This is a genomic window from Rathayibacter sp. RFBD1 (assembly GCF_002932915.1).
GTDB lineage: Bacteria > Actinomycetota > Actinomycetes > Actinomycetales > Microbacteriaceae > Rathayibacter.
The window spans coordinates 57,061-168,614 of sequence record NZ_PSWQ01000003.1 but is presented as its reverse complement, the minus strand read 5'-3'; the positions used below and the strand labels follow the sequence as shown (position 1 = coordinate 168,614).

Below are 111,554 nucleotides of genomic sequence, written 5' to 3'. Positions count from 1 at the left end.
CGGCGCGGGTGCTGAAGACGCCCGGCATGTCGCGGATGAGCTCCTGGAGCCCCCAGAAGCATCCGCCCGCGAGGATCGCGCGCTCCTCGGCCATCAGACGCCTGCCTTCGTGTCGTGCGCGGACTCGCGCGGAGAGATCATCATGCGGGCAAGTCCATCACGACCGGGGACGTCGCGGCGAGCGTCGGACGACTCTCGGAGCAGACCGTCGGCGGGGGAGCCGAGCGTGTCCCGGCCGAGCGCTCCGTCACTGCGATCGGTACGCCGCCGGAGATGCACCGGTGGGAACGAGTCATCTGACCGGGTCGCTCCGGGTGCCCCCGTTCCTACGCTCGTCGGTACAACCGAGGAGAGAGCGGAGCGGACCATGGAGCAGCCGAACGTCGAGACGCGCAGTGCACGGCGGGTGATCGAGACCCTGACCGCCAACGGCGTGAAGTACGTCTTCGGGATCCCGGGAGCGAAGATCGACGCGGTCTTCGACGTCCTCGCCGACGAGGGGCCGGAGCTGATCGTCTGCCGGCACGAGCAGAACGCCGCCTTCATGGCCGCCGCGGTGGGACGGCTGACGGGCAGCCCGGGGGTCGTCCTCGTGACCTCCGGCCCCGGCACGACCAACCTCGCCACCGGCCTGCTCACGGCCAACACGGAGCAGGACCCGGTCGTCGCGCTCGCCGGAGCCGTGCAGCTCTCCGACCGTCTCAAGCGCACGCACCAGTCGATGGACGCGGCCGCCTTCCTCACCACCGTGACGAAGTACACGGTCGAGTCGACGGATCCGGACGACGTCTCGGAGGCGGTCAGCAACGCCTTCCGCGCCGCCGTCACCGAGCCCCGAGGCGCCGCGGCGGTCGTCCTGTCGGCCAGCGTGATGGCCGCGCCGACCTCGCAGGTCATCACCCGCGCGGCCACGGGGCCGACGAGCGGTCCGGCGCGCGCCGAGGACCTCACCCACGCCGCCGACCTGATCAACACCGCGGAGCGGCCCGTCCTCCTCGTGGGACTCCGCGCGTCGGAGCCGGCGACCGTGGCGGCACTGCGGGTCCTGATCAGCGAGACGGAGCTGCCGGTGATCGAGACGTTCCAGGCGGCCGGCCTCGTCTCCCGCGAGCTCGAGGACCACTACCTCGGCCGCGTCGGCCTGTTCAAGAACCAGCCCGCCGACCTCGCCCTCGCCGAGTCCGACCTCGTCGTCGCGATCGGCTACGACGCCGTCGAGTACGACCCGGTGATCTGGAACAGCGACGTCGACCGCCGGATCGTCCACATCGACTCCGTCGACGCCCCGCTGGACAACCACTACCTGCCGGCGCTGGAGCTGAAGGGCGATCTCGCGCAGACGGTCGCGGCCCTCACGCCCCTCGTCTCCGGCCTGCAGCTCGACGAGGACGCGGCCGACCGGGTCGCCCGGCACCGGAGCGAGCTGGAGCGGATCGACGACGCGGCGCGGACGGCCGAGGCGGCTCCCGGGACCGTCGATCCCGCCCGCCTCGTGCTCCTGATGCGCGACCTGCTCTCGGACGACGCCACCGTGGCCTGCGACATCGGCTCGAACTACATCTTCATGGCCCGGCACTTCCGGGTGTACGAGCCCAAGCACCTGCTCTTCTCGAACGGGCAGCAGACCCTCGGCGTCTCCTTCCCGTGGGGCATGGCGGCCAGCCTCCTGCGCCCCGGGACCCCGGTGGTCTCCGTCTCGGGCGACGGAGGTTTCCTGTTCTCCGCGACGGAGATCGAGACGGCGACGCGGCTCGGCCTCTCGTTCACGCACGTGATCATGCGGGACGACACCTACGACATGGTCGGCTTCCAGCAGCTGCTGAAGTACGGCCGCAAGTCCGGGGTCCAGCTCGGCGACTACGACATCGAGAAGTTCGCGGCGGCGTTCGGCGCCACGGGCAGGCGGGTGAGCGGCCTCGCCGAGTTCGAGGAGGCCTTCCGGGCTTCCCTGGCCGAGCCGGGCGTCTCGATCATCGACGTCGCGGTGGACTACAGCCGCAACGTCGACATCGCCGCCCACCTGGTCGAGGACGCCTTCGAATGAGCACGCACACGGTCGACTCGACCGACGACTACGCGATCTACCAGAGCTCGACCATGGCCGCGCTGCTGGCCGGGGTCTACGACGGGGACCTGACGATCCGCGAGCTGCTCACCCACGGCGACCTCGGGCTGGGCACCTTCAACCACCTGGACGGCGAGATGGTGATCGTCGACGGCGTCTGCTACCACCTGCGCAGCGACGGCTCCGTCCAGGTCGCGGACGGCGACGACCGGACGCCCTTCGCCGCCGTGCTGCCCTTCCACGCGACCACGACGTTCACGGTCGAGGAGCCGACCGGTCTCGCCGGACTCACCCGGCTGATCGACGACGCGGTCGACGGCGGGAACATCCCCGTCGCCCTGCGGATCGACGGCCGGTTCACCGAGGTCCGCACCCGGACCGTGGGCGCGCAGACCGAGCCGTACCCGCCCCTGATCGAGGCGACCGCCCACCAGAGCGTCACCGGCATCGCCGACACCCGCGGCACGATCGCGGGCTTCCGCACTCCGCAGTTCGAGCAGGCCGTGTCGGTCCCCGGGTACCACCTGCACTACGTCGACGACGCCCGAGAGAAGGGCGGGCACGTCCTCGACGTGACCGTGTCCGAGGTGACGGTCTCGCTCACGACCGTCGCCGGACTGCACCTCGCGCTCCCGGAGACGGACCAGTTCCGCCGCGCGGACCTGGCGATGAAGGACATCGCGGCGCAGGAGGCGCGAGCAGAGGGGTGAGGCGGGCGGGACGTGCGGGGAGACGGGCCGGCCGCGACCCGTCTCCCCGGAGGCCCGTCAGGGCGCGAGCTCCTCGCGGACGATCGACGCTCCCGCGCTCAGCGCGCTGAGCTTCCCCCAGGCGAGGTCGCGGGGCAGCGGTGCCATGCCGCAGTTCGTGCTCGGGAGGAGCAGGTCCGCGTCGACGAACCGGAGGGCGCGTCGCAGGGTGTCGGCGACCTCCTCGGGCGTCTCGACGGTCCCGCTCGCCACGTCGATCGCTCCGAGCATGACCTTCTTGCCGCGGACGAGCTCGATCAGCTCCATCGGCACGTGGGAGTGGTGGCTCTCCAGCGAGACGATGTCGAGCGAGGACTGCTGGAGGAGCGGCAACGACTCCTCGTACTGCCGCCACTCCGACCCGAGGGTCGCCTTCCAGTCGGTGTTCGCCTTGATCCCGTAGCCGTAGCAGATGTGCACCGCGGTCTCGATGCGGAGTCCCTCCGCCGCCCTCTCCAGCGCGGCCACACCCCAGTCGTGCACCTCGTCGAAGAAGACGGTGAAGGCGGGCTCGTCGAACTGGACGATGTCGACTCCGGCGTCCTGGAGGGCTCGCGCCTCCTCGTTGAGGATGGTCGCGAACTCCCACGCCAGCTTCTCGCGGCTCCCGTAGTGCCGGTCGGAGAGGGTGTCGATCATCGTCATCGGGCCGGGCAGCGCCCACTTGATGGGCTGATCGGTCTGCTCGCGCAGGAACCGGGCGTCGTCGGCGAACACGGGCCTCTCGAGGCCCACGGCGCCGACGACGGTCGGCACGCTCGCGTCGTACCGGTCGCGGATGCGCACCGTCTCGCGCCGCTCGAAGTCGACGCCGGTGAGGTGCTCGATGAACGTCGTGACGAAGTGCTGGCGGGTCTGCTCCCCGTCGCTGACGATGTCCAGGCCCCGGTGGTGCTGCTCGTGGACGGCGGCGCGCAGGGCGTCCTGCTTGCCCTCGGCCAGGGCGTCGCCGGTCAGCCGCCACGGGGACCACAGGGTCTCCGGCTGCGCGAGCCACGACGGCTTCGGCAGGCTGCCGGCGATCGAGGTGGGCAGGAGCGGGAGGGACGTCGAGGATCCGCGGGCGCTCATCGGACCGCTCCCGAGTACCCGGCGGCCCACTGCCGCAGCCGCTCCCCGTGCGGCTTCATGAGGTGCTTCTCCGCGAACCGCCCCTGCTCGACCGCGAGCCGGCCGCGCTCCTCGCGGTCGTAGGAGACCGCGGGCCGCACGTAGTCCTGCTGCTCCAGGTCCGGCCGGTAGACGTCAGCGGCGGCCGAGCGCGCGCCGTAGATCTCGGGCCGGTAGATCCTCTGGAACGTCTCCATCGTGCTGATGGTGGCGATGAGCTGGAGGTCCGCGTAGTCCTCCAGCAGGTCGCCGCCGCAGTAGAACGCGAGCGGCGCCGTGCTGCCGGGCGGCATGAAGAAGCGGACCCCGAGGCCCATCTCCGCGAAGTACCGGTCGGTCAGCGAGAGCTCGTCCTGCCGGTACTCGACGCCGAGGATCGGATGGAGGGTCCCGGTGCGCCGGTACGTCCTGCTCGTCGAGACGCTGATGCAGATGACGGGCGGCGTCGACGAGAGCTCCGCGTACTGCGCGGAGTCCCGGAAGTGCTGGAAGAGCGCGCCGTGCAGGACGCCGAAGTCGTCGGGGACGGTGAAGCCGGCCTGCGCGGCGTTGACCGCCGGCAGCCGCACGCTGAAGTCGTGGTCGCGGAGGTAGGAGGAGAAGTTGTTCCCCAGTGTCCCCGGCTGACATCGGCCGGTGCGGCGGTCGAGGATCCGGGTGCGCAGGACCTCCAGCAGGGGGAACTCCCGGTCCTCGCCGTCCGCGGTGAGCCGCAGCCCGACGGAGACGATGTCGAGCCCGATCGTGTAGCGGCCGCGGCTCGGATCGTCGCCCGGCACGAGATCGTTCAACCGGTCGTCGATCATCCGCAGCGCGGTCCGGAGGTTCTCCCGGCGGCGCTCGCCGCGGGCCAGATTCGCGAAGTTGGTGGTGATCCGGGAGCTCCGGGCCGGCGAGTAGTCCTCGTCGAAGGGGGTGAGAGTGATGCTGAAGGCGGGTTCGTTCGTCATGATCGGCCGATCGGTAGGAGGGACAGGGGCGGGGGCGGACCCCCCCCTACGTCCCGAAGAGGTTGGCGCGGGTCCCGCCGGGAGCGAGCTCGTCGCGGAGGATCCCGCGGCGGCGCAGGACGGGGACGAGGTCGTCGAGCATCCGGTGCAGGGTGACGGGGTGCAGGTCCCCGGAGAGGAGCAGCCCGTCGCTGCCGCCGTCGTCGCCGAGCTCCTCGACGAAGTCGGCGAACTCCTCCGCGGTGCCGACGAAGCCGGCGCGCTCGGCGACGCGGCCCTTGCGCGCCTTCCTGATGAGCAGCTCCCGCAGCGGAGCGTCCTCCGTGCCGCCGTAGAGGCCGGCGATGGTGCCGTGCGAGACGTGCTCGCCGAACACCGACCGCGGGACGGGGAGGTCCAGGTCCAGCCCGGTGAGGTCGGTCTCCAGGTCGCTCGACCAGCCGAGCGCGATCCGCCGCAGCGCGTCCTCGTCGGGGTGGCGCGACGCCTCGACGACGCGCGCGGCCTCCTCCGGGCTCGACACGATCTCGGGCTTCACGACGAAGAGCACGCGCAGGTCGTCCGCGGTCCGCCCGTGCTGCTCGGCCGCGGCGAGAACGCGCGCCCGGTAGTCGCGGACCGCCCGGGCCTCCAGCGGCGCGAGGGCGAGCTGCACGTCCGACTGCGTGCCGGCGAAGGCCAGCCCGCGGGGGGAGCCGCCGGGGGAGACGACGATCGGGTCGCCGTTCGCGAAGGGGACGGCGTTCAGGGGGCCGTCCACGCGGAAGTGCTCCCCGCGGTGCCGGAACGCGTCGATCCGGGTGCCGTCGGCGTAGCGGCCCGACTCGGGGTCGGCGACCAGCGCGCCCTCGCCCCAGCTGTGCCAGAGCCGGCGGACGACCGCCATCCACTCGTCGGCCCGGTCGTAGGCCGCGTCGTGCGACAGCGGCTCCAGGCCCACGTGACGGGCGCTGCCGACGTCGGTGACCAGGTTGATCCCGAAGCGGTCGGAGCTGAGGTGCTGCAGCGTCGCCGCCTGCCGGGCGGCGAGGTACGGGGGCGTGATGCCGGCGTTGATCGTCGGGGCCAGCCCGATCCGCTCGGTCGCCGCGAACAGGTACGGCGCCAGGAGGAGCGGATCGTGCTTCGGCCCGCCGTACGCTCCCCGCACCCGCAGGTCGAGCGTCTCCGGGGAGCCGAGCGAGACGGCGTCCTCCATCACGATCAGCTCGAAGCCGGCCTGCTCCAGCTCGCGGGCCGACTGCTGGTAGAGGCCGGGCTTCGTCCAGTCGTGGTTCCACTCCCGGTAGGGGTGCCCCCAGCCCTGCGGTCCGAAGCCGCGGGAGAAGAACCAGCCGAAGTGCTGACGGCGCGCCACGCTCACACCTCCGCGAGCACGGGCAGGGCGCGTGCGCGCACCGCGGCGAGCCCGCGCTCGAGGTCGCGGAGGAGGTCGTCGACGTCCTCGATCCCGATCGACAGCCGGAGGAGCCCGGGGTGGATCCCGGCGGCGGCCCGCTCGGCGGAGGTGCGGCCGGCGTGGGTGGTCGACGCGGGATGCAGCACCAGCGAGCGCACGTCGCCGAGGTGGGTCATGTGGCTGAACAGCTCGACGGCGTCGATGAAGGCGGCCGCGCCCGCCTCGCCTCCGGCCACGGTGAAGGAGAAGACGGAGCCCTGCCCGCGGGGGAGCAGGCGCTGCGCGAGGGCGAACGACGGGCTCGACTCCAGGCCGGAGTAGTCGACCGACACGACCTCGGGCCGCCCCTCGAGGAAGCGGGCGACGGCGAGGGCGTTCGCCGAGTGCCGCTCGACCCGCAGCGACAGCGTCTCGACGCCCTGCCGCAGCAGGAAGGAGTTCAGCGGTGACGGCGTCGGTCCGAGGCGGGAGACCACGATGTCCCGCGTGTACGAGACGAAGGCGCGCCGGCCGTGCTGCTCGGTCCAGCTGCGGCCGCCGAACGACCGCTCCTCCTGGTTGAGGTGCGGGAAGAGCGCGGGGCGCGCCGCCCAGTCGAACGTGCCGGCGTCGACGATCACGCCGCCGAGGGCGGAGCCGTGCCCGGCGAGGAACTTGCTGGTCGAGTGCACGACCACGTCGGCCCCGTGCTCGATCGGGCGGAGGAGGTACGGGGTCGCGAGCGTGTTGTCGACCACGAACGGCAGCCCGTGCCGGTGCGCGATCGCGGCCAGCGCCGGGAGGTCCAGCAGATCGTTCTTCGGGTTGGGGATCGGCTCGCCGAAGAGGACCCGGGTGTCGGGCCCGATCCGCCGCTCCCACTCGCCGAGGTCCGACGCGTCGTCGACGAAGTCCACGCCGATCCCGAGCCGACCGAAGTTCTGCACCAGCAGCCCGCGGTTGCCCTCGTAGAGGCGGCGCGACGAGAGCACCCGGTCGCCGGCCTGCAGGATCCCCAGGAGAGCGGAGGCGGTGGCCGCCTGGCCGCTCGCCACCAGGATCGCCTCGGCGCCGCCCTCGAGATCGGCGAGCCGGCGCTCGACCTCCTCGGTCGTCGGGTTCCCGTTGCGGGTGTAGAGGTAGCCCTCGTCCTCGCCGGCGAACCGCTCGCGGGCGTGCTCGAAGCTGTCGAACACGAAGCCGGCGCTGAGGTGCACGGGGGTGACGCGCGCCCCGTGGGCGCCGTCGGGCGCGGCACCGGCGTGCACCTGGCGCGTGGTGAAGCCGGCGGCCGCGGAGGCACGGGGTGCGGGCGCGGAGGTCATGGTCGCTGTGGTCGCCGCAGCGGTGGTCGCGGTGGTCGCCGGTGCAGTGATCGTCACGGTGTGCTCCTGTCCAGACGCCCTGAAGGCGGATGCCGGGAGCCTGTCAGGCCGAGGGGAGTGCGCGCCGGATCGTGACGGAGTGTGACTGCGAGGGCGCGCCGTCGCGGGTCGTGGACGTCGACCGCTCGGCGTCCGCGGGTCACGCTTCAGCTGTGCGTCGTGTTCGCCCGGATCTCCTCGACGGACAGCTCCGGCGCACCGCCTGCCGCGGCCGCCGGGTCCATCCAGACGAAGTCCCAGTGGTGGCCGTCGAGGTCGTCGAAGCTCTTCGAGTACATGAACCCGTGGTCCTGCTCGCCGGCCGGGGTCGCGCCCGCGGCGAGGGCCTTACCGTGGAGGGTGTCGACCTCCTCCCTGCTGTCGGCGCTGAGGGCGAGCTGCACCTCGGTCGAGGTGGTGGCGTCGATGATCGGCTTGCTGGTGAACTCGGCGAAGAACTCCCGCGTGAGCAGCATCGCGGTGATCGTGTCGCTGATCACCACGCTGACGGCGTTCTCGTCGCTGAAGCCCTCGTTGATCGAGTAGCCGAGCGATTCGTAGAAGGCCCTCGCCCGGGCGAGATCGGCGACGGCCAGGTTGACGAAGAGCATGGTGGGCATCGGTGCACCGTTCCTGTCGGGACGCCGGTGGCGCGCCGCCGCCGGTCGTGACTGCATGATGATGACCGGCCGGCGGCGGTGTCAAGGAAGCGCTGCCGGGAAGGCGGTGGATGCCCGGTGCGGGGCGACCGGCGGAGGACGCGGCGCACGGATGCCGCGGATCTGCTGGACTGGCCTCGAGCACCGCAGCACGAGCAGGAGGGAGCGGAGATGATCCGGACCCTCGTTCCCACCGTCCTCGCGGCCGCCCTCCTCGCGGCCGGCTGGACCGCGATCAGACCCTCGCATCCGGTCTTCGCCGCGGTCGCGCAGATGGTCCTCACCAGCTGGGCGGCACTGACCTTCGGCGGGCGCACGCGTCCGCTCGAGCAGTCCTGGTTCGACGTGGGTCGCCGCGAGCCGGCGCTGCTGCGAGCGCTCGGGGTCGGCGTCTTCGGCCGGCTGCTCGACATCGTCGGGTGGAACCGCCTCGTCACCCGCGAGCGCGGCTTCGACGGCACGCGCGCAGGGCTTGCCGCACTCGATCAGCACACCCGCCGCTCCGAGGCGGTGCACCTCGCGTGCACGGCCGTCGGAGCCGCGCTCGCCCTCGCCGCGACAGTCACGGGTGCGACGGGCGGCGCCGCCTGGCTGCTCGGGTCGACGATCGCCGTCCAGCTCTACCCCGCGCTGCTGCAGCGGCTGGTGCGGGCGCGCATCCAGCGGGCGGGGCGGGCGGCGCGCGGTGCGCTTCACGTCGCGGACTCGGGAGACAGCGCCCCCGGCGGCGGACCGACCACGGCTCTGGAAGGGCGGTGATCACGGGGTCACCGACGCGCCGCGATCGTCACCGGGATCGGCCAGGGGATGGCGGCGCGCGAGGACATCGCGAGCCACGTCGGGCGGATCGCGCCGGTCGTCCTCCGCCGCCGTCAGCAGGAGAGCGAGGGCCGTGTCGGCGGGGACCCGCTGCGCTGCGCTGATGAAGCCGACGGCCTGCAGCACGGCGATCGTCCCCGGCGTGAGCGGGGCGCGGGACGCCGCTCAGCGACGGACCTCGGCGTCGTCCGTGTCCTCGGTCAGAGCGTCGGCCAGGAGGCGTGAAGGGAGGGCATGGGCGGGCCGGTCAGTACCCGAAGCCGTGCTCGAGCTCGACGTCGAAGGTGACGTCGTCCTCGCTCGGCTGGACGGGGAACACTCCCGTGAGCGTCCTGGTGCGTTCGCGGATGCGGGCGACCTCGGCCGTGTTGTCCGGCTCCGGGAGATCGGAGGGAGTGGTCTCGGCGACCAGGGCGGCGCCGGCGTTGAGCAGGAACACTGCCTGCACGGTGCCGCCGTCGCCGCCGATGCCGGTGTACTCCACGCGGTCCGCCGTGCTGCTCACGGCGAGGGCGACGCCGTACTCGACCAGAGCGTCCGCCGCGTCGTCTCCCACGAGGATCGTCTTGTTCGCGAAGAGGAGATGCTTCATGCCCCCAGCGTGCGCAGCGCCGAGGCCGACGGGGGAGAGACTTGACAGCTCCTGGGGCGGTCGACAGACGCGACCGCGGCACCCGGTGACGCCCGGTCGCGCCCGGTCGTCCTCGGCGTCGCCGAGACGGCACCCGTGGCGTCGGCCGTCCTCTGAGCAGGTGCAGATGAGCGCCTTCAGGCCGATCGCTCGGCGGTCAGGCCGACGAGCGACCCTCGGGACGCGAGGAGTCGGGCTCGGGCAGGACGAGCAGCCCTGGCGGGGCGTAGGAGTTCCCGAGGAGCAGTCGCACCCACTCCGCGCTTATCACGGGTGGTCGCCCGCCGTGGTACTTGAACCGCAGCGCGATGGCCGGATGCAGCCAGAGCGACGTCCGTCCGCTGCCGGCGCTGACGGACTCCCTCCAGCTGAAGTAGAACGACTCGTCCTTGGTGAGCTTGGATCCGATCACGATCTGCAGATGCGCGAGGGTGCGGTCGTCGAAGTCGGCGTCGAAGGAGGAGTCGTAGGACAGGCGTCCCATGGGGGCCTTTCGTCAGCAGCACGCGGTCGTGGGGGACGACTTCTCAGAAGGGATCGGACCCGCCTTCGTCGTTCCAGCGGTCGAGGTCCTTCTCCTCCCCGGCGCTGGATGCGGCACCGCGCCATGCGACGGCGGCCGCATCCGCCCAGGCCGTGGAGGAGGAGGGGTCGGTGTCGAAGGAGGCCCGGAATCGGATCTCGCGGTCGGCCCCCTCGCTCGCCTGCGCGAGCAGGTCGTGCCGTGTGGATGTCCCGACCGTCGCCGGCTGGGCGCTTCGATCAGCGTCGCCGTCGGCACGAGCCGGGATCGCGAGGGGTGCGGTCATGCTCGGACTGTACGCCGAAGGAGGTGCCCGGAACGGGATCGGTCGATATCGAGGAGTCGACGGTGAGGACCCGCCCCGAACGCCTTCGAACGCCTCTACCGGTGCGTCGGTGGAGGGCGTACGGTGGGGCGCCGCACCGCGCCGCGGAGGTGCACGAACCCTCTGCCGGACGACCTGGACCTCGTTGTCGGACGGAGAGGGCTTCTCCTCGCCGAACCGAGCAGCCATGTCCCGAGCAGACGACAGCACCGCCCGATCCCGCGCGGTGCTCGACGAGGTGATCGCCGCCTTCTCGCTCCCCGGGGCTGTGGATCCCGGCCTCGCGGCTCTCGTCGTCGCGAACGCCACCCGCCTCCGCGACCGGACCATCCCGGCGCCGGAGGAGCGGAGGCGCCGGCGGATGCCGACGCCCCTCGATCGACGCGCAGCCGCGTTCACCGAGCCGGACCCGCCACCCGTCCCTCCGGCGGCGCTGTGAGGGGTGGCGCCTCGCGATGCGCGTCACAGGGACGTGGATCGACGGACCCGTGCTGATGTCGGCCGCCGAGACACCCGGCCGAGAGCAGGGCGACGTGACAGGCGGTGTCAGCGGAAGATGCGCCGACGCGCGCGCCGCTTCTCCCCTCTGAGGATCAGGGCGGCGAGGAGCGCGGCGAGGAGTGCCCCGATGGTGTTCATGAACCAGTCGTTCGTGTCGCAGGAGCGGCCGATCGCGGGAACGCCCGCCTGGACCAGCTCGATCAGGGCGGACAGGCCGGAGACGGCGGCGGCGACGAGCAGGGGCCGGCCGACCGCGACCGCGAGCAGCAGGGCGCCGGGGAGCAGGAGCGCGATGTTCGCGAGGGTGTCGATGCCGTCGAACGGCACCGAGAACTGCACGGTGCAGAAGACCCGCGGCGTCCCGTCGGGCGGATACAGGGTCAGCGCGATCCCCACGACGAAGGCGAGCGCGGCGAGGAAGAGAAGAGTCCTTTCCGCGCCGCGCCGGTGCAGCAGCCAGGCGATCGCCGTGACCACCGCGACCGCGATCCAGAAGGCGATCGGGACGAGCGCGGCGTGGTCGACGAGGAACGTGCTGATCACGGTGCTCCGCTTCGAGGTGTCGGGGTGGCGGGAGAGGAAGAGGTCTTCCGTTGACGGACGGCCCGCTCACTCCAGGTCGGCCTGTGCCGACGGCCGGCAGGCCTTCGGCGCGAGTCAGCTCCGGAGGGGAGAGCCTGCTGCGTCGAAGCGGTAGCCGCCGAAGGCGCCGCTGAGCAGCGGGCGCGCCGTCGCGATCGCGGCCTGGACCCGGGGGAGGGCGAGGGAGGCCCGATGCGCCTCGGCGCTCTCCCACAGCTCGACGACGAAGACGGTGTCGGGCTGCTCGTCGTCGACCCCGACCTCGTAGAGCAGGCAGCCGGCGTCGACGAGGTCGTCGTTGTGCTCGGTGAGGACGGCGACGAGCTCGTCGCGTCTGCCGGGGACGGCCCCGAGGGTGCCGACGTTCACGAAGGTCATGCCGCGAGGGTACCGCCGAGGACACCGGCGGCGGGTGGCCGTCTCGCCGGTCGGAGTGCGGTCGGGACGTCACGCTGGACAGAGTCGCCGTGCTCCCGCCTGCGAACCGCAGACCGGTCGCGCTCGGCCCGACGCCACGCCCGCTCGGGAGGATCGCGTCGCGAGAGAGGTTCCCCGGTGGTCTCCGCGATCCCCGGGGGCCTCACCGGCCGGGCGTGAGCGTGCTCGGACCGACGGAGTGCGCCCGATCAGCCCGCGGGCCTGCTGAACAGGTTGACGACGTTCCCGTCCGGGTCGCGGACGAGGGTGGAGCGGTTGCCCCACGGCATGGTGCTCGGCGGGAGCACCACGTCCTCGCTCCGGGGTGCGAGCTCGGCGAAGGCGCGGTCGACGTCGGGCACCTCGAACTCGAGCAGGACGGAGCGGTCCGACGCGGGGACGACGGCGCCGTCGAGCATCGCGACCGTCGAGGTGCGGGCGATCGCGAGGGTCGCACCCGCTCCCGTGAACTGCGCGAAGACCGGCGCCGGGCGCTCGGCCGGTCGGCCGACGACCTGCTCGTAGAAGGCGACGAGGCCGTCGAGGTCGTCGGTGACGATGCGGAGGGAGGTGAACGACATGGGGCTCCTTCAGGGCCGGGATGAGGTGATGGCACCAGGCTCGCCGGTCGTCGCGACACCGTCCTGTCGGTGTTTCCGAAGATCGTCCGCGACTCCGCGAGGTCCGCGGCGGCCGTCCCCGGAGCGGGTCAGTCGTCGACGACGGACCGCAGCCGTCCGTACTGGAGCGCGAGGTCCTCGGCTCGCAGGGTGCGCTGCGGAGGCCGCTCGTCGGTCACCTCGACCGACAGCATCCGGTCGCCGCGGAACGCCCGGACCCCCTCCCGCAGCCGGCACCACGCGATCAGGTACCAGTGCTCCTCCTTCCCGATCGAGCCGAGCGGTTCGACGTCGCGGACCGACTCCGCGCCGCTGCTGTCGCGGTAGCGCAGCCGGACGACACGATCCGCTCGGAGGGCCGTCGCGAACTCCGCCGGGACGACCGCCTCCTCCTCGCTCTCGAGGAAGTGCACCCAGGACGCGACCGCGCCGGCGCGGGCGGCCACGTCGTCCGGCAGGACCGCGAGCGTCTTCCGGGCGGCGGTCCGGGCCGCCTGCCGGAACGGACTGCGCTGCAGCGCGCTGAGGCCGATCAGCACCGCGACGGCCTCCTCCACCGTGAACCCGGCCGGACCGAGGGTCGCGGACGCGTCGATGACGTAGCCGCCCGTGCGGCCGGGCTCCGCCCAGATCGGCAGACCCGCCTGCTGCAGCGCGGACAGGTCCCGCTCGATGGTCCGCACCGACACCTCGAACCGCTCGGCGAGACGGCGCGCGCTCCGCGGCCGGGGCGAGACCGCCCGCAACTCCTCGACGAGCCCGTACAGACGATCGGTGCGGTTCACCCGACCATCATCCGCCCGGGGCCGCCGCGAGCGGCCGCAGCGCTGGGCTCAGTACTGCGCCTGCTCGTGCACCTCGACCGAGCCGTAGAGGGGGGCGCGTCGGGCGTACCGCACGGCGTCGTCCCGGGTCGGGCAGTCGAGCAGGTAGTAGCCGACGAGGGCTGACCGCTCCTCCGCTCGGGAAGGGGCCGGAGTGCCGCCTTCTCTTCGCGCCGCGGTCAGATCCGTCTCGACGGAGACGTCGCCGGAGGCGTCGGCAAAGCGTGCGGAGTCGATGAGGACGCCGTCCGCCTTCAGCGACGCGTCGTAGTCCGCCCAGGCCCCGTAGTCCTCGGGGGTATCGCCCCCGGCGTAGCTGCCGTCGGACCGCATCACGAGCATGACTTTCATCGCGCCTCCTGGTTCATCCGACCACCGTTCCCCCGGCGGCCGCCTCCGCGGTCGGATCGCCCCCGGGAACCGGCGCGCCGAGCCTCCGACCATTCTGGGTCGAGGCGACCGTGCAGGGAAGGGAACGCTACGGAGCGGGATCGTCCGCGTCGAGGGCCTGCTGGAGGAGCCGGAGCGCCTTCGGCCCGACTCCGTGGAGGGTTGCGAGACGGTCGAGGCCCACCCGCCTCACGTCGTCCAGATCGTGCACGCCCGCGTCCTCGAGCGCACGCGTGGCCGGGGCGCCGACGGCGGGAAGCGGTCGCGGATCCCTGCATCCGACACGACGAACCGGTCGGCCACCCGACAGCCGATCCGGCTCGGCGCGGGTCGCACTCGCGACTCTGCGTCTCAGGGCGTCGACGAGTGCCGCCACCGAGGCGTCCGGTACGGCACGAGTGACGGCCAGGACGGTGCGCTCGAGGGGCGGGTGCAGTCCGACGGCGACCATCCCGTGCGCGAGGGCGCTCCGCGGGACGGGGGCGGCTCCGACACCGGCGGAGGCGAGGGCGGCGGCCTGCTGCACGGACCGGGTCTGGAGGGCGTAGGAGACGAGCACTCCGGCTCCCGCGAGCCGCTCGGCCAGCCAGGCGCCGTACCCGTTCGACGCGTCCACGCCGATCAGGCCTCCCGCCTCACCGAGCTCGGCCATGGGGAGCCGGCCCGCCGAGACCTCTCCGGCGGGCCGGCCGACGACGACGATCTCCTCCGTCCCGAGGCGCTCGACGTGCAGTCCGTCCACCGTCGCCGGCCCGGGGACGACGACGAGGTCGAGGAGGCCGGCGCGCAGGTCGTCGATCGAGGTGGCGGCGCTGGTCGTCTCGACGAGCTGCAGCGGCGTGCGTCCGTCGGCGTTCCACCGGGTGACCACGGGGACGAGGAAGGGCAGGGTGAAGCTCTCGGCGACGGCGAGCCGGATCGGCTGCTCCGCGTCCGCCGTCCGCGCGGCCGCCACGGCGCGTTCGGCGGCGTCGACGGCGAGGCGGGCGTGCTCGACGAGCGCGCGACCGTACCGGGTGAGGGTCGCGCCGGCCGGATCCCGGTCGACGAGGGGCACCCCGACCTCGCGCTCGAGGGACGCGACCTGGTGGGAGACCGCGGGCTGCGAGAGGTGCAGCGCGCGCGCGGTCGCGCTGATCGATCCGACCCGCGCCAGCGTCACCATCACCTCGAGGGCTCGAAGACTGGGCATAGACGAACCCTATCCCTGACCTCAGATAAGCGACAGTCGTTTATGGACTGATGGTGTCCGTCCCCTGGTTGTCACGAACGAAGGAGCCGCACCGGCTCCTCGACAGGGAGGCACCATGAACGAGAAGAAGAACCGCGTGCTCGTCGTCGGAGGGGGATCCGGCATCGCCCGCGCTCTCGTGCGCGAGCTGCTCGAGAGAGGTGACGACGTGATCGTCGGCGGACGTCACCCGGAGGCGCTCGGTGACGACGCGGGGGAGTCCGGCGGCCGGCTCCAGTCCGTCCGGATCGATCTCGCCGATGAGTCGAGCATCGCGGCGGCCGCCGATCTCGGGCCCCTCGACTTCGTCGTCTCGTTCGCGGCGGCGCACGCGAACGGCCCGGTCACCGGGCTGGAGCGCGATGCCGTCGTGATGGCGTTCGACGCGAAGGTCATCGGCCCGATCCTGCTCGCCAAGCACCTCGCGTCCTCCGTCCGGCCGGGCGGCGGCTTCCTCTTCTTCTCCGGTGTCGCCGCCTGGAGGCCGTCGGCGGGGCTCGCGGTGATGGCGACGACCAACGGAGCGGTCTCCTTCCTGGTCGAGGCGCTCGCGGTCGAGCTCGCCCCGGTGCGCGCCGTCGCGATCTCGCCGGGGATCATCGACTCCGGCGCCTGGGACGCACTGGGCGAGCAGGAGAAATCAGCGATGTTCGCCGAGACGGCGGCCGGGAATCTTGCTCGCCGGATCGGCTCGGTCGACGACATCGTGTCCGCCGTGCGCTTCGCCATGGACAACACGTTCGTGACCGGGACGACGCTGCACGTCGACGGCGGCGGGCGGCTCGCATGAACCGCCGCGCACCCCTCCTCGCCGTCGGTCTCGCCGCACTCCTCGCCACCGCCGGCTGCGCGAGCACGGTCGCGACGGAGGACCCGGCCGCGGCAGTGAGCGGCGACGACGGCCTCGTGCAGCCCGGGACCGTGCATCTGGGGGACTCGAGCGTCGAAGCGAGCCGACCCGTCGTTCTCCGCGCGCAGCAGCTCTACTCCTTCTGGAACACGGGCGACGAGACCTGGCTCGAGCTCGCCGTCGACGACTCCTTCCTCGACCGCACCCTCCCGACGGGGCGACCCCAGGGAGTCGAGGGGCCGATCACCGCCTCGGAGCAGTTCCGCGCGGCGGTGCCCGACCTGGCGTGCTCGCTCGACGACCTGTACGTCACGGGCGACACCTTCACCGCGCGCCTGACCTTCACCGGCCACTTCACCGGCGTCTCCGGCGGAGTCCAGGGCCAGGGCCAGCCGATCGAGTTCGGCGCGATCGACATCCAGCACGTCGGCGCGAGCGGGCGGATCGTCGAGGACTGGCACCTCGAGGACGACCTGACCTTCCAGCAGCAGGCGGGCCTGCTGCCGGCACCCGCCTCCTGATCTCCCCTCCGACAGGCGACCGTCCTGCACGAGCCCCGTTCGACGCCGTCGTGGGCCCGCGATCGATGGTGGCCTCCGGATCCGGCGAGCGCAGGAGCGCGGGACGCGAGTCGTGTCACGGTCGTCCGCTCAGAAGGCGCGTCGTCCACCCGGCCAGCGCGGAGACGGCGGTTCGCGACAGCTCGGCGCCGGGCCAGACGTGGAGCTCCGCCTGGACTCCGGCTTGCCGCGTCGAGACGGTCGAATCGCCGTCGTCGAGCATCGGGGAGATCAGGACCTCGGCCCGGTCCGTTCACCGGGGCGGGGTCGAGGGAGAAGCCCCTCCGCCGCGACGACCGGCAGAACAGCACGTGCGGGCCGCTTCGAACGGCCGGCAGATGCGAGCACGTCGAGGGAGCACCGGTGCGCGAGGTTCACGGAGGGCACCCGATCGACGTGTCGTCACTGGTCCACCCCCGCTCGACCCTCAAGCGGTTCGGACCTCTACCGTTGCACCCGTGCCCCTCCTTCTCGCCGACCTGCTGTCGTGAGAGCGCTCGTCGCCTGGCTCGAGCACCGCCAGATCCCGCTCTACCTCGCCGCGATCGCCGCCGGCGCCGCTCTCGGACTGCTGCTGCCCGCCGCGCACCACCTCGAGGTCGCGATCGAACCGGTGCTCGCGCTGCTGCTGTTCGCCACGTTCCTCGGGGTCCCGTTCGCCGCGATCGGACGGTCTCTGCGCGACGGCCGCTTCCTCGCCGCGGTCGGGGTGCTGAACTTCGTCGTCGTGCCGCTCGTCGCCTACGGGCTGTCCCGATTCGTCGCCGACACTCCGGTGCTGCTGTTCGGGGTCCTCCTGGTGCTCCTGACGCCGTGCATCGACTACGTGATCGTGTTCGCCGGGCTCGCCGGAGGGGCGTCCGACCGGCTGCTCGCCGCCGCACCGCTGCTGATGCTCGCGCAGATCCTCCTCCTCCCCGTGTATCTGCTGCTCTTCATCGGTCCTGCGGGGGTGGCGGTGGTCGACGCCGGTCCGTTCGCGCGGGCGTTCCTGCTGCTGATCGTGGTGCCGTTGTCTGCGGCCGGGCTGGTGCAGGCCCTGGCGCGCCGACACGTGTCCGGCCGGATCGTCGAGTCCACGATGCTCGGGCTCATGGTGCCGCTCATGACGGCCACGCTCTTCACCGTCGTCGCCTCCCAGTCCGGCGCCGTAGGCGCCTCGGCCGGCCGGCTTATCGTCCTCGTCCCGCTCTACGCGGGATTCCTCGTGGTCATGACCGCTCTGGGGCTGGGTGCTGGACGCGTCTTCCGACTCGACGTGCCCGCGACGCGCGCCCTCGTGTTCAGCGGCGCGACCCGCAACTCGCTCGTCGTGCTGCCCCTCGCACTCGCGCTCCCGGCACCGCTGTCGCTCGCGCCCGTCGTCGTCGTCACGCAGACCCTCGTGGAACTCGTCGGCATGGTCGTCCTCGTCCGACTGCTCCCTCGGCTCGCCCGAGACCGAGCAGCGCGGGCCGGCCTGGTCTGAGGCGGACTCACCAGCGCCCGAGACGACTCGGGCCTGCAGAAGGGCCGCCCGGGGAGTCGCCCGGGAGGTGCTCGCCGGTCAGTCCTTCTCCGGTCTGCCCGCAGTCCCCGCGTCAGCGGGCTCATCGGCCGGGGCGACAGGAGCTGCGGACTCGACCGCGGTGGGCTGGACCCCGGCTGATCTCGCATTCCTGGCGGCGAGGCGCTTCTTCTGGGACTTGCCGGTGCTGAACGGGCTCACCCACAGCCAGGAGAAGCGCCGCAGCGACTGGAAGATGAACAGCGACGCCCAGAGGGAGAACACCGTCAGGGCGACCGGGAAGACCGTCGCCGGAAGGGGTGGGACATTCGTCTCGCCGAGCAGGGGGACGAATGCGACGACGACCGCGATCACGAAGAGGTGCAGGAGATAGATCTGGAAGCTCTGCTGCCCCATGGTGACGAAGATCTTCAGTGCGCGGACCTTGACGAGGTACTGGGAGCCGGCGATGCCCGCGATGATCGCGACCGAACTGGCGATCAGGATGACGCCCGGAATGCGGTTGGCGTCGAAGGCGACGATCACCGCGATGATGCCGAGGTAGGCCACCGCGAGCGCGAGCGCCTGCCAGAGCTTCACGCGAGCGGCGAAGCGGTAGAACGTGCGGGGGATGAACATCGCCACGAGGAAGAAGATGAAGTTCTGGAGCACCCGGTCCCAGCCGATGTTGTCGGTGTCCAGCAGGCCGGTGGTGGTCGCCGCGACGGCCAGCAGCCCGGCCACCGAGAGCTGGATCCATCGGGGCACCTTGCGGATCAGCCAGGCGAGGATGCTGAAGATCGCGAGAGCCCAGATGAACCAGTAGCTGCTCGACGGCAGGATGGGGAGCACCAGCACGTTGAGCGGGTCCGTCGGCGAGGTCGCCTCCGACCGTGAGAACGGGACGATGAGGTAGAAGACGACCCGGATGAACGACCACAGCAGGTAGAGGTACACCAGCGCGAGAACTCGGCGGCGCCACAGTTCGGCGAACGTCCACGTCAGCATCCGGGCGGCCGTGAGGCCCGCGATGAAGAAGAACACGGGCATGGGGAAGTAGAGGAGCACCGTGCGGAGCTTCGGGACGTAGCCCGCGAGATCGAAGAATCCCAGGAACAACGACGAGTGGTAGAGCACGACGAGGCTGATCGCGATGCCCTTGGCGAAGTCGATCCACTCCCGCGACTCGGGGCGCTTCACCACGGCGCCGGTCGCGCTCGACCCGGTCATCCGCCGCTCCTCGCGTGGGCGCACACGGCGCGATCACTGTTCACCGATTGCTGCGGATCCATTGCGCCCCCAAGATGTCGAATTCGAACCGGATGCGAATGAGCCCCCGGTTCATTCCCCGTACGGGTCCTGAGAGTACGGGAAAGTATCCGATCACGGACGAGTCGATGGAGTATCGAGGCGGCAAGGGAAGTCCGGACGCCTCGCAGCCGCCTGTCCGCGGACATCGCCCGTCCGATCCCGGAGTCGCTCGGTCGATCGGGACGGACGGCGGAGGATCGCAGACGAATGGACAGTCCAGAGACGTGCAGACGGCGCTTTCGTCCAGCTCTCGGGACCGCGGACCCGAAGAACGAGACGAAACCGGCGTGCGGCCAGGACGCCTCGACCTCTCCGGCATACTCCATGACGTGAACGACGCCACCACCGCCCCCAGTCTCGACGGCCGCGAGTTCGTGATGACCTCCTCGACCAACAGCGCGGTCGACCCGGAGTCGCCGTCGCGGTTCCACTACTCCGAGCGCGACGGAGTGGTCTGGGGCGACTACGTCGGCGACACCGTGACCTTCGGCCGGTTCGTGGGCACGCGCACCGGCGACGCCCTGCAGGTCTCGTTCGTGCACCAGCTGATCGACGGCGGGACCGTGGTCAGCGGCACCGGCGGCAGCCGCGTCGAGCTCGACGGGGAGGGCCTGCTGCGGCTCGTCGAGGAGTTCGAGATCGACGGCGACGACCACGTCAGCATCTGCGTCGAGGTCTGACGCTCAGCGCGCCGCGTCGCGGCCGTTCCCCGCGGTGGTGAACCGCGTCATGCCGAGCCGGTTCGTCGATCCGGAGCGGTCGGGGATGTCGGAGGGCAGCAGGTAGGCCTTGCGCACCACCTCGTCGAGCACGACGACCGAGACCACCGACTTCACCTCGGGCCGGGCCGCGACCACGCCGGTGACGAAGTCGTGCACGCCGCCGATGTCGAGCGAGCGGACCAGGAGCATCGCGTCGTGCTCGCCGGTCGTGATGCAGCAGTACTCGACGTCGGGCATCTGGAGGATGCCCTCGCGGAACCGGTGCCACGACTGCGGGTGCACCGTCACGAACACCAGGGCGCAGACGTCGAGCCCCACCTTCCCCGGATCGACCAGGGCCGAGAACCCGGTGATGACGCCGGATGCGGTGAGCTGCTCGACCCGGTTGTAGACGCTCGCCCGCGAGACGTTCACCCGCTCGGCCAAGGCGGACATCGAGATGCGCCCGTTCTCGCGCAGGACGGCGAGGATGCGCAGATTGAGGTCGTCGAGCCCGCCCGCGCTTTGTCCAGCGACCGCACCGGCGGCCGGATCGGTGATCGACATTATCCACTCCTTCGTCGCTGCGGGCGGCAGTTCGTCCACGATAGCGGCCCTCTGGAAACGGAGTGCGTCGCGATGTGCCATCGTTTCGCAACACGTCCAGCCGAACCCTCGCCAGGAGGCCTCCATGGTTGTCCGCTCCACCCGCACCCCGCGCTCCGCCCCGACGCGAGTGGTGATCGCCGCTGCGGCGGTCTCCCTCGCCCTTCTAGTGGCGGGCTGCTCCTCGGGCCGCGTCGACACCGCCGACGGCAGCAGCGCGACGCTCACCATCAACAAGGCGTTCGACCTCAAGACCGCCGACCCGGGCCGCATGTACGAGCCGACCGGCCAGATGGTCGACAAGGCGCTCTACGAGACCCTCCTCACCTTCGAGGGCGGCGACGTCTCGCAGGTCGTCGACGGCCTCGCGAGCCTCGAGCAGTCCGACGACGCGAAGACCTTCACCCTCACCCTGAACGGCGAGCACACCTTCTCGGACGGCACCGCGATGACCGCCGACGACGTGGTGTTCTCGCTGCAGCGCGTGATCGGCCTCAAGGGCAACCCCTCGTTCCTCCTCGACGGCGTCACCGTCACGAAGAAGGACGACACGACGGTGGTGCTGACCACCGAGAACCCCACGCCCGCCCTGCCGGCGATCCTGGCGAACCCGGCGCTCGGCATCCTGAACTCGAAGGTCGTGAAGGAGAACGGCGGCACCACCGACGAGACCGACACAGCCGAGACGTTCCTCAACACCACCTCCGCCGGCTCCGGCCCGTACGTGCTCGACACGCTCGACCTCGCCTCGCAGGTCGTGCTGACCGCGAACGAGAACTACGACGGCGACGCCCCGGGCTACGGCCGCGTGGTCATCCAGAACGTCGAGGGCGCGACCCAGAAGATCAACGTCGAGGGCGGCAGCGCCGATGTGGCGCTGGACCTCTCGGGCACCCAGGCGGAGGCGCTCGGCGACTCGGTCGCGGTGACCAGCGACCCGTCGGCGAACGTGATCTTCCTGCTGCTCAACCAGAACCCGAGCGTCTCGGCGATCACGTCGAACCCCGACTTCGTGAAGGCCGTGAAGGAGGCCGTCGACTACGACGACCTCGTCTCGATCGCCGGCAACGGCACCGCCCAGGCGTCCGGCGTCATCCCGAGCATGCTGCTCGGCGCCCTGCCCGAGAGCGGCGCGCTCACCCAGGACCTCGACGCCGCGAAGGCTGACCTCGCGAAGAGCGGCTACGCCGGCGAGTCCGTGACGCTCAACTTCCCGAGCGACATCAGCCTGAACGGCATCGACTTCCCGACCATCGCGCAGCGCATCCAGTCGCAGCTGAAGGACGCCGGCATCACCGTCGAGCTCGCCCCGGCCCCCGTCGCCACCGAGCTCGACGCCTACCGCAACGGCACCGAGACCATGGGCCTCTGGTACTGGGGCCCGGACTACCCGGACCCGAGCGACTACCTCGTCTTCACCCCGGGCGACGTCGTGGGCCTCCGCTCCGGCTGGACCGACGGTGCGGCCCCCGCGATCTCGGCGCTTGCCGACGCCGCGGCCACCGGCGGCAGCGACGACGAGCGCCAGTCGCGCTTCGAGGAGCTGCAGACCGCGCTGAACGCCGACGGCCCCTTCATCCCGCTGCTCCAGCCCGGCAACAACATCGCCGCGGCGAAGGACGTCTCGGGTGTCGTCTACAACGCGGTGTGGACCATCGACATCGCGGCCCTCACCGCGCAGTAGCCCGTGTCCACCACCACGACGGCCGTCCGGACCCCGCGTCAGCGCGGGGGCCGGGCGGCCCACCCGTTCCTCCGCTACGCGCTCCGCCGCGTGCTCACCTCGCTGCTGCTGGTGGTGGGCGTGACCCTCGTCACCTTCATCCTGACCAACCTCGTGCCGGGCGACCCCGTGGCGGCCGCCCTCGGCCAGCGCGCGGCGGAGGATCCGGAGATCGTCGCGCAGTTCCGCGCCCAGTACGGTCTCGACCAGCCGCTCGTCGTGCAGTACTTCACCTACCTCGGCAACCTGCTTCACGGGGACCTCGGCGTCTCCACCACCACGCACAACCCGGTGGTCGCCGACCTGGCGAAGGCGCTGCCGGCCACCCTCGAGATCGCCTTCGGCGCCATCGTGCTCAGCGTGATCATCGGCGTTCTGTTCGGAACCGTCGCCGCCTACCGGCGCGGCAGGGCCTCCGACCACGTTCTGCGCGTCGTGTCGCTGGCCGGCCTCAGCGTGCCGACCTTCTGGCTCGCGCTGGTCCTCTACTACGTCCTCTACTTCCAGCTGCGGATCGCGCCGGGATCCGGCCGGCTAAGCAGCGACTTCACCACGCCGCCGACGGTGACGGGCCTCTACACGGTCGACGCCCTGCTCGCAGGCCAGCTCGACACCTTCCTCGACGCGGCGTCGCACCTCTTCCTCCCCGTGCTCGTCCTGACCCTCTACACGGTGGGCCTGCTGACCCGGTTCGTGCGCACCGCAGTGCTCGAGATCCTCGACCAGGACTACGTGCGGGCCGCCCGCGCGAAGGGGCTGCCGAACCGCGCGGTCACCTTCTCCTACGTGCTGCGCGGGGCGAGCATCCCGATCCTCACCGTCGTGGGCCTCGCCTTCGGCAGCCTGCTCAGCGGCACCGTGCTCGTCGAGGCGGTCTTCGGCTGGCCCGGGATCGGCTCCTACGCCTACCAGGCCGCGTCGCACCTCGACCTGCGCGGCATCATGGGCGTCGGCCTGCTCATCGGCGTGATGTACCTGCTCGTGAACCTGATCGTCGACCTGCTGTACGGCGTGCTCGACCCGAGAGTGAGGCTGGCCTCGTGACGGATCCGCGAACCACCCGGTCCGACCCGCGCGACGGCGCTCCGGCCGGTCCGCGCGACGGCGTCGGTGCCGGAGTGCTCGACCCGGTCGCCGCCCCCGGCCTCCGCCTGCGCCGCCCCCGCCTGCGCCTGGGCCGCTGGTCGGCGCCGCTCGGACTCCTCGGCGCCGCCGTCGGCGTGCTCTGGATCCTCATCGCCGTGCTCGCCCCCGTCATCGCCCCGCACGATCCGCTCGCGCAGGACCTGCCCCTCCTCCAGGCGCCCGGCGAGGGCACGCTGATGGGGACCGACGCGCTCGGCCGGGACGTGTTCTCGCGGGTGATCTGGGGTGCCCGGGTCACGATCCCGCTCGCCCTGCTGCTCGTCGTGATGTCGGTGCTGATCGGCGCGATCGTCGGATCCGTCGCCGGATTCCTCGGCCGTGCGGTCGACGAGGTCGCGATGCGCATCACCGACCTCGTGATGGCGTTCCCCACGGTCATCCTGGCGATGGTGATCGCGGCCGCGCTCGGAGCGTCGCTCCTGAACGCGGTGCTCGCGGCGCTGATCGTGTCGTGGCCGTCCTACGCCCGGCTGACCCGCGGTCTCGTGCTCGGCCTCCGCTCGTCGAACTACGTCGTGTCCGGCCAGCTGCTCGGCTTCTCGCCGCTGCGCTCCCTCGTCCGCGACATCGCGCCCAACATCGTCGGCCCGGTGCTCGTCCTGGCGAGCCTCGACATCGGCACGGCCATCCTCCTGCTGTCGGGCCTGTCGTTCCTCGGGCTCGGCGCGAAGCCGCCGACCGCCGAGTGGGGCTCGATGGTGTCGGACGCCATCCAGAACTTCGATGCGTGGTGGATCGGGGTCTTCCCGGGCCTGGCCATCCTCACCGTCGTCATCGCGTTCAACTTCGTCGGCGACGCCCTGCGCGACGCCCTGGACCCGCGGTCGCAGACGATCCGCGGAGGAGGCGCCACGCTGTGAGCGACGCACTGACCATCAGCGGGCTGCGCATCCGCACCCGCAGCCACGCCGTCGTGGACGGCATCGATCTGGCGCTGCGCCGCGGCGGCATCCACGGTCTCGCCGGCGAGTCGGGCTCGGGCAAGACCATGACCGCCCTGGCGGTGCTCGGACTGCTGCCCGGATCGATGACGGCCAGCGGGAGCATCCGCCTCGCCGACGACACCGGCGACGGCACGACGGAGCTCGTCGGCGCGTCCCGGCAGGTGCTCGGCACGGTGCGCGGACGCCGGGTCGCCATGGTCTTCCAGGACCCGTCGACGAGCCTGCACCCGCAGCTCACCGTGGGCCGCCAGCTCACCGACCACCTGCGCCACCACCTCGGTCTCGGCAAGGAGGCCGCGCGGTCCAGGGCCGAGGCCCTGCTCGAGCGGGTGCGGGTGCCGGACGCCCGGGCCTCCCTCGGGCGCTATCCCCACCAGTTCTCCGGCGGTCAGCGGCAGCGCATCGCGATCGCGGTGGCGCTCGCGTGCGAGCCCTCCGTGCTGCTGGCCGACGAGCCGACGACCGCGCTCGACGTGACCGTGCAGGCCGGAGTGCTGCAGCTGCTGCGGGAGCTGGTCGACGACGGCGGGCTGAGCATCCTGCTCGTCACCCATGACCTCGGCGTGATGAGCGCCGTGGCCGACGAGGTGACGGTGATGCGCCAGGGGCTCGTCGTCGAGTCGGCTCCGCGGGAGCGGCTGTTCACCGCGCCCGAGGACGAGTACACGCGGGCGCTGCTCGCGGCTCTGCCCGGCTCGAGCTTCGAGGAGAGCCCGGAGGAGCTGGTCGCCGAGCTCGTCGAGGGGCACGAGAGGGCCGCCGCCGCGGACGATCCGGGCGCGGCCACGGCAGGCGACGTCGAGAGGGGTGCGCGATGAGCGCGGGAGTGGTTCTCGAGGCCGACGGCATCGTCGTCGAGTACGGGCGGAGACCGCCGCTGCGTGCCGTCGACGGGGTCGGCTTCCAGGTGGCGGCGGGCGAGGTCGTCGCGCTGGTCGGCGAGAGCGGCTGCGGGAAGTCGAGCCTCGCACGCGCGGTGGTCGGCATCGAGAAGCGCCGCGGCGGGGACGTGCGCCTGAACGGCGTCGACGTGCCCGCGCTCGGACTCCGTCGGCGCAGTCCGGTGATGACCGGCATGCAGATGGTCTTCCAGGATCCGAACTCCTCGCTCAACCCCCGTCGCCGCATCGGCGAGCAGATCGGCGACGGCGTCCGGGCGGCGCTCGCCCGGGGCGCCGAGGGCTCGGACCCGGCCGACTGGCTGCGCCGCGTCGGGCTCGACCCGGCGATGGCGAGCCGGTTCCCGCACGAGTTCTCCGGCGGCCAGAAGCAGCGCATCGCCATCGCGCGGGCACTGGCGGCGAGGCCGCGGATGCTCGTGGCCGACGAGCCGATCTCGGCCCTCGACGCCTCGACCCAGACGAGCGTCGCCGCGCTGATGCGCTCGCTCAGCGTCGAGGCCGGCGCGGGCATGCTGTTCATCTCGCACGACCTCTCGGTGGTCCGGCGCATCGCCGACCGGGTGCTCGTGATGTACCGCGGCCGGGTCGTGGAGTCGGGGGACACCGAGACGGTGTGGCAGAGCCCGCTGCATCCGTACACGCGAGCGCTGCTCGCGGCGATCCCGCTGCCGGACGGGCTGGGGCGGCTGCCGCTGGCTCCACTCGACGCCGACCGGGCGGCCTGGCTCGAGGAGCTGCCCGACGCGCTGGAGCGGACGGGCGCGTGAGCGCGGTGGAGGAGGCCCGGGCCGAGGAGTCCGCTCTCTGGAGCATGCCGAGGGCCGTGAACCGCAGTCCGCTCCCCGGGGACGGCGCGTTCATGACCGCCGGCTGGGCCGATCCGGAGCCGGTGATCGACCCCGACGAGCCGGTGCTCGCCTACACCGCGGAGCGCCGGTCGCGACTGGCGCAGGCGCTGCCCGCCGAGCTGCTGATCATCCCCTCCGGCCTGCCGCGGGTGCGCTCGAACGACAGCGACCACCGCTTCCGCCCGGGCACCGACCACGTGTGGCTGACGGGCAACGGAGTCGCCGAGAGCGTGCTCGTCGTCGACACGACGGGAGGGGAGGCCGGCTCGATCCTGTACCTGCGTGCTCCCTCCGGCCGCGACGGCGACGAGTTCTGGCAGAACGACGCGCTCGGCGACCTCTGGGTCGGGCCGCGGCCGTCGCTCGCCGAGACGCAGGCAGCACTGGGCATCGAGACCCGGCCGCTGGCCGACTTCACCCGCGACGTGGAGCGGGCTGCGCGGCGGGCCCGGCGCATCCGGGTCCTGCCCACCCTCGACGAGAGCGTCGACGAGCTGGTGCGGAGCATCTGCGGGCCGGAGCTCGGACCGCACCTCGTGCTCAAGTCGACGCTCGACGAGCTGCGCCTGATCAAGAACGACTGGGAGATCGAACGGCTGCAGCTCGCCGTCGACGGCACGGCGCGGGGATTCGACGACTGCCTCGCGGCGTGGCAGGTCGCCCGCGCGATGCCCCGCGGCGAGCGCTACCTCGAGGGCACCTTCGCCCGCCGCGCCCTGGTCGAGGGACAGGGACCGGCCTACGGATCGGTCGTCGCCTCGGGAGCGCACGCCACGACCCTCCACTACACGCGGAACACCGGGCCCCTCGCCGACGGCGACCTCGTCCTGATGGACATGGGCGTCGAGCTGCCCTCGCTCTACGCCGCCGACATCACCCGCACCTTCCCGGTCAGCGGAGAGTTCACTCCGCTGCAGCGGGACGTGTACTCGATCGTGCTGCGCGCGCAGCAGGCCGGCATCGACTCCCTGCGCGCGGGAGTGCGCTTCCAGGACTACCAGGACGCGTGCGGGCGAGCCCTCACCGAGGGGCTGATCGACCTCGGCCTGATCCGCTGCTCGGTCGACGAGGCCACGGCCCCGTCCGCGTCGTACCACCGCCGGTGGAGCATATCCCGCGCCGGGCACATGCTCGGGATGGACGTGCACGACTGCAACCACGCTCCGCACGAGACGTATCTCGGCGGAGTGCTCGCGGCCGGCCACACCCTCACCGTGGAGCCGGGCCTCTACTTCCAGCCGGGCGACCTGACGGTCCCCGCCGAGCTGCGGGGCCTGGGCATCCGGATCGAGGACGACCTCGTCGTGACTGAGACATCGTCGATCCTGCTCTCGGCGGCGATGCCGCGCACGCCCGACGCGGTGGAGGAGTGGATGGCGAGGTTGGCGGGCTGAGAGGTCGGGCGCGCAACGCGAGGGGCCGACGCGTCGAGGCCTGCCGCGAGGCGACCTGCGGCCGAGCCCGCGCCGACGTCGCCGCTTGGACCACCGGACACCGCTGCGCGCCGGGCACGGTCGCCCGCCGCATCGACCGGCTCGATACCGGCATTCGCGGACGCACGCGGAAGATCGAGGGCAGCTCGCACGATTTCGACGGAACCCGCCCCTCCACAGTCGCTCACAGCGACGTGCAGGGACACCACAGCGCCACCGACGCCGAGGGGGCCCGTACCGCGGTCGCCGAGAAGGCCGCCGCGAGCTGAACGGCTGCGAGCTTCCTACCTGGACACCCAGGCAGGAAGCTCGTGAGGGGCGGGCCCCTCACACTCCCCGGTAGTCCCGTTCCGGGAGGCGCCGCCTGCGCTCGTGTACTGCCGCCGTATCACCCTGAGGAGTTCGAGAAGCCGTCTCCTTCTGTGACTTCGACGCAGCGAAGACGACGCCATGATCATGCTCGGCGGCGCCGCGTGGACATGATGACCAGCCCACCGAGTGCGATCAGGGCGATCGATGTGGCGAGGAGCAGGAGTCCTTCCACTCCGGTGGACGCGAGTCCGCCACTGTCAGCTGCTGGTCGCGGCGAGTGGTCGGTCGGAAGATCGCCGTTCACCGGGCCGCTCGTCGTGGAGGGGGAGGGGCTGGCCGCGGGGTCGGTAGTGGGGGTCGGCGCTGGGTCGGAGGGCCCACTGCCGGGGGTCTCCGAGAGGTTGTCGGACAGCGGCGGCGCCTTCAAGGGTGTGAGGAACAACGCCGCTACAGGCTGCGAGACGGCCTCAGCGAGACCCGTTCCCCCGATGGTCCTGAAGTTGACGGAGCCGTTCGACGGGTCGACGGCGGTCGATTGGAGGTACCAGCGCTGGTTGTCGTCGCTGTCCGCGCACGGCTCGAGTGTGACGATCTGGTTGAAGCTGAGAACTCCCCGGCCTGTCGCGCAGTTCCCGGTGACCGTGTCCAGGAGGCGGACGATCGGGGTTCCGCTCGGAGAGACGCTCGCCGGTTCGGCGACCGTTCTCCACTCGACGATCGACGAGTCGGGCAGCAGGTCTTGCGGAACATCTGCGCGAACGGACTGGTCGGCTCGAACGAGCACCCACTCGAACTGACTGTCCACGAAGCCGATGGTGAATTCCGGTATGACGACCGGGGTGATGGTCACGGACCCGTTCGTCCCGGAGTCGTTGGAGCCGACGGTGAACGAGGAGCTCAACGCGCCGTCCGCGACGAAGCTGGTGCCTCCGGTTCCGCCGCCGAGACGGCTCGCGCCACCGCCGATGAAACCTCCGCCTCCGCCTCCGCCGAGGCCGTTGTCACTGTACGGATCCTCTCCTTCTCCGTCGGGGGCCGTAGCGCCGGTCAAGTAGCTGTTCGTTGCGAGCGTGCTGTCGCTGTTCGAAGGGATGCAGCCGTTCATCACGCAGGAGTTCCCTCCGTCTCGCGCCGCGTCAGCATCGAAAGCCGACGCGGCGGCGCCGGCGCCGCCACCGCCGCCGGCGACGACCAGCGGAAGGAGGCACTCGTCATCCAGAGCGATGGAGGACAGGCCACCTCCTCCCGCGCCCGCCTGCCGCCCGAGATCGGTGTCGCTGGTCCAGGTGCCACCGCCGCCACCACCGCCGATGCCTCCCGCTGCTCCTCGCTCTCGCTGGCTGCCGTCGACGAATCCACCGGCGCCTCCGACACCGGCGAAGAGCTGTGTGCCCGCGCTGACGGGAAGGACCGCGTTCACCACTCCGCCCCGTCCTCCGTACCGGTAGCTCTCATCGAAGATGACGTCCTCGCCTGCGCGCGAACCACCCGCGGCACCCGAGACCGTGACACTGATGCCGTTGTAGCCCTGCGGCTGGACGTAAGGGTCGTCGGTGTTGCACTGCGCCGGCGCCGTGTACGTCACGGGGCTCGCGTCGCCGATCGCGGAGCTGTTCGAGAGGGTGGAAGCGGACGCGGACGGCGGTGCTGCGGCGCTTGCCGCCTCCTCGACAGCGTCCGCTGCGCGGGAGTCCGCGGACGCGTCCGGGTACAGGGGTGTGTCGGGCGGTCCGACAGGCAGGTCCTGCACGAGCATCAAGCGTCCGCCGAAGCTCGCGGTCGGATCCATGCCGTCCTCGGCGAAGGTCAGGCGCTCCGGGCCGGAGTAGGGGTTGCTGGTGAAGACGAGAACCTGTGCGCTGTCGGAGTCGACGACGACCGGTGGAATGGTGTTCGACGTGTCGATTCCATTGGAGATCGGCTGATACTGGAGGGCGGGGACGTTCTCGATCTCCGCCCACTGCGAGACGCCGTCCTCGACTCGGGGAATCGTGATCAGGGACGGCGGATTCTTGATGCGCGAGGGACGGGTCATGACGAGGGAGGCGAAGTCGTCGTCCGTGGGGACGCGCCAGCCGGTCAGACCGAGCTGCTCGGCACCGACAGAAAGGCTCAGCGGTGGGAAGTTCGGCAGAACGGAGGCGCGCAGCACAGCTTCGCTCCGAGCGCTCGACGTCGCTGCCCACTCCGGGGCGTAGCAGGTGACGGAGGCCATGCAGTACGAGTTCTGAGCGGAGCCCGCGAGCGTGACCGTCTCCGTGGTCCACAGACGGATGGTTCCCGAGACGTCTCCGTTGCTCGGATCCGTCAGCTTCTCCTGGAGCAGGTCGACGCTCGTGCCGGCCGGGAGGGTGGGTAGATTGCGATTCCCGAGGAGGGACCACTCCTGGATCGCCGGTACCCAGCTGTTGTCGTAGTACTGCTCGAGCAGTGCGGGGCGCGTCTGAACCTGAGGAGAGTGGACGACCTCGGCGAACGCTTGAAGATGAAGAGTGGCGATGTTCCCGTAGTAGGCGACCTGCGACTGCAAGGTGTTCGCGTCCTCAGCGGACAGGAGTGTCGCGGAGGGGCTCGAGCTGCCGACCGCCTTCACCGACCACAGCACGTCTCGGTACGCTTCGAACAGTCCGCCCGTGATGTCGTCTCCGACGAGCACGGCACTGAGCGCGTTGAAGTTGGCCTGACCGTTCTCGGCGACCTCCTTGAGACTGTCGATCTCCTCCTGCGTCAGCGACTCGGTCACACCCGATGCTTCGGCGTCGTCGCGGTGGAGCTCGGTGATCTCGCACACCTGCTGGATGTCGTCCTCGACCTTCTGCAACGCCGTGTTCGCTGCAGTCGACTTCGTGACGAAGGTCTGCCACTTCGCGTCCTGATCGATCTCGGTCGCGAGGGCACTCACATCGGTCTGGATGGTTCTGCCGAGGTCCGCGATCTCCGTCTGCACCTGAGTGACCTGCGCTTTGAGGTCCGCGAGGTCCTGCAGCTCCTCCGCCTCGATCTTCGTGGGCTTCGTCGGGCCGGTCAGCTCGCTGACCACCCACCCGAAGGCGACGTCACCGACCTTCCCGAGAGCGCTCCCCACGACACTCTTCAGCAGATCCTTCGCGGTGGAGGAGAACAGCGATTCGCCGACCTCGGCTGCGGCAGGCGGGCTTCCCAGGTCGGGCGGCGGACTTCCCACCCCGAGCTCCCCGACGCTCCGCTGAATCGCCGGGCAGTCGATGGAGCCCGTGGCCGAGCCGCCCACCGAGTCCTGAGCGAAGACAGCGTCGACGCCTGACACGGCGAATCCGGATCCCAGGAGCGCGATAGCCGCGACGACGCCGGCTGTACGGTTCCAGCGGCGCTTCGCTCGATGGGCAGGGAAGAACGGCACAGGGGCCTCCGAATCCGAGGCGATCTACACTGCGCCGTCAGCCCACTCTGTCCTATGGTCTGCGCGCACTGCCGCCCCCCAAGCAGGGCTGGCGGTCTCACCGTCTCGACGTGCGTCGAGCCGACTCCGAACCGTCGCGCTCGACGAGAACGACACGACGCGCCCCTGCTTGCCGGTGATCAGCCGAACCGCCTCACACCGAGGCTGATCAGTGGCCCGGCTCGCGCTCGGCATCGCGTTCCGCCTGCGAGACGCCGGTCCGGCACCAGTGAGGCAGCGGAGTCGATCCTGCCGCCGCACGCGTCAGGGGAGCGGTCGGTGGTCGAGACATCGAGAACTGGACGAGATGCGATAGCCGACGCGGACTACGGGAGCTGCGGGGGCGCGATCAGTTCGAGGAATCCACCGAGGGCACCTTCGAGGTAGATGATGCGTGTGCCGGCTCGGGCGCCACCGGTCATCCGGTGAGGTGTCCCCACCGGTCTCCAGCCGTGTCCAGCGCAGAGCTCGAGGACACGATCGAGGTCCGAGACCGTGAGCGCGATGTGCACCGTGCCGACCTCTGCGGGCGAGCCGTCGGACTCGAGCTGTCGGGGCGGGTCGTACTGCAGCAGCTCCACCCGGTGGGGGCCGAGTGCCAGCGTCGCTGCGCGGATCACGGCTCCACGGACGCCGGTGGTCGCCGCCGTGACGTCGACGTCGAGCGTGAAGGTGCGCTCGAGCACGAACCCGAGACCGGAGCACCACAGCACCAGCGCGTCGTCGAGGTCGGCCACGGTGAGACCGGAGTGAGCGACGTCGGAGACGAGGGGTGATGCCATGACATCAGTATCGAGCTCCGACACGCCTGCCTGAGAGAAGAGGGTCCCGGCACCCGATCCCCCTACGGACGCAGGCCGCGCAACGAGCAGAGATACATCTTTCCGGATGTCGTTCCCATCCATGCTCCACGAAACCGTCGATGCTGCCGAGGATCGATTGCTGGACGCGATGCGCGCAAGTGACGTCGATGCGCTTGGTCGACTGCTCGCACCCGAGCTGATCTTCACGACACCCGAAGGCTCGATCATCAGCCGGGACGAAGATCTCGGAGCACATTCGTCGGGCACAACAGAGTTCGAGTCGATCGATGAAATCAGTCGCAGCACGCTGGCCTCTGCCGGCGGCGCCCAGACCACGTCCGTCGTAGACGTCGTTGTGATCGACCACGGCACACGGATCGAGGCTCGGCTTCACTACGTCCGCGCATGGCGACGAATCGCCGGGCGCTGGATGGTCGTCTCCGGAAGCGCAACACTCGCACCCGCACCGAACGCCTGATCGTTCCGCTGAAGGATCCCCATACGGAGCAGTGCGCTTCAGAAGGGAACGACCGGTGTGTCCGTTGCAACCTCCTGTCGTCGCCGGGCGAGAATCAGCCCGACATTCAGGACAAACAGCGTCAGGAAGATGAACGCGCCCGTCGCGGCGTCGAGGTCCGTCGTGAGCTCGAGGATCATGAACGCGATGGCGGCGGCGAGAGAGGCGCACGCGGTGATGGTGAACACTCGAATCAGCCCCGTGTGGTTCCACCGCTCCTCGTCAGTGCTCATGAGTGACCTTCTCGCACCTGCTCGTCGGTGCAAGTCACGAGGCCCTTCGAGCTTCATGGCAAGAGAACGCAGTCTCGATTGAGGATCGTCGGTCGGGGTTGAGCGTCCAGTGGCCAGTACCGCAGGCCGTAGGACAGGCTGAACGAAACGGAAGGGGTGAGCGATGGCGGCAGGGTTCACAAGTGGACGCTCGGCGTCCGAGGTGCGACTCACTCAATGGAACTGGTTCAGTCGCGCAGGAGCGCCGACGGAGCGTGTTCTCATCGGAGTCACTGTCGTGGCGATCATCGGCGGCAACGTCATCTTCGACGCACTGGATCCGGTCGCCGTTCCCCTTGCTGCTCGCCTGGCGGTACTCGTCGGTGCGCTCGTCGTGTTCAACGTTCTGCCGCTCGTAGTGCACGCCATTCGCCAACCTGCACCGTACGCCGACCTGTCAGCCGAGACGGTTCGCGTGCGCTCGCGGGTCACGCCCTTCGCGTCGTTCACCACGGCACGGAGGATCGAGACCGGCCGGTCGAAGCAGGTCGTCCTCGAGGTGTCGGCGCCAGGCCAGAAGGTGCTCCTCGAACTCCGCGACAGGCTGGGCCGAGCCACCACCGACCCCACAAAGGACGCGATCGTGACGTTCCTCCAGGGAAGCAGTGTCGCGATGCCGTCCTCTTCGGACGATCCCGCGGGCCGGTTCGCTCACGTGAACTTCCCGCAGCACCTCACCCGCGAGCAAGCCATCGAACTCGCCTCCCACCCGCTGACTGTCCCCGACTTCGGCGCCGGCCGCGATGACGTCGGGACGCCATCGCGCGGCGAGTCGCCGTCCCAGTAGGGATGGTCTACCGGGTGCGGACGTTCAGCGTGTCAGGCGTTCCTCTCGAAAAGGCTGCCGGAGTGCGCCGACGAGCCGACCCACGCTTCGCGTGCGTTCACTCGGCCAGCGAAGAACGTGGTCCAGGTCTGCTTCAAAGCGGGCTCGGGGAACGTCGTGACTGCTCGGGTAGGCGGCTCCTGCTCCGATGTCGATTCCGAAGAGCCCGATGTGGAACGCGTGGACGAGTAGGAAGCCGGGAACTAGATGCACGCCGACGGCGGCCACAGCGAGCATCGCAACCGGAGTGCGCGGATCGCGTTCCTTCCGAATCGATGACCGGTGATTCACGCGGAGAACACCATGAGAGCTCGTGCGCGTTCCACGACGAGTCGGGGCGCTCGTGATGCTCCTGGGCGACGCGGGTGCTGGCAGCGATGCCTGGCGATGCCCGTTCGCGGCGCAGCGGCGTCACTGTTCCGTGCTGGAGGGCGGCACTCGAGCGGCTGCGAGCTGGCGGGTGCCGGGATCACCGACACCCAGGACGAGGACGCTCTCGATGCTGCCGATCGTGTCGGGATCGATGATCTGCAGTTCCTGATCAGCATCCGCTGTCAGCGAGCCGACCTCGCTTCCGACGTCCGCAGGGAACCTCAACTCGCCGTCGTTGTCCTCGAGTGGAGCGCTCGTGAGAAGGACTCGCGATTCCACTGCTCCGGTAAGGTTCAGCCGGCTGAAGGACAGCCACACCGTCCCGTCCTCTCGCTCCTCGATCAGGAGATCGCCGCTCGCATCGTTGGACACGCTCTCGAGTGACGTGCGGATGGGCAGCTGCTCCAGAAGCGACTGGGCGGCGGGAGAGTCCGTTGCATCAGAGCCATCCGTGGGGTTGTTCGTAGGAAGGCTGGGAGCGGCGGACGTCGCCGAGGGGCTGGCGACGGCGGTTCCATCGAGGGGTGCCGTGCACCCGGCCAGGGCCAGAACGAGCCCGGTCGCAGCGGCCACGACGGATAGCCGGCCGATCGCGTTCGTGTCTGTCATGGTGTGCGCTGCTCCGTCCGTCGAACTGTCGCTCAGCCTACGCAGGGCGCGATTCTCATCGCCCTGTCGAAGGGTTTCTGCGGGGTCAGTGGTGTGAACGCCTGTCGATCACATCGTCGTGCGAGCAGCGCCGGACATCAGTCGCGCTTCACCCCTGTCCCTCTTGGCATCGTGAGCCAGAGGATGAAGGTGAGGAGGAGGCCGAGGATGCCGCTGACGACCAGCGCAGCGACGGCGAAGGCGGAACCGCCGAACGATCCCTGAGCATCGTTGCTCGTCTCCACCGGTACGAACCAGTAGACGACGGCTCCGACGATGAACAGCAAACTGACGATAAGGGCGCCGATGCAGGTGTCCCGCCGCATCTTCTCTTGGGACCCGTCGCCTGAGAGGTTGACGAGCCACAGGATTCCGATGACGGCCGGGGCGCCAGCGAGGAACGCTAGAAACACGGGTGCTCCTGGTCGATGACGGGCCGCGACAGTATCCGCAGCTGGGGCAGGAAGAGCGCCGCGGCCGATACGGCGACCATCACGCTCCTCCGTCGAGGGCGACCGAGTGGCTCGCGGTCATCGGGCGGCAACGGTGAGATTCAGGTCCTCACCGACGCGGCGGATCTCGTCCGAGGGGAACCGGAACGGGTTGAGGTAGAACAGGTCGTCGGCCGTCATGCCGAATCGTCGGGACCGAAAGACGCGGCGGGGATGACGAGCTCGTCGGATGTCAGGGCCAGTCGGCCGTCCGCCGCGCTCAACTGGACGGCGCCGGTGGTCCCGTCGCTCCTGGTGAACGTCGCCACGCCTAGATCGCCGGTCAGCGGGGAGGTGAAGCCGTCGTCCGTGTTCGTCGCCGGTGGCGGAGTCGGTGGTGCAGGCTGCGCCGTGCATCCCGTCACGACCGCCAGGCATGCCGCGACCGCGACCGTGCTGCGCACTTTCGAGAACGTCCCCACCGGCTCAGGCTAAGCGACGTCACCGCTTTCCTCGTGGTCGCGTCTCGGCTTGAGATGCTCAGCACCGTTCGGAAAGGGGAACGTCTGTCGGGGGCCAGCAGGAAGCCCAACGGCTCCTAGGCTGACCCGATGAGTTCCCCGGCACCGACCCGCCCTTTCGTGGGTGTAGCGCGCATCGCCGTCGGTGCAGCCGCGATCGCGGTGATCCTCCACACCTACGCGCTGAGCATCGCTGCCGGCGACCCGAATCCGTTCGACTACTTCGGCTACTTCACGAACCAGACCAGCCTCTTTGCGAGCGCGGTGCTGATCGTCGCCGGATCGGTCGCGCTCGCCCGCCGTCCGACGCCGGTGTGGCTGAGGTACGTCCGCGGCGCGGCGACGTCCTATTCGGTCGTCGTCGCCGTGATCTACAACACCCTCGTTCCCGGTACCGGGACGGCCCCGCCCTGGGTCAGCGCCGTCCTGCACGTGGTGCTCCCCGCGCTCGTCCTCCTCGACTGGACCGTCGTCGCCGACCGCGGACCGCTCTCCTGGCGCCGGCTGTGGGTGGTCCTGCCCTACCCGATCGTCTGGGTCGTCGTCGTGCTCGTCCGCGGAGCGACCGACGGGTGGGTGCCGTACGGCTTCCTGCTCCCCGAGAACGGAGTGCCGTCGCTGGTCCTGCACGTCGTCGGGCTGACTTGCGCGGTGCTCCTTGCGGGCGCGCTCGTCTGGGCGCTGAGTCGACGCCGCAGATCAACCGGTTGATGTCCTGTCCTCCGTCGCCGTGGATCATGAGGCGTGCTGATCCCCGACGTCGGGCGCGTCACCTCTCGTGCGCCGCGGCTCGGCCGCAGCTGGCTCTGATCACGCGCGACACGAGATCGATGACCAGCAACGCCGACATCATTTCAGTCTCGCGAACCCGAGCGCCTTGTGCGCGTCCCGTATGGGGATGGTCCAGCGGGCGTCCGGCAGGGCGTCTCCATGCCGGACGACGAGCGGCCCGCTCGCAGGGGGGGGCTTAGCGACGCGCGGATAGTGTGCACTGCGTGGTTGACGTCGCTCGGAAGGGACCCCTGAGTCCGGTGATCGCCGCGATCGCCGTCCTCGGGATGATCGTCGCGCCCGTCGTGCTGACCTACCTCTCCATCAGCGAGAGAGGAATCGGCATGGGATCGATGCCCACCGACGAGGAGGCCGCAGCAGGGAAAGCCTTCCTCCTCGCGGCTGGCATCGTCGCCCTCACCAGCGCTATCAGCGTCTGGGTCCTCACCGTCATTCGCGCGACAAGCGGGGCCCATGCTCACCACGGGTGGGAAATCGTCTGGTGCATCCTGGCGTTGCCGACCGCACTCGTCGGCTTCGCCCTCGCGGCCATCGCCTCCCACATGCCTTAAGGCCGTCCCTCGACTCCCGAGCGATGATCACGGCGGCGCGATGCCAGGCCGACCGTCGCGCGCGGATGACGATCTGGCGCGCGTCCGGTAGGGGGTGGGGCTACGTGCGCGCAGGGCTCGTGCGAACAACCGGCCCGCGGCTGATGTTCTCGGCGCCGGCCGCTGGTTCGATGGCTTCGTGATCGAATCCGCGAAGCAGAAGCGGTCCAACCCTGAGCCGGAAATCCACCGAGCGCTGGCACGCTGGGCGGCCGACTGTGCAGAGCGAGCGTTGCCCGTATTCGAGGAATGGGACCCGGCCGACACTCGGCCGCGACGGGCGCTCGACGTCCTCCGGGCTTGGGAGCGAGGAGAGGTCCCGATGACGGATTGCCGCTCCGCTGCGTTCGCGGCTCACGCCGCCGCACGCTCCGCCACTCAGGCCGGCGCTGCCGCAGCGACCGCAGCCGCGAGAGCGGCCGGCCAAGCCGCCGCCGTCGCCCATATGTTCGACCACTCTCCCCACGCTGCGACCTACGAAGCGAAAGCGATCGCCTACACGGGATGGAGGAGGGCGGTGTCGAGGCTGAGCGGCGGCGCCAATGGGAGATGCTCGACCCAGACCTTCGGCCGATCGGCTTCCCAAAGGGGCTCTAGGCGTCCCGTGTCGTGCGGGCGTCCGTTAGGGGATGGTCGAGCGGACGCTGACTCAGAGGCAGTAAGCCTGTTCTGGAGAAGGTGGAATCATGTCTGCGATGTACGTCTCCGAGTGCGGCGATCGCGACGACGCTCCCGTGCTGCTCCTGCATGGCGGAGGAGTGGCCGGCTGGATGTGGATGTCGCTGCGGGAGTCCCTCGAAGCGGAGCACCGGGTGCTCGTGCCGGATCTCCCCGGGCACGACCGGAGCTCCGACGAGACCTACCGCTCGCATTCCGCGACGGTGGATGATCTGGTCGCTCTCCTGGATCGCGCCGGGGTCGGTGCGGTCTCCGTGGTCGGCTTCTCGCTCGGCGCTCAACTGGCGATGCGGCTCGCGTCGGAGCATCCGGGTCGCGTCGCTCGGGTCATGATCGTCAGCGCTCAGGCCCGCCCGCTCGCCTTCGCCCGGTCGACCCTGTTCCTGCTCGGACTCGCGGCCCCCCTATCGCGCCGTCGCTGGTTCGCCCGACTTCAGGCGCGAGAGCTCTTCATCCCCGAGGAGCTGCTCGAGGACTACCTCCGGACCAGTGCCGCCGTTTCGAAGCGCACCCTGCTCGCGGCTGTCGAGGAGAACATCCGCTTCAGCATCCCCGCCGGATGGTCCGACTTCGATGGCGACGCGCTGGTCATGGTCGGTCGGAAGGAGCGGGCCCTGATGACGGAGTCCGCCGCCGCGATCCACGCGGCGCTTCCCGGCAGCACCCTCGAGTTCGTCGACGGCTGTGGCCACGGAATCCCTCTGCAGCGGTCGAGCTGGTTCAACGCTCGCGTCGCCCGCTGGCTCTGAGCCGCCGATCCTCGCCTACTGAGCTTCCCCGCGTCGAATGTCTCCCACGTGGGCGGTTCGGCCTCGAAGGTGGCGTGCCCGGTCGCGATGCCCTCGCGGTAGATCGTCTCGACCGCCGCCCAGTCCTCGGCGAGCATCGGCCGAATGCTGGTCATGAGCAGCAGCTCCCTCCGGCGGATCCGATGTCGGTGGAGCAGACGCCGGTCTCGGGGAGCACGAGCTGGACGCGCCGGGCGGCGGCGTGGTCGCCCGCGAGCTCGTCCGCGATCGAGCGAACCTGCTCATAGCCGGTGACCAGGAGGAAGGTCGGGGCGCGGCCGTACGACTTCATCCCGGCGATGTAGAAGTTCGGCTCGGGGTGAGCGAGCTCCGCGACGCCGTGCGGGTCGACGGTGCCGCAGGAATGCAGGTTCGGGTCGATCAGGGTCGCGAGCGCGCGGGGTGCTTCCACGATCTCGTCCAGGGAGACGCGGATCTCGCGCAGCATGTCGAGGTCGGGCCGGAAGCCGGTGGCCTGCACGACGACGTCGGCCTCGACGCTCTCGCGATCCTTCCGGCGGCGCCCGAGGACGGCGACGCGGCCGGTGGCGGTCTTCTCGAGGCGGTCGATCTCGAAGCGGTCCAGGAGGGTGATCGCGCCGTCGCGAACGAGCTGGTGGACGGTGCCGCCGAGCTTGCCGCGCTCCTCCAGCTCGTCGTCGCCCGAGCCGAAGACGCGCAGCGGGCTGGTGCCTCGGATCGCCCAGGTGATCCTCGTCTCCGGTTCCTCGCGGGCGAGGCGGGCGAGCTTGATCAGGGTGTTCGCGGCGGAGTGGCCGGCGCCGACGACGAGGACGCTCTTCCCCGCGAAGCGGGCGCGGTCGGTGCCGAGCACATCGGGCAGTGCATGGCTGAGGTGCTCGGCGACGTCGGCGGAGCCGATCGGGTCGAGGCCCGCGGAGGCGAGAGCGTTGGGCGTGGAGTAGGTGCCCGAGGTGTCGATCACGGCGCGGGCGGTGACGTCGACGGCGCCCTCCGGCGTGTCGAGGCGCAGCAGGAACGGAGTGGCGGCGCGGCCGGTGGAACGGGTGCGGTCCATGCCCTCGCGGGTCACGGCCAGCACGCGGGAGCGGTAGCGGATGACCGGGGCGAGCTGCGGGGTCGCGGCGAGGGGCGCGAGGTAGTCGCGGACGAACTCGTGCCCGGTAGGCAGTTTCTTCGCCGCGGGCGCCTCCCAGCCGGCGGAATCGAGCAGGCGCCCGGCGGCCGCGTCGACCAGGTACTCCCACGGGGAGAACAGGCGGGTGTGACCCCACTGCTGCACCGCGGCGCCGGCGCTGTCTCCGGCCTCGTAGACGATGACGTCGAGGCCGCGCTCGAGCAGCTGAGCGGCAGCGGCGAGGCCGACGGGGCCGGCGCCGATGACGGCGACGGGGAGGCCGGTGAGGCGGCGCTCGTCGGTGCGGGGCGGGACGGTCAGGGTCATCGTCATGATGGTCTCCTTCGGTGGTGCAGGTCAGGCGGTGACGGCGTCGTCGAGGACAGCCGTGGTGGCCTGCGCGAGTGAGGCGAGACCGTGGGCGGCGAGGTAGTGCTCCGCGTCGGCGGCCGCGGAGCAGCCGGTCCCGGCAGCGGTGATCGCCTGGCGGTAGCGGTGGTCCACGAGATCTCCGGCGGCGAAGACGCCGCGGAGGTTGGTCTCGGTGGTGGGTGAGGCAACGCGGACGTAGTTCTCGTCGTCGACGTCGACCTGGCCGAGGACGAGCTCGGAGCGGGGGTCGTGGCCGATGGCGATGAACAGACCCGTCGCGGCGAGTTCGGACTCCTGGCCGGTGACGGTGTCGCGTAGGCGCAACGTCGTGAGCTTCTCGTCGCCGAGCGCCTCGGTGACCTCGGTGTTCCAGAGCACGCGGATCTTGGGATCTGCCAGGGCGCGGTCCTGCATGATCTTCGACGCGCGGAGGAAGTCGCGGCGGTGGATGAGGGTGACGGAGGCGGCGAAGCGGGTGAGGAACATGGCCTCCTCGAGGGCGGAGTCGCCGCCGCCGACGACGGCGATGTTCTGCCCCTTGAAGAAGAACCCGTCGCAGGTGGCGCACCAGGACACTCCGTGTCCGGTGAGCCGCTGCTCGCCGGGGACGCCGAGCGTCCGGTAGGCGGAGCCCATCGCGAGGACGACGGCGTTCGCGCGGTAGGTGCCGCCGTAGCCGGTGGTGACCGTCTTCACATCACCGGTGAGCTCGAGCGCGGTGGCGTCGTCGTAGACGATGCGGGCGCCGAAGCGCTCGGCCTGGGCGCGCATGTTCTCCATCAGGTCCGGGCCCATGATGCCGGTGGGGAAGCCGGGGAAGTTCTCGACCTCGGTGGTGTTCACCAGGGCGCCGCCTGCTTCGACGGCGCTGGTGAGGACGATCGGGTCCAGGCCTGCGCGGGCGAGGTAGATGGCGGCGGTGTAGCCGGCGGGGCCGGATCCGACGACGACGACGTTCTCGATGGTGTCGCTGTACGTGCCGGTCATGCGGGGACTCCTGTCGTCTCGACGCCGAGGGTGGCCAGCATGGCCTCGACGCGGGTCTTGATCTGGTCGCGGATGACGCGGACCTCCTCGATGGGGAGGCCTGCGGGGTCGGTGAGGTCCCAGTCCTGGTAGGTCTTGCCCGGGTAGATCGGGCACGCGTCGCCGCAGCCCATCGTGACGACCACGTCGGCGGCCTGGACGACGTCGTCGGTTAGTGGCTTGGGGAACGCGTCGGTCACGTCCAGGCCGATCTCCTCGATCGCGGCGACGACCGCCGGGTTCAGGGCCGCGGCGGGCATGGAGCCCGCGGAGCGCACGTGCACGCGGCCGCCGGAGAGCGCGTCGGTGAGGACCGCGGCCATCTGGGATCGGCCGGCGTTCTGCTCGCAGATGAACAGCACCTCCGGAACCTCCCGCGCGATGGCGCCCTTTGCCTGGGCGAGAGCGGTCAGGCGGTCGGTGGCGAAGCGGACGGTCTGGCTCGCGAGGTGCGCCTTGACCTTCGAGGTGCGCAGCAGGCCGGTGTACGACTCGAGGACGTACCGCTCGACGGTCTCGGCGGCGAAGACGCCGCGGAACTTCTCGCTGAGCTCCTCGGCGAGGCGGGCGAGATAGCCCTCGGGGTAGACGAGGCCCGGCATGGCGCGGCGGGAGCTGAAGTCGCTCATCGTCAGACCTTCGCGGGCAGCAGCTCGGCCAGCAGCGCCTGCACGCGCGACTTGATGTCGTCGCGGATCGGACGGACCTCGTCGAGCGACTTGCCCTTGGGGTCGGTGAGCGACCAGTCCTCGTAGCGCTTGCCGGGGAAGATCGGGCACACGTCGCCGCAGCCCATCGTGATGACAGCGTCCGACTCGCGCACCTGCTCGGTGGTCATCAGCGTGGGCACGGCCTGCGAGATGTCGATGCCCTCCTCCGCCATCGCGGCGATCGCCATCGGGTTGATCTGATCGCCCGGCTCGGAGCCGCCGGAGAGCACCTCGACGGCGCCGTTCGAGAGGGCGCGCATGTAGCCGGCGGCCATCTGCGAGCGGCCCGCGTTGTGGATGCAGACGAACAGGACGGTGGGCTTCTCGGTCATGAGTGCTCTCTTTCAGGTGAAGTCGGCAGGAGCGGTGTCACCGCACCCGGGGTGCTGCGCGGAGGGCGCTCGTCCATTCTTTCGCGCCGACATCGACGGTTATCGATACGAGCGGTCTGAGGCGGGGTCGTTTACCGGACGTTCACCCCTTGGATCGATGGCTGTCGATTCAGTATCGACAGAACATCGACGTACGTCAATATCCATCGAGGATGGTGAGCCATCCGGCGAGGGCGAGGAGGGTGATCGCGAGGACGGGGATGGTCAGGACGATGCCGGTGCGGAAGTACTGTCCCCAGCCGATGTGGATGCCCTTGCGGTCGAGGACGTGCAGCCAGAGCAGGGTGGCGAGGCTGCCGATGGGGGTGATCTTCGGGCCGAGGTCGGAGCCGATCACGTTCGCGAAGACCATGGTCTCGTGGGTGAGTCCGGTCGCTCCGGTGGCGGAGATCGCGAGAGCGGCGATGAGGACGGTGGGCATGTTGTTCATCAGCGACGCGAGGACCGCGATCACGGTTCCGACCCCGAGGGCGGTGATGAGCGTGCCTCGATCACCGAAGAACGAGAAGACGCCGGCGAGCTCGTCGGTCAGGCCCTGGTTGCGCAGCCCGTAGACCACGAGGTACATCCCGACACTGAAGAGCACGATCTGCCAGGGCGCCTCACGGATGACCTTGAGCACGGGGATGCGACGCCGTTCCGGCAGGTCATCAGCGCCGGAGGTCCCGTCGACTGTTCCGGCGTCGGCGCCAGTGGTCGTGACGAGCTGGCGCTCTTCGGCGCGGATGCGGGAGAAGAGGAAGGCCGGCTGGCGGGCGGCGACCGCGATCAGCACGATCGCTCCGATGCCCGCGACGACGGAGAGCGGGACGTGTAGCGGGTCGGCGGCGAAGTAGCCGACCAGCAGGAAGGCGAGCATGATCCAGCCGGTGCGGAACACGAGCGGGTCGCAGATCGCGGACGCCGGTCGGCGTAGGGCCTGGACGTCGTAGGTCTTGGGGATCGAGCGGCCGAAGTAGGCGAAGAGCACGCCGAGACTGGCGAGCACGGCGACGGCGCCGACGGGGACCATGACCAGCGCGTAGCGGGCGAAGTCGATGTCGAAGAAGTCCGCTGAGACGATGTTCACGAGGTTCGAGACGACCAGCGGCAGACTGCCCGCGTCGGCGATGAACCCGGTGGCGAGGATGAACCCAAGCGACGCTTTCGCGGAGAAGTTCAGGGCGCGCAGCATCTGGATGACGATCGGGGTGAGGATGAGCGCGGCGCCGTCGTTGGCGAAGATCGCGGCGATCACGGCGCCGAGCAGCACGATCAGCACGAAGAGAAGACGCCCGCGGCCGCGGCCCCAGCGGGCGACGTGCAGCGCGGCCCATTCGAAGAACCCGGATTCGTCCAGGATCAGCGAGATCAGCACGATCGCGACGAACGCGAGGGTCGCGTTCCAGACGATGTCGACGACCGTCGGTACGTCGGAGAGCTGGACGACCGTGGTGATCAGGGCGATGGCGGCGCCGCCGAGGGCGCTGTAGCCGATGCCCAAGCCCTTGGGCTGCCAGATGACCAGCGTCAACGTGACCAGGAAGATGGCGATGGCGAGCACGGTCATGCGGGAGGACTCCTCAGGGCTTGCATCGACTTGGATCGATGGAGACCGTACATTGACGCTGGTCGATGAACAAATCGGGCCGCGCCTCGCAAACAGTGCCCCAGCACATCGATGACGGTCGATCCGGGTGGCAGACTGAGGGCATGGCCACTCTCGAGATGCTTCCGCTCACTGACGTGACCGATCGCTGCGCTCCGCTGACCCGCGAGCCAATGAACGCCGAGAACGCCGAGAAGCTCGCCCGCTCGCTGAAGGCGATCGCGGACCCTGCGCGGCTGCGACTGGTCTCCATGGTGGCCGCCGGCGTGAACGCGGAGGCGTGCGTGTGCGACCTGACCGAGCCCCTCGGCCTCACGCAGCCGACGGTGTCCCATCACCTCAAGGTCCTCGTCGACGCGGGCATCCTGGAGCGCGAGAAGCGCAGCACCTGGGCCTACTACCGCCTCGTGCCGGGAGCGCTCGACTCTCTCGCGCAGCTGCTCGTGAGCGCGTAGGTCCCGCTCCCCCGGACTGACGTATCGGCAGTCTTCTATGTAAAGTCGTGCCGCGTTCATCCCGCGTTCATATAGAAGATCTTCTATGGTTTTTGCCGCTCGACCGGCATCACCTGACGTCTTCATCGAGGGCCCCTGCCCTCCCGGGAAGGAACTGACCATCGTGTCACAGCGCACACTTCGGCTCGCGGGAGTCACCTCCGCCGCCGCACTCTCCGTCCTCCTGCTCACCGCCTGCGGCGGCCAGTCCAGCGGCGGCGGGTCCGCCGAGGGCTCCGAAGGCGGAGGGGTCGCCGGCACCGTCGTCATCGACGGGTCCTCCACCGTCGCTCCGCTCAGCGAGGCCGCGGCGGACTTCTTCCGCGACGTCGAGCCCGAGGTCAACGTCACCGTCGCCACCTCCGGCACCGGCGGCGGCTTCTCGAAGTTCTGCGCGGACGAGACGGACATCTCCGACGCGTCCCGCGCGATCAAGGACGAGGAAGCCGCGGCCTGCGAGGCCGCCGGCATCGAGTTCACCGAGATCGTCATCGCGAACGACGGCCTCTCGGTCGTCGTGAACCCGGAGAACGACTGGGCCTCGTGCCTGACCGTCGAGCAGCTCGCCACGATCTGGGCCCCCGAGTCCGAGGGCACCGTCACCAGCTGGAAGGATGTCGACCCCTCCTTCCCCGACACCCCGCTGGGTCTGTTCGGTGCGGGCACCGACTCCGGAACCTTTGACTACTTCACCGACGCGATCAACGGCGAAGAGGGCGCGATCCGCACCGACTACAGCCCCTCCGAGGACGACAACATCACCATCCAGGGCGTCTCGGGTGACGAGGGCGCGATCGGCTTCCTCGGCCTCTCCTACGTCGAGGAGAACCCCGACGCGATCAAGGCCGTCGAGGTCGATGGTGGCGAGGGCTGCATCGCCCCGACCAAGGAGACCGTCCAGGACGGCACCTACCAGCCGCTGGGCCGTGAGCTGTTCATCTACGTGAACAACGCCTCCTACGCCGACAAGCCCGAGGTGAAGAGCTTCGTCGACTACTACGTCGAGAACGAGGCCGAGGTCGCCGAGGAGGCCCTGTACATCGGCCTCACCGAGGACCAGAAGGCCACCGCTCAAACCGAGCTCGCCACGCTCGTCGGCTGATCCAGCCGCTCGAGGCGACAAGAAAGAAGCGTTCCGGATGACGACGACAACCGTCACCGCACAGAGCGACCCGGCCACCGCGCCGGGTCGCTCCCCGCGGTCCCCGCTCGAAGGACGAGCACGCCCGGGTGAAGCCGTGATCCGGCTCGTTCTGCGACTGGCCGCGATCCTCACGGTGATTACCACGATCGGCATCCTGATCGCCCTCGCGGTCCCCTCGATCGGGTTCTTCGCCCAGGTCCCGGTCACCGATTTCCTCTTCGGTGACCGCTGGGCTCCTCGATTCGCGGACGCGTCTTTCGGCGTCATCCCGCTGATCAGCGCCACCCTGTGGACCACCGCGATCGCCCTGCTGGTCGCCGTGCCGCTGGGCTTGGGCGCGGCGAGCTTCCTCTCGGAGTACGCGCACCCGCGGCTGCGGAAGGTGCTCAAGCCGATCCTCGAGATCCTCGCCGGAGTGCCGACCGTCGTGTACGGGCTCTTCGCGCTCCAGTTCGTTCAGACCGTGGTGCTGCGCGGATGGCTGCAGCTGGACACCGGCGCGTTCAGTGTCCTCGCGGCGGGCCTGGTGATGGGGATCATGATCGTCCCCACCATCGCCTCCATCGCCGAGGACGCGATGTCCGCGGTCCCGATCAGTCTCCGGCAGGGCTCCGCAGCACTCGGCGCGAACCGGATGCAGACCACCCTCCGGGTGGTCTTCCCCGCAGCTCTCTCCGGCATCGTCGCCGCCGTCGTCCTCGGAATCTCCCGGGCGGTCGGCGAGACGATGATCGTCGCGATCGCGGCCGGCAACCAGGCCCGCATCGTCGGCGGCCCGCTCGAGCAGGGTCAGACCATGACCGGGTTCATCGCCAACGCCGCTCTGGGCGACTCCCGCGTGGGATCGATCGAGTACGACACCCTCTTCGCCGTAGGGCTGCTGCTGTTCCTCATCACCCTGATCATCAACATGATCAGCATCCAATTCGTGCGCAAGTTCAGGCAGGCCTACTGATGAGATCCCTCGCTGACAGCGTCGCGGGCGCCCCGGCCCCCGCGACCATCCCCCTCAAGCTCGGCCCCGCCGAGCGAGGCGAGCGCAGCCCCACCGCGCTGATCTTCCTCTTCGCCCTCTGGCTGAGCCTGGCGATCGCGGTCGTGTTCCTCGTCGTCCTGATCGTCAACACGCTCCTGCAGGGCAGCTCGATGTTCGGACCGAACCTGTTCACCGAGTACTCCTCCTCCTCCCCCGACCGGGCAGGAGCGCGACCGGCGATCCTCGGCTCGCTGTGGGTCATCGGCACCACCGCCGTCCTCACCCTGCCCCTCGGCATCGCCGCGGCCGTGCACCTGGAGGAGTTCGCGGACAAGAAGCGCTGGATCAACCGCGTCATCGAGCTCAACGTGCAGAACCTCGCCGCCGTCCCCTCGATCGTCTACGGTCTGCTCGCGCTGGGCTTTCTCACCGTGGTCGGCGTCGAGAACAAGAACATCGTCATCGGCGGCGCGCTCGCACTCAGCCTCCTGATCCTCCCCGTCATCATCATCGCCACCCGCGAAGCGATCAGATCCGTCCCGAGCGAGATCCGGGCCGGCTCCCTCGCGCTCGGCGCGACCCAGTGGCAGACCGTCTGGCGGCAGGTGCTCCCCTCCGCCGTTCCCGGCATCGCCACCGGCGCGATCCTCGCGCTCTCCCGCGCACTCGGGGAGGCAGCGCCCCTGCTGCTGCTGGGCGCTCTCGTGTTCGTCTCCTTCGACCCCAACGGTCTGCTCTCCGGGTTCACGACCATGCCGATCCAGATCTTCAACTGGACCGGCCGCCCGCAGGAGGACTTCCGCGACCTCGCCGCCGCCGCGAGCATCGTGCTCCTCGCGATGCTCGTCCTCATGAACGGCCTCGCCATCTACATCCGCAACCACTATCAGAAGCGTTGGTAAACCGATGAGCCAGAACACCCCCGACCACATCGCTCACCCCGATGCGCCGAGCGTCCACCTCGAGCCCCTCGCGCACAAGACGGTCCTCGCCCCGCAGCCGCGCGGCGTCATCGCCTGCGAGGACGTCAGCGTCTACTACGGCAACTTCCGCGCCGTCACCGGCGTCGACCTCAAGTTCGGTCTGCACGAGATCACCGCGCTGATCGGCCCCTCCGGCTGCGGCAAGTCCACGCTGCTGCGCTCCCTCAACCGCATGAACGACCTCGTCGACGGCGCCCGCGTCGAAGGCAAAGTCATCTTCCATGGCGAAGACATCTACGGCCCCAAGGTCGACGCGATAGAGGTCCGCCGACGCATCGGCATGGTGTTCCAAAAGCCCAACCCGTTCCCGAAGTCGATCTACGACAACATCGCCTACGGCCCCCGCGTCATCGGCATGAAGCCGTCCTCGATGGACGACCTGGTCGAGGAGTCCCTGACCAAGGCGGCGCTGTGGGATGAGGTCAAGGACAAGCTGAAGCAGTCCGCGTTCGGCCTCTCGGGAGGTCAGCAGCAGCGCCTGTGCATCGCCCGGACCATCGCTGTGCGCCCCGACGTGATCCTGATGGACGAGCCCTGCTCGGCCCTGGACCCCATCGCGACGGTGCGCATCGAGGACCTGATGCAGGACCTGCGCCGGGAGTACACGATCGTCATCGTCACCCACAACATGCAGCAGGCCGCCCGCGTCGCCGACCGCACCGCGTTCTTCACTGCTCAGGTGGATGAGGGGAACGGCGCCCGCACCGGCGTGCTCGTCGAGTACGCGAAGACGAAGGACATCTTCGAGAACCCGACCGACCAGCGGACCGAGGACTACATCTCCGGACGCTTCGGATGAGCTCCTCCGCGATCCCGGCATCGCGGAGCTCGCTCCCGGCAGTGGGATACGGCGATGTCGCCAGTCTCCGCCTCACCGCCCCGTCCACCCAGTGGCCCCGTCCCGTGCTCACCGTCGATGACTTCCACCACCGGGCACTGAACAGCCCGGACGACTTCATCGAGCACGGCATCGAGTTGCGACCCCACTCCGACGCCCTGTCCGCGCTGCTGGCGATCGGCGCTCACGACATCGCCGCCGTCGTTGCGCCGACCGCCCTCGCCGGCACGGACCTGACCCTGTTCGTGCGGGCTGTCGCGTCCTGGACGCGCGCGCCGGTCGTCGTCGCCATCGACGGGTCACCGGAGAGCGCAGCCGCCGCCTACGAGGCGATGAACGCCGGAGCGCGCGCGTTGATCGCGGCACCGTTCACGCCGGCCGCGCTGACGAACACCCTCAGCCTCCTCGGCTTCGAATCCGCCCCCTCCGCCGCTGTCCTCCAACAAGGACCGCTGCGGCTGGACACGCAGGCGCACCAGGTCAGCGTGGACGGCGTCGACGTCCGGTTGCCGTTGCAGCAGTTCCTGCTGCTGCGCTACCTGCTCACCCAGGCCCCGCGAGCCGTCACCTTCACCGAGCTGACCGACGCCGCATCCGGGTTCGACGGCACCAACGAAACCGCCGTCCGAACCCAGATCAGCCGGATGCGGCGACGCCTGGACGCCGCCGTGCCCGGCAGCGGCCGCCTCATCGACACCGTCGCCGGCGTCGGCTACCGCCTCACCGCGTAACCGCGTCCGCTCAACGCGTCGGCACGACCTGCAGCTCGGCGAGCAGCTGACGGACACGACCGGCGATGTCCTCCCGGATCTCCCGCACGTCCTCGAGAGAGCGACCCACCGGGTCCTCCACCTTCCAGTCCATGTAGCGACGTCCCGGATAGATCGGGCAGGCGTCTCCGCAGCCCATCGTGATCACGACGTTCGCGGCCTGCACGACGTCATCGGTGAGGGGCTTGGGGAATTCCTCCACGAGGCTGTATCCGGCCTCCTCGAGCGCTTCGCGCACCGTCGGATCAATCTGCTCCGCAGGGTCCGACCCCGCCGTTCGCACGTGCACGCTGTCCCCGGCGAGCTCCCGCAGCACCGCCGCAGCGATCTGGGAGCGGCCGGCGTTCTGCACGCACACGAACAGCACCTCCGCAGTGGTCGAGAGCACCACACCACGAGCCGACGCCAGCGCGCCGAGGCGCTCGCTCGCGAACCGGCTCGTCAACGCCGGAAGATGCTTCGCCACCCGGTGGCGGACCTTCAACTGCGCATAGCTGTCGAAGACGTACTTGCGGACCGTCTCCTCGGAAAAGTGCGAGCTGAACCGATACGCCAGGCGATCCGCGATGCGCTCGATCACCGGCGGCGGCCCCTCCACGACAGCCAGTTCAGGAGACGCCGGCACCGACCTCGGATCGCGATCCGGAGAGGCGACCATCAGGATGCGCCCGAAGCGCGTCCACGCCTCCGCAGAGGGCGAGAACGTCCCCGGCACAGCGCCCGGCGTGACCAGACCCACCTCTTCCAGAGCCCGCAGCCCGGACACCACCGCGTCAGCGGACACCTCGAGCACTGCGCTCAGCGCCGGCACGTCCTGCGTACCATCAGGGCTGGACGTCAAGGCGCTCAAGAGCCGCACGGCGTCCGCGTCAGCGAGGACACCGATCTGCCTCACTCGCTGCGCAGCCTGCTCAGCATCCAGCGGCCTGGCTCTCAGGGGGACGTCACTCATGGCTCACCTCAGCAGATCAGCGATCGCATCGACGCGGTCGGCAGCGATCGAGTACCAGACGTTGCGTCCGCGCTGCTCGCGATCCAGCAGCCCGTCCTCGGTCATGATCTTCAAGTGGTGACTGATGGTCGGCTGCGACAGACCCAGCGGCTCGGTCAGCTCTGACACGGTGCTTCGACCTTCCGGTGAAGCGAAGATAATGCTCAACAGCTGCAACCGAGTGGGATGCGCGATCGCCCGCAAGGTTCGAGCAAGCTGCTCCGCCGCGGAGCGCTCCAACGCGCCGCCCGAAGGAACCGGGACCTCCACTCGCTCGTTCTCGTGAGCGGGGAGGGCCATGCCCGAAATCCTACGGGTGCGAGCTGTTCGAGCCCATGAGGGCCCCGGTGAGCATCAGGTTTTTTCACTGGTGCACTACTCAAATCCCATAGATGACGGTCGATACTTCGAGTATCTTCAGTGGCACGGCCGATGTCAACAGGCGGAGACGGCCAGCGTCACCCGGTGTTCACCCTCGATGGTGAGGATGGGGCGCTTTCATCCGTCGACCGTGAGGAATCAGCATGCATCTCGTCGCCATCGGCGGCAGCGACGCGGGGATCTCCGCCGCGCTGCGCGCCCGCGAGCTCGACCCGTCCGTCGACGTGACCGTCGTCGTCGCCGATTCGTACCCGAACTTCTCCATCTGCGGGATCCCGTACTACTTCTCCCGCGAGGTCCAGCCCTGGCAGTCGCTCGCGCACCGCACCCACGCCGACCTCGAAGCCACCGGCATGACCCTGCGTCTGGACACCTTCGCGACCGATATCGACGTCGCCGGGCAGCAGCTCACCGTCCGCACCCCGGACGGGACGCTCGACCGGATCGGGTACGACGAGCTGATCGTCGGGACCGGCGCCCTCGCGTCCTCCGCCGGGATCGCCGGCGTGGACGAGCTGGGGCCGGAGGACGGCGTGCACGTGCTGCACTCGATGGGCGACACCTTCGCCCTCGAGCGCTACCTAGACAGCCGCGACCCGCAGACGGCGATCATCGTCGGCGCCGGCTACGTCGGCCTCGAGATGGCCGAAGCCCTCACCGTCCGCGGCCTGCACGTCACTCAGCTGCAGCGCGGCCCGGAAGTGCTCTCCACCCTCGACCCCGAACTCGGCGCCCTCGTCCACACCGAGCTCGACCAGCACGGCGTCGAAGTCCTCACCCGCACCACCGTCGCCTCGATCGAGAAGACCACGACCGGCCTCGCCGTGCACGCCGACCACGACGGCACGCCCCTCACCCGCACCGCCGACGTCGTCCTCCTGGTCGTCGGAGTGAAGCCGAACACTGACCTGCTCGCCCGCGCCGGAGCGTCCCTCGGCGCCGGCCGCGCCGTCGTCGTGGACGAGGCAATGCGCACCGGCCTCCCGCACGTCTTCGCCGCGGGCGACGGGGTGACCACTCACCACCGTCTGCTCGGCAGCACCTACCTGCCGCTGGGCACCACCGCCCACAAGCAGGGACGGGTGGCCGGCGAGAACGCTCTCGGCGGCGATGCCCGGTTCGCCGGCTCCGTCGGCACGCAAGTCGTCAAGGTCTTCGATCTGGTCGCCTCCCGGACCGGCCTGCGCGAGCACGAGGCCCTCGCCGCCGGATTCGCTCCGGCGACGACGACCGCGGTCGCGGACGATCACAAGCGCTACTACCCCGGCGCGCAGCCGATCACCATCCGCATCACCGGTGACACCCGCGACGGACGCCTGCTCGGCGCGCAGCTCGTCGGACGCCTCGGCACGGAGACCGCCAAGCGCGTCGACACCTATGCGACCGCCCTGTTCGCCGGGCTCACCGTCGAGCAGGTCTCCGACCTCGACCTCTCTTACACGCCCCCGCTCGGCTCCCCTTGGGACGCCGTGCAGATCGCCACCCAGACCTGGACCCGCACGAACACTGGAGCTGTGACCCCCGCATGACCGAGAAGCCCACCGTCCTCTTCCTCTGCCAGCACAACGCCGGCCGCTCCCAGCTGGGCGCGGGCCTTCTCGAAGTCCTCGCCGGGGACCGCTACACCGCTACCTCCGCCGGGCTCTCGCCAGCCGACACGGTGAACCCCGCGATCGCTGCGACCGTCGCGGAGCTCGGCCTCGACATCAGCGACCGCGCCCCCCGAGCCGTCACGGTCGAGGACCTCGAGAACGCGGACATCGTCGTCGCCATGAAGCCCGGCCTCACCCTCCCCGCAACTCCGACCGGCCGGTTCCTGGAATGGAAGTTCCCCGACCCGACCGACTGGAGCGCCGAGAGCGTCCGCCCCCTCCGCGAGGCCGTCGCCGCTCGGATCCAGGCCGAACTCCTCGACTAGGCGCGACACGAAGCGGCATCAGACCGCCGCCACAGAACGCTGAAATTCACAGCCGCGGAATCCCGCGCCTCGCAGTGTCCCGACAACCCCGCCCGATGAAGAGTCCCGCCGAGGCACCCGACTCGGGACGGTCCTCGTGGCGCCGCGATGAGGGCGAGCTGCTCCGCGGCGCCGCTGCCTGTGTGCTCCGTCCGGCCGCAACGGCGACGTGTTCCGGCGTAACGACGCCCTCGGCGACCTGCGGGTCGGGCCGCGGCCGTCGCTCGCCGAGACCGAGACGGCGCTCGGCATCGGAAGCGATCGCGGCGCCGCTCCCTCCGCCCGGCCGTTCGAGCAGCGGGGAGCGCCTTCGGTCTCGTGGTGAACGTTCACGTACAGGATCCGCGCTGCACTTGTCCCGACCCCTCAAGCCCGCCTAGCGTGGTGCGTGAACGTTCACGTCGACGACGCCGCGAAAGGGTCCCCATGACCGACTCCACCCCGACCACTCCCGCACCCGGCTGGGCCGTGCTCGGCCCCGGCAGCATCGCGCGCCGGTTCCTCTCCCAGCTGCCGGCGAGCGACCGCGGCGCCCGGCTCGTCGCGGCGGGCAGCTCCGACCCGGGGCGCGCCGCGGCCTTCGCCGCCGAGGCCGTCGAGCACGGCTTCGCGGACGCGACCGCCGGCGACTACGCCGCGGTCCTCGCCGATCCGCGGGTCACCGCGGTCTACATCTCCACCGTGCACACGGGTCACGCCGCGCTCGTGCTGCAGGCGCTCGAGGCTGGCAAGGCCGTGCTCTGCGAGAAGCCACTCGCCGTCAACCACGGCACGGCGATGGCCCTGGTCGATGCCGCGCGCAGCGCCGGTCTGCCGCTGGTCGAGGCGTACATGTACCGCTTCCACCCGCAGACCGCCGCGCTGCTCGAGCTCGTCCGCGACGGCGCGATCGGCGAGGTCGTGCACATCGACGCCTCCTTCTCCTTCCGCACCCCGTCCCGCGAGGGCCGCCTGTACGACGTCGCAACGGCCGGAGGAGGCGTCCTCGACGTCGGCGGGTACACCGTCACCGCCGCGGCGGCCGTGGTGCAGGCCGCGACCGGTGCCGCCGTCGCCGAGCCCGTCGAGTTCGACGCGAGGGGCAGCCTCGGCCCGACCGGCGTCGACGAGTGGAGCGTCGCCCGCGCGACCTACCGCGGCGGCATCACCGCGACCCTCCGCACCGGCGTGGCACTCGACGACGTGAACGCCCTGACGATCCACGGCACGCGCGGCCGTCTGCACGTGGCCGACCCGTGGTTCGGTGCGTCCGACACGGGCATCGAGATCAGCGTTGTCGGGGAGGAGCCGCGCATCCTCACGTTCGAGGGGGAGAGCCCCTACGCGCTCGAGGCGGATGCGACGACCGACGCCCTGGCGGCCGGTTCGGTCGAGGCGCCGCAGATGACGCTCGAGGAGACGCTCGCGACGGCCCGCACGCTCGACCGCTGGCGCGCCGCGATCGGCCTGCGCTTCCCGTTCGAGGCCGAGACCGCGGACATCCCGACGGTGTCCGGGCGGCCGCTGCGCGCGGCGTCGGACAGCCCGATGCTCTTCGGGGAGATCCCCGGCGTCGGCAAGCGGATGTCGCGGCTCGTGATGGGCGTCGACAACCAGCCGGATCTGGCGCACGCCTCGGCGATCTTCGACGCGTTCGTCGAGCAGGGCGGCACCGCCTTCGACACCGGCTACATCTACGGCGACGGCGAGATGGAGGGCCGCCTCGGCCGGTGGATCCGCAACCGCGGCATCCGCGAGGACGTCGTCGTGATCACCAAGGGCGCGCACACCCCCTACTGCGACCCGGAGTCGCTCTCCCGGCAGCTGCTCGAGAGCCTCGAGCGGCAGGGCACCGACTACGCCGACATCTACCTGATGCACCGCGACAACCTCGAGGTGCCGGTGGGCGAGTTCGTCGACGTGATGGACGAGCACCAGCGCGCCGGGCGGATCCGCGCCTACGGCGTCTCGAACTGGACGCCGGCGCGCTTCGACGAGGCGCAGGAGTACGCCCGCACTCACGGGCGGGCCGGGTTCCAGGCGCTGAGCGACCACTTCGGCCTGGCCGAGGCGTACGACGTGCCGTGGGAGGGCTGCGTCCACGTCACCGACCGGGTGTCGAAGGAGTGGCTGGTCGAGCGGCAGATCCCGCTGCTGCCGTGGTCCTCGCAGGCCCGCGGCTTCTTCACCGGCCGCGCCCGCCCCGACGACACCAGCGACGCCGAGCTGGTGCGCTGCTACTACGGGCCGGACAACTTCGAGCGCCTGCGCCGGGCCGAGCAGCTGGCGGCCGAGCACGGCGTCGGAGCGACGGCGATCGCGCTGGCCTACGTGCTCGCGCAGCCGTTCCCCACCTTCCCGCTCTTCGGGCCGCGCACGATCACCGAGCTGCGCTCGTCCATGCGCGGCCTGTCGATCGAGCTGACCCCGGAGCAGACGGCATGGCTCGACCTCCGCGCCTGAGCGGTGCCGAGGCCGGCGGCCGCGCGACGATCCACGACGTCGCGGCCGCCGCCGGGGTCTCCCGCCAGACCGTCACCCGCGCGATGAACGGCATGCCGGGCATCAGCGAGGAGACGAAGCGGCGGGTCCTCGACGCCGCGGAGCAGCTGTCCTACCGCCCGTCGCGGTTCGGCCGCGGCCTGGTCACCGGCGGCGAGCACCAGCTCGGGCTCGTCGTCGACGACCTGCGGAATCCGTGGTCGCCGGAGCTCGCCTCGGCCGTCGTCCGGGTCGCGGCGGCGCGGGGCTGGAACGTGTCGCTCGCGGACGTGGGCCTCGCCGCCGACTCCGACCGGATGATCCAGGCGCTGGGCGCGCAGACCGACGCGGTGATCGGCACCTTCGGCGATCGTGCTGCGGAGTGGATCGAGCGGCTCGGCTCCGTGCCGGTCATCGAGCTCGACCCGACCGGCGACCCGCTGCGCGCCGCGGTGCTGCTCGACCACTCCGAGGCCGTCGAGGCGCTGGCCGAGCATCTGGCGGGAGCGCGCGTGCGGCATCCGGTGGTCGTCGACGTCTCGCGGGACGTGCGGCCGAGCCGGCGAGCGGAGCTTCTGATCCGGGCCTTCGCCGCGCGCGGACTCGAGGCCTCCGTCGTCCGCGCCGAGGGCCCCACCGCCCAGGCGGCCGCGGACGCGACCGAGCGGATCATCGCCCGCCCACGGGTCGCCGACGCGATCGTCGCGTTCAACGACCTCTGCGCGCTCGGCGTGCTCTCCGCCTGCCGTCGGGCGGGCGTCGACGTGCCCGGCGACGTCCGGGTGGTCGGGATCGACGGCCTCTCGATCGGGCGGCTGCTCGCCCCGACGCTGACCACCCTCGCCGTCGACCTCGACGAGCTCGCGCGGCACGCCCTCGACCTCGCGGTCGCCATGATCGCCGGCGAGCTCCCCCCGGGAGGTCCGGACGTCCACCGCACTGTCCGCCACCAGCTGGTGCTCCGCGAGTCCGCCTGATCGCCGGCCGATCTCGCGGACGGACTCGCCCGCGTGCGCGGCGCGGATCTCAGTCTTCGATCGCGGCGCCCGTTCGGGGCGCGGCAGGTGGCTTTAGACCGGGCGGCTGTGCGTCGGGAGTAGAGCATCCGACGCCGAGGTGTCACTGCCGGGAGGACGACCCGCCAGCGTCACCTCAGCACCACCGATCGCCCTCGCAGTAGTGGTCGTTCTAGATCGCGGCTTCGTCTCGGACTTCATGAGCGGATTGCAGACGCCTCACCGATACGTCCAGCGGCGATTCCCTAAGTGGCACCCCGGTAGCCTCACCGATGGCATTGCATTCCTCGGGCGCACGTGTTCGTCTTGACCGACATCGACGATCGGGGATCATGATGTCCGAAGCACTGCTCATCATGGCCCTCGGCCTCGTCACCACGGTCGGCTTCACGGCCCGGCTCATCAGACGCCGACGCTTCCGAGAAGCCGTAGCACCCGCTGGCGCCGCAGCGAGCGTCCTTCGTGACGTGTACGCAGGCCGCGGTACTCAAAAGCGCTCAACAGGCGAGTTCGACACTGACCCGAGTACATCGATCACTCTTGACGGCCCCGACCCCCTCCACGTCCACGGCGTCGACTCCGATTCGCTTGTCGCATACATGTAGCAAGGCGGGTCAGGACGACGCGAGGCTTTCCTGCCGAAACGGCACGATGACACCGCCCGCTTCAGGCGTAGCTCAAGCGGGCGGTGTCATCGGGGCGGTCATGTATTCTCGAGCTTGTCCAGTCTGGCAGCGATCTTATTGCGGTCTCGGTGAAGCTTCCACCAGCTGACCGTGTTTCGAAGCTGTATCTTCCCCAGCTCCACCATGTCGGGAAGCCCCTCTTCCTCGAGCCTTTTAGCGACCAATTTCTTATCCTTCTCGCTCGACTCGATGATCGCGTAGGCTCTCGTGACTTCATCGGACGAGAATGCGTGAGCAGCAATAGCGGCATTCGCAGAAGCCAGCTTTCTTCGAAGCTCTTCCAGGGATTTGCGTTTGGCCATCAAGTAGTACGCCTACTTTCCCGTCAGGCAGGCGAGCGCCGCCCTGCCCAGGGCTCCACCAATCGATGCTGGCGAACCCGTGGAAGCGATGGTGGCGATCTGCGGCCCGGTGAGGGCGAGGCCCGAGAGGCACCTGATCACTGCAGGAGCGAGCCAGACCGGATCAGCGACTACTGGATACGCGATGTTCTCCGTCGCGGTGTGATCGACGTGTTGCGTCAGCGTTGCTCCCTCCACGGAGTAACGAGTCGGAACGGCGGCGCCATTGGCATCGATTGCCCATGCGTCGCCCACCACAACGGCAGTGCTACCGTCAGCGTTGACGAGCGCAGCTCCATTGTCGACGAGAGCGAGCGTCTGGCCCTCGCTGAGCGTCACCTCGTAGGGGTAGTCGGCCGGTGCTTCTGCGTCCGCGATCGTTGTGAGCATCTGGACACCCGAGTCGCTGACGATCACTGAGTTCGCGCTCGACTGCCCCGGGTAGATAACAGTGCCGTCGCCCAGCACGGCAGGTGCTCCTGCGGTGGACGCGTGGGGTAGTTGAATCATCAAAGGCTGCCCCTTGTCGCTCGCCAACGTGACGCCATCCAAGAGGTCGGACGGCACCGTCACACTGTCACCGCCGACAAGTCGAGTCCTTCCCGTGCCATCGGCGATGGAATCTCGAAGCAGTGCTGCGTTCGCATTCTCCACGATCGCGAGCGACCGGGCGACCACGCCGGTCGACGCATCGAGACGCCCCTCGAAATCCGCTGCCAATTTGTCGACACTGGCGGGAGCGGTGCCGATCAATGCGTCGTCGGCATTCGTCGCAATCACCTGATCTTCCACCGTCGCCCCGGTGGACAGTGGTGCGGCGACTCCGGCGCCGAGCGCCACTGCACCTGCACAGGCGAGAGCGCTGAGTTTCTTGGAGACATGTCGGAGTGTGATCAATCGCATCTCGAACGGCCTTTCAATTATCTATTCTTTCATCGACGCGGAATGCTGACCGCGTCTGAAGAACATTTCCATCGAGGGGGAAAAGTGTCAAGAGCCCGAGCTTGAATGGCGGGAAAGGTGGCGCGTTTGGCATTCCCAGAGCCAGGCTCATCTGTTACTTATTCCACTCAGATGGCGTTTCGTGATGAGCCTCGCCCTAACGCGCGCCCTCGAAGGCGATCAAGAAGTGGGAACGATCGATCGCGGACGCTCATCGACGTGCTCGCGATGAATGTGCGGTTCGAAGGCAACCTCTTCAGGGTCGGGCGACGACTGCCGAGGTGTCGGCTCGCGCCGGTGTCGGCATCGGCACTCTCCGCCGGTATCTCCTGTACTTCGCAGACCTGATCGAAGCTGCCCGCGCGCAGGAGGGCCGCGCACGCGGCGGCGAACTCCGGGGACTGCCGAGATGTCGGCCATTAACTCTCCAGGAGCTCGGAGAAGAACTGCGGGCGGAGTCGCTTCTCGAGAGCGACTGGCGGCTTTCCGCCTCGTCGCAGGATTCAGCACGCGGTGTGAGGCGGCGTGTCCGCTGGCAGGAGGCCCCGCTCCGCCTATCGGACGCTCGCAGCGAGGCGACCGCTAGCGCTCGCCGCCCGACCGCTCCCCGAACTCCACGAGCTTCGCGAACAGGTCCTCGATCAGCCAGCGGGTGTCGAACGCCTCGCAGACCCGGATCGTGTACGGCCCGGAGTCGGGCAGGAGCTCGCCGTCCGCGGAGAACCGCGGCGCGCGGCGCTCCCGCCAGCGTCCGCCGGCGGGGTTCATCACGGCGCCGATGGCCGGGCTGTCGCCCAGCGATCGGAAGTCGAGCGGACCGTACGGGATGGTGTCGTTGAACGCGATCAGCTGGTCCACCAGGTAGTCGCCGAGGGGGCTGGTTCCGCGCAGCCGCGTGCGGAGCTCGGCGTGCCCGACTCCGACTCCGGAGTACACGGGCATCGGGATCTGCCAGAGGGCGACGCCCGACTCGAGCACCAGGTTCGCCGCGCCGACGTCGTTGATCAGGTTGAACTCGGGGCTGTAGGCGGGGATCTCGTCGTAGGGCGGGCCGCCGACCCAGACGACCACGACGTCGCGGGAGGCGATCGACGGCTCGAGCAGCAGGGCGGCGGCGACGTCGGTCAGCGGCCCGAGCACGGCGATCCACAGTCGGCCGTCGTCGCGCAGCGCCTCGGCCACGATCAGGCGGGCGCCGTCCGACGCCTCGGCGGGCAGGGCCGACTCGGCGCCGTCGACGACGGTCACCGTCGCTCCCGCCAACTCCACGATGCGGTCGATCTCGGCGCGCGACTCCGTCGTGCTCCCCGGCCGGCCGAAGTGCGCCGCGACCAGGCCGCGGACGTCGAGGGTCTCGGTCAGCAGCGCCTGGACGATCGCGAACTGGTCGTCGGCCTCGTTCGCCGCGTCGGTGCTGACGATCAGGCGGTGCGGGGGAGGCGGGATCATGCGGACTCGCGCTGCACGAGGGTCGTCGCGAGGATCGGCTGCCGGTCGACCGGGCGGCCCTGCACGACGGCGACGACGGTCTCGGCGGCGACGCGGCCCATGTCCTCCAGGGGCTGCCGGATGGTCGTGAGGGTCGGATCCGAGGTGGTCGCGATGACGACGTCGTCGAAGCCGATGACGGAGACGTCGGCGGGGACGCGGCGTCCGGATGCCTGCAGCACGCGGATCGCGCCGTTGGCCATCAGGTCGGAGGAGGCGAAGACGCCGTCGAGGTCGGGGTGGCGCTGCAGGAGGCGGGCCATTGCGGCCGATCCGCTCTCGAGGGTGAAGGCGCCGTGCACGATCGGGCTGGAGTCGAGGCCGAGCTCGGTCAGCTCGTCGCGCCAGCCGCGGATGCGGTCGCGGGCGGGCTCCATGTCGTGCGGGCCGGCGATGATGCCCAGGCGACGACGGCCGGAGTCGGCGAGCGCGCGGGCGGCGAGGCGGCCGCCTCCGTAGTTGTCGGAGTCGATGACGATCGCGTCCTCGGGCAGGGCGACGCGAGGGCGGCCGACCCAGGCGATCGGCACGGGGGAGTCGGCCAGCGCCTGGGCGAGGTGGGTGATCTCGTGCTGGAGGATCACGATCGCGCCGTCGACGGCCCGCGAGCGGAGGAAGCGGGGGATGCGGTCGCTGTCGTCGTGGTCGGCGGGCAGCAGCACGGGCTGCACCTCGCCGGCGTAGAGGCCCTTCGCGGCGCCCTTCAGCACCGAGGTGAAGAACGTCCCGGTGAGGCTGTCGAGCTCGTTGAAGGCGACGATCAGGGCGATGGCCCCGGCCCGCCCGCCGCGGAGCATCCGGGCGGCGCTGTTCGCCTCGTAGCCGAGGGACTTCGCGGCGCGCTCGACCGCGGCGGTCATCCGGACGTCGACATTGGTGCCGCCTGCGAGCACCCGGGCGGCGGTGGCGCGCGAGACGCCCGCGGCCTGGGCGACGTCCACCAGCGTGGGTCGAGTCATGCTGCTTCCTTCTGCGAGGGGAGGTTCCGGCTTCCGCGCCTCCCCGCGGAGCACGGTGGGGAGAACGTCGGAGTGAAGACTCGCACGGGGCGGCGGGCGGCCGTCCGGAACTGCTCGATTTGCGAAACTTCCCTTTGATACTAGGCGGAGATCGTTATCTCGCGGAGACCGGTTCTCGCTTGCATCGTGCTCGCGGGCGGGTTAGGTTGGCCGCCAAGAGATCGTTCTCTGAGGCCCGCCCTCACCGAAACCCTGCGAATCCCCAACGAAGAGGAATTGTCGTGAAAAGAAGCCTGACGGCCGTAGCCGCCGCAGCAGCAGTAGTCGCGCTCACCCTGACCGGGTGCTCGTCCGGAGGGGGAGGAGGCGCCTCGGACGACCCGAACGCCGAAGCCACCTTCTGGTCCTTCACCGGCATCAACGCCAAGGACAGCGTCGACGAGTACCTCGCGAAGATGCCCGACGCGAAGATCAAGCTCTCCGAGGTCGGCAGCACGACCGAGACCGCCACCGCCCTCACCGCGGCCCTCGCCGGCGGCAAGGTGCCCGACCTGGTCATGATCCAGAACGACGACCTGCCCCAGTTCGTCGCCAACAGCTCGAACTTCCTCGACCTGCGCACCCTCGGCGGCGACGACGTCGCCTCCACCTACCTCCCGTGGGCCGCCTCCGCCGCGACCGCCGACGACGGCTCCGTCGTGGGCGTCCCGACCGACGTCGGCGGACTGGGCTTCGCCTACCGCGCCGACCTCTTCGAGCAGGCCGGCCTGCCGACCGAGCCCGACCAGGTCGCCGAGCTCTGGAAGGACTGGCCGTCCTTCATCGAGACCGGCAAGAAGTACACCGAGGCGACCGGCAAGCCGTTCGTCGACAACATCGAGACCAGCGTCTTCTTCTCGACCGTCAACCAGGTCTCGGAGAAGTACTACTCGCCCGACGGCGAGCTGGTCTACGACACCAACCCGCAGGTGAAGGACGCGTTCCAGGTCGCCGTGGACACCAAGGACGCCGGCATCAGCGCCGGCATCGCCGCCTGGTCCTCGGGCTGGGCCCCGGGCCGCGCGAACGGCGCCTTCGCCGTGACGATCGCCCCCTCGTGGATCCTCGCCGGCATCAAGACCGACGCCCCCGACACCGCCGGCAACTGGCGCGTCACCAGCGTCCCCGGCATCGGCGGCAACTGGGGCGGCAGCGTCATCGCCATCCCCGCCCGCGCCGAGCACCCCGAGGCCGCCTGGCAGTACATCAAGACGATGATGTCGGCCGAGGGCCAGACCGACCACTTCAAGGCCTCGGGCACGCTGCCCGCCGCCACCGAGGCGGTCGCCAGCGAAGAGGTCCAGTCGTACACCGACCCGTTCTTCGGCGACTCGAAGATCGGCGAGGTCATGGCGACCTCCGTCGAGCAGTTCCCGTCCTTCTACAACGGACCGGACACCACCCCGATCAACGGGGCGCTCCTCAACACCCTCGTCGAGCTGGAGGCCGGCAACGTGACCTCCGACAAGGCGTGGTCGACCGCACTCGACACGGCCAAGCAGGCCATCGGCGGCTGATCGCCCCACCCACCCGAGCGGCCCGGCGCGTCGCGCGCCGGGCCCCTCCCCCTTTCTCGACGGAGGTACTCCCGTGTCAACGGTGACAGCAGCACCACCCCGCAAGCAGCGCAAGCAGCCCAGCGCGCCGGTCCAGAAGGCCGCGCGGATCCGCAACTCCCTCTCGGAGCGGATCGCCCCCTACGCGTACGTCGCGCCCTTCTTCATCATCTTCATCGTCTTCGGGCTCTTCCCGCTCCTGTTCACGTTCTACGTCTCGCTCTTCGACTGGAACCCGATCGGCGAGCAGACCTTCGTCGGCATCGCGAACTTCCAGCAGCTCTTCGCCGACTCCCGGTTCTGGAACGCGCTGGTCAACACCTTCGGCATCTTCATCATCTCGACGGTGCCCCAGCTGCTGTTCGCCCTCTTCCTCGCGCACCTGCTGAACCACGCCCGCCTCCGCTGGGCGAACTTCTTCCGCATGGCGCTGCTGGTGCCGTACATCACCTCCGTCGCGGCGACCGCGATCGTGTTCGCGCAGATCTTCGACAAGAACTTCGGCCTGATCAACTGGTTCCTCGGCATCTTCGGACTGCCGTCGATCAACTTCCTCGCCACGAACTACGGCTCCTGGATCGTCATCTCGACGATGGTCTTCTGGCGCTGGTTCGGCTACAACACGCTCCTCTACCTGGCGGGCCTGCAGTCGCTGCCCCGCGAGATGTTCGAGGCGGCCTCCGTCGACGGCGCGTCCAGCTGGCAGCAGTTCCGCCACCTGACGATCCCGGCGCTGCGCCCGATCATCGTCTTCACCGTGATCATGTCGACCATCGGCGGTCTGCAGATCTTCACGGAGGCGCTCCTGGTGGCTCCCGAATCGGGCCTCACCTGCGGCGCCGGCCGGCAGTGTCAGACGCTGGCGCTCTTCCTCTACGAGCAGGGCTTCGGCCAGTTCAAGTTCGGCTACGGATCCGCCATCGGCGTCGTGCTGTTCGTGATCGTGGTCCTCGTCTCCCTCCTCAACTTCTACCTCTCCACCCGCACCCGGAAGGAGGCCGTCTGATGTCGGATGTGATCGACCAGGCCGTCCCGCAGACGCTGGCCCCCACGGTCCAGAAGGCACAGCTGCCGAAGCGGCGCGGGAAGGGCGGCGGAGTCGGCTGGCCGACCTACGTCTTCCTCGTGATCGCGGTGCTCGTCTCGATCTTCCCGCTCTACTACATGTTCGTCGTCGCGTCGGTCGGAGCGACCGCCGTCACGTCGATTCCGCCGCGCCTGTACCCGGGCACGAACTTCATGGCGATCGCCGAGAAGGTGTTCGACACGGTCCCGTTCATCGCCTCGATGCTGAACAGCCTCATCGTGTCGCTGAGCATCGCCGTCATCTCGGCGATCCTCTGCGCGATGGCCGGCTTCGCCTTCGCGAAGCTGCAGTTCCCCGGCCGCAACGTGCTGTTCCTGATCGTGCTGCTGACCATGACGGTGCCGGCGCAGCTGAGCATCATCCCGCAGTACCTGATCGTCTCGGCGCTCGACTGGGTCGACACCCTCCAGGCGATCATCGTGCCGGGCCTGGCCAGCGCCTTCGGCATCTTCTGGATGCGGCAGCACATGTCCACGACGGTCAGCGACGAGCTGATCCAGGCGGCCCGCATCGACGGCGCCAACTCGTGGCAGCTGTTCTGGCGCATCGCCTTCCCGGTGGTCCGCCCCGCGGCGTTCGTCCTCGGACTGATCACCTTCACCGCGGTCTGGAACGACTTCATGTGGCCGTTCATCGTCCTCAAGTCGCCGGAGCTGTTCACGGTGCAGATCGCGCTGAAGCAGCTGCAGGCCAACCGCTCGATCGACGTCGCCCTGGCGATGGGCGGATCGTTCATGGCCACCCTCCCGCTGCTGATCGCGTTCTTCTTCGTCGGCCGCCGGATGGTGTCCGGGATCATGGACGGGGCGTTCAAGGGCTGATGCACGACGCTTCCCCAGCACTGCCCGGGACGGACGCCGCGCGTCCTCCCGGGCGGGACTGGCGGGATCGCGCTCTGCCTCCGGCCGAGCGCGCCCGCCTCCTGACCCAGGAACTCACCCTCGAGGAGAAGGCGGCGCAGCTCGGCTCCGTCTGGCTCACCGACTCCGCCGACGACTTCGCTCCGAAGCTCGACGACGGGCCCGCCGCGGGCGACGACCTCTTCACCGGCGGCCTCGGCCAGCTGACCCGCGTGTTCGGCACCGAGCCGGTCACCGTCCCGGAGGGCGTGCGCCGGCTCCGCGAGCTGCAGGAGCGCGTGGTCGCCGGCAGCCGCCTCGGCATCCCGGCCATCGCGCACGAGGAGTGCCTCACCGGCCTGGCCGCGTACGGCGCGACCGCGTTTCCCACTCCGCTCGCCTGGGCGGCCACCTTCCACGAGGAGCTCGTGGGCGAGATGGCGGAGGCGATCGGCTCGGACATGCGCGCCCTCGGCATCCACCAGGGCCTCGCCCCGGTCGTCGACGTCGTGAAGGACTACCGCTGGGGCCGCGTCGAGGAGACCCTCGGCGAGGACCCGTACCTCGTCTCGCAGCTCGGCGCCGCCTATGTGGCGGGGCTGGAGGGGACAGGTGTCGTCGCGACGCTGAAGCACTTCGCCGGGTACGCCGCCTCCCGCGGCGCCCGCAACCACGGACCCGTGAGCATGGGGCCGCGCGAGCTCGCCGACACGGTGCTGCCTCCGTTCGAGGCCGCCCTGCGGCACGGCGGCGCCCGCAGCGTGATGACCTCGTACACCGACATCGACGGCGTGCCCAGCAGCGCCAGCCGGCACCTGCTGACGACGCTGCTCCGCGACCGCTGGGGCTTCGAGGGCACGGTCGTCGCCGACTACTGGGCGGTGCCGTTCCTCCAGGCCATGCACCACGTGGCGGTCGACGCGGCCGACGCGGGGCGCCTGGCGCTGCACGCCGGGGTCGACGTCGAGCTGCCGCAGACGGCGGCGTACGGCGAGCTGCCGCGCCTGATCCGCGAGGGCGTCGTCGACGAGGCCGACCTCGACCGCTCCGTGGCCAGGCACCTCCGCCACAAGTTCGAGGCGGGCCTGCTCGACGGCGGCCCGCTGGTGCCCGAGGGGGCCGAGGAGGTCGACCTCGACAGCGCCCGCAACCGCGCGATCTCGTCGCGGATCGCGGAGGAGTCGGTCGTGCTGCTGCGCGACGAGGACGTCGCGGGGCTGCTGTCCTCCGGCTCGCTCGCCGTCGTAGGACCGGCCGCCGACCAGTTCCGCAGCCTGGTCGGCTGCTACGCGTTCCCCAACCACGTGCTCTCCAAGCACCCCGGGCACGACCTCGGCCTGTCGATCCCGACGGTGCTGACGGCGCTGCAGGAGGAGTTCGGAGCGTCGCGCGTGCGCTTCGCGGAGGGCGGCTCGATCACCTCCGCGTCGACCGACGGCGTGCAGGAGGCGGTGGACCTCGTCCGCGGCTCCGACGCGGCGGTCGTCGTGGTCGGCGACATCGCGGGGCTCTTCGGCGACGGCACCTCGGGCGAGGGTTGCGACGCGGCCGACCTCCGCCTCCCCGGAGCGCAGGAGCCGCTGGTGACGGCCGTGCTCGAGACCGGCGTGCCCACCGTGGTGGTCGTCCTCTCGGGCCGGCCCTACGCGCTCGGGGCGTTCGGAGCGGCGCGCGGACTCGTGCAGGCTTTCTTCCCGGGAGCGGACGGGGCGGCCGCGGTCGCCGGCGTGCTCTCGGGCCGCGTGGCTCCGACCGGGCGGCTGCCCGTGCAGATCCCACGGCTCCCGTCCGCCTCGACCACGTACCTCCAGCCGTCCCTCGGGCTCTCGAACCCCGGGATCACGGCGCTGGACGCGACTCCGCTCTACCCGTTCGGCTACGGGCTGACCCGCGGCGCGGTGACGTATACGGAGCTGGCGACGGCGGCGGAGCTGCCGGTCGGCGGATCGCTCGACGTGGCGGTGTCGCTCCGGAACGACGGCGCCGACACGGTCGAGGTGGTGCAGCTCTACGCGGGCTACCCGACCTCGGCGGTGGTGCGGCCGGTCGCGCAGCTCATCGGCTTCGCGCGCGTGCCGATCGCGGCGGGCGAGACGCTGACGGTGCACTTCCACGTCGACGCGGCCCGGCTCGCGGTGACGGGGGAGGACGGCCGGCTCGCCGTGGACCCGGGGCCGCTGCGGCTGACGGCCGGCGCCTCGGCGGCGGACGCGGCGGTGACGGCGGAGGTGTCGATCACGGGGGAGCGGCGGCTGCTCGCCGAGCGGGCGCTGCGGACCCCCTGGTCGGTGGCGCGGGGCTGAGCGGTCGGCGCCTCAGGGGGGAGGCGCCGGCCGCTCGCGGGGGGCGGGCCGGCGGTGCCGGCTCGAGTCCGCGGAAGTCGCGGTACTCGCGCGCGAGTCCTGCGACTTCTGCGGGGTCGGCGGCCGGGAGTGCGACGGCCGCGTAGCACCGGAGGCGCACAGCGCAAGGGGCCCGCGCGAGCCGGGGGCCCGGCCTAGCGTGGAAGGAGCGGCGCCGCCGGTGGCGGCCCGCGGAGAAGACCGATGCAGAGGAGAGTCATGCCCGCCCTGACCGACACGTTCACGCTGTCCAACGGAGTCGCCATCCCGAAGATCGGGTTCGGCACCTGGCAGATCCCCGACGGCCCCGAGGCCTACGACGCGACGACCGCCGCGCTCGAGGCGGGCTACCGCCACATCGACACCGCCCGCGCCTACGGCAACGAGGCGAGCGTCGCCCGGGCCCTGCGCGACAGCGGCGTCCCGCGCGACGAGGTGTTCATCACCACCAAGCTCCCGGCCGAGGTGAAGGACTACGAGGGCGCGAAGGCGAGCTTCGAGACCACCATGGCGGCGCTCGAGCTCGACCACGTCGACCTGTACCTCATCCACGCCCCGTGGCCCTGGCAGGACATGGGCTCCGACCACCGCGAGGGCAACATCGCGGCGTGGAAGGCGATGGAGGAGATCCTCGAGGCCGGTCGCTCGAGGGCCATCGGCGTCTCGAACTTCCAGGTCGCCGATCTGGAGTCGCTGATCGCGGCGACCGACGTGGTGCCGCACGCCAACCAGATCCGCTGGTTCGTCGGCAACACCCAGGACGAGACGACCGCGTACTGCAAGGAGCACGGCATCCTCGTCGAGGGGTACTCGCCCCTCGCGACGGGCGGCCTGCTCGACAACTCCGACATCGGCGAGATCGCCGCGAAGTACGACAAGTCGGTGGCGCAGCTCTGCATCCGCTACCTGCTCGAGAAGGACGTGCTGCCGCTGCCGAAGTCGACGACGCCCTCGCGCATCGTCGAGAACGCCGACGTCGACTTCGAGATCTCGTCCGAGGACCTCGCGCACCTCGACTCGCTCGTCGACACGGAGTCCTGACCCGCGGTCGCCCGCTCCTGACGGTCCGGAGGCCGTCGCACTCGAGCTCGAGCGCGGCGGCCTCCGTCGTCTCGGCGCGTCCGCCGCCGCCTCCGCTCGCGAGTGCGCAGGAGTTGTCGCAGTGGGCGTCGAGTGCGACAAGTCCTGGCTTCTCGCCGAGGCGAGGGGCGAGGCGAGGCGGGGCGGGCCCGCCCGCCCCGGCCGGCGGCCGCGCGTCAGGCCAGGCGCAGCAGGCGGCAGCCGTGCGGCTCGAGCTCGAGCTCGACGGCGCCGCCGACGATCGGCAGCTCGGCGCCGCTCCACACGTCGACGGCCGAGGTCGCGCCGGAGCAGCCCAGGTCGGTCAGGTGCGCGGAGTAGGACCGCGCCGACGAGCCCAGCCAGAACACTCCGCGCCACTGCTCGTCGCCGCGCCACGCCGACCACACCACCAGGTCGCCGTCGCGGACGATCTCGCGGCTGCCGTCGCTGCCGAGGAGCGCGAGGACGTCGCCGTTCGTCAGCAGCGCGAGAGTGTCGGCGGGCGTGTCCGGGAGGTGCCCGCCCATCATCAGCGGCGAGCGGAGCAGGCACCACAGCGTCACGAGCGTCCGCTGCTCCGCGGGCGTGAACCGCGAGAGCCGGTCCTCGCCCACGTGCGCGCGCACGCCGATCCGCCCCAGCGGCAGCATGTCGGCGTCGGCCCAGGCGCCGGGACGCTGGTGCGGTGCCCAGCGCGCCGCCCGCTGGAACTGCTCGTGCAGGTGCGCCCAGTCGTCCCAGAAGTCGTCCGAGATCCGCCACATCTGCGCGGTCGAGCGCAGCAGCTCGAGGTTCTCGAGCGAGAGCTGCTTGCCGGGCGAGAGGCTCAGCACCATCGGGCGGCCGGTCGCGTCGATCGCGCGGGAGAGGGCGGCGATCTCCTCCGCCTGGATCGGCGGGTAGAGCACGTCGTCGAGCTTCACGAAGTCGACGCCCCACGAGGCCAGCTGCGCCATCACGGAGTCGTAGTACTGCTGCGCGCCGGGCGCGCTCATGTCGACTCCGTAGTTGTCGGGGTTCCACGGGCAGACGTTCCCGCGGTCGGCGATCTCGGCGCAGGTCGCCTCCGACCCGAGCACCGGCAGGCCGAGCTCGGCGGCCCGCCGGGGGACGCCGCGCATCAGGTGGACGCCGAAGCGGAGGCCGAGGGCGTGCACGCGCGCGGCCAGCGCCGTGAATCCGCCCGTCGCCGCGGAGGGGAAGCGTCCGACGGCGGGCTGCGGGCGTCCCCAGTCGTCGAGCACCGGCTCCGACACCTCCTGGTAGTCGCTCGTGCCGGGATCGGGCTCGTACCACTGGATGTCGACGACGACCGTGTCCCAGCCGTGCGGCAGGAGGTGCTCGGCGAGGTACTCGGCGTTCGCGAGCACCTCCTCCTCCGTCACCGAGGCGCCGAAGCAGTCCCAGCTGTTCCAGCCCATCGGCGGGCGGCGGGCGGCCTCCGTGCGTGCGGCGATCACGACAGCTCCAGCGTCACGGTCGCGAAGGAGTGCGGGGGCAGCGTGACCCGCAGGCCTGTCGCCGTGGTCTCGATGCCCTCGAGGGCGACGGGGCTCACCTCGTCGGCGGCGCCGGGCCGGTTGTGCGCGTCGGGGCGGTCGGCGGTGAGGAGGCGGCCGGTCGCGCCGGTCACGGTTCCGCCGCGGAAGTCGAGGGAGACCTCGAGCGGCTCCTCCAGGTCGACGTTGGTCAGCGAGACCAGGGCGCGGCCGTCCTTCGTGGAGGCGGAGGCGGAGGCGACCGGGATCTCGCGGCCGTCGACCGCGTGCGTCGGGCCGGCGACCGTGGTCGGCAGCACCGTCGCGTCGTGGTGCCCCTTGTTCATCTCGAACACGTGGTAGGTCGGCGTGCGGACCATCTCGCCGCCGTCCGGGTCCGTCAGCAGCATCGCCTGCAGCACGTTCACCGTCTGCGCGATGTTCGCCATCGTCAGGCGGTCGGCGAAGCCGTGGAAGACGTCGAAGTGCCAGGCCGCGACCATCGCGTCGCGGATCGTGTTCTGCTGGAAGAGGAAGCCCGGGTGGGTCCCCGGCTCCACGTCCCACCAGGTGCCCCACTCGTCGAGCACCATCCCGTACTTCTTCTCGGGGTCGTGGACGTCCATCACCGCGGCGTGCGAGCGGAGCAGCTCCTCGATCCCCTGCGCGGCCACGATCGTGCTCCAGTAGGTGTCGGCGTCGAAGTCGGTCGCGCTGCCCTTCGCGTGCCAGCTGCCGCCGATCGTGTAGTAGTGCACCGAGACCGACTCCCACGGCACGGAGGAGAAGGGGTGCCCCTCGATCTCGGGGATCACCTCCATCAGCGTCTGCGTCCAGTGGGTGTCGGCGCCGTCGGCTCCGGCCGCCACGCGGTAGAGCGGAGTGTCGTTGCCGCTCTGCACGAAGGTCCCGAACTGCCGCGCCAGGTCGGCGTAGGCGCCGGCGCGCATGTTGCCGCCGCAGCCCCAGGTCTCGTTGCCGAGCCCCCAGAAGCGGACGGTCCACGGCTCCTCCCGGCCGTGGGAGCGGCGCAGGTCGGCCATCGGCGACTTGCCCGCGCCGGTGAGGTACTCGGCCCAGTCCGCCATCTCCTGCACGGTGCCGGAGCCGATGTTGCCCGAGATGTAGGCGTCGGCGCCGAGCAGCTCGCAGAGCGCCATGAACTCGTGGGTGCCGAAGGAGTTGTCCTCCGCGACTCCGCCCCACTGCGTGTTGATCAGGCCGGGGCGCTCCTCGCGCGGGCCGATGCCGTTGGTCCAGTGGTAGCGGTCGGCGAAGCAGCCGCCGGGCCAGCGGAGGTTGGGGATGTCGAGGGCGCGGAGGGCCTCGACGACGTCCAGGCGGATCCCGCCCTCGTTCGGGACGGGCGAGTCCTCGCCGACCCAGAAGCCGTCGTAGATGCACCGGCCGAGGTGCTCGGCGAAGTGGCCGTAGAGGTGGCGGCTGATGGTGGCGCCGGGGCGGTCGAGGTCGACGGTGACGGTGCTGTTCATGGGGTGCTCCAGGGTGGTGGCGGACGGGTCGGCGGCGGTCCCGGCGGTGTCGAGGACGCCGGGGTCGGCGGCGGTGCTCACGCGGTCTCGCGGACGAGCCGCAGGACGATCGCGCGATCGGCGTGGAAGGTCGGCAGGTCCAGGCCCGCCTCGCCCAGCAGGCTCCCCGAGTAGGCGGGGGCCGGGGCGTCGGAGTCCAGCGGCACCGTCGACTCCAGCCAGTGCGGGCTCTGCCAGGGCGGGCCGAGCGAGCCGGGGCGCGCGGTCTCGATCCGGTAGCGTGCCCGCGGATCCAGGCCCGGGAGGCGGACGCGGCGGCGCGAGTCCGCGGTCAGCGCGGGCGTGACCAGCGTGTACAGCGCCTCCGAGCCGTCCGGCGCGACGACGCCGCGCAGCGACGGCGCGTCGGGGTCGGAGTCGTCGCCCCCGACGACCCGGCCGGTCGCGATCAGGCCGCGGTGCTCGCGGTACGCCGCGATCCAGCCCGCCAGCACGGGCTCCTCCTCCGCGTCCAGCTCGCGGAGGTCCCACTCGATCCCGAAGTGGCCGAGGAAGGCGATCGCGCAGCGGGTGTGCAGGTCGCTGGTGCGACCGGTGACGGAGTTGACCGGCGAGGCGACGTGCGATCCGAGCATCTCCGGCGGCACGAGCAGCCCGGTCCAGCGCAGCATCCGCGAGCGGTCCAGCGGGTCCTGGTTGTCGGAGGTGTGCACGCGGTCGGTGCGCTCGAGGATCCCCAGGTCGACCCGGCCGCCGCCGGAGGCGCAGCTCTCGATCTCGAGCTCCGGGTGCCGGGCGCGCAGCTCGTCGATCAGCCGGTACAGCGCGAGCGTCTGCTCGTGCACCGCGGCCGTCCCGGTGGCGGGGTGGCCCGCGTCGATCAGGTCGCGGTTGTGGTCCCACTTGAGGTAGGCGACGCCGAGGTCGGCGACCAGGCCGTCGAGCACGCCGAGGATGTGCGCGAACGCGTCGGGGTTCGTCAGGTCGAGCACCTGCTGGAAGCGGAACCGCGGCGGCAGCTCCTCGCGGGCCCGCAGGATCCAGTCGGGGTGCGCGCGGGCGAGGTCGGAGTCCTCGTTGATCATCTCGGGCTCGACCCAGAGGCCGAACTCCATGCCCAGGCCGCGGACGTGCTCGGCGAGGGGGAGGAGGCCGTCGGGCCAGGCGACGGGGTCGGGCGTCCAGTCGCCGAGGCCGGCGCGGTCGTCGCTGCGGCCGAGGAACCAGCCGTCGTCGAGCACGTAGCGCTCGACCCCGAGGGCGGCGGCGCGGTCGGCCAGCTCGGTGAGGACGGCGAGGTCCTGGTCGAAGTAGACCGCCTCCCAGACGTTGAGCGTCACCGGGCGCGGCCGGCGCGAGGAGCGGGAGACCCCGCGGAGGTGGGCGTGGAAGCGGGCGGCCGCGGCGTCGAGGCCGTGGCCGAAGCTGCCGGAGATCCAGGGGGAGGAGTAGCTCTCGCCGCTCGCGAGGCGCACCTCGCCGGGCAGGAGCAGCTCGCCGCCGCGGAAGGCGAGCCAGCCGTCGCCGCGCTCCACCGCGTGCTCGTGGTTGCCGCCGATGCCGACGTGGCAGAGCCAGACCCGGCCGTCGGCGGAGTCGAAGCCGGGGGTGCCGACCGCGACGACCGTCGTCGCGTCCAGGCCGGTGCGGCCGCGCCGCGAGGAGCGGGAGTGGGTGCCGGTGACGACGGGGTGGCGCTGGGGGATCTTCTCGGTGCCCCAGCGGCCGGAGAAGTCCAGGATCTCGCGGGCCTCGGTCGGGATCCGGAGGGCGGGGTCGACGCCGATCACCTCCAGGTGCCCGGCGCCGTCGTTGCGGACCGAGACGCGGGTCCTGAGCAGTCCGGCAGGGGAGAGAACGATCTCTAGGACCACCCCGATCCGGGCCTGCGCGTCGTGCGCCTCGACGGTCACGGCGGCGCTGCCGGCCTGCGCGACCGCGCCCTCCGCGAGGGCCTCCCCGTCCACCGAGACGGTGTCCACGGTCAGTCTCGGCGACCAGCCGGCGCCCTCCCGGTGCACCCGGAGACCCGGCAGGCCGGCCCAGCCGAAGGTGTGCTCGGGCAGGATCCCGGGCTCGTAGGGGACGTCGGAGGAGCCCTCGATCCCCGTCCGCACGGGAGTTCTTGCGAAAGCTGCGAGATCGTCGTCGCTCGCGTCGAGTCGCGGACCCCAGTGCAGCAGCACGGGCAGGTCGCCTCCCGACTGAGTGAGGAGGGCGGACACGTCATCGGCGACGAGATGGATCACTCTCGGGGATTGCATGTCCCCATTCCTATCGTCGATCCTGGTCTGAGTACAGCGAGAGATCGATCTCGACCCTCGGTCGGATGGACCACCGCGCGGATCGACCCGCGCCGATCGACCACCGCTCGCACCGCTCATCCCCACCACCCACCGCCTCGACGAGGAGCACCCATGCCGCTGACCCACCCGGCCCCGCACGAGACCCGCCTGGAGCGCGGGGTGCTCGACGCGCGGCGGCGGCTCAACCGCGACTACCTCCTCTCGCTCACCGACGAGGGGCTGCTGCAGAACTTCCTGATCGAGGCCGGGATCGGCGACCAGGGCTGGCACCTGCACCCCTCGCAGGACTCGCGCGAAGCCCGCGGCCTCGACCGGCACTGGGGCTGGGAGACGCCGGGCTCGCAGCTGCGCGGGCACTTCCTCGGCCACTGGCTCTCCGCCGCGGCCCGCGAGGTCGCGGTCACCGGCGACCCGCTGCTGCGCGTCCGGATCGACTCCGTGCTCGACGGACTCGAGCGCTGCCAGGAGGAGAACGGCGGCGGCTGGATCTGGGCGATCCCGCGCGGCTACCTCGACCGCCTCGCGACCGGCCGCCCCGTCTGGGCGCCGCAGTACGCGATGCACAAGCTGCTGATGGGCCTCGTCGACCTGCACCTCGACCTCGGCGACGAGCGGGCGCTGCGGATGGCGCGGGCCGCCACGGTCCCGCTGCTGGAGTGGATCCGCGGATTCGACGACGCCGCGTTCCAGGAGATCCTCGAGGTCGAGACCGGCGGCATGCTCGAGGTCTGGGCCGACCTCCTCGCGATCACCGGCGACCCCGTCTACACCGAGCTGCTCGGCCGCTACGACCGCCGCTCCCTCTTCGAGGGCCTGCTCGAGGGCCGCGACGTGCTGACCAACATGCACGCCAACACCACGATCCCCGAGGTGCTCGGCGCCGCCCGCGCCTACGAGGTCACCGGCGGCGAGCGCTGGCGGAGAATCGTCGAGGCCTACTGGGAGCAGGCGGTCACCCTCCGCGGCACCTTCTGCACGGGCGGTCAGACCTCCGGCGAGATCTGGACGCCGCCCTTCGCGTTCGCCGCTCGCCGCGGCGAGAAGACGCAGGAGCACTGCGTCGTCGACAACATGATCCGGCTGGCCGACGTGCTGCTGCGCTGGACCGGCGACCTCGCCTACGCCGACTACATCGAGCGGAACCTCTGGAACGGCCTCCTCGCCCAGCAGAACCCGCGGACCGGGATGGTCGCCTACTTCCTGCCGCTCGAGGGCGGCGCCCGCAAGGACTGGGGCAGCCCGACCGAGGACTTCTGGTGCTGCCACGGCACGCTGGTGCAGGCGCACACGCGCCACTCCGGGCTCGTCTTCTACCGCGGCGGCGACGCCGAGCTGACGATCGCGCAGCACGTCGACGCGAGCCTGCGCCTGCCGACCGCCGCCGGCGACGCGGCGGTGCGGGTCGAGGTGCTCGACACCGCCGGCTACGTCGGCCCGGACGCCAACGCGGGTGCCGCGGGCGACGTGCACCGCCCCACCGCCTCGCGGATCCGGGTCGAGATCGTCTCGGAGGAGGGGGTCGCGCTGCACGTGCGGCTGCGGGTGCCGGAGTGGACCGTCGGCGAGCCGGGGGTCGCGGGCGACGCCGAGCGCGTCCGGGCGGGCGACGGCGCGCTCCTGATCGAGCACCCCGGCGGCCGCACGAGCGTCGACCTCGCCTTCGGCACCGAGATCCGCGCCGTGCCGATCCCGGACGAGCCGGGCACGGTCGCCTTCGTCGAGGGCCCGATCGTGCTGGCCGGCCTCGTCGACCGCGAGATCGCGCTGCGGGGGCGCCTCGAGGACGCCCCCGCCCTGCTCGCCCCCGACAACGAGCGGCAGTGGACCCAGTGGCTGCGCGGCTACCGCGCCGTCGGCCAGCCCGCCGCCGTCCGCTTCCGGCCTCTGCACGAGGTCGTCGACGAACCCTTCTCGCTCTACTTCCCGGTCTCGGCCGGGAGCTGATGGACAGGATCCCCTCCGTGACCTGCGCTCCGCGCTCATGACCGCCTCCACCGCCTCCACCGCCGTCCGGGCGATGCCCCGCGGCCGCCTCCTGCTGCCGATCTTCGCTATGCTCGTCGGCTTCGGGCCGCTCACCATCGACCTGGTGCTGCCGTTCCTGCCGACGCTGCAGGACGATCTCGGCGTCTCGGTGGCGACCGCCCAGCTGGTCGTCACCGGCGCCACCTTCGGCTTCGCGGCCGGCCAGCTCATCTCCGGACCGCTCAGCGACGCGGTCGGCCGCAAGTGGCCGCTCGGCGTCTCGGCGGCGCTGCACATCGCGGCGAGCCTCGTCGCGGCGATGACCTCCGACACCGCCGTGCTGCTCTCGGCCCGCTTCGTCCAGGGCGCCGCCTGCACCGCTGCGGGCGTCGTCGTCACCGCCATCGTCCGCGACCTCTACAGCGGCAAGCGGCTCGTCACGATGCTCGCGAACCTCGCCGTGATCGTCTCGGTCTTCCCGATCCTGGTGCCCTCCGTCGGCGCGCAGCTGACCAAGGTGATCGACTGGCGCGGCTCCTTCCTCGCGGTCGCCGCCTGGGGAGCGCTCGCGACCGTGATCGCGCTCCTGGTGCTGCCCGAGACGCTGCCCCGCGAGCGGCGGCACCAGGGCGGGCTCGGCCCGTCGCTGCGCAACTCCTTCGGGATGCTCCGCCGGCCGCGCGTGCTGGCGCTCGCCGCCGCCTCGGCCGCGGGCTGGTCGGTCGGCTTCGCGTATCTCGCGACCGCTCCCTTCCTCTACACGAACGTCTACGCCGTCGGGCCCGACCTGTACGGGCTGCTGTTCCTGGTCACCTCGCTCGTGACTATCGCGGTCGGGCAGACGACGGGACGGGTGATCGTGCCGCGGTTCGGACCCCGGTTCGCGATGTCCGCCTCGGCGATCGTCACGGCGCTCGGCGCCGTCGTGGTCGCGGTGCTCGCGCTCACCGGCACGCAGCCGCTGCTCGTCGTCGTCGGCGCGCTGACGTTCGCGCTGGCCGGCCGCTCGCTCGGCTTCGCCCCGGTGCAGTACCTCTCGCTGCAGGGCCCGTCGAGCGAGGCGGGCAGCGTCACGGCGATCCTCGGCACGGTCAGCTTCACGGCGGCCGGACTGGTGATGCCGGTGATGGGCGCGTGGGCCGAGATCTCGCTGATCCCGTTCGCGATCCTGCTGCTGCTCGCGGGCCTGGTCGAGGGCGGCGTGGCGCTGCTGTTCCGGCCGGGCTCGCGGCGCTTCGATCCCGGGGCGCAGCGGCTCGAGGACGAGCCGGCGGGGGCCGCCCCATCGGCCGGCCCCCGCGCGCACGACGAGAAGAGCTGAGATGACCCTCCGGGAAGGAACCACCGTGGAACTGCGCTCCGGCGACTACACCCTCCGCGTCGAGGCGGGCGGCCTCGAGGTGCTCAAGGGCGAGCGCGTCCTCTACGCGAACGACCGGCCGCTGCGCGTCACGGTCAAGACCGTCGCCGCGATCAGCGAGTACTCCGGCGCGCCCTATGACGACGTCTCGCTGTCGGAGGGGGCGATCACCGCGAGCGGGACGATCACCGTCCGCTCCGGGTCGGCCTTCGCCGTCACCGACGTCTGGCGCGTCGCGGGCTACGGCTTCTCCGTGCACCGCGACGTCGAGGTGCTGGCGGCCGGCGGCGACCTCGGCTTCTCCACCGCCGTCTCGCTCGGGCTGACCGGGTCCGACGACCTCCGCGACTACGAGTGCTTCGCCCCCGGCGCCTGGTACCGCGACAACGCCTTCGGGCCCGCCGACGCGATGGGCCGCGACCCCGGCAGCGAGTACTTCTGGCGCACCGAGACGCACTACGCGCTGCCGCTGTTCGCCGCGCAGAGCCTCGCGACCGGCGAGACCGTGGCGCTCTCGCGCTGGGCGGCCGACGCGACGCTGCCGCGCCTGGACGTGGTCCGCTCGGAGAACTTCACCGACCCGGAGTGCACCGTCGGCTCGATCGGCCTGAGCCGCCCGCAGGGCACGACGCTGAACTACCTCTACTACGGCTTCGGCGTGCGGACCCCGCTCGACGTGCCGCCCGCGGGCCTGTCGATCGACTACGTCCACCCGGGCGCCGACGGCGAGCGCCCGATCGACAACCCCTACTCCGGCCTCGACTACGACGCCGCCCCGAAGGCCCTGCAGCGGGTGAACCACCCGGTCGAGGTCGGCTTCCGCCAGCGCTACGCCGTCGCGGTCGACCTCGGTCGGTACGACGACTTCGCGACGATGATGCGCGCCACCTGGCGCAGCACCTACGCCCGGCTCCGCGACGACCTGTTCGAGGTCGACAACGAGCGGCACTTCCACCACGGCATGGCGATCCTCCAGCGCCTCACCCGCCGCTACGGCGACTCCTGGGGCCTGCCGTTCGCCTGCCAGCTGCCGGACCTCGACGTCTCGAGCGTCTCCTTCCAGTTCGGCTTCGTCGGGCAGCAGCCGGGCATCGGCTACCAGCTGCTGCGCTACGGCGACCGCGAGGGCGTGCCGGAGGCGTTCGAGCAGGGCGTCGGCATCGTCGATTTCTGGGCGCGGACCGCGCTGCCCGAGTCGGGCCCGCCGCGGATGTGCTTCAACCCCTCGCTCGGCGGCTTCGAGCCGTACCCGCACTACCTGCGGATGCTCGCCGACGGCGTCGAGGCGATCCTCGACGCCTACCTGCACCTGCGCGACCTCGGCGACGAGCGCCCGCTCTGGCTCGAGTTCTGCCGGCGGACCGCCGACTGGCTGCTCGAGGTGCAGGACGCCGACGGCAGCTTCCACCGCGCCTACAACGCCGACGGCTCGGTGCGGATGGACTCGCGCTCGAACACCCCGAGCGTGATCCGCTTCCTCGTGCAGCTGCACCTCGTGACGGGGGAGGGGCGCTACCGCGCGTCCGCCGTGCGCGCCGGCGAGTGGTCGTTCGCGAACATCCACCGCACGCTGGAGTACCGCGGCGGCACCTGCGACAACGCCGACATCCAGGACAAGGAGGCGGGCATCTACGGACTGTTCGGCTTCCTCGCGCTGTACGACCTGACGGAGGAGCCGCGCTGGCTGGAGGGCGCCGTCCGCGCCGCCGACTACACGGAGACCTGGACCTACGCGTGGTCCTTCCCGGTCCGCGCGCCCTGGGCGCATCCCTTCAACCGGTACTCGATCAGCGGACAGAGCATCATCACCCTCGGCGGCGGCGCCGACGTCTACATGGCGGCCTGCTCGTACAGCTACTACCGACTGCACCTGATCACGGGCGACGAGCACTACCTCGATTTCGCCGAGTTCCTGCACCGCAACACCCGCCAGTCGACCGACGTCGACGGCAGCATCGGCTACGCGATGCCCGGCCTCGGCCACGAGAGCGGCGACTTCGCGACCCAGACCCTGCGCAGCCACCACCACTGGCTGCCCTGGTGCACCTTCGTCGAGGTCGACCCGGCCTCGCGCCTGCGCGACACCTTCGGCGTCTACGAGATCGCCGACGCGCAGCGCCTGCCCGCCGCCGAGCGGGCGGCCCGCAACCGCGTCTACGACCGCTACGGGCACTCGCGGAGCTGACCCACCCACCGCATCCTGCTCGCGTCTCGTCCTCACGTCGACGCAGCCGCACGGCGGGTCCGGCGGCCAGCCGGGACGACGCCCGGTGCGCTGCTCCGCCTCCGTCGGCGTACCGGAGCTCGTGCCGCGTGCTGCAGCCGTACCCTCCGCAGTGCCCTCAGCCGCGCCACTCCACGTCCACGCGCACCGCCTCCGCACCGAGCTCCAGCCCGCCCGACACCTCGCGCCCGTCGACGCGCAGCACCGCGTCGCGCAGCGTGCGCACCCGCGTCCCGCCCGCCGGTGCCAGCCACTCCGCGCTCGGCACCCGCCGCACCCGCAGCGACGCCCGCCCCGGCGACCACTCCAGCCGGTCCACGACCACCCCGCCGCGCGCGCGCAGCCCCGTCGCGGCACCCCGCGCCCACGCGGACGGCAGTGCCGGCAGCACCGTCAACGTCTCGTCATCCGATCCCAGCAGCATCGCCGCCACGAGCCCCGGCAGTCCGCCACTGGCGTCGAGGTTGAAGATCCGCCCCGCGTCGTGCCGGGTCGTCAGCGTCGGTGACCAGTGCTCGACCGCGAGCCACTCCGCGCAGGTCAGCGCCGCGTCCCCGTCACCCAGCGCCGCCGCCGCGACGCCCACCTGCACCAGCCCGAACGCCATCTCCATCCGCCCGGGAGGAGCGGTCGGCGCCTCGGCCCGCCACGCGATCTTCGCCGCCACCGTCGCCGCCGCGGCGGCCCGCAGCCGCACCGCGGAGGCGCCGGGGCCCTCGAAGGCCGCGTCGCCCGCGTACCAGAGCGGGTACAGCTGCGACGCGTGCCGGTGCGCGATCTCCTCCGCGAACCGCGGGTCGATCCACTCCGCCAGCGTGCCGTCCTCGGCGACCCGGTACTCCGGCAGCTCCGCCACCACCCGCGCCCAGCGCTCGTCGAGCGAGTCGTCGCCGCGGGCCCGGCCGAGCAGCGCCGTCGCCCGCGCGGCGTCCCGCAGCACGGCGACGTCGATCGTCGCATCGACCGCTATCGGCGAGCGCGCACCACCCGGTGTGTTCTCGGGGGAGTAGGAGGGGACGATCCGGCGCACCCCGTCGACCACGGTCGTCCCGGTCTCGGCGAAGCGCAGCACGCCCTCGGCCAGCTCCCACAGCCGGTCGTCGACGATGCCGCGGTCTCCCGTGGCCGCGACGGCGTCGGCGGCCAGGCGCAGCACCCAGCCGCCGCAGCCCGTCCAGAAGAGGTGCGGGAAGCTCGCCGCGAAGTGGTCGGCGCGGCCGTGGGTCGACATCCGCGACGGCAGGAGCATCCCCTCCGCCCCGTAGACGAGGCGCGCGTTGTCGCGGTAGTCGTCGAGGTGCGGGAGCACCAGCTCCAGGATCGACAGCGCCAGCTCGGGCGTGCCGGTCGGGATCATGCCCGCCATCGCGCCGTTCTGGACGTTGCCGTTCAGCGTGTAGTCGGCCGACCACGCCGGCCGCCAGGTGCCCTGCCAGACGCCCTGCAGCGTCGGCGGCAGCTCGCCGGTCGACGCGACGATGTTCGCGCGGCCGCTGAGGTACGCGAGCTCGACGACGCGGCGGAGCGCGCCCTCGTCGCCGGCGCGGGCCTCCTCCCAGAGGTCCTCGGTGAGCACCGCGGAGGAGGCTCCGGCGAGATCGAGGGAGGAGGCGCCGACCAGCCGGCCGTGCCCGTGGCGCTGGGCCTCGCGCAGCTCCGCCCACGAGGCGTCGCCGCTCGTCGGCTCGCCGCCCGCACGCTCCCGGCCCGTCGGCTCGCCGCCCGCCAGCGACAGATCGACGCGGAGGAGCGCGCCCGCCCCGGCCGCGACCGGCACCGTCGAGCGGGTCACGACGCCCTCCACGTCCCACGGCGCCCCGGTCGCCGCGGTGACCGTCGCGCGGATCCGCTCGCCCCCGGTCTCGGCGCTCCCGGTCCCGGCGACGGCCAGCAGTCGCCCGACCGCACCGCCCTCGACCGTCGCCTCGACCACGGCCGACGCGTCCGGCACGCCCGTGTCGAAGGAGGTCGCGTCCCCGGCGCCCAGCCCGAGCTCGACCGTGCTCTCGCCGTCGCGCTCCGACTCCACCCGCAGCCGGACGCTCTCGCCCCCGTGCGGAGCGATCAGCCGCACCGCGTGCCGCCCGCCGTCGAGGTCGGTCCACTCGACCGCGACCTCGCCCAGCAGCGGGTCGAGCAGGCGCCGGCTCGACGCGACCCCGCCGGCCGTGCGGATCGACAGCGTCGCGCACAGCCCGAGCGGATCGGTCCAGATCAGGCCGCCGTCGTAGCCGCTCGCCCGCGCCCCGCGCTCGAGCAGGTCGCTCGCCGCGTCGGCGTCCCCGGCCAGCAGGGCACTCCGCAGCTCGTCCCGCACCGGGGCGAGGTCCGGGGCGGCGGGCCGCGCGTTGACGGGGAGGAAGTAGCGCTCGTGCGCCAGCGAGACGGTGAGCGCGTCGGCCGGGCCGTGCACCACGGCGCCGACGCGGCCGCTGCCGACGATCAGGCCCTCCTCCCAGGTCGGGGCCGCAGTGGCGGTGACGAGGGTGGGCGTGCGCGACAGTGCGCCGGCGATCGGGGCGATGATCGGTTCCTTTCGGGCTCGCGGGAGTGCCTGATATGTTGCGTGGACCCTCAAATTACCTCTCCCGGTGCGACGGCGCGCGGGAGTCGAGAGTTAGGAATCCGCGATGACGCGACCGATCACCCTCTTCACCGGCCAGTGGGCGGACCTCCCCTTCGAGGAGGTGGCCCGCCTCGCGGGGGAGTGGGGCTACGACGGCCTCGAGATCGCCTGCTGGGGCGACCACATCGACGTCGCCCGCTGGGACGACGCGGAGTACGTGCAGAGCCGCAAGGACATCCTCGAGCGCAACGGCCTCCAGGTCTTCGCGATCTCGAACCACCTCACCGGCCAGGCGGTCTGCGACGACCCGATCGACGAGCGCCACCGCGACATCCTCAGCGACCGCGTCTGGGGCGACGGCGACCCCGAGGGCGTCCGGCAGCGCGCCGCCCAGGACCTCAAGGACACCGCCCGCTTCGCCGCCGCGCTCGGCGTGACGCAGGTCAACGGCTTCTCCGGCTCGTCGATCTGGAAGGGCGTGGCCATGTTCCCGCCCGCCTCCGACGAGTGGATCGCCGCCGGCTACCAGGACTTCGCGGACCGCTGGAACCCGATCCTCGACGTCTTCGAGGAGGTCGGCGTCCGCTACGCGCTCGAGGTGCACCCGAGCGAGATCGCCTACGACTACTGGACCGCCAAGCGCACCCTCGAGGCGATCGGCCACCGCGCCTCGTTCGGCTTCAACTTCGACCCGTCGCACTTCGTCTGGCAGCAGCTCGACAGCGTCGCGTTCGTGCTCGACTTCGCCGACCACATCTTCCACGTGCACGTGAAGGAGTCGGTCACCAACCTCGACGGCCGCAACGGCGTCCTCGGCTCGCACCTGCCGTGGGCGAACCCGCGCCGCGGGTGGACCTTCGTCTCGACCGGGCACGGCGCCGTCCCGTGGGAGCCGGTGTTCCGCGCGCTCAACGCGATCGGCTACACCGGCCCGACCAGCGTCGAGTGGGAGGACGCCGGCATGGACCGCCTCGACGGCGCCCCCGAGGCCCTGGCCTTCGTGCGGAAGCTCAACGCGATCACGCCGCCGGCCGACGCCTTCGACGCGGCGTTCTCGACCTCGCGCGACTGACCGCCCGCCGCCCGCCTGCATCCCGGAGGCCGGAAGGACCGACTGCCCGCGAGGGCCGTCCGGGCCTCCCGGCCTCCGTCGTGCTGCGAGCACGTCCGCAACCGGGGCCGGGACGCTGCAGCGGGCGCCGAACGGGCCGGAGCGGGCGATCCGCCCTCGATCGCCGACGTGATCCAGGTCGGTCTCGGCGGCGGGCCCCCCGCCCCGACCCGGCGGCTCGCCGGGAACGACGGGACGGCCGGCCCCCCGCAGGGAGCCGGCCGTCCGGCCTCGCAGGATCTACAGGCCCTGGGAGAGGCGGTAGTACGCCGCGTTCGAGCGGATGTCGGACTCGAAGCCGCGGAGGGTGGTCGACTCGTCGATCACGAGGAGCTCGACGCCGGCGATGCGGGCGAAGTCCTCCCACGCCTCCAGCCCGATCTGCGTCGTCATCACCGTGTGGTGCGCGGCACCGGCGGTGATCCAGGCGGCGGCGCTGGTGCCGAAGTCCGGGGCGGGCTGCCAGACGGCGCGGCCGACGGGCAGGTGCGGGAGCGTCTGGGGCGGCTCGACGTTCCGGACCTTGTTCGCGACCAGGCGGAAGCGCTCGCGCACGTCGCTCAGGGCGACCACCACGGCGGGGCCGGCGTCGGCGGTGAAGACCAGGCGCACCGGGTCCTCGCGGCCGCCGATGCCCAGCGGGTGGATCTCGAGCGAGGCGCGCTTCGATGACAGGGACGGCGACACCTCGAGCATGTGCGCGCCGAGGATGAGCTCCTCGCCGGGCGTCATGTCGTAGGTGTAGTCCTCCATCAGGCTCGTGCCGCCGGGCAGGCCGGCGCCCATCACCGCGGCGATGCGGATGAGGACGGCCGTCTTCCAGTCGCCCTCTCCGCCGAAGCCGTAGCCGTCGGCCATGAGGCGCTGCACGGCGAGTCCGGGGAGCTGGCGGAGTCCGCCGAGGTCCTCGAAGCTGTCGGTGAACGCCTCGAAGCCGCCCTCCTCCAGGAACGAGCGCAGGCCGATCTCGACCGCGGCGCCGTAGCGGAGCGACTCGTGGCGCTCGCCGCCGGGGAGCAGCTCGGGGACCACGTCGTAGCTCTCGACGTACTCCGCGACGAGGGCGTCGATCTGCTCGGAGGTGGCGGCGTCGACGCGCTCGACGAGCTCGTTCACTCCCCAGGTGTTGACGCTGACGCCGAGGCGGATCTCGGCCTCGGTCTTGTCGCCCTCGGTGACGGCGACGTTGCGCATGTTGTCGCCGAAGCGGGCGACCTTCATGCTCTGCGAGGCGGACCAGCCGGCGGCCGCGCGCGACCAGGTGCCGATGGCCTCGGTGACGCGGGCGTCGCTCGCGTGGCCGACGACCGTCTTCCGGGGCACGCTCATCCGGCTGAGGATGTAGCCGTGCTCGCGGTCGCCGTGCGCGGCCTGGTTGAGGTTCATGAAGTCGAAGTCGATGTCCTGCCACGGCAGGGCGACGTTCGCCTGGGTGTGGAAGTGCAGCAGCGGCTTGGCGAGCGCGTCGAAGCCGTGGATCCACATCTTCGAGGGGCTGAAGGTGTGCATCCAGGTGATGACGCCCACCACGGAGTCGTCGGAGTTCGCCTCGATCATGGTGCGGCGGATGGCGTCGGAGCTCTTCAGCACCGGCTTCCACTCGACGGTCACGGGGATCGCGCCCGCCTCGTTCAGCTGCGCGACGACGGCCTGCGACTGCTCGGCGACCTGGCGGAGGGTGTCCTCGCCGTAGAGGTCCTGGCTGCCGGTCAGGAACCAGACGGTGCGGGTGGCGAGGTCGGGGATGATGCTCTGGTACACGCTCATGCGATGGCTCCGGTGGGGTTCTGTCCGTAGACGTTCTGGTAGCGGTCGAACAGGGCGTCGATCGACTCCTGCGGGATGGGGACGAGCTCGCCGCCCTGGCGCGCGAGGTGCACGGTGCGGGCGACGTCCTCGGCCATGACGGCCGCCTTGACGGCGTCCTTCGCGTCCTTGCCGATGGTGAAGACGCCGTGGTTCTGCATCAGGACCGCGCGCGAGCGGTGCCCACTGAGGGTCGCGACGATGCCGCGGCCGATGGAGTCGTCGCCGATGATCGCGAACGGGCCGATGGGGATCTCCCCGCCGAACTCGTCGGCCATCGCGGTGATGACGCAGGGGATCGACTCGGCGCGGGCCGCCCACGCGGTCGCGTAGGTGGAGTGCGTGTGCACGACTCCGCCGACCTCGGGCATCTCGCGGTACACGTAGGCGTGCGCCGCGGTGTCGCTGGAGGGGCTGCGGTCGCTGCCGGGGGTGCCGGGGACGACGTTCCCGTCGAGGTCGCAGAGGATCATGTTCTCGGGCGCGAGGTCGTCGTAGGAGACGCCGCTGGGCTTGATCACGAAGAGGTCGGCGCCGGGCACGCGGCCCGAGATGTTGCCGCCGGTCCAGATGACGAGGCCGTAGCGGACGAGCTCGGAGTGCAGCCGCGCGACGTCCTCGCGGACGCGGGCGATCGCCTCCTCGACGGCGGGGGTCTGGGTGGTCATGCGGTGGCTCCCTGGTTCTGCGGGTCGGTGAGGGTCTCGACGGCGGTCTGCTCGACGGCGAGGCCGGCGCGGTAGCGCTCGAGGTAGGCGGAGAAGCCGGCGACGTCGTCCGCGTCGGGGGCGACGGTCTCGAAGCCGGAGTCGCCGAAGACCTGATCGGTGAGGTACGCGTCGAGCGCGACTCCGCTCTGCAGGCGGTAGGCGGCGAGCACCGCCATGCCCCACGGGCCGCCCTCGGAGGCGGTCGCGGCGACCGAGACGGGGGCGTCGAGCGCGCCGGCGAGGAAGCGCTGGGCGACCCCGGCGGTGCGGAACATGCCTCCGTGCGCGAACATCTCGTCGATCCGGACGCCCTCGCCTGCGAGGACGCGCATGCCCAGAGCCAGCGTGCCGAACACGCCGTAGAGCTGCGCGCGCATGAAGTTGGCGAGCGTGAGGCGCGAGTCGGGGGTGCGCACGACGAGCGGGCGGCCCTCGACGAGCCCGGCGATCGGCTCGCCCGCGAGGTGGTTGTAGGCGAGCAGTCCGCCCGCGTCCGCCTCGCCCTCGAGCGCCTCGGCGAAGAGGGTGCCGTAGACGGCGTCGCTGTCGGAGGGTCCGCCGGACGCGGCGGCGAACCGCGAGAACAGGCCGACCCAGCCGGCGAGCTCGCTGGCTCCGTTGTTGCAGTGGACCATCGCGACGAGGTCCCCGGCGGGAGTCGCGACGAGATCGAGCTCGTGGTGCACGCTCTCCAGCGGGCCCTCGAGGACGACCATGGCGAAGATGCTGGTGCCGGCGCTGACGTTGCCGGTGCGCGGGGCGACGGAGTTGGTCGCCACCATGCCGGTGCCGGCGTCGCCCTCGGGCGGGCAGGCGGGGGCGCCGGGTCGGAGGGAGCCGGTGGGGTCGAGCAGGAGCGCGCCCTCGGCGGTGAGCGAGCCGGCGTCGGCGCCCGCGGGGAGCACGGCGGGCAGCAGCTCGCGCAGCGGCTTCACGGCGCCGGCCGCGCGCTCGTCGTAGAGGTCGACGACGCGCTGGTCGTAGTCGCGGGTCGCCGGGTCGGTCGGGACCATGCCGGAGGCGTCGCCGACTCCGAGGACCTTCTCGCCGGTGAGGCGCCAGTGCACGTAGCCGGCGAGGGTGGTGAGGAAGTCGATCCGCTCGACGTGCGGCTCGGAGTCGAGGACCGCCTGGTGCAGGTGCGCGAGCGACCAGCGCAGCGGGATGTTGGCACCGAACAGCTCGGTGAGCTCGGCCGACGCGGGCCCGGTGCTGGTGTTGCGCCAGGTGCGGAAGGGGACGAGCAGCCCGCCGTCCGCATCGAAGGGGAGGTAGCCGTGCATCATCGCCGAGACGCCGAGCGCCCCGACGGAGGAGAGCTGCACGCCGTGTCGCGACGAGGCGTCGGCGACGAGGTCCGCGTAGGCGGCCTGGAGGCCCGCGTGGACGGCGTCGAGGGAGTAGGTCCAGCGGCGGTCGACGAACTGGTTCTCCCACTCGTGGCTGCCGACGGCGAGGACCACGGACGGGTCGGCCGCGTCGACCAGGCACGCCTTGATCCGGGTGGAGCCGAGCTCGATGCCGAGGGCGGTGGCGCCGCTCGTGATCACGTCGGCGGGGGTGGGCCTGCGCTGGTCCATCATGCTCCTCGCTCGGGCGATGTGACCGTTCACAAAGCCCCGGGTCAGCGTAGGCGAAACGGCTCGGGGTCGGCAAGCGAGGGGCCGGCCGACAGGGTCCAACTGCTGCTCCTCCTCCGCCGCAAGCCCCTTCCGCCGGGGCCGCCCGCTTGGTCGCATGAGGCATGCGTGAGATCAGACTCGTCAGACTCGTCACCCGCCTCGAGAACGCCGCCGCCCTCGATCCGCTCGTCGGCCGGGTGAAGCGGGCCGTGAACGCGGTGGTCCGGCCGCAGCCGGTGCGGGACGTGCTGCACGGCGTCCCGGTCGGCCACCCCGTCCATCCGCTGCTTGTCCTCGTGCCCACCGGCGCCTGGGTGTCGGCGGCGGTGCTCGACCTGCTGCCGGGGAACCAGCGCGCGGCGCGGACCCTCGTCGGCGTCGGCGTGATCAGCGTCCTGCCGACCGCCGCCTCCGGCTTCACCGACTGGTCGGAGCTGCACGAGCAGCAGACCCGCGTCGGGCTGGTGCACTCGGCGGCCAACGTGGTCGCGACGGGCCTCTACGCCGCGTCGTGGGTGCAGCGCCGCCGCGGGCGCACCACGAGCGGGAAGGTGCTCGGGATGCTCGGGCTCGCCGTTGTGTCAGGCGGCGGCTACCTGGGCGGCCACCTCAGCTACCGGCAGGCGGCGGGGGCGAACCACGCGGAGGACGTGCCGCACCGCTTCCCCTCCGGCTGGCAGGAGCTCGGCGCCCTGGCGGACCTGCCCGAGCGCACGCCGGTGAGGAGGGAGGTCGCGGGCCTCCCCCTGCTCGCCTTCCGGCGGGGCGAGCGGATCGACGTGCTCTCGAACGTCTGCAGCCACCTCTCGGGCCCGCTCGACGAGGGCGAGGTCTCGGCGGACGGCTCGGGCGAGCCGTGCGTCGCCTGCCCGTGGCACGGCAGCGCCTTCTCGCTCGAGACCGGCGAGGTGCTGCGGGGGCCGGCCACCTCGCCGCAGCCGCGGTTCGAGACGCGGGTGCGCGAGGGGCGCGTGGAGGTGCTGCTGCCGCACGCGGGGTGAGGCGGGGGCCGGTCAGGAGGCGGCGGCCGCCCGGCGCACGCCGTCGAGCGTGTCGAAGACGGCGGCCGTGTCGTCGAGCGTGCGGAGCGGATGCTCGAGCAGTCCGGCGGCGATCGCGCGCGTGACCTCGCGGAGCATCGGGACGTACCCGTGCCCCTCCCGCTCGACCTCGCAGCGGCGCGCGGTCGGGCCCTCCGGTCCGTACCCGTGCACGGTCAGCCCGGAGGCGAACCAGAAGCCGGGGTCGATCCCGATCCAGCCGGTGCTGCCCGAGACGGTGGCGGTGCCGGCGAGGAACTCGACCATCGAGCTCGCGCCCTGCGCGAACCGCCCGTCGCCGTACTCGAGGGTGAAGTGCGTGCTCAGGTCGATCCCCTGCTCGTCGATCACGCCGGAGGCGACCACGCCGAGCGGCTCCCCGAGCATCAGGTGCGCGAGAGTGACCGGGTAGATCCCCTGGTCGAGGAGCGAGCTGCCGCCGGGCTGCCAGCGGCTGGAGCCGTCGCGCGGGAACGGCGCTCCGAACGCCGCCTGCACGGCGCGCACCTCGCCGATCTCCCCGGAGTCGACGATCCTGCGCACGAGGGCCGTCAGCGGCGTGAACGCCATCCACATCGCCTCCATGAGGAAGACGCCCGAGGAGCGCGCGATCTCCGCCAGAGCGCGGACCTCGGCGGCGTCGAGCCCCAGGGGCTTCTCGCAGAGGACGTGCCGACCGCGCCGCAGCGCCTCCGCGGCCAGCGCGAAGTGGGTGACGTGGGGCGTGCCGAGGTAGACGGCGTCGATGTCGGCGTCGAGCATCGCCGAGTAGTCGGTGAAGCGGTGCGGGACGGAGAACCCGTCGCCGAAGCGCGCCGCGCTCACGGCGGTGCGGGAGGAGACGGCGACGAGCTCGGCCCCGGAGACCAGGGCCAGGTCGCGCGCGATCTGCTGCGAGACAGGCCCCGTCCCGGCGACGCCCCACCGGACCGGACCGGTCATCGCCGCCGCCCCCGCATCCGTCAGGCCGCCGGGGTCTCGAGGAGCGTGACCCGCACCGCGGTCACGCCGTGCGCCCCGAGGATCATGAGCCGCTCGTCCCCGTTGAGGATCCGCCCCTCGACCCAGGCGCCGTCCTCGAGCCGCAGCTCGCGCAGGCTGTCGATCTCGACCACGACGCCGTCCCGGCTGAAGTCGATCATGGTCTGCTGCCCGACGGCGAGGTACTCGAGCGGACCGGTCTGCAGCACGATCCCGAAGGCCCGCGAGTCGGCGGGTGAGGGGGCGTGCGCGGTGGGCAGGTTCTCGTCGGGCAGCGGCGCCGGCTCGGGGAGCCGCACGCCGACGTCGAGGAGGAGGTCCGCCAGCATCGCCGGCGCGCTGCGCACGACGACGGTCGTCTCGCCGATCCGGCCGGTGAGCGAGACCGTCCCGGCGTCCAGGGCGAAGCCGATGATCCGGTCCTCCCGCTGCGCCTGGAGGATCTGCGGGGCCAGGGCGATCAGCTGCCGGAAGGCGCCGTGGAGCTGGCTGCCCTCGCGGACGTCGTCGACGCCGAACACGTGGTAGCCGAAGGCGTCGTACCCGCCGACCGCGCGGAAGGCGTCGCCGGTCAGCACGCGGGCCTCGGGGATGAAGAGCGGGTTGTCGGGCGCCGAGTACTCGCGCATGACCGGCTCGCTGGAGGGGACGTAGATGTCGGGCGACACGAAGTCGAGGGCCGGGCCCGCGACCCGCCACACGCCCCGCATCCGCGCGGTCGGACCGCCGCTGGGGTACTGCCCCGGCGAGTCCTGCCCGGGCTGCGGGCCGAGCCACGCGTTCGCATAGGCCGGCAGCGCCAGGACCCTCTTCCCGGCCGCGGCCAGCGAGCCGAGGTAGCTGCCGTAGCCCCACGACATGAAGACCTCGTCGGCCACCGGGTCGTCGTCGCCGAACCGCTCCTGCCACGATCCGCCGTCCTGCCGGGAGCGGGCGAAGAGGGCGACGATGTCGTCGTGGAAGCCGTCGGGGTCCTCCGCCACGGCCTGCACGAGGGCGGCCGGGACGGGCGAGAGCCAGGCCTGCTGCGCGGTGGCGGAGAGGTCGCGGCTCGCACCGAGCAGGCCCACCTCGTTCTCCACCTGCATCAGGATCACCGTGTGCTGCTCGTCCACCCGGGCGAGGTGCTCCATCAGCGCCGTGTAGGCCCGCTCGTCCGCGCGGCGGAGCTCCTCCGAGAACACCGACAGGCCGGGCCGGGGCATCGAGCCCTCGTAGGTGAGGGGCGCGCGCATCGGAGCCGGGCCGCGGTCGGAGCGGGGGAAGCGCGCCGTGTCCCTCCGCACCCAGGTCGGCGCGTAGGTGGAGAGGGCGTTCTTGAAGGCGCCGAACCAGATCACGACGAGCCGGACGCCCGCGGAGCGCGCGCCGTCGAGCAGCGCGTCGACCACGGTGAAGTCGAGCTCGCCCTCGACGGGCTCCACCTGGTCCCAGCCGACGGGGGCGACGATCGAGTTCATCCCCGAGGCGCCGATGGCGGACCAGACCGCGTCCATGTGGCGCGGGTCCGAGGGGCTGGAGTTGTGGAGCTCGCCGCCGAGGCAGAGGAACGGCGCGCCGTCCACGATCAGCTGCACGGGGCTGCCCGTGCGGTCGAGGCGGGGGAGGCCGGTCATCGGGGATCCTGTCGTCGGAGTGGTCATCGGGTCAGCTCCTCGGCGATGCGGCGGGCGCCGCGCACGGCCAGGGCGACGCCGGTGAGCGTCGGGTTGCAGGCCGTGGCCGTGGGGATCACGCCGTTGCCAGCGACGAACAGGCCGGGGTGGCCCCACACCTGGCCCGTCGGGTCGCAGACGGAGGTGCCGTCGTCGGTCTCGCCCATGCGGACGCTGCCCTGGTAGTGCAGGGAGGCGCCGGCGGGGAAGACGAGCGGCTCGTCGCCGAGGGGGCGGCCGACGGCCAGCGCCGCGGCGAGGATCGACTCGCGCGCCCGCGCCAGCGTCTCGCGGTCCTTCTCGGTGAGCGTGTAGTGGATGCGGAGGGCGGGCATGCCGTAGTCGTCGGTCTCGTCGTCCGAGAACGCGACGCGGTCGGACGCCTGCAGGTCCTTCGCGCAGAACCAGCCGAGCCCCACGATCGAGCCGGGGATCGTGTCGAACTCCAGCGGCACCGGGGAGGCGTCGAGCTGCATGACCTGGCCGTGGAAGGGGTGCTCGTCGGTGAAGGGGACCCACGAGACGCCGCTCTGCGCGGTGATCGCGGTGTCCGCCTCCGACGCGGTGGCCACCTCCGGGACGTCGGTGAGGATCGCGCCGTGCACCATCTGGGGCTGGTCGTTGAGGTAGCGGCCGAGCGCCTCGGGCCGGACTCCGGAGTTGTGGAGGACCTGGGGCGTGCGGAGGCTGTCCGCGGCGACGACGACGAAGCGCGCGGCGACGCGGTGCTCGGCTCCGCTGCGGAGGTCGCGGACCAGCACGCCGGAGGCGGCTCCCTCCTCGGTGAGCACCCGGACGACGAGCGACTCGTCGTAGAGGGTGAAGCTCTCGTTCTCGCGGGTGGCGTCGCCGAAGACGACGTCGGATCCGGACCAGATCAGCGAGCCGTCCTCGGTGCGGCGCACGGCGAGCGGCATCGGCTGGACGCGGCGGTCGGGCGCGCGGCCCTCGTCGAGCGCGGCGGAGAGCCGGGCCCGCACGTCACCGGCGAGCGGGGCGTCGCCGAGCGCGTCGGCGGTGACGGAGAGGAGCCGCTCCGCCTCGTCCAGGAGCTCGTCGAGGTCGGGGAGGAAGGCGATCCGCTCGCTGTCGCCGGGGCGCGGGCAGGCTCCGGTCCAGTGGGCGGCCATGCCGCCGACGTTGCTCGACATGGCGGCGGCGGGGAGGCCGTCCTCGCCCGGCTGCTGCCAGCCGTCGGCGAGGAGGAAGGTGCCGGCGCGCTGCATCCGCGCGGCGTCGGTCGCGTAGTCGTCCATGGTGTCCGTCGACTGCGCGTCGCCCTGGGGGCGGGGCCCCTCGGACCGGCGCTGCGCGCGGGCGCGCTCGTCCAGGTCGGCGATGTTCTTCACGTGGGTGCCGGGCGGGTCGCTGATCGTCGGTCCGACCTCGAACAGCGCGACCACCGCTCCAGGAGCGCGCTCGCTGAGGATGCGAGCGTAGGCGGCACCGGCGGGCCCGCTGCCCACGATCGCGACGTCCACCCGGTCCGGGTATCCGCGCGAGGTGTCCGTGTCGTTCGTCATGCCGAGCCTTCCGCAGCCGTGCCGAGGGGGCGGGAGAGCTCCGTCGGTCGACAGCCAACTTATGTGCCTGAGGTACTTATCCGCAAGGACGGATACACGATCCGCCCCCGATCACGGGCCGATGCGCCCGCTGAGGCGCTCGGGGACTTACGCTCGGGACGAACCCATGCAGAGCGATCCGTCGGTTCCCCGGGACCTGTCCGGGGCGGGAGCGGATCGCGGACCGGAGGACCGATGTCGCTGGAATCGAGAGCGCCCCTGCTCGACGAGGACCGGGCGCCCCTCCTCGGCGGATTCGAGGTCTCCCGCGGATCCGTCGCGCCGACCCTCGAGGCCGCTCCGCTCGCGGCCCTGATCGAGCTCGTGCGGACGGGCCGGGCCGGCACGCGTCCCGAGCTGGTCGCCGTGAGCGGCCTGAGCCGCAAGGTCGTCACCCAGCGGATCGAGCAGGCGCTCGAGCTGGGGCTGCTGCGCGAGGGCGGGCTGGCCCCGTCCGAGGGCGGGCGGCAGGCGAGGACGCTGGAGTTCGCGTCCGACGCCGGCCACGTCTACGCGGCGGTCATCGGGGCGTCGGAGTTCACCGTCGCGGTCTCGGACCTCGCCGGCACGCTGATCGCGACCGGCCACGAGGACTGGAGCGTGGCGACCGGCCCGCAGGCGACGCTCGAGCGGGTGCGCCTCGCCTTCGAGCGGGTCGCGGCCGAGGCGGGCGTCTCGCGGCCCTGGGGGATCGTCGTGGGCGTCCCGGGTCCGGTCGAGTTCGGCTCCGGCCGGCTCGTGGCCCCGCCGATCATGCCCGGCTGGCACGACGTCAACGTGCGCGCCTGGTTCCGCGACCACTACGACGCTCCGGTCTGGGTCGACAACGACGCGAACCTGATGGCCCTCGGCGAGTGGGCCGGAGGCGCCCACCGCGACAGCCGCGACCTGCTGTTCGTGAAGGTCGGGACGGGCATCGGCGCGGCCATGATCATCCGCGGCCGCCTCATCCGCGGCGAGCGGGGCGGGGCCGGGGACATCGGCCACATGCGGGTCACCGACGACCCCGACGCGGTCTGCCGGTGCGGGCGGGCGGGCTGCCTCGAGGCGGTCGCGAGCGGCTGGGCGATCCTCCTGGCCGCCGAGGAGCGCGCACAGGAGAGCCCGTTCCTCTCGGAGATCACAGGCCGCGGGGACGCCGTCGCCCTGGGCGACCTCGGCCGGGGCGCGCAGGAGGGCGATCCGCTCTCGATGGAGCTCCTGACGGGCGCGGGGCGGATCGTCGCGGGAGTCATCGCCAACCTGGTGAACGTGCTGAACCCGGGAGTCGTCGCGATCGGCGGAGGCGTGCTGCGCGGAGGCGAGTACTTCGTCGACCTCGTCACCGACGCCGTGCGGTCCGGCTGCACCGATCTGGTCGCCGAGCGTCTGGTGATCCGCGCGGCGAGCCTGGACCAGCTCGAGGGCGTCACCGGAGCGGCGCTCCTGGCGATCGAGAACGTGCTCGCCCCCGCCGGCCTCATCCAGTGGGTCGGCGAGGGCGTGCCGTTCGGCCACGCCTCGGCGCTGCAGCGCTACGCGGGCGCGTTCAACTGAGTCCGGCGCCGGCGGGGGTGTCGGACCCCTCGTAGCGGAAGCCGGTCAGCTCGGCGGTGCCCGCGAGGACGCCGACCCCGATGATCCGGCCGGTCATGCCGCCGGCCACCTCGGTGGAGACGTAGCGCCCGTCGGCCCGGCCCGTCTCGGTGAAGGCGCCGTCCACGACGACGCCGCCGACCAGGTGGTCCGGTCCGCGGGCCTCGAAGAAGCCTCCCTCGACCGGGAGCGTGCGGATCTCGAGCTCGGCGCCCGCGACGGCCGCGCGCTCGTCGAGGACGACGCGGTGGCCGCCGACCACGAGCACGGTCGTCAGGCGATCGCCCTCGAGCTCGAGCCGGAACTGGTGCCGGCGGTCGATCCTGACGGAGAGGGCCGCCCGTCCGGTCGTGGTGAGAGCGGCGCGCGCGGAGAAGAAGAGGCGGTCCTGCCGGCGCCCGACGAACACCTCGTCGCTCCCGGAACCGGTCAGGGTCCATCCGCGCTCGGAGACCTCGACCACGTCGGCGGGGAACACCTCGTCGCCGATCCAGGTCGGCGGCAGCGCCCCGCCCCGTACCAGGGTCTCGCGGCTCGGCTGCTCGGGCTGCTCGATCGGCGCCATGACGACGGGCCAGCCGTCGACCCACTCGACGGAGGAGGCGAAGGTCTCCCGCCCGAGGACGTGCTACTCCGGGCTGCTCCCTCGCGGCCGGACGGCCAGGTAGACGAGCGCCCACACCCCCGGCGACGTCTCGACCAGGTCGGAGTGGCCGGTGCTCTGCACGGAGGAGGAGGTGCCGCGCTTCGTGAGGATCGGGTTCTCCGGGCCGCCGGTGAACGGCCCGGAGGGCGACGGACCGCGGGCGATCGACACCGCGTGGCCGCGCTCGGTGCCGCCCTCCGCGATCAGCAGGTACCAGGAGCCGTCGTGCTCGAGGACGTGCGGGCCCTCGGGGAACTTGCCGCCGGTCCCCGACCAGAGCAGCCGCGGCTCGGTCAGGACCTCGCCGGTGGCGGGGTCGATCTCGACCTGGGCGATCCCGGTGCGGCCCGCGTAGGTCACGTAGCAGGTGCCGTCGGCGCCCCAGGCGATGTCCGGGTCGATGCCGTCGATGCCCGGGATGCGGATCGCCTCGGACCACGGACCGGCCGCGTCCTCGGCGGTGACGAGCACCTGCCCCTGCTCGTCGGCGACGTTGGTCGTGATCATCCAGAAGCGCCCGTCGTGGTGGCGCAGGGTCGGCGCGAAGATCCCGCCGGAGGGGCCGGTGCCGGTGAGGGGGAGCTGGTCCGGCCGGTGGAGGGCGTGCCCGACCAGCGTCCACGTCCTGAAGTCGGTCGACGAGTGGATCGGCACCCCGGGCGCGTACTCGAAGGTCGAGTTCGCGAGGTAGGCGACGCCGTCCACGACGCAGACCGACGGATCCGGATGGAACCCGGGGACGACGGGGCGCTGGTCGGACGCGGTCATGCGGTGAGCCGGTCCTCGATCGAGTGCAGCAGGGCGTGCTGGCGGCGGACCTGCTCGATCGAGCGGTAGGGCAGGCGGTCGCCCTCGTACTCGCTCGAGAGGTAGCCCGACCACTCGTTGTCGATCAGGGTCCGCAGGATCTCCTCCCACGGGATCTGCCGGTCGACCAGGTCCTCGTCGATGTCGAAGAACTTCGTCTGGATGAAGGCGGTGTAGGGGAGCACCTCCGCGAGGTCGGACATCGGGACGGCGAGGGGCTTGCGCCAGCCCTCGTCCACGGCCTCCTCGCTGAGCCCGTCGTGCTTCGCGGTGGTGATGGTCCGCTGGAAGATGCCGGTGTCGAGCATGAGCCGGAAGTTCGGCGAGCCGGTGCGCTCGATGAACGCGATGTACTCGTCGACCACGGGGTGCTTGATCGGGGTCGGCGCGTGGATCTCCGGGCAGATGACGAGGCCGAGCTCGTGGGCGAGGTCGAGGTTGCGCTCGATGACCTCCTCCCAGATGGGGTGCGGCGTGAGGTCCATCGCGATGACGCCGATCTTGGGACGGATCGTGGTGAAGCCCAGCGTCGATGCGAGCCGGAGGTCGTGGGCGAGCATGCTCGTGCCCTGCTCGGCCGAGAGGTCGCGGTCGCGCCACAGGCGGGAGTCGATCCACGAGCCGTAGTTCGTCGGCTCGAGGCGGTACGTCTCGAGGAGGCGCTGCCACTCGTCGATCCACGCGGTCCCGGGTGTCGGGTACCCGCTGATGTTGCCCTCGCCGAGGATCTCGATGCCGGTCGCACCGAGGTCGGCGATCTCGGCGAACGCGTCCTCGAGGGTGAGGACGGTGTTCATGTCACCGGTGTAGCTGTACAGGGACACCCCGTACTTCAGTGCAGCGCTCATGCGACGATCGTGACCTTCCGCTCGGAGTGGAACACCGACGGCTGGAACTCCGCCGGGATGTAGGGGGCGTGGATCGCGATGTCCACGGCGAGGTCGTGCACGCCGACGGGGAGCCCGCCGGGGTGGGGGACCGTGATGGTCGCGACCTCGTCCAGCTGCCAGCGGACCTCGGCGTCGGTCGCGCGGAGCTCCTGGATGCTGAACTCGCGGCCCTGGAGCGTCCAGCGGGGGACCTCGCGGTCCCACGACAGGTCGCCGACGGTGACGTCGACGCCGTCGATCAGGCTGCCCCAGACGCCCCGGTAGTTGGGCATGCGCAGCGTGAACTGGAAGCCGGTGACGGCACCGTCCTCCTCGACGTTCCGGACGCCCCGGTTCTGGATGAGCTCTCTCTCGAGCATGGTTGTTCTCCTGATCTGTGCAGAGGACCGCTCCGAGCGGGCGGTCCCGATGACGTGTTCGAGGGCCGGTCAGGCCGTGATCGGGGCGTCCCCGGGAGCAGCCTTCTGCTCGTCGAGGAAGCGGCGGCGCTCCGATCGGCGCTCGGCCTGCCGGGCGGGGTCCGGGACCGGCGCCGCCAGCAGCAGCGCCTGCGTGTAGGGGTGGACCGGACGGGAGGTCACCTGGTCGACGTCGCCGGACTCGACGATCTCGCCCCGGCGCATCACGGCGACGCGGTGGCTGATGTGCCGCACCACGGCGAGGTCGTGGGTGACGAAGAGGTACGCGACTCCGGTGCGCTCCTGGATCTCGATGAAGAGGTCCAGGACCCGCGCCTGCGTCGAGAGGTCGAGAGCGCTGACGGGCTCGTCGCAGACGATGAGCTTGGGGTCGAGGCAGAGGGCCCGGGCGATGGCGATGCGCTGGCGCTGGCCGCCGGAGAACTCCCGCGGGTAGCGGCCGGCGGCGTCGGCGGGCAGGTGCACCTGGTCGAGCAGCGCCCGGACGCGCGTCCCGGCGTCCTTCCTGGTGGAGCCGGAGACGAGCAGCGGCTCGGTGAGGATGTCGCTGACCGTCATCGCGGGGTTCAGCGACGTGTACGGGTCCTGGAACACCACCTGGAGGTCCCGGCTGAGGCTCCGCCGGGCGCTCCGGCCGATCCTCGTGATGTCCTTCCCCTCGAAGCGGACGGAGCCCTCGGTGATCGGCGCGAGCCCGAGGACCGCGCGTCCGAGCGTGCTCTTGCCCGATCCCGACTCGCCGACGAGGCCGACGGTCTCGCCGGGGGCGATCGTCATGTCGATCCCGTGCAGGGCGCGGAAGGCGGAGCGGCGTCCGAGGCGGCCCGGGTACTCCACGACCAGGTCCTCCACCTCGAGGACGGGGGTGCCGGCGGTGCCGGACGGGGGCGTCTGCGTGCTCATGCCGGGGTTCCGTCCGTTCCGGTCGCGCGGCCCGGTGCGCCGACCGGAGTGCGCAGCGGGGCGTCCTCGAGCATCGCGGCGAGCAGCGTCTTGGTGTAGTCGTGGCGGGGTGCCGAGAAGAGGGTGTCGGCCGTCGCGGCCTCGATGATCTCGCCGGCCTGCATCACGGCGACCTTGTCGCACAGGTCGGCGACGACGCCGAAGTTGTGGGTGACGAGGAGGACGGCCATCCCGCGCTCGGCCTGGAGGCTGCGCAGCAGGTCGAGGACGTCGGCCTGCACGGTCACGTCGAGCGCGGTGGTGGGCTCGTCGGCGATGAGCAGGTCGGGGTCGCAGGAGACGGCGCCGGCGATGAGGACGCGCTGCGCCATTCCTCCGGAGATCTCGTGCGGGTAGGAGCGGAAGACGCGCTCGGGATCGCGGATCCCGACCCGGTCGAGCAGCTCCAGGGCGGAGGTGCGCGCGGCGCTGCTCGAGAGGCCGAGGTGGTGCCGCATCGGCTCGGTCAGCTGGTACCCGAGGCGGAACGACGGGTCGAGGTTGCTCATCGGCTCCTGCGGGATGTACCCGATGCGCTTCCCGCGGATGCTGTTGCGGGCCTTGGGCGACATCGAGAGCAGATCGAGGCCGTCGAAGGTCATCCGGTCCGCCGTCATCCGCGCCTGGCGGGGGAGGAGGCCGAGGAGGGAGAAGGCGGTCTGCGACTTCCCCGATCCGGACTCGCCGACCAGGCCGAGGATCTCACCGCGCTTCAGGGTCAGGGACACGCCGCGGACGACCTCGGACTCGCCGCCCTCGGCGCGGGGGTAGGCGACCCGCAGCTCGGAGAGCTCCAGAAGGGAGTCGCTCGTGCCGATGGCCGTGGGCACGGTGATCGGGTCGTAGGTCCGGATGGCCGCGGTCGGCGGCACGAGCGCCGCGGCGGAGCGCGAGCGCTTGGCGCGGACCGTGCCGACGTCGGACAGCGCGTCGCGCAGACCGTTGCCGAGGATCGAGAACGCCATGACCGTCAGGATCAGCGCCGCGCTGGGCCAGATCAGGAGGATCGGCGCGTTGTAGACGTTCTGCGACGCGTCGTTGAGCATCAGCCCCCAGCTCGCCCTGTCGCTGGAGCCGAGCCCGAGGAAGGCGATGCCGGCCTCGATGCCGATGCCGGCGCTCGCCAGCAGCGCCGCCTGGACGATGGTCGGCTTGACGACGACGGGGAGGATGTGGCGGCGCAGGATCCGCGAGTCGCGGAGCCCGGACACCTTCGCGGCGTCCACGTAGAGCTCCTCGCGGACTCCGCGGACCGAGGTGCGCACGAGCTGGTAGACGGCGGGGGCGATGAGCACCCCGAAGACGGCGAGGGCGAGGAAGGTGCTCCGGCCGACGCGGGCCAGCACGACCAGCAGCACGATGATCGCGGGCAGGGAGAGCAGCGCTCCGGCGACCCAGGAGGTGACGCCGTCGATCCAGCCGCGGTAGTAGCCGGCGGCCAGGCCGGTCGGCACGCCGATGGCGAGGGCGACGCCGACCACGATCAGGCCGCAGAGGATGCTGGTCCGCGCGCCGTAGAGCAGGCCGGCGAGGATGTCGCGGCCGACGCCGTCGGCGCCGAGCGGGTGAGCCGCGGTGAAGGGCGGGGCCAGGACGTCCGCGAGGCGGGACTCGACCGGGTTGTACGGGGTGAGCAGCGGGGCGCAGACGCCGAGGACGACGACGGCGAGGAGGAAGAGGACGGAGAGGACGGCTCCGGGATCGCGCAGCAGGCGGGGGAGGAATCCGCGGCGGGCAGGCCGCGGTGCGCGGCGCTGCCGGACCGGTCCGGTCGTGACGAGGCCTTCGGTCATGACACACGCACCTTCGGGTTGAGCCATCCCTGCGCCAGATCGACGAGGAGATTGACGAGGACGACGAGGACGACGGTCACGACCACGACTCCGAGCACGATCGGCAGGTCGCCGCGGCCGGCCGCGATGTTCGCGGCGGTCCCGATGCCGGGGATGTTGAAGACCTTCTCGACGACGACCGAGCCGGAGATCGACACGATGAACATCAGCGAGAGGGTCGTGAGCGAGGGGGGAGCCGCGTTCCGCAGAGCGTGGCGGAACAGGATGCTGCCGGAGGGCAGGCCCCGTCCCCGGAGGGTGCGGATGTAGTCGAGCCGGAGGACGTCGATCATCGAGCCGCGGACCTGGAGGGCGACGGCGGCGATGGAGCCGACGGCGAGGGCGATCACGGGGAGCACGATCGAGGCGGCCCAGCCCGAGGGGCTGCTCGCGAACGAGGTGAACCCGGTGGCCGGGAAGACGCGCAGCTGGACCGCGAACAGGAAGGCGAGGATCAGCGCGACGAGGAAGTTGGGGACGGCCTGCACGAAGGTCGAGACGAGCTGCAGGCCGCGGTCGATGATCCCGCCGCGCACGGCGGCGGAGGCGCCGATCAGGGTGCCGATCAGGGCGGTGACGAGAACGGAGCCGAGGACGATCGAGAGCGTCGCGGGGAGCGCCTGCCCGAGGAGGACGGCGACCGGCTGGTTCGAGAACCAGGAGACGCCGAGGTCTCCGCGGAGGGCCGACAGCAGCCACTCGCCGTAGCGGGCGAGGACCGGCTGGTCGAGTCCGAGCTCGGCCCGCTTCGCGTCGACCTGGGCGGCCGTCGCGACCGGTCCGAGGACCTGGCGGGCCGGGTCCTGCCCGGCGAGGTTCAGGAGGAAGAAGGTCGCCGAGGCGATCACGAACAGCAGGACGAGTCCGGCGCCGACGCGGCGCAGCAGGAACATCAGCATGGGACGGCTCCAGGGTCGGAACGGAAGGGGGAGGGGGCCGGCGCCCGCGAGGGCGCCGGCCCGTCCGTCAGGACGCCGGGGCGTAGTTCCAGAGGGGGATGGAGGTCAGGTACTTCTGCGGCGTGATCGAGATGCTCGACGAGGTCGCGTAGACGTTGTTCTGCTGCGCGTAGGGGGCGTACCAGGCCTGCTCGACGATGTACGTGTTGAGCTCCTGGAAGGTCGCGTCCTGCTCGTCGCCGGTCTGCGTCTGGGCGGTCGTGATCAGTCCGTTGACGGTCGGGTCGTCGGTCTTGAACGTGTTCCAGACGGACTGCGAGGTCATGGAGAGCTGGGCGACGTCCCACGGGCGGAAGCTGTTCAGGTTGAAGATCGCGGCGGGGTACTTGGCCGAGAGCAGGTCCGAGATGAACGTGGCGCCGTTGACGGGCTGGTACTGGGGGCGGATGCCGATGGCGGTCAGCGCCTCGGTGACGGCCGCCTGCTGGGCCGGGAAGACGACCGAGACGTCGGGCATCGGGAGATCGAAGCCGTCCGCGTAGCCGGCCTCGGCGAGGAGCGCCTTGGCCTTGTCGACGTCGTAGGGGTAGACGTCCTCGAGCGCGGGGTCGTACGCCGAGCTGTCGGCACTGAACATCTGGTCGGTCGCCGTGGCCTCGCCGCCGAAGACCTGGTCGGCGAAGGCCGAGCGGTCGAACGCGTAGTTGATGGCCTGGCGCACCCGGACGTCGCCGAGCGCGGGCACCTGGGTCCCGGCGCGGTCGAAGAGGAAGAGGCCGCTCGTCGTGTAGGCCGGCGCGGAGGTCGTCTTCAGGCCTGCGGACTCGAGCCCGGCGACCTCCTTCGCGTCCACGACGCCGGAGTCGAGCTGACCGGAGCGGAGGGAGTTGATCAGCGAGGTCGCGTCGTTGTAGACGGTCACCGTGACGGAGTCGTAGGGGTACGCGTCCTTGTCCCAGTAGTCCTCGTTGCGGTCGTAGACGTAGGTCGTCCCGGCCTGGCTCTGGGCCTGGTCGTACTCGTAGGGGCCCGATCCGACCGGCACGGTGGCCAGCTCGGGGGTGTCGAGGGCTGCCGGGCTGGCGAGCATGCCGGCCGTGCCGCCGAGGTTGGTCAGCAGCGACGGGTCCGGCGCGGTCAGGGTGATCGTGAGGTGCGTGGCGTCGACGACGTCGACGGAGGAGATGAAGCGGAGCTGGCCGCCGGACTCTCCGGACTGGGCCCGGGCGGAGTCGAGGTTCTTCTTCACGGCGTCCGCGTCGAGAGCGGTCCCGTCGGTGAAGGTCACGTCGTCGCGCAGGGTCAGGCTGAGGACCGTGTTCGTGTCGTCGTAGCTCCACTCGGTCGCGATGTGCGCGCCGGGCTCGCCCTCGTCGTCGTTGCGGAAGATCGAGTCGTAGACCGGCTCGAGGACGATCGTGACCGGGCCGGTCCCGAAGGCGCCGGGAGCGAAGGACTCCGCGGCGGCGATGGCGGACAGCCGGAGCGTCGCGGTCGAGCCGGAGCCGTTCCCGCCGCCCGTCTCGGCTGAGCAGGCGGACAGTGCCAGGGCGGCGATCGCGATCGTCGCGACGGCGATGGGCTTGCGCATGGTTCTCCTCGTCGTTGAAGGGATGTTCTGCCCGTTCCCGCAGCTGTGGGTGAGCGGGGGCCGCGGTGCGATTCGGGTGCAGGCGGTCGGGTGCAAGGCGAGCGATGTCCCGAGGGCGTCCCGCGTTGAGACGATCTTTTACCGGGTACCGGGGAAAGTCAAGGATCCGGGCCAACTTCGGTGCGCGAGGCACTGAAGCTCGTCAGGCCGAGAGCGCGGCCCTCGTGGCGACCGTGCTGAGCAGGCGCGGGAGCTGGTCGCGGGTGAAGAGCTCCTCGAGGGCGAGGTGGACGGCTCCGTCCACGCCTCCGGAGTTCTCGTCGAGGACGGGGAGCTCGACCAGGAGGTCGGCCGCCGCGGCCGGGAGGATGCGCGAGTCGAGCGCCTGCCGGAGCGGGACGAGCGCGAGCTCGCCGGCCCGGGCGATGCCGCCTCCGATGATGAGCAGCTGCGGAGCGAAGAAGGCGACGACGGTCGCCATGCTGCTGCCCAGCAGGGCGGCGGCGCGCTCGAGCAGCGCGATCGCGGCCGCGTCGCCGCCCTCCGCCGCCGCCGTGACGTCGATGGGGCGCACCTCGCCGTTCGCCGCGAGCGCCGCGGCCAGGAGGGGGCTCCGGCCGCTCTCGGCGAGCAGGCGGCCGTCGCGCGCGATGGCCCATCCGCTCGTGATGGCCTCGAGGCAGCCCACGCGCCCGCACCGGCAGACGACGTGGCTCGCCTCGGCGACCGCGGTGTGGCCGATCGCTCCCGCGAGCCCGTGGGCGCCACGGTACAGCTGGCCGTCGACGATCAGCGAGGCGGCGCAGCCGACGCCGAACTCGAAGTAGATCGCGTTGCGGGCGGTCCGGGCGGCGGGGTTGGAGCGCGCCTCCGCCAGGGCGAGCAGGTTCACGCGGCTGTCGACCCAGACCGGGACGTCCCACTCCTCCTCGAGCTCGGCCCTCACCGGGTGGTCCTCCCACCCCGGGAGCATCGGGACGCCGACGGTCCTCCCGGTGTCGAACGCGACGGGACCGGCCATGCCGGCGGCGATCGCGAGGAGCTCTCCGGGCCAGGTGCGCTGGGCGAGGAGCCGGTTCGTGAGGACCTTGACGCGGGCGAGGATCGGCTCCGGCCCGTCTGCGACGTCGATGGTCTCGTGGAGGGAGGAGAGGATCCCGCCGGTCAGGTCGGCGGCGGCGACGAAAAGGTCGTAGGCCGTGACGTCGATCCCGATCACGAAGCCGGCGTGCGGGTTGATCTGGAGGCGGCGCGGTGCGCGTCCGCCGGTCGACGGCGCCAGGCCGCCGGTGACGAGCAGCTGTGCCTCCTCGAGCTCGGAGACCCGCTCGGCCACGACGCTCCGCCCCAGGCCCACGCGGTCGGTGAGCTCGCCCTGCGTGAGGGAGGGCTCGGATCGGATGGTGGCGAGCACGGCCGCCAGCCCGGTGAACCGCTCGGCAGCCATGCGGGTCCTCTCGGAAGTTTCGGCAGGAAAGACGATCCTTAGGTTATCGTCCTTTTGCGGTGACCGGACGAAGTCGCCCGTCAGTGCAGACGGCAAGGAGATCACGATGGCCAGGGATTCGCAGACGGCTCCGGACGGTGCGGTCTTCCGCGACCTGAACGGCAACGGGGTGATGGACCCCTTCGAGGACCCGCGCCTCACTCCGGAGCAGCGCGCGGACGACCTGCTGCCCCGGCTGTCGCTCGCCGAGAAGGCGGGCCTGCTCTTCCACACGGTGATCTCGTCGCTCCCGGCCGGCGACCACGACTCGACGGACCACTTCCTCGGCGGCAGCCACCGCGAGGTCGTCGGCTCGCGGTTCCTCAACCACTTCAACGTCGGGCGCATCGACGACCCCGTCGAGACGGCCGCGTGGCAGAACGCGCTGCAGGAGCTGGCGGCCGCGGCTCCGCACGGCATCCCGATCACCTTCTCGAGCGACCCCCGCCACGGCTTCGCGCAGAACGAGGGCATGGCGTTCCGCGCGGGCGCCTTCTCGGAGTGGCCGGAGTTCCTCGGGCTCGCGGCCCTCGGCGATCCGGACCTGGTGCGCTCCTACGCCGAGACGGTGCGCGAGGAGTACCTCGCCGTCGGCATCCGCGCCGCCCTGCACCCGCAGGTCGACCTGGCGACGGAGCCGCGCTGGGCGCGCCAGCTGCAGACCTTCGGAGCCGACTCCCGTCTCGCCTCCGAGCTCGTCACGGCCTACCTGGGCGGGATGCAGGGGGACGCCCTCGGCCCGGACGGCGTGGCGTGCACGACGAAGCACTTCCCCGGCGGGGGGCCGCAGAAGGACGGCGAGGACCCGCACTTCCCCTACGGCCGGGAGCAGGTCTACCCCGGCGGCCGGTTCGAGGAGCACCTCGCGCCGTTCCGCGCCGCCGTCGCCGCCGGCACGAGCGCGATCATGCCGTACTACGCCCTCCCCTCCGGTCTCGTCCTCGACGGGGAGCCGGTCGAGGAGGTCGGCTTCGCCTACAACCGGCGGATCATCACGGGCCTGCTCCGGGAGGAGCTCGGCTACGACGGGGTGGTCCTCACCGACTGGGCCCTGGTGACCGACCTCGAGATCGGCGGGCTCAGCTGGCCCGCGAAGGCCTGGGGAGTGGAGCACCTCTCCCGGGTGGAGCGGGTGCTCCGGATCCTCGAGGCGGGTGCCGACCAGTTCGGCGGCGAGGCGTCACCCGATCTGGTCGTCGAGCTCGTCGAGAGCGGCCGCGTGTCCGTCGACCGCCTCGACGAGTCCGTCCGACGGCTGCTCCTGGTCAAGTTCCGGCTCGGCCTCTTCGACGACCCGTTCGTCGACGAGAGCCGCGTCGCCGACCGCATCGGGGCGCCTGCGGCCGTCGCCGCGGGCCGTCGCGCGCAGTCCCGCTCCGTCGTCGTCCTCGAGAACGACGGCGTGCTGCCGCTGGCGCGGGGACGGCGCCTGCACGTCGTCGGCGTCGATCCCGCCGTCGCCGGCGAGTACGGCGAGGTCGTCGACGACCCCGCCGACGCGGACCTCGCGATCGTGCGGCTCGCCGCTCCGTTCGAGCCCCGCTCGCAGTACTTCCTGGAGGAGCAGACCCACCAGGGCTCGCTGGACTTCCCCGCCGGGGACGTCGACCGGGTGCTCGGGCTCGCGGCCCGCCTGCCCGTCGTCCTCGACGTCCACCTCGACCGCGCGGCGATCCTGACGCCGTTCTCCGGCGCCGTCGCCGCCCTCACCGCGGACTTCGGGGTCTCGGACCGCGCCCTGCTCCACACCCTCGTCGGCGACGTCGCGGCGGAGGGCCGGCTCCCGGTCGAGCTGCCGCGGTCCATGGCGGCCGTCGAGGCGAGCCGGCCGGACGTGCCGTCCGACACCGTCGATCCGCTGCACCGCCACGGCGCCGGGATCCGCCTCCCGCGGTCGGAGGACCGCCGTGACGGCTCCGGCGCCTGAGAGCGGGCGGTCGCCCGTGGGAGCCGCGTGCCGCCCCGGCGCCGCGCGGCCGTGGGTGGGGGTCGCCGGCCCGAGGCGGATCGTGCTCGGTCCGCTCCGATGAGCGCGTCCGGCGGGGGAGTGCGCGGCGGGGAGGAGGGCTCCGCCGTGCCGGCCCACGCCGTGCGGGCGGGCGTCGACGCCGAGGGCCCCGCCGCGCCTCCGCCCGCTCCGCTGTCCGACTCCGCAGCGGGCCTGCTCACCGTCGTGGAGCTCGTCCGCAGCGGCGCGGCCCGGACGAGGACCGAGCTCGCAGCGGCGACGGGGTGGACCCGGGCGGTCGTCACCCAGCGGATCGACCAGGCCAAGCGGAAGGGGTACCTCGAGGACGGGCCCTTCGCGCCCTCCTCGGGCGGCCGGGCCCCGCGCACGCTCCGCTTCCGCGCCGACCAGGGGATCCTCCTCGTCTGCGTCGTGGGGGAGCGCGAGCTGCGGGTCGGCGTCACCGACCTCGAGGGCGTCGTGCTGGCGCGCGGGCGACGCGACCGCGACGGCGCGGACGGGCCCGAGGAGACCGTCGCCGCCGTGATCGGCCTCCTCGACGTCCTCCTCGAGGAGGAGGGCTTCGCCGCCCGCGTCTGGGGAGTCGCCGTCGGCGTGCCCGGACCCGTCGACTCCGCCACCGGCCGCCCGGTCGCGTCCCCGGCCCTGCCCGGGTGGGACGGCGCGGATCTGCGCTCGCGCCTGGTCGACCGCTTCGACGCGCCCGTCTGGGTGGACGAGGACGCGCACCTCCTCGCGCTCGCGGAGGGACGGTCGCTCCGCTGGGGCGCGGGCGCGGACCTCGTGCGGATCGAGGCGGGCACGCGGATCGCGGTGTCCCTCCTCTCCCGCGGGTCGCTGCTGCGCGGGGCCTCCGGCGCGGCGGGGGACATCGGCCACCTGCGCGTCCCCGGCGGCACGCACCTCTGCCGGTGCGGCCGGACGGGGTGCCTCGAGGCGGAGGCCGGCGGCTCGGCGCTCGTCCGCGACGCGCACCTCGCCGTCGCCGACGGGCGGAGCGCCGCGCTCGCCCGTCGAGCGGAGGAGGGCGGCCCGCTCACGCCCGCCGACGTCGCCGCCGCGGCGCAGGACGGCGACCACGTGGCGGGGGAGCTCGTCCTCCGCTCGGCCGGGCTGATCGGGCAGGCGGTCGCGACCCTCGTCACCGTGGTCGGACCGTCGGCGGTCGTCGTCGGCGGCCCGCTGGCGAGCGCCGGCGAGCTGTTCCTCGACGGCGTCCGCCGCTCCGTGCTGGAGTCCTCGTCGCCGCTGGCGACCCGCGACCTGCTCGTCGTCCCCTCGACCGAGGACGACGACGCCCTCCTCGTCGGAGGCGCGGAGCTGCTCCGCGACCAGCTCTTCGAGGTCTCCTTCGCCCAGTGGTTCGAGCAGGGTCACCCGTCCCCCTCCGTGATGCACGCCCGGGCCGGTCGGGAGCGGGCCTCGTCCCGTCCGCCGCTGACGCGTTAGGCTGGCACCGGACCGGTGACGCACCGGGCGGTCGCACTGCGATCCAGGCTGGAAACCTCCGTCGACGACAACGGAGCACAGCCCATGTCCCTCGATCGACTCGATCTCCGCTCGCTCTCGGTGCTCACCTCGGTGGTCAGCGTGAACCTGCTCGGCATCCTCGACACCACGATCGTGACGGCGGCCATCCCGTCCGCGGCCGAGGAGCTGGGGCTCGACGGCGTCGGACGCCAGTGGGTGGTCACGGCCTACGCCCTCGCCTTCGGCGCGGCGCTGCTCGTCGGCGGGCGCATCGCCGACTACTGGGGGCGCAAGCGCACCCTCATCGCGGGCGTGGTCCTCTTCTGCGCGGCCAGCGCGATCGGCGGAGTCGCCCAGTCCGGCCTCGAGTTCGTCCTCGCGCGCGCCGCGCAGGGCGTCGGCGCGGCCCTGATGGCGCCGGCCGCTCTCTCGATCGTCACCCTCGCCTACCCGAGCGGGCGCATCCGGGCGATCGCGTTCGGGGTCCTGGGCGGAGTCGCCTCGAGCGGGGCCGCCCTCGGCCTGATCCTCGGCGGCCTGCTGACCGAGACGGTCGGCTGGCGCTGGTGCCTCCTCGTCAACGTGCCCGTCGGCGCCCTGGCGATCGTCCTCGCGGCCCTCACCCTCGACGAGAGCCGCGCGGAGGGGCCGGGGAGGCTCGACATCGTCGGCGCGCTCCTCGTCGCCGGCGGGCTGTCGATCACCGTCTACGGACTGACGGAGCTCGGAGGCGGCAGCCCGGCGCCCCTCACCCCGGTCGCCCTCGTCGGGGGCGTGCTGCTCCTCGTCGCCTTCGTGCTGGTCGAGAGGCGGACGGCGTCGCCGGTCCTGCCGCTGGGGATCCTCCTGAACCGCTCGCGGGGCGGGGCGCTGCTCATCCAGGTCTGCGCCGGGACGGTCATGGCGGCCGTCTCGCTGTACGCGACCCTGCACCTCCAGCAGGTGCTGGCGGTCGGCCCGCTGCTCTCCGGGCTGGCGATGCTGCCCCTCGCCGTCGGCATCGCCGCGGGCATCCCGGTCTTCGTCCGCGCGAGCACCCGCGTGGGTCTGCGCTGGACCCTCGTCATCGCGTCGTCCGTCGCCGCGCCCGGCGTCCTGCTCCTGACGACGATCACCGAGGGCGGCTCGTACTGGTGGCAGATCCTCCCCGGGCTCTCGATCATGGGCGTGGGGATGTCGGGCGTGTTCGTGGCCGCGCAGAACCTGGCGCTGCTCGGCGTGGAGCCGGGCGAGGCGGGCGCCGCCAGCGCCGCGTCGCAGGCGGCCTCGCAGGTGGGCGGGGCGCTCGGCCTGGCGCTGCTGACGAACCTGTTCCTGCTGGTCTCCGGAGGAGGGGACGCCACCGCCGAGCTCGTGCGCGGGTTCTCCGGGGTGTTCACGGCGTGCGCGGCCGTGATGGCCGCCGCGGCGCTGATCGGGCTATTCGTGATCCGCCGTCGCGATGCCGCGGTGCCGGTGCTGCAGGGCTGAGCGCCGGCCTGCACGGCAGGCGCGGGTGGAGCGCGCTGCGGGGCCGGGCTCCGCTCTCCGGCGGCCCGGTCCCGCGGACGGATGCTGCTCGCAGGCGACCGCTCTTCGCAGGCCCCTGCTGGCGGGCCGCTCCTACTCGCAGGCGGCCCAGACCGCCGCGAGCCCCTGGCCGCCGCCGATGCACATGGTCTCGAGGAGGTGGCGGCCGCCGGTGCGCACGAGGTGCCGGGAGCCGGTGGCGAGCATCCGCGCCCCGGTCGCGCCGACCGGGTGGCCGAGCGAGATGCCGGAGCCGAGCGGGTTGGTCCGCTCCCAGTCGTCCTCGGTGAAGCCCCACTCGCGGCTCACCGCGAGGACCTGGGCGGCGAAGGCCTCGTTGAGCTCGATCAGGTCCATGTCGGCGAGCGAGAGGCCGGCGCGCTGGAGGGCCCGCGCCGTCGCGGCGACGGGGGCGATCCCCATCCGCTCCGGCTCGACGCCCGCGCGAGCCCACGAGACCAGCCGGACGAGCGGGCGCAGGCCCAGCTCGGCGGCGCGCTCGGGGGTGGTGACGATGCACGCCGCTGCCGCGTCGTTCTGGCCGGAGGCGTTGCCCGCGGTGACGGTGGCCTCGGGATCGACGTCGCGCCGCACGGGCGAGAGCCGGGCCAGCGCCTCGAGCGTCGTGTCGGCGCGGGGCCCCTCGTCGTGGTCGACGACGGTGACAGCGCCCCGGCGGCCCGGGACGGAGACGGGGACGATCTCCTCGGCGGAGAAGCCCGCCTCCGCCGCCGCGATCGCCCGGCGGTGCGAGCGCAGCGCGAGGGCGTCCTGCTCGTCGCGGGGGATGCGGTACTCGCGGCGGAGGTTCTCCGCCGTCTCGATCATGCCGCCGGGGATCGGGTGGTGGCGCCCGCCGGCGGTCTCGCGGCCGCGGCCGAGCGCGTCCCGGAGGAGCAGCCCGTTCGTGCCCGGCACGCCCCACCGGGCGTCGACCGAGTACAGCGGCGCCGAGCTCATGGAGTCGACCCCGCCCGCGAGGCAGAGGTCGCTGACGCCCGTCTGGATCTGCATGGCCGCATCCAGCACCGCCTGGAGGCCGGAGCCGCAGCGCCGGTCGACCTGCGACCCGCCGACCGTCACCGGCAGCCCCGCATCGAGAGCGGCGACCCGGCCGATCGGCGGCGCCTCGGCCGTCGGGTAGCCCTGGCCGAGGATCACGTCGTCGACGTCCCCGCCGTCGAGGCCGGCCCGCTCGACGATCGCCCGGAGAACGGTCGCGGCGAGCTCCGCCGGCGCGACCGACCGCAGTGCCCCGCCGAAGCGGCCGATGGGCGTGCGCAGCGGCTCGCAGACCACGACCTCGCGCAGCAGCGTCATCGTGCCGCCTCCGCGAGGGCGACGATCAGCGGTGCCCCGGTCGCGGCCTCGACCTCGGCGACGCTCACTCCGGGGGCGGTCTCGCGCAGGACGAGCCCCTCCTCGGTGACGTCGATCACGGCGAGATCCGTGATGATCCGGTCGACGACCCTCCGCCCGGTGAGCGGGAGGAGGCACTCGGGCACGATCTTGTGCTCGCCCGTCTTCGTCACGTGCTCCATCAGCACGATGACGCGGTCGGCGCCGTGGACGAGGTCCATCGCCCCGCCCATGCCCTTGACCATCCGGCCGGGCACGGCCCAGTTCGCGATGTCGCCGTGCGCCGAGACCTGCATGGCGCCGAGGACGGCGACGTCCACGCGGCCGCTCCGGATCATGGCGAAGCTCTGCGCGGAGTCGAAGTAGGCGGCGCCGGGCTCGACCGTGATCGTCTCCTTGCCCGCGTTGATGAGGGTCGGGTCCTCCTCGCCCTCCCACGGGTAGGGGCCCACGCCCAGCACGCCGTTCTCGGAGTGCAGGGTCACCGTGACTCCGGCGGGGATGTGGTTCGGGATGAGCGTGGGCAGCCCGATGCCGAGGTTGACGTACGCGCCGTCGGTGAGCTCGAGGGCCGCGCGGGCGGCCGTCTCGTCGCGGGTGAGCGGGGTCATGCGCGGTCCTCCTCTCGCGAGGCGCGGGGCCTCACGGTGCGCTTCTCGATCGGCAGGTCGGCGGCCTCCTCGGGGGAGAGCTCGACGATGCGGTCGACGTAGATGCCGGGCAGGTGGATGTCGTCGGGGTCGAGCTCGCCCGGCTCGACGAGCTCGTCGACCTCGGCGATCGTGATCCGCCCCGCCATCGCGGCCGGCGGGTTGAAGTTGCGGGCCGACTTCGAGAAGACGAGGTTGCCGTGGCGGTCGCCGCGGGCGGCGCGGACGAGGGCGAAGTCGGTGACGATGGCCTCCTCGAGCACGTACTGCGTCGGCTTCCCGAGCGACTCGAAGACGCGGACCTCCTTGGGGTCGCTGCGCACGAGCACGCTCCTGTCGGCGGCGTACCGCCAGGGGAGCCCGCCCTCGGCGACCATCGTGCCGACGCCGCTCGCGGTGTAGAACGCGGGGATGCCGCTGCCGCCGGCCCGGAGGCGCTCGGCGAGCGTGCCCTGCGGGGTCAGCTCGACCTCGAGCTCGCCGCCGAGGTAGCGCCGCGCGAAGTCCTTGTTCTCGCCGATGTAGGAGGCGGTGACGCGGTCGATCCGGCCCGCGGAGAGCAGCTCGCCGAGTCCCCAGCCGTCGACGCCGCAGTTGTTCGAGACGACCGAGAGCCCGCGCGTGCCCTGGGCGAGCAGCGCGCGGATCAGCACGATCGGCACGCCGACCAGGCCGAAGCCGCCCACGGCGATCGAGGCCCCGTCGGGGATGTCGGCGACGGCCTCCGCCGCGCTCGTCCTGCCCTTGTCCAGCGTCATCGTCGGTCCTCTGCTTCGTCGTCGGTGGTCGTGGCGGCGGCCGGCTCGTCCGGTCCTCCGTCGGCGTCGAGGTCGGCCAGGACCGCCCGGAGCCGCGCGAACGCGGCGTTGGCGGCCGGCAGTCCCGCGTAGAGCGCGGTGTGCAGCAGCACCTCCGCGATCTCGGCGCGGGTGACGCCGTTGCGGAGGGCTCCGCGCAGGTGCATCGGGATCTCGTCCTCGGCGCGGAGGGAGACCAGCGCGGCGAGCGTGATCATGCTGCGCTCGCGGCGGCCGAGCCCGGGCCTCGTCCAGACCTCGCCCCAGGCGTACCGGGTGAGGAACTCCTGGAAGTCGGCGGTCTCGGGGGTGATGCGGGCGGCGGCCGCGTCGACGTGCGCGTCGCCGAGCACCGCCCGCCGGGTCGTGCCGCCGAGGGAGGCGCGGCGGGAGACGATCGCCGCCAGCCGCTCGGGCGCCTCGTAGCCGGGGAGGTGGCCGACGCCGTCGAGCACCTCGACGCGGGCGCCGGGCATCGCCTCGGCCTGCTCCCGGATGCTCGCGAGCGGCAGGGCTGCGTCGAGCCCGCCGGCCACCAGGAGCACGTCGCGGGCGGCGGCGAGGCCCGACGGGTGGGCGAGGGCCTCGCAGCAGAGGGCGTACGACTCGTCGTCGACGTCGACCAGCTCGCCGAGAGCGGCGCCGACCGTGTCCGGGGAGGACTGGACGAACGCGGGCGCGAACCAGCGCTCGGCGCTGAGCGTCACGAGGGACGCGGTGCCGCTCCGACGCGCCGTTCCGGCCCGGTCCGCCCAGCCGTCAGGTGTTCCGATGCGCGGCGCCGAGCAGATCGCGGTGACGGAGGCGAGTCGCTCGGGGGCGTCGACCGCGAGACCGAGGCCGATCGCGCCGCCGAGCGAGATGCCCGCGTAGTGGAAGGCTCCGCCGCCGGCCGCGTCGACGAGGCCGAGGACCGCCTCCGCCAGCTCGGCGATCGAGAACGGCGCGGTCGCGGCGGGGCTCCGGCCGTGGCCGGGGAGGTCGAAGCGGAGGATCCGGAACGTTCGGGCGAGCTCGGGGAGCGCCGCCTCCCAGAGCCGGGTGGTCGTGCCCAGCGAGGGGCCGAGCACGAGCAGGGGCGCGTCGCTGCGGAGGGACGTGGTGGCCGTGGTGAGGCCGGAGAGCACGGGGACGGTCATGGTGCGGTCTCTCCCTCGGGGGCGGCCGCGGAGTCGCGGACCGTGGCGAAGCGGGCGATCGCCGCGTCGATCCAGGCGCCGGTGACGCCCGGCGAGGAGGAGGGCTCGAAGGCCCGGGCGACGCGCTCCTGGAGGGCCTCGTCCGGGCCGAGCAGGCCCGAGACGACGACGCGGAGCGGGCGGCCGGTCGCGGCGCTCTCCCGCGAGGCCCGTCCGAGCAGGGCGAACGCCTCCGCCCGCCCGAGGCGCTCGCCGAGCAGCGTCGCGACGTCCTCGCTGAACACGGAGCCGTCGCCGGAGACGAGGTGCTCGCGCATGGCGTCGGGGCGCACCTCGAGCGAGGCGACCAGATCAGCGGCGCCCGTGACCGCGCCGAGCGCCGCCTCCTGGAGCTGCTGCAGTGGACGCCACTCGGCGTGCCACGCGCCGCTCGGCCGCTGGTCCTCGGCGGCGAGCGCCGCGAAGAGCGAGCCGACGAGCCCGGGGGCCTGCCGGGCTGCGGCGACGACCAGGACCGCGCCGATCGGGTTGCGCTTGTGCG

102 protein-coding genes and 2 pseudogenes (2 of these 104 only partly in view) are annotated in these 111,554 nt (G+C 71.6%); 44 read left to right on the top strand and 60 right to left on the bottom strand.

Annotated features, from left to right (window positions below; translation table 11 throughout):
- On the bottom strand, nt 1-94 hold the beginning of the coding sequence (gene msrA, locus C5D50_RS02070; RefSeq protein WP_104283991.1) for a peptide-methionine (S)-S-oxide reductase MsrA. 401 nt of this gene lie to the left of the window's left edge; 94 of the gene's 495 nt are visible here — the first part of the coding sequence; it begins with the start codon at nt 92-94; its stop codon lies beyond the left edge, outside the window.
- Between the two features lie 273 nt (nt 95-367).
- On the opposite strand from msrA, the gene alsS reads away from it, so the two are divergent.
- Nucleotides 368-2,044: an acetolactate synthase AlsS gene (alsS, locus tag C5D50_RS02065; protein WP_104283990.1), complete on the top strand. Its 1,677-nt coding sequence runs from the start codon at nt 368-370 to the stop codon at nt 2,042-2,044.
- Entirely contained in the window at nt 2,041-2,775 is a 735-nt protein-coding gene (gene budA, locus C5D50_RS02060; RefSeq protein WP_104283989.1) for an acetolactate decarboxylase, read from the top strand. The genes alsS and budA overlap by 4 nt, the downstream gene beginning before the upstream one ends.
- Before the next feature lie 57 nt (nt 2,776-2,832).
- Here budA and C5D50_RS02055 read toward each other — a convergent pair whose 3' ends face one another.
- From C5D50_RS02055 to C5D50_RS02035, 5 genes are all read right to left on the bottom strand, one after another.
- Nucleotides 2,833-3,885, bottom strand: a complete 1,053-nt coding sequence (locus C5D50_RS02055; RefSeq protein WP_104233986.1) for a methionine synthase — start codon at nt 3,883-3,885, stop codon at nt 2,833-2,835.
- Nucleotides 3,882-4,874, bottom strand: coding sequence for a putative oxygenase MesX (locus C5D50_RS02050; RefSeq protein ID WP_104283988.1), 993 nt, complete (start codon nt 4,872-4,874; stop codon nt 3,882-3,884). Before C5D50_RS02050 ends, C5D50_RS02055 begins: the two co-directional genes overlap by 4 nt.
- 46 nt (nt 4,875-4,920) lie before the next feature.
- Nucleotides 4,921-6,231, bottom strand: a complete 1,311-nt coding sequence (locus C5D50_RS02045; protein WP_104283987.1) for an LLM class flavin-dependent oxidoreductase — start codon at nt 6,229-6,231, stop codon at nt 4,921-4,923.
- Nucleotides 6,232-6,233: 2 nt separating this feature from the next.
- On the bottom strand, nt 6,234-7,577 hold the full coding sequence (locus C5D50_RS02040; protein ID WP_104284003.1) for an O-acetylhomoserine aminocarboxypropyltransferase/cysteine synthase family protein: 1,344 nt from the start codon (nt 7,575-7,577) through the stop codon (nt 6,234-6,236).
- Nucleotides 7,578-7,783: 206 nt separating this feature from the next.
- Entirely contained in the window at nt 7,784-8,236 is a 453-nt protein-coding gene (locus tag C5D50_RS02035; protein ID WP_104250854.1) for a VOC family protein, read from the bottom strand.
- A gap of 210 nt (nt 8,237-8,446) precedes the next feature.
- On the opposite strand from C5D50_RS02035, the gene C5D50_RS02030 reads away from it, so the two are divergent.
- Complete coding sequence (locus tag C5D50_RS02030) at nt 8,447-9,034, top strand: hypothetical protein (protein ID WP_104283986.1); 588 nt, start codon at nt 8,447-8,449, stop codon at nt 9,032-9,034.
- Here C5D50_RS02030 and C5D50_RS02025 read toward each other — a convergent pair whose 3' ends face one another.
- From C5D50_RS02025 to C5D50_RS02010, 4 genes are all read right to left on the bottom strand, one after another.
- Entirely contained in the window at nt 9,035-9,220 is a 186-nt protein-coding gene (locus C5D50_RS02025) for a hypothetical protein (protein ID WP_104226536.1), read from the bottom strand.
- A 121-nt stretch (nt 9,221-9,341) separates the two neighbouring features.
- Complete coding sequence (locus C5D50_RS02020) at nt 9,342-9,686, bottom strand: hypothetical protein (protein WP_104283985.1); 345 nt, start codon at nt 9,684-9,686, stop codon at nt 9,342-9,344.
- 196 nt (nt 9,687-9,882) lie between these two features.
- The gene (locus C5D50_RS02015; protein WP_104283984.1) at nt 9,883-10,209 is read right to left on the bottom strand and encodes an ATP-dependent DNA ligase; all 327 of its coding nucleotides are present in this window, start codon (nt 10,207-10,209) and stop codon (nt 9,883-9,885) included.
- Between the two features lie 43 nt (nt 10,210-10,252).
- Nucleotides 10,253-10,534, bottom strand: a complete 282-nt coding sequence (locus tag C5D50_RS02010; RefSeq protein ID WP_104283983.1) for a hypothetical protein — start codon at nt 10,532-10,534, stop codon at nt 10,253-10,255.
- A gap of 226 nt (nt 10,535-10,760) precedes the next feature.
- On the opposite strand from C5D50_RS02010, the gene C5D50_RS02005 reads away from it, so the two are divergent.
- Nucleotides 10,761-11,012: a hypothetical protein gene (locus tag C5D50_RS02005; RefSeq protein ID WP_104283982.1), complete on the top strand. Its 252-nt coding sequence runs from the start codon at nt 10,761-10,763 to the stop codon at nt 11,010-11,012.
- A 107-nt stretch (nt 11,013-11,119) separates the two neighbouring features.
- Here the strand turns inward: C5D50_RS02005 and C5D50_RS02000 are convergent, their stop codons facing one another.
- The 6 genes from C5D50_RS02000 to C5D50_RS01975 form a co-directional block, all read right to left on the bottom strand.
- On the bottom strand, nt 11,120-11,617 hold the full coding sequence (locus C5D50_RS02000) for a VanZ family protein (protein ID WP_104283981.1): 498 nt from the start codon (nt 11,615-11,617) through the stop codon (nt 11,120-11,122).
- A 114-nt stretch (nt 11,618-11,731) separates the two neighbouring features.
- Nucleotides 11,732-12,034, bottom strand: a complete 303-nt coding sequence (locus C5D50_RS01995; protein WP_104226533.1) for a putative quinol monooxygenase — start codon at nt 12,032-12,034, stop codon at nt 11,732-11,734.
- A gap of 248 nt (nt 12,035-12,282) precedes the next feature.
- A complete protein-coding gene (locus C5D50_RS01990) occupies nt 12,283-12,654 on the bottom strand; it encodes a VOC family protein (RefSeq protein ID WP_104283980.1) in 372 nt (123 codons plus the stop codon).
- A 128-nt stretch (nt 12,655-12,782) separates the two neighbouring features.
- Nucleotides 12,783-13,478 carry a YafY family protein gene (locus C5D50_RS01985; RefSeq protein WP_104283979.1) on the bottom strand — a complete coding sequence of 232 codons (696 nt, stop codon included), beginning with the start codon at nt 13,476-13,478 and terminating at the stop codon, nt 12,783-12,785.
- 48 nt (nt 13,479-13,526) lie between these two features.
- Nucleotides 13,527-13,868, bottom strand: coding sequence for a YciI family protein (locus C5D50_RS01980; protein WP_104283978.1), 342 nt, complete (start codon nt 13,866-13,868; stop codon nt 13,527-13,529).
- 127 nt (nt 13,869-13,995) lie between these two features.
- Nucleotides 13,996-15,099: a LysR substrate-binding domain-containing protein gene (locus C5D50_RS01975; RefSeq protein ID WP_104283977.1), complete on the bottom strand. Its 1,104-nt coding sequence runs from the start codon at nt 15,097-15,099 to the stop codon at nt 13,996-13,998.
- Nucleotides 15,100-15,214: 115 nt separating this feature from the next.
- Here C5D50_RS01975 and C5D50_RS01970 point away from each other — a divergent pair, with 115 nt between their 5' ends.
- From C5D50_RS01970 to C5D50_RS01960, 3 genes are all read left to right on the top strand, one after another.
- Complete coding sequence (locus tag C5D50_RS01970; protein ID WP_104283976.1) at nt 15,215-15,928, top strand: SDR family oxidoreductase; 714 nt, start codon at nt 15,215-15,217, stop codon at nt 15,926-15,928.
- Nucleotides 15,925-16,509 carry an ester cyclase gene (locus C5D50_RS01965; protein ID WP_104283975.1) on the top strand — a complete coding sequence of 195 codons (585 nt, stop codon included), beginning with the start codon at nt 15,925-15,927 and terminating at the stop codon, nt 16,507-16,509. Before C5D50_RS01970 ends, C5D50_RS01965 begins: the two co-directional genes overlap by 4 nt.
- A 526-nt stretch (nt 16,510-17,035) precedes the next feature.
- Nucleotides 17,036-18,016, top strand: coding sequence for an arsenic resistance protein (locus C5D50_RS01960; RefSeq protein ID WP_104283974.1), 981 nt, complete (start codon nt 17,036-17,038; stop codon nt 18,014-18,016).
- A gap of 78 nt (nt 18,017-18,094) precedes the next feature.
- On the opposite strand, the gene C5D50_RS01955 is transcribed toward C5D50_RS01960, so the two are convergent.
- Nucleotides 18,095-19,264: an acyltransferase gene (locus C5D50_RS01955; protein WP_104283973.1), complete on the bottom strand. Its 1,170-nt coding sequence runs from the start codon at nt 19,262-19,264 to the stop codon at nt 18,095-18,097.
- A gap of 410 nt (nt 19,265-19,674) precedes the next feature.
- On the opposite strand from C5D50_RS01955, the gene C5D50_RS01950 reads away from it, so the two are divergent.
- Complete coding sequence (locus C5D50_RS01950; RefSeq protein ID WP_258060307.1) at nt 19,675-20,025, top strand: hypothetical protein; 351 nt, start codon at nt 19,675-19,677, stop codon at nt 20,023-20,025.
- Nucleotides 20,026-20,028: 3 nt separating this feature from the next.
- On the opposite strand, the gene C5D50_RS01945 is transcribed toward C5D50_RS01950, so the two are convergent.
- Entirely contained in the window at nt 20,029-20,613 is a 585-nt protein-coding gene (locus C5D50_RS01945; RefSeq protein WP_104223259.1) for an Lrp/AsnC family transcriptional regulator, read from the bottom strand.
- Nucleotides 20,614-20,737: 124 nt separating this feature from the next.
- Here C5D50_RS01945 and C5D50_RS01940 point away from each other — a divergent pair, with 124 nt between their 5' ends.
- Genes C5D50_RS01940 through C5D50_RS01915 form a run of 6 tightly spaced genes read left to right on the top strand, consistent with a single transcriptional unit; the run spans nt 20,738 to nt 27,609 of the window.
- Nucleotides 20,738-22,336, top strand: coding sequence for an ABC transporter substrate-binding protein (locus tag C5D50_RS01940; RefSeq protein WP_104223258.1), 1,599 nt, complete (start codon nt 20,738-20,740; stop codon nt 22,334-22,336).
- Between the two features lie 3 nt (nt 22,337-22,339).
- The gene (locus C5D50_RS01935) at nt 22,340-23,419 is read left to right on the top strand and encodes an ABC transporter permease (protein ID WP_104223257.1); all 1,080 of its coding nucleotides are present in this window, start codon (nt 22,340-22,342) and stop codon (nt 23,417-23,419) included.
- Nucleotides 23,416-24,381: an ABC transporter permease gene (locus C5D50_RS01930; protein ID WP_258063303.1), complete on the top strand. Its 966-nt coding sequence runs from the start codon at nt 23,416-23,418 to the stop codon at nt 24,379-24,381. The genes C5D50_RS01935 and C5D50_RS01930 overlap by 4 nt, the downstream gene beginning before the upstream one ends.
- Nucleotides 24,378-25,283: an ABC transporter ATP-binding protein gene (locus C5D50_RS01925; RefSeq protein WP_104250842.1), complete on the top strand. Its 906-nt coding sequence runs from the start codon at nt 24,378-24,380 to the stop codon at nt 25,281-25,283. Before C5D50_RS01930 ends, C5D50_RS01925 begins: the two co-directional genes overlap by 4 nt.
- Entirely contained in the window at nt 25,280-26,134 is an 855-nt protein-coding gene (locus C5D50_RS01920; protein ID WP_104283972.1) for an ATP-binding cassette domain-containing protein, read from the top strand. Before C5D50_RS01925 ends, C5D50_RS01920 begins: the two co-directional genes overlap by 4 nt.
- The gene (locus tag C5D50_RS01915) at nt 26,131-27,609 is read left to right on the top strand and encodes an aminopeptidase P family protein (RefSeq protein ID WP_219814726.1); all 1,479 of its coding nucleotides are present in this window, start codon (nt 26,131-26,133) and stop codon (nt 27,607-27,609) included. Before C5D50_RS01920 ends, C5D50_RS01915 begins: the two co-directional genes overlap by 4 nt.
- Before the next feature lie 493 nt (nt 27,610-28,102).
- Here C5D50_RS01915 and C5D50_RS01905 read toward each other — a convergent pair whose 3' ends face one another.
- Entirely contained in the window at nt 28,103-31,144 is a 3,042-nt protein-coding gene (locus tag C5D50_RS01905) for a glycine-rich protein (RefSeq protein WP_181137269.1), read from the bottom strand.
- A 560-nt stretch (nt 31,145-31,704) separates the two neighbouring features.
- The gene (locus tag C5D50_RS16435; RefSeq protein WP_181137268.1) at nt 31,705-32,160 is read right to left on the bottom strand and encodes a VOC family protein; all 456 of its coding nucleotides are present in this window, start codon (nt 32,158-32,160) and stop codon (nt 31,705-31,707) included.
- 121 nt (nt 32,161-32,281) lie between these two features.
- Here C5D50_RS16435 and C5D50_RS01895 point away from each other — a divergent pair, with 121 nt between their 5' ends.
- Nucleotides 32,282-32,659: a nuclear transport factor 2 family protein gene (locus C5D50_RS01895; RefSeq protein WP_181137267.1), complete on the top strand. Its 378-nt coding sequence runs from the start codon at nt 32,282-32,284 to the stop codon at nt 32,657-32,659.
- A gap of 38 nt (nt 32,660-32,697) precedes the next feature.
- Here C5D50_RS01895 and C5D50_RS01890 read toward each other — a convergent pair whose 3' ends face one another.
- Nucleotides 32,698-32,931 carry a hypothetical protein gene (locus C5D50_RS01890; protein ID WP_104233966.1) on the bottom strand — a complete coding sequence of 78 codons (234 nt, stop codon included), beginning with the start codon at nt 32,929-32,931 and terminating at the stop codon, nt 32,698-32,700.
- Nucleotides 32,932-33,208: 277 nt separating this feature from the next.
- Between C5D50_RS01890 and C5D50_RS01885 the strand changes: the two genes are divergently transcribed.
- Nucleotides 33,209-33,757 (top strand): hypothetical protein, encoded by a 549-nt coding sequence (locus C5D50_RS01885; protein ID WP_104282721.1) that lies wholly within the window; start codon nt 33,209-33,211, stop codon nt 33,755-33,757.
- A gap of 450 nt (nt 33,758-34,207) precedes the next feature.
- Here C5D50_RS01885 and C5D50_RS01880 read toward each other — a convergent pair whose 3' ends face one another.
- From C5D50_RS01880 to C5D50_RS01870, 3 genes are all read right to left on the bottom strand, one after another.
- Nucleotides 34,208-34,777, bottom strand: coding sequence for a hypothetical protein (locus C5D50_RS01880; RefSeq protein ID WP_104282722.1), 570 nt, complete (start codon nt 34,775-34,777; stop codon nt 34,208-34,210).
- Nucleotides 34,778-34,914: 137 nt separating this feature from the next.
- Nucleotides 34,915-35,229 (bottom strand): hypothetical protein, encoded by a 315-nt coding sequence (locus tag C5D50_RS01875; RefSeq protein ID WP_104282723.1) that lies wholly within the window; start codon nt 35,227-35,229, stop codon nt 34,915-34,917.
- 215 nt (nt 35,230-35,444) lie between these two features.
- Complete coding sequence (locus C5D50_RS01870; RefSeq protein WP_104282724.1) at nt 35,445-35,729, bottom strand: hypothetical protein; 285 nt, start codon at nt 35,727-35,729, stop codon at nt 35,445-35,447.
- A 129-nt stretch (nt 35,730-35,858) separates the two neighbouring features.
- Here C5D50_RS01870 and C5D50_RS01865 point away from each other — a divergent pair, with 129 nt between their 5' ends.
- From C5D50_RS01865 to C5D50_RS01855, 4 genes and pseudogenes are all read left to right on the top strand, one after another.
- Nucleotides 35,859-36,479: a Pr6Pr family membrane protein gene (locus C5D50_RS01865; protein WP_104282725.1), complete on the top strand. Its 621-nt coding sequence runs from the start codon at nt 35,859-35,861 to the stop codon at nt 36,477-36,479.
- A gap of 284 nt (nt 36,480-36,763) precedes the next feature.
- Nucleotides 36,764-37,111 (top strand): hypothetical protein, encoded by a 348-nt coding sequence (locus C5D50_RS01860; RefSeq protein WP_146086870.1) that lies wholly within the window; start codon nt 36,764-36,766, stop codon nt 37,109-37,111.
- 94 nt (nt 37,112-37,205) lie between these two features.
- Nucleotides 37,206-37,643 (top strand): annotated as a pseudogene (locus C5D50_RS16980) (putative immunity protein); the annotation flags it as partial.
- A 193-nt stretch (nt 37,644-37,836) separates the two neighbouring features.
- Nucleotides 37,837-38,577 carry an alpha/beta fold hydrolase gene (locus C5D50_RS01855; RefSeq protein WP_258069529.1) on the top strand — a complete coding sequence of 247 codons (741 nt, stop codon included), beginning with the start codon at nt 37,837-37,839 and terminating at the stop codon, nt 38,575-38,577.
- Nucleotides 38,578-38,597: 20 nt separating this feature from the next.
- On the opposite strand, the pseudogene C5D50_RS16975 reads toward C5D50_RS01855, so the two are convergent.
- The 6 genes and pseudogenes from C5D50_RS16975 to C5D50_RS01825 all read right to left on the bottom strand — a co-directional run.
- A pseudogene (locus C5D50_RS16975) lies at nt 38,598-38,732 on the bottom strand (GNAT family N-acetyltransferase); the annotation flags it as partial.
- Nucleotides 38,729-40,048 (bottom strand): FAD-dependent oxidoreductase, encoded by a 1,320-nt coding sequence (locus C5D50_RS01845; RefSeq protein ID WP_104282728.1) that lies wholly within the window; start codon nt 40,046-40,048, stop codon nt 38,729-38,731. The gene C5D50_RS01845 and the pseudogene C5D50_RS16975, both read right to left, overlap by 4 nt.
- Nucleotides 40,049-40,072: 24 nt before the next feature.
- Nucleotides 40,073-41,074: a thioredoxin-disulfide reductase gene (trxB, locus tag C5D50_RS01840; RefSeq protein WP_104282729.1), complete on the bottom strand. Its 1,002-nt coding sequence runs from the start codon at nt 41,072-41,074 to the stop codon at nt 40,073-40,075.
- Nucleotides 41,071-41,742, bottom strand: a complete 672-nt coding sequence (locus tag C5D50_RS01835) for a phosphatase (RefSeq protein ID WP_104282730.1) — start codon at nt 41,740-41,742, stop codon at nt 41,071-41,073. Before C5D50_RS01835 ends, trxB begins: the two co-directional genes overlap by 4 nt.
- 2 nt (nt 41,743-41,744) lie before the next feature.
- On the bottom strand, nt 41,745-42,155 hold the full coding sequence (locus C5D50_RS01830) for an arsenate reductase ArsC (protein ID WP_104282731.1): 411 nt from the start codon (nt 42,153-42,155) through the stop codon (nt 41,745-41,747).
- Nucleotides 42,156-42,351: 196 nt separating this feature from the next.
- Nucleotides 42,352-43,764, bottom strand: coding sequence for an arsenic transporter (locus tag C5D50_RS01825; RefSeq protein ID WP_104282732.1), 1,413 nt, complete (start codon nt 43,762-43,764; stop codon nt 42,352-42,354).
- A 143-nt stretch (nt 43,765-43,907) separates the two neighbouring features.
- On the opposite strand from C5D50_RS01825, the gene C5D50_RS01820 reads away from it, so the two are divergent.
- From C5D50_RS01820 to C5D50_RS01795, 6 genes are all read left to right on the top strand, one after another.
- Nucleotides 43,908-44,258: a metalloregulator ArsR/SmtB family transcription factor gene (locus C5D50_RS01820; protein WP_104282733.1), complete on the top strand. Its 351-nt coding sequence runs from the start codon at nt 43,908-43,910 to the stop codon at nt 44,256-44,258.
- 163 nt (nt 44,259-44,421) lie between these two features.
- Nucleotides 44,422-45,399 (top strand): PstS family phosphate ABC transporter substrate-binding protein, encoded by a 978-nt coding sequence (locus tag C5D50_RS01815; protein WP_258069528.1) that lies wholly within the window; start codon nt 44,422-44,424, stop codon nt 45,397-45,399.
- A gap of 136 nt (nt 45,400-45,535) precedes the next feature.
- On the top strand, nt 45,536-46,396 hold the full coding sequence (gene pstC / locus C5D50_RS01810) for a phosphate ABC transporter permease subunit PstC (RefSeq protein WP_258069527.1): 861 nt from the start codon (nt 45,536-45,538) through the stop codon (nt 46,394-46,396).
- On the top strand, nt 46,396-47,319 hold the full coding sequence (pstA, locus tag C5D50_RS01805) for a phosphate ABC transporter permease PstA (protein WP_104282736.1): 924 nt from the start codon (nt 46,396-46,398) through the stop codon (nt 47,317-47,319). Before pstC ends, pstA begins: the two co-directional genes overlap by 1 nt.
- 4 nt (nt 47,320-47,323) lie before the next feature.
- On the top strand, nt 47,324-48,199 hold the full coding sequence (gene pstB / locus C5D50_RS01800; protein ID WP_104282737.1) for a phosphate ABC transporter ATP-binding protein PstB: 876 nt from the start codon (nt 47,324-47,326) through the stop codon (nt 48,197-48,199).
- 104 nt (nt 48,200-48,303) lie between these two features.
- Nucleotides 48,304-48,969: a winged helix-turn-helix domain-containing protein gene (locus tag C5D50_RS01795; protein ID WP_181137266.1), complete on the top strand. Its 666-nt coding sequence runs from the start codon at nt 48,304-48,306 to the stop codon at nt 48,967-48,969.
- Between the two features lie 10 nt (nt 48,970-48,979).
- Here the strand turns inward: C5D50_RS01795 and C5D50_RS01790 are convergent, their stop codons facing one another.
- Nucleotides 48,980-49,960: a low molecular weight phosphatase family protein gene (locus tag C5D50_RS01790; protein ID WP_258069526.1), complete on the bottom strand. Its 981-nt coding sequence runs from the start codon at nt 49,958-49,960 to the stop codon at nt 48,980-48,982.
- A 3-nt stretch (nt 49,961-49,963) separates the two neighbouring features.
- Entirely contained in the window at nt 49,964-50,299 is a 336-nt protein-coding gene (locus C5D50_RS01785; RefSeq protein ID WP_104282739.1) for a helix-turn-helix transcriptional regulator, read from the bottom strand.
- A 224-nt stretch (nt 50,300-50,523) separates the two neighbouring features.
- Here C5D50_RS01785 and C5D50_RS01780 point away from each other — a divergent pair, with 224 nt between their 5' ends.
- The 4 genes from C5D50_RS01780 to C5D50_RS01765 all read left to right on the top strand — a co-directional run bounded on the left by C5D50_RS01780 (nt 50,524) and on the right by C5D50_RS01765 (nt 55,774).
- Nucleotides 50,524-51,909 carry an FAD-dependent oxidoreductase gene (locus C5D50_RS01780; RefSeq protein WP_104282740.1) on the top strand — a complete coding sequence of 462 codons (1,386 nt, stop codon included), beginning with the start codon at nt 50,524-50,526 and terminating at the stop codon, nt 51,907-51,909.
- Complete coding sequence (locus C5D50_RS01775; protein ID WP_104282741.1) at nt 51,906-52,298, top strand: low molecular weight phosphatase family protein; 393 nt, start codon at nt 51,906-51,908, stop codon at nt 52,296-52,298. The genes C5D50_RS01780 and C5D50_RS01775 overlap by 4 nt, the downstream gene beginning before the upstream one ends.
- Before the next feature lie 465 nt (nt 52,299-52,763).
- On the top strand, nt 52,764-54,779 hold the full coding sequence (locus C5D50_RS01770) for an aldo/keto reductase (RefSeq protein WP_104282742.1): 2,016 nt from the start codon (nt 52,764-52,766) through the stop codon (nt 54,777-54,779).
- Nucleotides 54,758-55,774 carry a LacI family DNA-binding transcriptional regulator gene (locus C5D50_RS01765; RefSeq protein WP_104282743.1) on the top strand — a complete coding sequence of 339 codons (1,017 nt, stop codon included), beginning with the start codon at nt 54,758-54,760 and terminating at the stop codon, nt 55,772-55,774. Before C5D50_RS01770 ends, C5D50_RS01765 begins: the two co-directional genes overlap by 22 nt.
- A 742-nt stretch (nt 55,775-56,516) precedes the next feature.
- On the opposite strand, the gene C5D50_RS01755 is transcribed toward C5D50_RS01765, so the two are convergent.
- From C5D50_RS01755 to C5D50_RS01740, 4 genes are all read right to left on the bottom strand, one after another.
- Nucleotides 56,517-56,801 (bottom strand): hypothetical protein, encoded by a 285-nt coding sequence (locus C5D50_RS01755; RefSeq protein ID WP_104282745.1) that lies wholly within the window; start codon nt 56,799-56,801, stop codon nt 56,517-56,519.
- Between the two features lie 12 nt (nt 56,802-56,813).
- On the bottom strand, nt 56,814-57,743 hold the full coding sequence (locus C5D50_RS01750) for a hypothetical protein (RefSeq protein ID WP_146086871.1): 930 nt from the start codon (nt 57,741-57,743) through the stop codon (nt 56,814-56,816).
- A 621-nt stretch (nt 57,744-58,364) separates the two neighbouring features.
- Complete coding sequence (locus C5D50_RS01745; protein WP_104282747.1) at nt 58,365-59,231, bottom strand: nucleoside hydrolase; 867 nt, start codon at nt 59,229-59,231, stop codon at nt 58,365-58,367.
- Nucleotides 59,228-60,229 (bottom strand): LacI family DNA-binding transcriptional regulator, encoded by a 1,002-nt coding sequence (locus C5D50_RS01740; RefSeq protein WP_104224675.1) that lies wholly within the window; start codon nt 60,227-60,229, stop codon nt 59,228-59,230. Before C5D50_RS01740 ends, C5D50_RS01745 begins: the two co-directional genes overlap by 4 nt.
- Before the next feature lie 281 nt (nt 60,230-60,510).
- On the opposite strand from C5D50_RS01740, the gene C5D50_RS01735 reads away from it, so the two are divergent.
- From C5D50_RS01735 to C5D50_RS01715, 5 genes are all read left to right on the top strand, one after another.
- A complete protein-coding gene (locus C5D50_RS01735) occupies nt 60,511-61,785 on the top strand; it encodes an extracellular solute-binding protein (protein ID WP_104226495.1) in 1,275 nt (424 codons plus the stop codon).
- A gap of 82 nt (nt 61,786-61,867) precedes the next feature.
- Nucleotides 61,868-62,830 carry a carbohydrate ABC transporter permease gene (locus C5D50_RS01730; RefSeq protein WP_104224677.1) on the top strand — a complete coding sequence of 321 codons (963 nt, stop codon included), beginning with the start codon at nt 61,868-61,870 and terminating at the stop codon, nt 62,828-62,830.
- Complete coding sequence (locus C5D50_RS01725) at nt 62,830-63,732, top strand: carbohydrate ABC transporter permease (protein ID WP_104224678.1); 903 nt, start codon at nt 62,830-62,832, stop codon at nt 63,730-63,732. The genes C5D50_RS01730 and C5D50_RS01725 overlap by 1 nt, the downstream gene beginning before the upstream one ends.
- On the top strand, nt 63,732-66,053 hold the full coding sequence (locus C5D50_RS01720) for a glycoside hydrolase family 3 N-terminal domain-containing protein (protein ID WP_104282575.1): 2,322 nt from the start codon (nt 63,732-63,734) through the stop codon (nt 66,051-66,053). The genes C5D50_RS01725 and C5D50_RS01720 overlap by 1 nt, the downstream gene beginning before the upstream one ends.
- A 258-nt stretch (nt 66,054-66,311) precedes the next feature.
- Nucleotides 66,312-67,133 (top strand): aldo/keto reductase, encoded by an 822-nt coding sequence (locus tag C5D50_RS01715; RefSeq protein WP_104226493.1) that lies wholly within the window; start codon nt 66,312-66,314, stop codon nt 67,131-67,133.
- 215 nt (nt 67,134-67,348) lie between these two features.
- Here the strand turns inward: C5D50_RS01715 and C5D50_RS01710 are convergent, their stop codons facing one another.
- The 3 genes from C5D50_RS01710 to C5D50_RS01700 form a co-directional block, all read right to left on the bottom strand.
- On the bottom strand, nt 67,349-68,614 hold the full coding sequence (locus C5D50_RS01710; protein WP_258069525.1) for a glycoside hydrolase family 27 protein: 1,266 nt from the start codon (nt 68,612-68,614) through the stop codon (nt 67,349-67,351).
- On the bottom strand, nt 68,611-70,125 hold the full coding sequence (locus C5D50_RS01705) for an alpha-N-arabinofuranosidase (protein WP_104282582.1): 1,515 nt from the start codon (nt 70,123-70,125) through the stop codon (nt 68,611-68,613). Before C5D50_RS01705 ends, C5D50_RS01710 begins: the two co-directional genes overlap by 4 nt.
- 77 nt (nt 70,126-70,202) lie before the next feature.
- Entirely contained in the window at nt 70,203-72,389 is a 2,187-nt protein-coding gene (locus C5D50_RS01700) for an alpha-galactosidase (RefSeq protein WP_104282573.1), read from the bottom strand.
- 153 nt (nt 72,390-72,542) lie between these two features.
- Here C5D50_RS01700 and C5D50_RS01695 point away from each other — a divergent pair, with 153 nt between their 5' ends.
- The 3 genes from C5D50_RS01695 to C5D50_RS01685 are packed head-to-tail and all read left to right on the top strand — an operon-like array spanning nt 72,543 to nt 77,941.
- Nucleotides 72,543-74,375 carry a beta-L-arabinofuranosidase domain-containing protein gene (locus C5D50_RS01695; RefSeq protein WP_181137265.1) on the top strand — a complete coding sequence of 611 codons (1,833 nt, stop codon included), beginning with the start codon at nt 72,543-72,545 and terminating at the stop codon, nt 74,373-74,375.
- A 37-nt stretch (nt 74,376-74,412) separates the two neighbouring features.
- Nucleotides 74,413-75,717 (top strand): multidrug effflux MFS transporter, encoded by a 1,305-nt coding sequence (locus tag C5D50_RS01690; protein ID WP_104282572.1) that lies wholly within the window; start codon nt 74,413-74,415, stop codon nt 75,715-75,717.
- 25 nt (nt 75,718-75,742) lie between these two features.
- Nucleotides 75,743-77,941, top strand: a complete 2,199-nt coding sequence (locus C5D50_RS01685; RefSeq protein ID WP_104282571.1) for a hypothetical protein — start codon at nt 75,743-75,745, stop codon at nt 77,939-77,941.
- Between the two features lie 157 nt (nt 77,942-78,098).
- Here C5D50_RS01685 and C5D50_RS01680 read toward each other — a convergent pair whose 3' ends face one another.
- Nucleotides 78,099-80,558: a glycoside hydrolase family 95-like protein gene (locus C5D50_RS01680; protein ID WP_104282570.1), complete on the bottom strand. Its 2,460-nt coding sequence runs from the start codon at nt 80,556-80,558 to the stop codon at nt 78,099-78,101.
- A gap of 52 nt (nt 80,559-80,610) precedes the next feature.
- Here C5D50_RS01680 and C5D50_RS01675 point away from each other — a divergent pair, with 52 nt between their 5' ends.
- Nucleotides 80,611-81,618 carry a sugar phosphate isomerase/epimerase gene (locus C5D50_RS01675; RefSeq protein ID WP_104226056.1) on the top strand — a complete coding sequence of 336 codons (1,008 nt, stop codon included), beginning with the start codon at nt 80,611-80,613 and terminating at the stop codon, nt 81,616-81,618.
- A 279-nt stretch (nt 81,619-81,897) separates the two neighbouring features.
- On the opposite strand, the gene araA is transcribed toward C5D50_RS01675, so the two are convergent.
- The 3 genes from araA to C5D50_RS01660 are packed head-to-tail and all read right to left on the bottom strand — an operon-like array spanning nt 81,898 to nt 85,753.
- Entirely contained in the window at nt 81,898-83,424 is a 1,527-nt protein-coding gene (gene araA, locus C5D50_RS01670) for an L-arabinose isomerase (protein WP_104282569.1), read from the bottom strand.
- Entirely contained in the window at nt 83,421-84,131 is a 711-nt protein-coding gene (locus C5D50_RS01665; protein ID WP_104224687.1) for an L-ribulose-5-phosphate 4-epimerase, read from the bottom strand. Before C5D50_RS01665 ends, araA begins: the two co-directional genes overlap by 4 nt.
- Nucleotides 84,128-85,753: a xylulokinase gene (locus C5D50_RS01660; protein WP_104248018.1), complete on the bottom strand. Its 1,626-nt coding sequence runs from the start codon at nt 85,751-85,753 to the stop codon at nt 84,128-84,130. The genes C5D50_RS01665 and C5D50_RS01660 overlap by 4 nt, the downstream gene beginning before the upstream one ends.
- 164 nt (nt 85,754-85,917) lie before the next feature.
- Between C5D50_RS01660 and C5D50_RS01655 the strand changes: the two genes are divergently transcribed.
- Nucleotides 85,918-86,796: a Rieske 2Fe-2S domain-containing protein gene (locus C5D50_RS01655; RefSeq protein WP_104282568.1), complete on the top strand. Its 879-nt coding sequence runs from the start codon at nt 85,918-85,920 to the stop codon at nt 86,794-86,796.
- Nucleotides 86,797-86,808: 12 nt separating this feature from the next.
- Here C5D50_RS01655 and C5D50_RS01650 read toward each other — a convergent pair whose 3' ends face one another.
- Genes C5D50_RS01650 through C5D50_RS01640 form a run of 3 tightly spaced genes read right to left on the bottom strand, consistent with a single transcriptional unit; the run spans nt 86,809 to nt 90,994 of the window.
- Nucleotides 86,809-87,777: a Gfo/Idh/MocA family protein gene (locus tag C5D50_RS01650; protein ID WP_104282567.1), complete on the bottom strand. Its 969-nt coding sequence runs from the start codon at nt 87,775-87,777 to the stop codon at nt 86,809-86,811.
- A 20-nt stretch (nt 87,778-87,797) separates the two neighbouring features.
- Nucleotides 87,798-89,432, bottom strand: coding sequence for a DUF5597 domain-containing protein (locus C5D50_RS01645; protein WP_104282566.1), 1,635 nt, complete (start codon nt 89,430-89,432; stop codon nt 87,798-87,800).
- A gap of 23 nt (nt 89,433-89,455) precedes the next feature.
- On the bottom strand, nt 89,456-90,994 hold the full coding sequence (locus tag C5D50_RS01640) for a GMC oxidoreductase (RefSeq protein ID WP_104282565.1): 1,539 nt from the start codon (nt 90,992-90,994) through the stop codon (nt 89,456-89,458).
- A 234-nt stretch (nt 90,995-91,228) separates the two neighbouring features.
- On the opposite strand from C5D50_RS01640, the gene C5D50_RS01635 reads away from it, so the two are divergent.
- Complete coding sequence (locus tag C5D50_RS01635; protein WP_104282564.1) at nt 91,229-92,569, top strand: ROK family protein; 1,341 nt, start codon at nt 91,229-91,231, stop codon at nt 92,567-92,569.
- On the opposite strand, the gene C5D50_RS16665 is transcribed toward C5D50_RS01635, so the two are convergent.
- From C5D50_RS16665 to C5D50_RS01595, 9 genes are all read right to left on the bottom strand, one after another.
- The gene (locus C5D50_RS16665) at nt 92,562-93,173 is read right to left on the bottom strand and encodes a hypothetical protein (protein ID WP_219814683.1); all 612 of its coding nucleotides are present in this window, start codon (nt 93,171-93,173) and stop codon (nt 92,562-92,564) included. The two genes, C5D50_RS01635 and C5D50_RS16665, sit on opposite strands and share 8 nt — an antisense overlap.
- Before the next feature lie 63 nt (nt 93,174-93,236).
- Complete coding sequence (locus C5D50_RS16660) at nt 93,237-94,022, bottom strand: glycoside hydrolase family 43 protein (RefSeq protein WP_219814682.1); 786 nt, start codon at nt 94,020-94,022, stop codon at nt 93,237-93,239.
- On the bottom strand, nt 94,019-94,909 hold the full coding sequence (locus tag C5D50_RS01625; RefSeq protein WP_258069524.1) for a sugar phosphate isomerase/epimerase: 891 nt from the start codon (nt 94,907-94,909) through the stop codon (nt 94,019-94,021). Before C5D50_RS01625 ends, C5D50_RS16660 begins: the two co-directional genes overlap by 4 nt.
- A complete protein-coding gene (locus C5D50_RS16770; protein WP_258060320.1) occupies nt 94,906-95,310 on the bottom strand; it encodes a DUF6379 domain-containing protein in 405 nt (134 codons plus the stop codon). Before C5D50_RS16770 ends, C5D50_RS01625 begins: the two co-directional genes overlap by 4 nt.
- Nucleotides 95,311-95,379: 69 nt before the next feature.
- Complete coding sequence (locus C5D50_RS01620) at nt 95,380-96,273, bottom strand: ATP-binding cassette domain-containing protein (protein WP_104282563.1); 894 nt, start codon at nt 96,271-96,273, stop codon at nt 95,380-95,382.
- Nucleotides 96,270-98,105 carry a dipeptide/oligopeptide/nickel ABC transporter permease/ATP-binding protein gene (locus tag C5D50_RS01615; protein WP_219813219.1) on the bottom strand — a complete coding sequence of 612 codons (1,836 nt, stop codon included), beginning with the start codon at nt 98,103-98,105 and terminating at the stop codon, nt 96,270-96,272. Before C5D50_RS01615 ends, C5D50_RS01620 begins: the two co-directional genes overlap by 4 nt.
- The gene (locus tag C5D50_RS01610) at nt 98,102-99,043 is read right to left on the bottom strand and encodes an ABC transporter permease (RefSeq protein WP_104282561.1); all 942 of its coding nucleotides are present in this window, start codon (nt 99,041-99,043) and stop codon (nt 98,102-98,104) included. The genes C5D50_RS01615 and C5D50_RS01610 overlap by 4 nt, the downstream gene beginning before the upstream one ends.
- A 67-nt stretch (nt 99,044-99,110) precedes the next feature.
- Entirely contained in the window at nt 99,111-100,634 is a 1,524-nt protein-coding gene (locus tag C5D50_RS01605; protein WP_104282560.1) for an ABC transporter substrate-binding protein, read from the bottom strand.
- Nucleotides 100,635-100,836: 202 nt separating this feature from the next.
- Entirely contained in the window at nt 100,837-102,081 is a 1,245-nt protein-coding gene (locus C5D50_RS01595; RefSeq protein ID WP_104282558.1) for an ROK family transcriptional regulator, read from the bottom strand.
- A 106-nt stretch (nt 102,082-102,187) separates the two neighbouring features.
- Between C5D50_RS01595 and C5D50_RS01590 the strand changes: the two genes are divergently transcribed.
- The 3 genes from C5D50_RS01590 (at nt 102,188) to C5D50_RS01580 (ending at nt 107,029) form a co-directional block, all read left to right on the top strand.
- Nucleotides 102,188-104,047, top strand: a complete 1,860-nt coding sequence (locus tag C5D50_RS01590) for a glycoside hydrolase family 3 protein (RefSeq protein ID WP_104282557.1) — start codon at nt 102,188-102,190, stop codon at nt 104,045-104,047.
- A gap of 147 nt (nt 104,048-104,194) precedes the next feature.
- Entirely contained in the window at nt 104,195-105,538 is a 1,344-nt protein-coding gene (locus C5D50_RS01585) for an ROK family transcriptional regulator (RefSeq protein ID WP_258069523.1), read from the top strand.
- Between the two features lie 84 nt (nt 105,539-105,622).
- A complete protein-coding gene (locus tag C5D50_RS01580; protein WP_104282556.1) occupies nt 105,623-107,029 on the top strand; it encodes an MFS transporter in 1,407 nt (468 codons plus the stop codon).
- A 132-nt stretch (nt 107,030-107,161) separates the two neighbouring features.
- Here C5D50_RS01580 and C5D50_RS01575 read toward each other — a convergent pair whose 3' ends face one another.
- The 5 genes in view from C5D50_RS01575 to C5D50_RS01555 are tightly spaced (at most 2 nt apart) and all read right to left on the bottom strand, a layout consistent with a single transcriptional unit that may run on beyond the window.
- Complete coding sequence (locus tag C5D50_RS01575; protein ID WP_258069522.1) at nt 107,162-108,388, bottom strand: acetyl-CoA C-acetyltransferase; 1,227 nt, start codon at nt 108,386-108,388, stop codon at nt 107,162-107,164.
- A complete protein-coding gene (locus tag C5D50_RS01570) occupies nt 108,385-109,038 on the bottom strand; it encodes a CoA transferase subunit B (RefSeq protein WP_104282555.1) in 654 nt (217 codons plus the stop codon). The genes C5D50_RS01575 and C5D50_RS01570 overlap by 4 nt, the downstream gene beginning before the upstream one ends.
- Nucleotides 109,035-109,829: a CoA transferase subunit A gene (locus C5D50_RS01565; RefSeq protein ID WP_104282578.1), complete on the bottom strand. Its 795-nt coding sequence runs from the start codon at nt 109,827-109,829 to the stop codon at nt 109,035-109,037. The genes C5D50_RS01570 and C5D50_RS01565 overlap by 4 nt, the downstream gene beginning before the upstream one ends.
- A 2-nt stretch (nt 109,830-109,831) precedes the next feature.
- Nucleotides 109,832-111,013, bottom strand: a complete 1,182-nt coding sequence (locus C5D50_RS16765; protein ID WP_104282554.1) for an alpha/beta fold hydrolase — start codon at nt 111,011-111,013, stop codon at nt 109,832-109,834.
- Nucleotides 111,010-111,554 carry the end of a lyase family protein gene (locus tag C5D50_RS01555; protein WP_104282553.1) on the bottom strand. 877 nt of this gene lie beyond the right edge of the window, so 545 of the gene's 1,422 nt are visible here — the last part of the coding sequence; its start codon lies beyond the right edge, outside the window; its stop codon occupies nt 111,010-111,012. The genes C5D50_RS16765 and C5D50_RS01555 overlap by 4 nt, the downstream gene beginning before the upstream one ends.

What these genes read in the sequence shown, in the direction of transcription:
- alsS (WP_104283990.1), top strand. Translation starts at nt 368, where the DNA reads ATGGAGCAGCCGAACGTCGAGACGCGCAGTGCACGGCGGGTGATCGAG.
- budA (WP_104283989.1), top strand. Translation starts at nt 2,041, where the DNA reads ATGAGCACGCACACGGTCGACTCGACCGACGACTACGCGATCTACCAG.
- C5D50_RS02055 (WP_104233986.1), bottom strand. Translation starts at nt 3,885, where the DNA reads ATGAGCGCCCGCGGATCCTCGACGTCCCTCCCGCTCCTGCCCACCTCG.
- C5D50_RS02050 (WP_104283988.1), bottom strand. Translation starts at nt 4,874, where the DNA reads ATGACGAACGAACCCGCCTTCAGCATCACTCTCACCCCCTTCGACGAG.
- C5D50_RS02040 (WP_104284003.1), bottom strand. Translation starts at nt 7,577, where the DNA reads ATGACCTCCGCGCCCGCACCCCGTGCCTCCGCGGCCGCCGGCTTCACC.
- C5D50_RS02035 (WP_104250854.1), bottom strand. Translation starts at nt 8,236, where the DNA reads ATGCCCACCATGCTCTTCGTCAACCTGGCCGTCGCCGATCTCGCCCGG.
- C5D50_RS02030 (WP_104283986.1), top strand. Translation starts at nt 8,447, where the DNA reads ATGATCCGGACCCTCGTTCCCACCGTCCTCGCGGCCGCCCTCCTCGCG.
- C5D50_RS02020 (WP_104283985.1), bottom strand. Translation starts at nt 9,686, where the DNA reads ATGAAGCATCTCCTCTTCGCGAACAAGACGATCCTCGTGGGAGACGAC.
- C5D50_RS02015 (WP_104283984.1), bottom strand. Translation starts at nt 10,209, where the DNA reads ATGGGACGCCTGTCCTACGACTCCTCCTTCGACGCCGACTTCGACGAC.
- C5D50_RS02010 (WP_104283983.1), bottom strand. Translation starts at nt 10,534, where the DNA reads ATGACCGCACCCCTCGCGATCCCGGCTCGTGCCGACGGCGACGCTGAT.
- C5D50_RS02005 (WP_104283982.1), top strand. Translation starts at nt 10,761, where the DNA reads ATGTCCCGAGCAGACGACAGCACCGCCCGATCCCGCGCGGTGCTCGAC.
- C5D50_RS01995 (WP_104226533.1), bottom strand. Translation starts at nt 12,034, where the DNA reads ATGACCTTCGTGAACGTCGGCACCCTCGGGGCCGTCCCCGGCAGACGC.
- C5D50_RS01990 (WP_104283980.1), bottom strand. Translation starts at nt 12,654, where the DNA reads ATGTCGTTCACCTCCCTCCGCATCGTCACCGACGACCTCGACGGCCTC.
- C5D50_RS01980 (WP_104283978.1), bottom strand. Translation starts at nt 13,868, where the DNA reads ATGAAAGTCATGCTCGTGATGCGGTCCGACGGCAGCTACGCCGGGGGC.
- C5D50_RS01975 (WP_104283977.1), bottom strand. Translation starts at nt 15,099, where the DNA reads ATGCCCAGTCTTCGAGCCCTCGAGGTGATGGTGACGCTGGCGCGGGTC.
- C5D50_RS01970 (WP_104283976.1), top strand. Translation starts at nt 15,215, where the DNA reads ATGAACGAGAAGAAGAACCGCGTGCTCGTCGTCGGAGGGGGATCCGGC.
- C5D50_RS01965 (WP_104283975.1), top strand. Translation starts at nt 15,925, where the DNA reads ATGAACCGCCGCGCACCCCTCCTCGCCGTCGGTCTCGCCGCACTCCTC.
- C5D50_RS01955 (WP_104283973.1), bottom strand. Translation starts at nt 19,264, where the DNA reads ATGACCGGGTCGAGCGCGACCGGCGCCGTGGTGAAGCGCCCCGAGTCG.
- C5D50_RS01945 (WP_104223259.1), bottom strand. Translation starts at nt 20,613, where the DNA reads ATGTCGATCACCGATCCGGCCGCCGGTGCGGTCGCTGGACAAAGCGCG.
- C5D50_RS01940 (WP_104223258.1), top strand. Translation starts at nt 20,738, where the DNA reads ATGGTTGTCCGCTCCACCCGCACCCCGCGCTCCGCCCCGACGCGAGTG.
- C5D50_RS01920 (WP_104283972.1), top strand. Translation starts at nt 25,280, where the DNA reads ATGAGCGCGGGAGTGGTTCTCGAGGCCGACGGCATCGTCGTCGAGTAC.
- C5D50_RS16435 (WP_181137268.1), bottom strand. Translation starts at nt 32,160, where the DNA reads ATGGCATCACCCCTCGTCTCCGACGTCGCTCACTCCGGTCTCACCGTG.
- C5D50_RS01895 (WP_181137267.1), top strand. Translation starts at nt 32,282, where the DNA reads ATGCTCCACGAAACCGTCGATGCTGCCGAGGATCGATTGCTGGACGCG.
- C5D50_RS01890 (WP_104233966.1), bottom strand. Translation starts at nt 32,931, where the DNA reads ATGAGCACTGACGAGGAGCGGTGGAACCACACGGGGCTGATTCGAGTG.
- C5D50_RS01880 (WP_104282722.1), bottom strand. Translation starts at nt 34,777, where the DNA reads ATGACAGACACGAACGCGATCGGCCGGCTATCCGTCGTGGCCGCTGCG.
- C5D50_RS01865 (WP_104282725.1), top strand. Translation starts at nt 35,859, where the DNA reads ATGAGTTCCCCGGCACCGACCCGCCCTTTCGTGGGTGTAGCGCGCATC.
- C5D50_RS01855 (WP_258069529.1), top strand. Translation starts at nt 37,837, where the DNA reads ATGTCTGCGATGTACGTCTCCGAGTGCGGCGATCGCGACGACGCTCCC.
- C5D50_RS01845 (WP_104282728.1), bottom strand. Translation starts at nt 40,048, where the DNA reads ATGACGATGACCCTGACCGTCCCGCCCCGCACCGACGAGCGCCGCCTC.
- trxB (WP_104282729.1), bottom strand. Translation starts at nt 41,074, where the DNA reads ATGACCGGCACGTACAGCGACACCATCGAGAACGTCGTCGTCGTCGGA.
- C5D50_RS01835 (WP_104282730.1), bottom strand. Translation starts at nt 41,742, where the DNA reads ATGAGCGACTTCAGCTCCCGCCGCGCCATGCCGGGCCTCGTCTACCCC.
- C5D50_RS01830 (WP_104282731.1), bottom strand. Translation starts at nt 42,155, where the DNA reads ATGACCGAGAAGCCCACCGTCCTGTTCGTCTGCATCCACAACGCGGGC.
- C5D50_RS01825 (WP_104282732.1), bottom strand. Translation starts at nt 43,764, where the DNA reads ATGACCGTGCTCGCCATCGCCATCTTCCTGGTCACGTTGACGCTGGTC.
- C5D50_RS01820 (WP_104282733.1), top strand. Translation starts at nt 43,908, where the DNA reads ATGGCCACTCTCGAGATGCTTCCGCTCACTGACGTGACCGATCGCTGC.
- pstA (WP_104282736.1), top strand. Translation starts at nt 46,396, where the DNA reads ATGAGATCCCTCGCTGACAGCGTCGCGGGCGCCCCGGCCCCCGCGACC.
- pstB (WP_104282737.1), top strand. Translation starts at nt 47,324, where the DNA reads ATGAGCCAGAACACCCCCGACCACATCGCTCACCCCGATGCGCCGAGC.
- C5D50_RS01790 (WP_258069526.1), bottom strand. Translation starts at nt 49,960, where the DNA reads ATGAGTGACGTCCCCCTGAGAGCCAGGCCGCTGGATGCTGAGCAGGCT.
- C5D50_RS01785 (WP_104282739.1), bottom strand. Translation starts at nt 50,299, where the DNA reads ATGGCCCTCCCCGCTCACGAGAACGAGCGAGTGGAGGTCCCGGTTCCT.
- C5D50_RS01780 (WP_104282740.1), top strand. Translation starts at nt 50,524, where the DNA reads ATGCATCTCGTCGCCATCGGCGGCAGCGACGCGGGGATCTCCGCCGCG.
- C5D50_RS01775 (WP_104282741.1), top strand. Translation starts at nt 51,906, where the DNA reads ATGACCGAGAAGCCCACCGTCCTCTTCCTCTGCCAGCACAACGCCGGC.
- C5D50_RS01770 (WP_104282742.1), top strand. Translation starts at nt 52,764, where the DNA reads ATGACCGACTCCACCCCGACCACTCCCGCACCCGGCTGGGCCGTGCTC.
- C5D50_RS01765 (WP_104282743.1), top strand. Translation starts at nt 54,758, where the DNA reads ATGGCTCGACCTCCGCGCCTGAGCGGTGCCGAGGCCGGCGGCCGCGCG.
- C5D50_RS01755 (WP_104282745.1), bottom strand. Translation starts at nt 56,801, where the DNA reads ATGGCCAAACGCAAATCCCTGGAAGAGCTTCGAAGAAAGCTGGCTTCT.
- C5D50_RS01750 (WP_146086871.1), bottom strand. Translation starts at nt 57,743, where the DNA reads ATGCGATTGATCACACTCCGACATGTCTCCAAGAAACTCAGCGCTCTC.
- C5D50_RS01745 (WP_104282747.1), bottom strand. Translation starts at nt 59,231, where the DNA reads ATGATCCCGCCTCCCCCGCACCGCCTGATCGTCAGCACCGACGCGGCG.
- C5D50_RS01740 (WP_104224675.1), bottom strand. Translation starts at nt 60,229, where the DNA reads ATGACTCGACCCACGCTGGTGGACGTCGCCCAGGCCGCGGGCGTCTCG.
- C5D50_RS01725 (WP_104224678.1), top strand. Translation starts at nt 62,830, where the DNA reads ATGTCGGATGTGATCGACCAGGCCGTCCCGCAGACGCTGGCCCCCACG.
- C5D50_RS01720 (WP_104282575.1), top strand. Translation starts at nt 63,732, where the DNA reads ATGCACGACGCTTCCCCAGCACTGCCCGGGACGGACGCCGCGCGTCCT.
- C5D50_RS01715 (WP_104226493.1), top strand. Translation starts at nt 66,312, where the DNA reads ATGCCCGCCCTGACCGACACGTTCACGCTGTCCAACGGAGTCGCCATC.
- C5D50_RS01705 (WP_104282582.1), bottom strand. Translation starts at nt 70,125, where the DNA reads ATGAACAGCACCGTCACCGTCGACCTCGACCGCCCCGGCGCCACCATC.
- C5D50_RS01700 (WP_104282573.1), bottom strand. Translation starts at nt 72,389, where the DNA reads ATGCAATCCCCGAGAGTGATCCATCTCGTCGCCGATGACGTGTCCGCC.
- C5D50_RS01695 (WP_181137265.1), top strand. Translation starts at nt 72,543, where the DNA reads ATGCCGCTGACCCACCCGGCCCCGCACGAGACCCGCCTGGAGCGCGGG.
- C5D50_RS01690 (WP_104282572.1), top strand. Translation starts at nt 74,413, where the DNA reads ATGACCGCCTCCACCGCCTCCACCGCCGTCCGGGCGATGCCCCGCGGC.
- C5D50_RS01675 (WP_104226056.1), top strand. Translation starts at nt 80,611, where the DNA reads ATGACGCGACCGATCACCCTCTTCACCGGCCAGTGGGCGGACCTCCCC.
- araA (WP_104282569.1), bottom strand. Translation starts at nt 83,424, where the DNA reads ATGAGCGTGTACCAGAGCATCATCCCCGACCTCGCCACCCGCACCGTC.
- C5D50_RS01665 (WP_104224687.1), bottom strand. Translation starts at nt 84,131, where the DNA reads ATGACCACCCAGACCCCCGCCGTCGAGGAGGCGATCGCCCGCGTCCGC.
- C5D50_RS01660 (WP_104248018.1), bottom strand. Translation starts at nt 85,753, where the DNA reads ATGGACCAGCGCAGGCCCACCCCCGCCGACGTGATCACGAGCGGCGCC.
- C5D50_RS01655 (WP_104282568.1), top strand. Translation starts at nt 85,918, where the DNA reads ATGCGTGAGATCAGACTCGTCAGACTCGTCACCCGCCTCGAGAACGCC.
- C5D50_RS01650 (WP_104282567.1), bottom strand. Translation starts at nt 87,777, where the DNA reads ATGACCGGTCCGGTCCGGTGGGGCGTCGCCGGGACGGGGCCTGTCTCG.
- C5D50_RS01645 (WP_104282566.1), bottom strand. Translation starts at nt 89,432, where the DNA reads ATGACCGGCCTCCCCCGCCTCGACCGCACGGGCAGCCCCGTGCAGCTG.
- C5D50_RS01640 (WP_104282565.1), bottom strand. Translation starts at nt 90,994, where the DNA reads ATGACGAACGACACGGACACCTCGCGCGGATACCCGGACCGGGTGGAC.
- C5D50_RS01635 (WP_104282564.1), top strand. Translation starts at nt 91,229, where the DNA reads ATGTCGCTGGAATCGAGAGCGCCCCTGCTCGACGAGGACCGGGCGCCC.
- C5D50_RS16665 (WP_219814683.1), bottom strand. Translation starts at nt 93,173, where the DNA reads ATGGCGCCGATCGAGCAGCCCGAGCAGCCGAGCCGCGAGACCCTGGTA.
- C5D50_RS16660 (WP_219814682.1), bottom strand. Translation starts at nt 94,022, where the DNA reads ATGACCGCGTCCGACCAGCGCCCCGTCGTCCCCGGGTTCCATCCGGAT.
- C5D50_RS01625 (WP_258069524.1), bottom strand. Translation starts at nt 94,909, where the DNA reads ATGAGCGCTGCACTGAAGTACGGGGTGTCCCTGTACAGCTACACCGGT.
- C5D50_RS16770 (WP_258060320.1), bottom strand. Translation starts at nt 95,310, where the DNA reads ATGCTCGAGAGAGAGCTCATCCAGAACCGGGGCGTCCGGAACGTCGAG.
- C5D50_RS01620 (WP_104282563.1), bottom strand. Translation starts at nt 96,273, where the DNA reads ATGAGCACGCAGACGCCCCCGTCCGGCACCGCCGGCACCCCCGTCCTC.
- C5D50_RS01615 (WP_219813219.1), bottom strand. Translation starts at nt 98,105, where the DNA reads ATGACCGAAGGCCTCGTCACGACCGGACCGGTCCGGCAGCGCCGCGCA.
- C5D50_RS01610 (WP_104282561.1), bottom strand. Translation starts at nt 99,043, where the DNA reads ATGCTGATGTTCCTGCTGCGCCGCGTCGGCGCCGGACTCGTCCTGCTG.
- C5D50_RS01605 (WP_104282560.1), bottom strand. Translation starts at nt 100,634, where the DNA reads ATGCGCAAGCCCATCGCCGTCGCGACGATCGCGATCGCCGCCCTGGCA.
- C5D50_RS01595 (WP_104282558.1), bottom strand. Translation starts at nt 102,081, where the DNA reads ATGGCTGCCGAGCGGTTCACCGGGCTGGCGGCCGTGCTCGCCACCATC.
- C5D50_RS01590 (WP_104282557.1), top strand. Translation starts at nt 102,188, where the DNA reads ATGGCCAGGGATTCGCAGACGGCTCCGGACGGTGCGGTCTTCCGCGAC.
- C5D50_RS01580 (WP_104282556.1), top strand. Translation starts at nt 105,623, where the DNA reads ATGTCCCTCGATCGACTCGATCTCCGCTCGCTCTCGGTGCTCACCTCG.
- C5D50_RS01575 (WP_258069522.1), bottom strand. Translation starts at nt 108,388, where the DNA reads ATGACGCTGCTGCGCGAGGTCGTGGTCTGCGAGCCGCTGCGCACGCCC.
- C5D50_RS01570 (WP_104282555.1), bottom strand. Translation starts at nt 109,038, where the DNA reads ATGACCCCGCTCACCCGCGACGAGACGGCCGCCCGCGCGGCCCTCGAG.
- C5D50_RS16765 (WP_104282554.1), bottom strand. Translation starts at nt 111,013, where the DNA reads ATGACCGTCCCCGTGCTCTCCGGCCTCACCACGGCCACCACGTCCCTC.